Below are 115,343 nucleotides of genomic sequence, written 5' to 3'. Positions count from 1 at the left end.
GGCCGATTAGTACCTGGCTTTATCGACGTACAAGTCAATGGCGGCGGTGGTGTACTGTTTAATCAACAGCCAAACGTGGCAGCGTTAGCCCAGATGAGTCAGGCCCATATGCAATTCGGTAGCACAGGGTTGATGCCCACTCTAATAACCGACGAACTCCCCGTTATGCGCCAAGCGACCCAAGCGATAGCCGATGCTATTAGCCAGCATACGCCTGGGATTCTAGGTGTGCATTTTGAAGGACCGCACCTGAGTCGGCCTAAAAAAGGTGTACATGATGAGTCTTTTATACGACCCATAAGCGACGATGAGCTAGCACTTTACCTGCGTAACGATCTGGGCAAGGTCATTGTCACGCTGGCGCCGGAGAACGTTTCCCCCGATATCATCAGTCAATTATGTCAAAGTGGTGTAAAAGTCTGCCTAGGCCACTCAAATGCTGACGCAAGCACAGTTATTAAAGCCATAGAAGCCGGTGCTGACGGCTTTACCCATTTATTCAACGCTATGTCCGCCATGCAATCCCGAGAGCCGGGAATGGTTGGTGTGGCACTGAATACCCCGCATACCTATGCTGGTTTAATATTGGATCATTATCACATTGACCCTATATGCAGTGAAATAGCAATAAAAATCAAAGGCATAGATAAAATCATGTTGGTTACAGACGCCATGGGCTTAATTGGCACTAACGATGAAACCTTCGTGTTTGGGGACCAGAAAATCACCCGTGTGGGCAACAAGCTCACCACAGAGAATGGCACTTTGGCCGGCTCGCATTTGGATATGCTCAGCGCAGTCAAACATGCTGTCAATGATTTAGCTTTATCCCTTGAAGACGCGGTCACAATGGCCAGTACTACCCCAGCCCATTACCTCGGCTTGCAAGCCAGTCATGGTGATATCGCAGTGGGCAAACAAGCTGATTTTGTGCTGCTGGACCAAGAATTAAATATCACTGCTTTATGGCAGTCAGGACAACCAATAATAAAATAAGGGTCAACCCATGACACACACAGCTACCGCCCCGCGCTCAAGCATCATGCCTATGTGCATTATTGCTTTATTGTTTTTTATATTCGGCTTTGTCACTTGGCTTAATGGGGCGCTTATTCCGTTCTTACAGGTGGTGTGTCAACTGACTGAAACCCAAGCCTTGATGATCGCCTCGTGCTTTTATTTTGCCTATGTAGTGATGGCGCTACCGATGGCAATGATATTAGAAAAAGTCGGCTACCAATCCGCCATGGTATTGGGATTGAGTATTATCGCCCTTGGCCTATTGGGCTTTATTCCCGCTGCGTTATTGCAAGAATTTTGGATATTTTTAGTGGCGCAATTTGTTATTGGTAGCGGCCTAACCATATTGCAAACTGCGGCGAATCCTTATGTGGTTAACGTTGGCCCAACGCACAGTGCAGCAGCCAGAATTGCGATCATGGGCTTACTCAATAAAGGGGCCGGTATCTTGGCCCCAGTGTTATTTACCGCATGGGTTTTGGGTGGCTTTAGCGACATTAATCTTGCCGACGTCAACCACATGGCCCCCCAAGCTCAGCAACTGCAAATTGAAAATATGGCTCATCAATTGATTACCCCTTATGTAGGGATGGCAGTTGCCCTATTGATACTCGCTGGCGGACTTTCTCGGATCGCGTTACCTGATTTAGCGTTAATTCAGTCGCCCAGTGATGATAATTCGTCAGCTCACGACACTGATCAACATGACACCAACAAAACAACTATTTGGCAGTTTCCGCAACTCATATTAGGCGCAGTTGCCTTATTTTTATACGTAGGAGTCGAAGTCATCGCGGGTGACACTATTGGGCTTTATGGCGCAAGTATCGGGGTGGCCAATGCAACGACTTTAACCTCTTACACTATGGGGTTTATGGTGTTGGGTTATTTGCTTGGTTTGGCTTGTATTCCGCGCTTTATTTCGCAAGTAAATGCCTTACGGCTCAGTGCGCTTGCAGGGGTGGCTATTTCAGTCGCACTATTGTTTGCATCCAATGAACAAACACAAATTTCACAGATATTATGGGGCTGGGCAGGTATAACCACCTTGCCAAATAGTGTAGCGCTTATCGCTTTATTAGGGTTAGCGAATGCCATGGTTTGGCCTACTCTGTGGCCACTCGCGTTAGCAGGTTTAGGTCGATTTACCCCTAAGGGATCGGCCATTTTAATTATGGGGATCGCCGGGGGTGCATTGCTGCCGCTTATCTATGGTCAACTTGCTCACTCGAGCAACAGTCAGGCAGCATATTGGATACTGCTACCGGGGTATTTCATTATTGGATTTTATGCTTTTTACGGCCAAGGAATGCGTAACTGGGCTCGAAAAAGCCCCAGTTAAATAACAAAAATAGCTAATGGTATTGGCGCAAGTGCTAAGGTTACAGTACTGCGCTTTCATCTAAGGTGAGTTGTTGATGCGTGGCGTCAAGTGTGGCCATTGCGCCAATGGGCACAGTCGCCATATCGTCAATATGCCCAATCATCACACCGCTGAGTACGGGCACCCCAAGGTTGCCTAAACGGTCTTTCAATACATGTTCAATACTAAAAGAAGGACCGTTGCCAGCTTCGCAGTCGGTGCATTTGCCAAAAACGATACCTGCAACCTTGTCTAAACGCCCTGCTAACATTAAGTGAGTCAGCATACCGTCGATGCGGTACGGCGCCTCTTCTACATCTTCTAAAAACAGAATTTTATCCGTGTAATCTGGCTCGTAGGGACTGCCCACCAGCTTCACCATCAATGACAAGTTGCCGCCTATCAATACGCCTGAGGCTTTGCCGTTTGCCACCGTTGTCAGCCTGTTTGCCAATTCAGCCTGACCTGGGGCCGCTTCAAATGGCGGCACATCAGCCAATGGCATGCTTGATGATGGATTGAAAAGCACGCTCTTAAACTGTTTGAGGGTGTAATCGGTAAAACTCTGCTTCGCAATCGGTCCGTGAAACGTCATGATATGACTGCGGGTATAAATGGCATTAAGCAAGGCCGTGACATCGCTATAGCCAAGAAAAATCTTGGGGTTCTGGGCTATGAGAGCATAATCAAGGTAAGGTAAGATGCGCGGTGAACCATATCCCCCTCGCAAACAGAAAATAGCATCGACTTGATCATCCGCAAACATGGCATTTAAGTCACTGGCTCGGTCTTGATCACTGCCGGCCAAATAGGCTGAACGGTCAAACAGATGGGCAGCCGTTTTTACGTTAAAGCCAAATGAACGAACTATGTCCATGGCGAAATAGATCTCTTGGTCTTCCCAGGTATTACTGCTAGGCGCAATTAAGCCAATTGTTTGCCCCGCCTGTAACCGTTTGGGTTTGCGTAGCCCATGAACAGCAGAGGTCGACGTCCCCTGAGTATTCGCCATTGCACTTGGCAATATCGCTGCCGCCAAAGAGGAGCAAATGAACGCTTTAAGTAACCCACGACGATCTAACATGTTATCTCTCAATCTTTTTTCACTAACTTAACAAAAATTCGCCACGGCCAAAAGAAATTATTATTACTAAACATGACAAAATTACGAATAATATAATCATGAAAATACGCAAAAAAACGTTCGTTCATAATGTAAAGACTACAAAAAAACTTGTCGCTATTGCTCACCTTATGCCATTAAAACCTTCAAAATAGGTCGACAAACACTTAAAAACAAACGAAATATCAATAAGTTATTAACTATCAGATAACTTGGCACTTAAGCTGCTTACATCAATACTTAGACGCTATACAAAACCATAAAAATAGGAAGGCACCATGAGCGTATCTGAATTGCGCCCGAGAGCAGAAATCGAACCCACAGCCATTTCATTGGCCGCTGGTGCATCCGTTGCCAATAGTGAGCTACGTAAGCAAACCTTGATGGTGGTGGACGATTATCGAAGTAACTTACAGGCCATGAATGCATTATTTGAATTTCAGTACCAAGTTGTGCTGTTTGATAATGCCAAAGAGGCCCTAGCCTATGCCCAAACAGACGTGGTGGATTTGATCCTACTAGACTTAGACATGCCTGACATGCACGGCTATGACGCCTGTGAAGAATTAAAGTCAAGCCCACTTACCGCCTACATCCCAGTCATTTTTGTCACCGCCTCAGACAGTTCCGACGATGAAGCCAGGGGATTGCTGCTTGGCGCAGTAGATTACATCACCAAACCGGTCAATCTGACGATTTTACGTGCTCGTGTACGTAACCATATGGAGCTGGTTTATTACCGTAAACAACTTGAGATTTTATCCAGTGTTGATGGATTAACTGGCGTAGCGAATCGTCGCCAATTAGATACTATGCTACTGCAACATTTCGCGTCAACGGTCCGTTTTGGCCATTGCATGACACTCATGATGATCGATATCGACGACTTCAAACCCTACAATGATTTATACGGGCATATGCAAGGAGACGACTGTTTGAAGCGTGTTGCCCGTGCCATTCAGTCTGTACGGCGCAGAGAGACCGACTTTGTTGGGCGCTACGGCGGTGAAGAGTTTGCCATGGTGTTACCAGACACCGACTTAGAAGGCGGTCTCGTTATGGCCAATAAGTTACTGCAGGTCGTTAGGGGATTAAACATTGAACATCAAGGTGCCAGTGCGACAGATAGCATCACCATCAGCATAGGTTTGACTGTATTTGAGGCAAAAAGCGAGCAAGCAAAGCAGCAGACAGTAGAACAATTAATCGAATGTGCTGACAAGCAACTATATGCGGCTAAGCATAAAGGCAAAAACCGTGTCAGTTACGCGCTTCCTAATCAACTTCTCGCATAACGCAAGGCACTTAAGAACATGAATAATGATGAAGCGGCTAAAATTCAAAAGCTCATTCATAACGTGAGAAATCCGTTAAACAGCATTTCGCTGCACGCAGAGCTAGGGAATATGTTGCTTGAAGGTCAAACTAGTAACGATGCGCTGCAAAATGCTTTTACCGTCATTTTGCAGCAGTGTCGGGAATGTGACCGAGTCCTAGGGGATATTCGTAAGTTAACCACCTCAGAAACCCCCTGATATATCCCAGTAAGTATCAACTACCCAGTCGTATGCTCTGGAATAAATGTATTATACGGTCATACCCGCTTCTTTGCGACTCGCGAAGTATTCATCATAGGTACCCTGGAAATTAATCACTTCTTGGTCTTTAATTTCAATCACTCGCGTCGCGAGAGACGAAACAAATTCACGGTCGTGACTCACAAAAATCAGAGTGCCATCGAATTTTTTAAGGGCTGAATTCAAGGCTTCAATGGCTTCCATATCCATGTGGTTGGTCGGTTCATCCATGATCAAGACATTGATATCAGACATCATCAATTTTCCGAATATCAGACGGTTTTTCTCTCCACCTGAACACACGTTTACTTTTTTATTAAAGTCATCGGCACTAAACAATAAGCGCCCCAACATACCACGTACGGCTAAGTCGTCATGTTTAGGTGTGCGCCACTGGGACATCCAGTCAAACAATGTCATGTCCACCGCAAAATCAGCTGAGCTATCTTGCGGACAATATCCTACTACCGCGTTTTCAGACCATTTGATTCGACCTTCATTAACCGTCAACTCATTCATCAAGCATCGCAATAAAGTCGTTTTCCCTACGCCGTTTTCACCGGTAATCGCTAAGCGAGCCCCTGCTTCGAGAATAAGCTCACCGCCACTAAAAAGTGGTTGACCGTCAAAACCATGGCCTAAATTTTCCAAAATTAATGCTTGGCGATGTAGCTTACGATGTTGCTTTAAGGTAATGGTAGGTGTTCGTCGGCTCGAAGATTTAACTTCATCCAGTTGGATTTTTTCTAGTCGCTTGGCACGTGAGCTCGCCTGTTTAGCCTTTGATGCGTTGGCTGAGAAGCGGGCTACAAAGCCTTGTAAATCTTCCATCTCAGCACTTTTCTTCGCATTACTGGTTAATAGCTGCTCTTGAATCAATGACGATGCTTCCATGAAGGCTTCGTAATTACCTGGATAAACACGCAACTCGCCATAGTCAATATCAGCCATGTGAGTACACACCGAATTCAAAAAGTGACGATCGTGAGAAATAATAATCATGGTGCACTTGCGTTGGTTTAACACATCCGCCAACCAAGAAATGGTATAAATATCCAAGTTGTTGGTTGGTTCATCTAACAGCAATATCTCCGGGTTAGAGAATAATGCTTGCGCAAGCAGTACCCGTAGTTTTCGACCTGGTGCCACTTGGCTCATCAAACCATAGTGATAACTTTCGGCGATACCGGCTTCGAGTAAAATATCCCCCGCGCGCGATTCTGCTGTGTAGCCGTCCATTTCTGCGAACTCAGTTTCAAGCTGGGCCACCAGCATGCCGTCTTCTTCCGACATTTCAGGTTTCGCGTAGATAGCATCTCGCTGTTGCTTAACCTTCCACAACGCCATATCCCCCATAATAACCGCATCCACAACGCTATATTGCTCAAACGCGAACTGGTTCTGGCTCAAAATTCCCAATTTGTCACCTGGGGTGATAGATACGTTGCCAGACGATGGCTGTAAATCTCCGCTCAGAATTTTCATAAAGGTTGATTTTCCGCAGCCGTTTGCGCCAATTAGGCCATAACGATTACCGTGACCAAATTTGGCCGAAATGTTTTCAAATAAAGGCTCAGCGCCAAACTGCATGGTGATGTTTGCGGTAGATATCAAAAGAAAATTCCTAGGGATGGTGTCTGTAATTCAAGTAAAGAGGGAGAAGCGCTAACGCGGTAAATGGTTAGCGGGGCGCACTATAAAGAAACACGGGGAATATGTCGAGGTATGTTGCTTATTTTATCAACAAAAACACCGTTAATAGTGCTCAAAACGCTAACCCTATTAGCTGATATAGGTATAATTTTGATCAACGGCGCAATGTAAATTAAGCAGAGAACTTGGACAGCTGAACACTCAGATCTTTTGTTCTACCTGATAGTAAACTCGCCTCGTGATCTATCGCAGCAATCATTGATAATTCTTCTTGCTTGATTAATTTTAGACGTGTTGCAGAGTCTTGGATTGCTTCGCTATTCTGTGTCTGCTGCTCGCAAGAGCGAGCCATGACATTAACTGCTTCGGTGACCTGCAAAATATTAGTTTGCACTTGGGTCATCAACTCCCTTGCCTTTTGCGTTCTTGAGTTCGTTGTTTCACTTAGGGCTAAACAATCAGCCATCGAGTCGCTAGAGAGCGTGGACGAAGTCAAAAGGTTATCAATAATTGTGTTGATTTCCTCAGTACTCGCTTTTGTGCGGGAGGCTAGTGTTCTGACTTCATCAGCGACAACAGCGAAACCTCTCCCATGCTCCCCTGCTCTAGCTGCTTCAATCGCGGCATTTAAAGCAAGTAAATTAGTCTGGTCAGCGATCGATTTAATGGTATCTAGCACTTGTGATATGTTTTGGCAGTTCTGAGCTAATTTTTTAACGTTATCATTGGTTTCGCTGAGCTTGCGTCCTAAATTTGTCACATCCTCTTTGGCTTTTTCGACTGTTTGCTCTGCCTCTCGAGCATTATTTTGCGCTTTATCAGACTCAGTCTTTACCGTTTGGGTGTCTTTATTCATAGTACGTGATGATTGAGCTAACTCGGCAGACGAAGAGTCTATGTATTCAACTTCAGTCATACTTTTTTGTTTAGTATCATGTAGCTCGGCGCTATTACGACTCGTAATTTCAGATGTGCTATCAATTTGTTCTGCGGCATTGCGCATATCAACGATTAGGTTATCAAACATACCCAGCAAACTATTGAAAGCCACTATCGATTTAGCATCTAAGGAGTCATCGGCTCTAATTTTTAAATCTATGACCATTTTATCAAGCATAATCATGTCGATACTATCGGTAATAGCCATCGCCGACATTGAATCCGTTCGATTATCTTTGGCCATTTTTGCTAACATCACAGCCTGCACTAAAGCGTAAATAGCGTGCACAATAATCAAGTAGAACAACAGGCCGCCTTCCGCCAGTACATAAACCGGCAGACCTTGAGACTGCATTACAAAAAATGCTAAATGATGCACAACGACAACGGTTATGGCTGTGATATAAAGCTGCCAGTTTCGGTAATAAGCTAAAAATGAAAGTAGAACGAAAATCCCAAAATGCATTTCGACTAAGCCATGCATCTGATGGATATGTAGGGCACTAAATAACATTAAGCCGATCGCGACCACGTGTTGGGTTAATGTCGATTGAGGGTGCATATGAATGAACGTTAAACATATAGCCGTGGTTGACCCACCAAAAAGCAGCGCTTCAATCCATGTCTGATTAACACTGGCTAACCCTAGGCTAATGACAGCTAATGCAATAAAGGTAAATTGCATATTCTTATTTGCACTACTTACCCAAGAATAACTAGGATTTGACATGATTTTCTCCACAGTATTACACAGTCCCTACGTCGATATTTTGAGCAAGTTTAATACTCGTCAATTGAATTTAATTATTTCTTCACTGATAAAGGGCGATTATTGACACAAAATGATGAATCTATTTGCCAAGCAACTATTACTCCGCGATTTTATTTGGACAATAGCAACCATAACCTTCACTGACCACGGAACTGCCGAGGTGAGTATTAAGCAAAATATTATCTAAAAACCGATCAACAATCGCTGAATTAGTCGAACAAAAATATCCTGATGAATAGGGCCCGAAATAACCTAACCCTCCCTGTTCATCAAAAATCATAATGGCCGGTAATGAAGGCAGAACAATATCGGCGGGTAAACTACTGGCGGACACATGTAGCGAACGATACCTAAACTTATCTAGTTTATCGTCGATTCGGTCTGCGTGAATATTATTCGAAAAGTTACAACTACAGTCTTCTTGCTGTATATGAACCACCGTCTTTGTTAACGCCGGATATTGTTTACTCATGCTAACGACAATGGCTTGAGGATATTCAGATGCCATGGCCGCAAAAGCAAACGTCTGTTGTGGATCAAAATCTCTCTGACTCTGCATACTCGAGTATACAAGACCACCAATGGTTAACCCAACCCAACCAATTAACCCCAAAACAACAAGCACGCTTTTAAACGAACTTGACTGCCTCACCATGTTCCCCCCCTCGGCGCATTTACTTTGCCAGAGCGTAAAGCTTGTAAATTCAATAAATGAAAAAATTGAAATATATATTTCAGCAAACCAGCAAGCTAATTATAGTTGGCTTAAGAAATCGAGTTTGTCCATGAAGCTGACACCTTTGATAAATCCTGACTGTTAGCGGCTAAGAAATAAGTTAACCGCTGAGTACCTATACTAGATATCGGAAGGAAAGGTTCAAAGCTTAATAATTAAACCTTGTTTGGGAGGGATTTTTCCAGCGCAGACTTGCTCATACATTTGAGCTAGGTCTTTGAGTCCTTTGAGTTCTTTAACCTCTAACCAAGCACGGCACTTCATTGCTGTGTCAGCCAAAAAACCAGTGGTGCGTTGCTCAAATCCAGCGGGGCCCCAATCTTGTAGACGTTTTTGAATATGCCTAGGGGCAAAGAAAAATTCGCTGCGCGCAGACTCAGCGGCATGACTTGCGGAAAATTCATCCCAATGTGTCAAACCTACATTTATACAGTATTTAAGGTTGTCCCCTAGGTGTTGACCCAATTTAGCTAAAATGTCTGCGCTGCCTGACATATCCACAATGACAGTGGGCAGCGTTGGGTCGATATCACTCAGTTGATGATAACTAACCACTTGGTCATATACATTCACCTGTTCGACAAATGGCATATTACCCTTTGAGGTTAAGCCCACGCTATGCGGCGCGTTATCGTCATCTGCCAATGCGTAACCTAAACCTAAACTGGTTTTACTCGACGCACTGATGATCACCACTTGTTGCCCAGCAAACCAGTTATTATCTTGCAAACGGTCCCACAAACAGAATGAAGTAATATGTAGTGGGAACAACAACATACGCTCTTTATCAAAATTAGGGTTATAACCCTCTTCGTTATTTACGCGTTTATAATTGTTATATCCTGGGGGTAACATCGCCCGGTGCGCCGAGCCATCAACCAAACGTTGAGAAGATACATTGGTCGGTGTCATAATTAGCTGCTGGGCAGGCGGAAAGTAACCGAATAATTGCTCCCCTACATCAATACCTGCCACTTTCGATTCAGTGACTTGGGCGAACCCCCAAACTGGAATGATCCCCCACTGTTTGTCGCTGTTGTCCGCGGGTGGGAAAAACTGCCAATAACCCAATCGATCCCCCATCATGCCATAAGTGATGTTATTCGCCGTGAACGAAAACGTTTCCACCTTAAGTAATATTTGTCCGTCTGAAACGTCTTTTATTTCATTAGTAGCGACTAATCTGTGGGTGGTTAATGCTTGTTGCTTTACTTGAAATTCACTCATCTTAAGCTCCTTGTGCAGCTTCAGCTGCTAAATATTGCTGTAACTTACCCATGGCAGGCATGGCATTTTCACGCAAGCGACTCAGGATCATCATTTTTTCCATGTCAGATTTATCGACGCTACGCACCAATTGACTGAATCCGTCTAAACGGTTGCTCAACAACCACTTTTTCAGATCTTCGTCTTGAGACCAAATATGCTGGTTACGCATAAAGGCGGCCGTGATGCGCAACCAATCCATAGCACTGTTAGGTAAAGGCACCACAGCACAGATATGATTTTTGGTTTTTTCATCTGGGTAGGCAGCTTCAATATGGGCAATAAAGGCTGCACTAAAGATTGGTTGATAAGAACGCACCGTTTGCGGCGTAATGACGTCATCAGCAAAAATGGGCTTAACCACTAGATTGGTAATCGCACTGGCCGAGCAATCAATATGAATATGCTCAAGGCTGGTTTTTATTTCTCCCTTCTCAAGCTGTATATCCTGCTCTCCCACATGGGTTACCCGCCCCATACGTATCACATTCTTGACTCTTTGCAGCTGAGCTAGTTCTAGGCTGCTCACTGTGGCTCCGTGGAACATTTCGGGCCAAACATTAGGATCTAGACGTAAAAACACCCCTGCTTTTTCTAAGCGCTCAAACATGTCGTCTACCGACGTAGATTGGGCGATGGCTTCCATTTGTGACGCTTGAGCCCCAATCGCATCATTGAAAAATTCAATTGTTGGTTGAGTATTTTTACGGTCAATTAACCAAGCATCTCTGGGCATAATCCACTGAATATCATCTGGGTCTACGTTGTTCTCCAGTAGCCACAAGCAAGCATCAATGCCGGTTTTCCCGCCACCGATGATCACAAAACCAGCAGGTTTTTTATCTATTTTGACCAAATCGTTAATCGGCATAAACTGGGCCTTTTGTGCAATGCTAAAGCTTGGTTTATGGGTACAAGGCACTGAAGTCTTTAGATAGGTCGCGTCCACGGTTTTTTTGTTGACTGTTACCTGATGCTCATCACCGTTAAGCAATGATACAAAGCGCCCGTTGCCCTTGTATTCGCACATTGGAAAATAACTAACTCGCCCCGAAGTTAAAAAACGTTCGCGCATGACATTGTCAAAATAGGCACTGACCTCTGCGCCGGTAGCCAATTCATTCAAGCCTTTATTTAAACCGATTTCATCGATACAGCCTTTGCTTAGCTCAGTCGAGCTCACCCCATAAAATGCAGATGGTTGATGCAAGGTCACAAATGGATATGCCACATTCCAATGACCCCCAGGCTTGTGATATTTATCAACAATCATAATATTGGCATCTGTCTCGCTAAGTAAAACGTCGGCAAAAGCCATACCGACGGCTCCTGAACCGACGATTAAATAATCTGTTTCATGGGTAAATGTTGTCATACTCTTTCCTGTGTCTCACGGGTTAATATCGTTTGCACACGGAAGTCGACTCGAGTGCAGTATTTTTATGCTGCGCCAACGGTAGTTAAAATACCGATTGAACATAACACTGTTATATTAAAGAATAACATCGTTATACATGTCAAGGAAATGTTAATTGAATATTGCAAAACGTAAGATATTAGGCGCGGCATCTGAATTATTTTTAGAAGGTGGCATCGCGGCGTTGAGCGTGCGCTCTATTGCGAAACAAGCTGGCGTGTCAACCATTGGCATATACAGTCACTTTAAGGGTAAAGAAGGGATCTTGGATGAGTTATATATCCAAGGTTTTGAGCTTTTCATGCAAGCCATCAAATTCGATCAAGAGAAGCTTACGGCAAAGGAAATTTTGCTCAAAGCGATACACGGTTATTTTTCCATGGCACAAGCCCATGAAGGGCACTATCGTTTAATATTTGGCGAAAATGACAGTCGTTACACCCCATCAGATGAAGCTAAAGCGACGGCAGAAAGGGCGTTTGGCAAGCTTGTTAAGATCACTGCCTTACTCTTGCCCAAGGATGCCAGCCTAGCCCTGAAGCAGAAAAATGCACTGGAAATATGGGCCTTTGTACACGGTTATGTCAGTTTAAAGCACCATGCTATCGCCAGTATATTTCCAGAAACCGACTGGTACGTATTAGCCGAAGACGCATTCGCCATGCACATTGACGCCATACTGGCTAAATATGCCGGCGCAGCCAATTAACATTGGGTTTAATTGCCACGTTTTAAATACAAAAAAAGCGCCATTGGGCGCTTTTATATAGCCGAAAACACCGACCCTTATTGATCCTGCATATAACCCGGGGGAAGCTCTTTCAACATAGCCACACCTGAATCAATAGCCGCTTGTGCCACAGCCGTCGCCACTCGTTGCAATAAACGCGGATCCATAGGTTTAGGAATAATGTAATCTCGGCCAAATGTCAGGCTGCTGATATTACTCGCCACCAGCACTTCTTGGGGTACCGGCTCTTTTGTAATACTGCGTATGGCTTCAACCGCAGCTATTTTCATTTCATCGTTAATGACTGATGCTCTAACATCAAGGGCACCACGGAAAATAAACGGGAAACACAGTACGTTATTCACTTGATTGGGATAATCAGAACGTCCCGTGGCGACAATAACATCATCGCGAACCGCGTGGGCCAACTCGGGTTTAATTTCTGGGTCAGGGTTTGAGCAAGCAAAAATAATCGGCTTCGCCGCCATTAACTTAAGCGCCTCAGGGGGCAAAACATCTGGGCCTGACACACCAACAAACACGTCAGCACCATCTAGGGCGTCGATAAGCGTGCGTTTATCTGTGTTATTGGCAAACAATTTTTTATGAGGAGTAAGGTTGTCACGGCGCGTGTGAATAACGCCTTTAGTGTCCAACATATAAATGCGCTCACGCTTAGCACCACATTTAATCAACAATTCCATGCAGGCAATCGCTGCTGCCCCTGCGCCCATGCAAACCACGGTCACATCAGACAACTCTTTGCCCTGTACTTCTAGCGCATTGAGCATGCCAGCGGCAGTGACAATCGCGGTGCCATGTTGGTCATCGTGAAACACTGGGACTTTGCAACGCTTGATCAACTCTTGTTCAATTTCAAAGCATTCTGGTGCTTTAATATCTTCTAAATTGATGCCACCAAAGGTATCGGCTATGTTCGCCACCGTGTTGATAAAATCTTCAGTGGTGCTGTGCGTCACTTCGATATCAATAGAATCTAACCCAGCAAAGCGCTTAAACAAGAGTGCCTTACCTTCCATTACTGGCTTTGACGCTAACGGACCTAAATTACCTAGACCGAGAATAGCAGTACCGTTGGTGATCACCGCGACCATGTTGCCTTTGCCGGTGTACTTGTATGCCGCATTGGGATCTGCCGCAATTTCCCGAACGGGTTCAGCCACTCCTGGGCTATACGCTAACGCTAAATCAGTTACCGTTTCTGCGGGCTTGGTTAGCTGGATCGCAATTTTTCCCGGTACGGGTTTAGCATGATAATCCAATGCTTGTTGACGAAAATCAGACATCTTAGTCTAGATCCTTAAATGTAGGGTTGAATCAGGGTATTTTTAACTTTCACATTGTTAGTCTGGCGTTTCGCTTAGACGAAATCATGTGGCAAAACTATTTATTATTATCGTGCTGAAAGCCTGTTAAACAGTAACATATCAGGTATTTAAGCACATATCTGACGAGCTACACTACATCATAGATTACCCTAGATAGCCAAGGCTAATAACCGTGGTGAATTATGAATAATGTTTGTCTCAAGGACCGGAAGAATTTCGCTAAGAGACGGGGATGTATGACTTAAGGTAGGAACAGACACAAAAAAAGGCGCATCAAGCGCCTTTTTTATTACGTTTAACTGCTTACTTCTTGGTGCTAAGTGCAGTAAAACGTTTGTTGAACTTGTCAACACGACCACCAGTATCTACGTTACGTTGCTTACCAGTGTAGAAAGGGTGACACGCTGAACATACGTCCAGGTTAAGATCTTTCTTCAAAGTTGAGCGAACGACGATTTTGTTACCACATGAACATGTTGCAGTCATGTCTTGGTAGTCTGGATGTATACCTTGTTTCATGGATTACCCTTAAAGTAAGGCCGTATCGCTATCCAACCCGAAGTTGAACACCATACGCAAATTAAATTCAAATTATGCGATCAATGCGGCTTGCCGCAAAGAGCCGGGCATATTAATGTAACACCTTGCCCTGATCAAGCTCTTTGCTCGATATATGGTCAATTATGCAAACTTCAACCGACCTTTCATTTTAAAACCACCAACTAAAAAGACGATTAGCCTGTTATGCCCATTATTCGCGTTGCCGTACCTGTTCCAAAGCGCCAGTTTTTTGAGTACCAACACACCAGCGCATTAGAACCCGGCATTCGTGTGCGTGTGCCATTTGGCCCACGCCAGTTAATTGGTGTGGTACTTGACACCACAGAGCAATCCCTGTGGCAAAGCGATAAGCTCAAAAGTATCAGTGAGGTGCTCGACGCCACTGGGGTTTTCAGCCCCATTCAGCTAAAACTGTGCCAGTGGCTCAGTCAATATTATCAACACCCTATTGGTGACGTGTTGCACAGCGCCATGCCAGTGTCTTTGCGCAAAGGTGGCTCTAGTCAGCCCAAACCTGTCAGCTACTTGCATGTAACAGATGCAGGACAACGGGCAACGCCTGAAAGCTTAGGTAAAGCTCGTAAACAACAGCAATTACTGGGTCAGTTACAGCAAAGTGAAGCGAGTTATTCAAGTATTCTCGCCCAATACGCTAGCACGACGGTCAAGGCCCTAATACAAAAAGACTTAATCACTCAAGTAGAACGGATCCCGTCATTAGACACAAACTGGCTGACACATTTAAACATTGGGGATAAACCCATCCCCAATGTCGAACAAGCGATAGCGATTAGCCAGATCACGAGTAAAATAGGTCAGTATGCGAGCTTTTTAATTGAAGGAGTCACGGGCAGCGGGAAAACAGAAGTGTACTTGCAAGCCATTGAAAGCGTGCTCACGCAAGGCAAACAAGTGCTCATTTTAGTACCTGAAATCGGTTTAACCCCGCAAACAGTCCAGCGCTTTGCTGAACGTTTTAACGTACCTGTAGGCATACTGCACTCAAATTTAACCGATAACGAACGGGTATTAGTTTGGCAACAAAGCAATGCCGGTCAGCTTCCGATCATTATTGGCACCCGTTCGGCTATTTTCACTCCCATGAGCAGGCCTGGTATGCTCATCGTTGATGAAGAGCACGATTCGTCGTATAAACAACAAGATGGCCTGCGTTATCACGCCCGAGATTTAGCTGTCATGCGCGCCGTTCAAGAGAATATCCCCTTAGTACTCGGCTCAGCGACCCCAGCCCTTGAATCGCTCAACAATGCTCTGAATGGCAAATACCAGCACCTCATTTTGAATGAGCGCGCAGGCAATGCTTCGCACCCAAAACAGCAAGTGTTGGATATCCGTAATCAACCCCTGGAATATGGACTGTCGAAAGGAATAATTGAACGTATTGGTCAGCACTTGGCCCAAGAAAGTCAGGTTATGCTGTTCATTAACCGCCGAGGTTACGCCCCAGCTTTAATGTGCCATACCTGTGGCCATGTGGAGCAGTGCCCAGGTTGTAACAAGCCCTACACCCTGCACAAGCAGCTATATAAATTACAATGTCATCACTGTGGCAGCGCCAAGGCTATTCCTAAACGCTGTCAAAGCTGCCATGGCACTGAGCTTGGTGCAATGGGCATAGGTACCGAACAACTAGAGCAAGGCTTGCAACAACTTTTTCCCCAATACACAAGTGTGCGTATCGACAGCGACAGCGCCAGAGGAAAAAACCGCCTCAACGACATGCTGGATAAAATTAATCGCAACGAGTACCAAATATTAATCGGCACGCAAATTTTATCTAAGGGTCATCATTTTCCCAATGTCACACTGGTGGTGATATTAGAAGTAGACGGTGCGCTTTTCAGCGCAGATTACCGTGCGGCAGAACATCTCGCTCAGCTCGTTACCCAATTAGCTGGGCGTGCTGGGCGCGCCGAAAAACCAGGCGAGATGTGGTTGCAAACCCATGACCCAAGCCACCCGTTACTGCAAGATTTACTCAACAACGGTTATTCTCATTTTGCGCGCTACGCCTTACTTGAACGTCAACACGCTATGCTGCCGCCCCATACATATCAAGCCTTGTTTAGAGCCCAGTCCAGCGATGCACGCTTAGCGAATCAACTGCTGATGGATATATCCAGTCAATTTAGTTACTCGAAACATGTTCAGTGCATAGGTCCTCTGCCCGCGTTAATGGAAAAACGCCAAGGAAAATTCCGCATGCAGTTAGTATTAATGAGCAATAATCGAGCAGCCTTACAGCATGCCTTAGCCCAAGCCATGCCCAATATAGAACAGCTGCCACTGGCCACTAAGGTACGCTGGGCGTTAGATGTAGACCCACAAGATTTCATGTAGCGTCAACGCTGTTTATTATTGGGTGAACAATACCTAGGTTGCGCACAAGATCTTATTTCGCCTTTAGGACAAATTGTGATTGAGGAATAAGCTGAGCAAGGTAAAATCCGCGACTCTTCTAGCCTTAGTATTCGGATGTTAAAGATGGCTCACAAAGATTATATTGCCCGAGGGCGTAACCCAAAAAAAGCGCCAGAGCCAGAAAAGCGCTCATTACCCTGGGTGCGTATCCTTGTCACCTTCGCCCTCGTTTTCGGTTTTGGTTACTTTTTATGGTCAATCAACAACAAGGCAGAAGCACCAGCCCATAAAAAAGCTAATATCCCAAAAGCTCAAGTTGATCCCCTACCTGACGCGCCAAAAGAAGAGTGGGAATTCATCAAAACCCTACCTGAATATAGTGTTGAGGTAGAAATTGAGGAACGGGAAGCATCGGATAAACGCTACTTGATGCAGTGCGGTTCATTTCGAAAACAAAACCAAGCGGAAGAACTGAAAGCCCGTATTGCATTTCAGGGATTCGAAGCCCAAGTGCGCCCCAGTGAAGGCAGTTCAGGACGTTGGTACCGTGTCATCATCGGCCCTTACGAGAGCAAACGCTTAGCGGAAAAGCAGCGCCACACATTACAACGAGCAAAAATCAACGGCTGCAAAATCTGGTTGTGGAATTTATAACCACAACATTGCACTTTGCGGGATACATTATCGATGAAGGGCAGTCAATAGACTGCCCTTTTTAGTTTATTCCGTTTGTATTTTCACAGCGCACCGTTACTTGAAAATTTATGATTCCTCCCCACATCTAACTCAATTGTTGCAATGGCCTTTCTATTTAAGGGTGTATTGCTGTTAACCCATTGAGGAATTCCTGTGACTACAATTGTATCTGTACGTCGCGGTAACCAAGTTGTTATCGCTGGCGATGGCCAAGTCTCACTTGGCAACACCGTAATGAAAGGCAACGCTAAAAAGGTACGCCGCCTATATAACAACAAAGTACTTGCAGGTTTTGCTGGCGGTACTGCTGACGCCTTCACGTTATTCGAGCGCTTCGAGTCAAAACTAGAAATTCATCAAGGTAACCTTACTCGGGCCGCTGTTGAGCTAGCCAAAGACTGGCGAACCGATCGCATGTTGCGCAAACTTGAAGCTTTACTCGCCGTTGCAGACGAGACGGCATCTTTCATCATCACAGGTAACGGCGATGTTGTGCAGCCAGAAAATGACTTGATCGCTATCGGCTCAGGTGGCCCTTTCGCCCAAGCTGCCGCAAGTGCTTTGCTGGAGAACACTGAGTTATCCGCTGAAGAAATTGCTCAAAAGGCCTTGACCATAGCTGGGGATATCTGTGTATTCACCAACCATAGTCACACGGTAGAAAAAATCGACTACTAACGCAGCGTGCAATCCAAAACGTTGCTACTAGGCCGCTAATACGGCTGTTTAAGACCAAATACTATAAGGGTTAAATTATGTCAGAAATGACCCCAAGAGAAATCGTCCACGAGTTGGATCGCCATATCATCGGCCAAAAAAATGCAAAACGCGCCGTATCAGTTGCCTTGCGTAATCGCTGGCGTCGTATGCAATTAAGCGGTGATTTACGCCAAGAAGTCACGCCAAAGAACATCTTGATGATCGGCCCAACAGGCGTAGGTAAAACTGAAATCGCTCGTCGTCTGGCAAAATTGGCCAATGCGCCTTTTATCAAAGTAGAAGCGACCAAATTCACTGAAGTAGGCTACGTCGGTAAAGAAGTGGAAACCATCATTCGCGACTTAGCTGACATAGCGGTGAAAATGGCGAAAGAGCAAGAAACTAAAAAAGTTAAATATCGCGCTGAAGAAGCCGCTGAAGAACGTATTTTAGATGTGCTGCTTCCTCCTGCTGAAAATCAGTGGGGCGAAAAAGAAAAGAACGAAGATAAAGGTACGCGCCAGACCTTCCGTAAAAAATTGCGTGAAGGCCAGCTCGATGACAAAGAAATTGAAATCGATGTAGCTATGCCCCAAGTAGGTGTTGAAATCATGGCTCCTCCGGGCATGGAAGAAATGACCAATCAACTTCAGGGTATGTTCCAGAATTTATCTGGCTCACAAAAGAAAAAGAAAAAACTTAAAATTAAAGAAGCTTTCAAGTTCTTAATCGAAGAAGAAGCGGCACGTCTGGTTAATCAAGAAGACTTAAAGGCTAATGCGATTGAGTCACTTGAGCAAAACGGCATCGTATTTATCGATGAAATCGATAAAATTTGTAAACGTGAAGGTTCCACCAGCGGCGGCGACGTCTCTCGTGAAGGCGTTCAACGTGATTTATTGCCGTTGGTAGAAGGGTCTACCGTTTCCACGAAACACGGTATGGTCAAGACTGATCACATCCTGTTTATTGCCTCAGGTGCTTTTCAGATGGTCAAGCCTTCTGATTTAATCCCAGAGTTGCAAGGTCGCTTGCCGATCCGAGTTGAACTTGAAGCGCTAACCGCCCATGACTTCGTGCGTATTTTAACCGAGCCAAACGCCTCTCTGACAGAGCAGTATATCGCTTTGCTTAAAACCGAAGGTGTCGATGTAGACTTTACCGAAGACGGCATCGAACGTATTGCCCAAGCGGCTTGGCAGGTTAATGAGCGTACAGAGAATATCGGTGCTCGGCGCTTACACACCGTAATGGAGCGTCTAATGGAAGACATTTCATTTGATGCATCTGAAAAAAGCGGCGAGCAACTCACTGTTGATGCCAAATACGTAAATGATCATCTAGAAATGCTGGTTGAGAACGAAGACCTAAGCCGCTTTATCTTATAGTCGGCTAATCAATCTAACCACAGAAAGGAAAGGGCGACGTCATTCAACTGATTTCGCTCTTTTTTTATACGTGTAATAAAACGACTACCCTCTCGGTTTACTCTCTAGGTTATCCCTCTCTATTGGGCTAAAAATATATTTTTATAATCACCTATAAACATCACATCTTTATATTAATACTTTCAATGTTGTTTTTTTGGTAATTATAGTGTCATCTTTACGTCAACGTTGATGACGTGCTTGGCGTAGCAGTGCTATTCCTGCTTGCAAAAAGCCTACCCACAACAAACACGAATTTATCGATACAACAAAGAGACAGTATCAATATGAGAAACACGACCAGCACCCGAAGACTGCTCAGCCCGTCAGTTAAATATTGCGACCTTGGCCGTTGTGCTGTGTTTTTCCAGTGGCATGACCGGCTGTCAAAGCGCACACGGTAAAACCGCTACTTTGTTTAGTGAAATAGACGTGGTCATTCTATTTGAAGATTTGCCCAGAAGAAAATGGGACAACGTGGTGATTGCCGATCTGGAGCAAAATGGTTTCAAGATCTCGTGATCACTGAGCATGGCAACCACGTCAGAGTATTGTGGAATGACGATGGACAATATTCAGCGCCGCAAAATATTACCACGGGAGATATGCATGGGCTGTCTGTAGCCGACTATGACAACGATGGACGCATGGATCTCATTATGGCTCAAGGAGGCGGTGACGGTAAAAATCCTCGCCGGCCACTGCACTTTCAAATCAACAAAGACCGCACATTTGACCAAGGCCAATCCCTTAACTACTTCCAACCTGGGCGTGGCAGAGCAATCAAGTTTATTGATCCAGACGAAGATGGGAACCTCGACTTACTGTTGACAGGCTTCCCTTTAAAAAGCCAGCCAGAAGGGGCTAACCATTTATATCGCAATGCGGGCAGCGGACGTTTTGATTTTGTTGGTAACTTACCTCAAGCCCAGTGGTTGGGCTATCGAACGTTGCTGACTGATTTTAACAATGATTTCGACAGTGACATACTGTTCTTTGGCGGCAAAGACATTGCAGTCCTAAAAGGCCAAGATGGCTTGGCTTATCAAGAAGTCAGCCAGCAGATATTAGGCGCCTTGGCTAACACCAGTGATGTGAGCAGCATGTCAGAAATCGATTTCGATAATGACGGGGATTTTGATTTATTCTTGACCCGGTCGGAAGCGCAATTCGACATCGAAAGTTACTATGATCCCGCCCACCAGCGTTTTGCCTTTTTAACCTTCCGTAAAGATTTTCTATTCGAGGATCTGAAAATATCAGGCGATCTTCGAATAGAAAACTTGCAGCAAACTTACCCGAATTTTGATGTTTTTGTTGGCGCGGATAAACGCAAACTCACCTTAGAAGGTGACCGTCATGGTGGTAAGAATATGACCATTAATAAAGACCAGGCTAAGGGCTGCCCGACCGGTGAAACCAAAGGAGGCCTTTATATAGGCTACTTGGGCAATGATATGTGGCGTATTGGGGGTCAGTCTCATTCCCGCTTGGCGGGGGTTATTGACAATGTGGTGTCCACACCCAGCATTGAACCTCAACGGGATCTACCCGCACTGTTACTCGAGAACCGTGATGGTGTTTTTGTTGATGTGACCCACGAACTTGGATTGCATATGGATCAACAAACCACCAGCGCTGCAGTGGGGGATTTCAACAACGATGGCTGGGCAGATCTAGCGGTTTTGAAATACGGTGATATGGCCGCAAAAACCAAGCAAATTGTTTACTTGAATCAACAAGGTAAAGGTTTTTTACCAGTGGCTAGACACGGCATTTTGTCAGAAGATCTTGGCACCACAGGGGGCTCTATAGAGGCGTTTGACTACGACTTAGACGGTGTTTTAGACCTTGTTTATTCTGACGAGCGCGGCAAGTGGCACTTAATGAGAAACAACACAGTTAATACCGAGCACAGCCATTTTAACATTGTGAAGGTCGGTCGCTCACCCACTGGCAAAGCGAGCCCACAAGGAGCTGTAATGACGGTACAGGCCTGCACGCACTTGTATAAACGTAGAATAGGTTCAAGCTCAGCTGCCTTTTCTCAAAGTATGAACACCAATTTACACTTAGGATTAGGCACCTGCGAGAAAATAGACACCGCGACTGTGCGCTGGAGTAACGGCGAGGTAGAGAAATTAGCTCCCCCTCAGGTGGATACCATAACAAACGCGGGCCTAAGACCTTAGTCGACTTCAGATAGTTAGTTGCTATTTAGACTGGCGTAAACTTGGGTAAGTAGGCTTTGGCTGCGCGCGTCACCGACCAGATCCGGGCTCATTTGGTTGCACACGTAACCCATAGATAAGCGGTTTACCGGATCATGACAACCAAACGAGCCTCCCCAACCACTGTGACCAAAGGTACTGGGTTCATGACCGTATGTGTTGACCAATCCATTGACGACTAACCCCATCGCCCAATGTACTGGCAAGCCAATCAAGTCATCAACCCGAGTACTTTGCACGCCCGTAGTTTGCTTTAACGTTTCCTCGGAGAGCAATCCCGACTGGGGGCTATAAAGTTCGTAGAGACTGGCGATAGCCTCGGCACTACCGTGACCATTAACAGCAGGTAACTCAGCACTGCGCGTTTGACTATTCAGCATAAAATCTGCACGCAGTGGGGGGTTGGTCATGCCTAGCAATGCGTAGGGTGCCAGATCTTTTGGCATAAACGGGGCCCGGGTAGGTGAAAGTAAATCAGCCACTCTGTCATGCTCGCTTTTGGGCAAACCAATGTGAAAATCGATGCCATTTGCTAGACAAATTTCATGTTTTAAATACTCACCTATGGTCATCCCAGTGACCCGGCGGACGATTTCCCCGACCAAAAAACCAAAGGTAACAGCCTGATAGCAGGTACGTGTACCAGCAGCGAAAAACGCTGGCTGCGCGGCCAACTTCGCGCAACATGCATCCCAATCAAGTAATTCCTCAACCTTCATGGGTGCTTGAAATGCATTTAAACCGGCTTGATGAGAGAGTATGTGTGCCACAGTGATATCTTGCTTGCCATTTGCCGCAAATTCAGGCCAATACTTGGTCACGAGATCTGGGTAATCTAGCCGCCCGTGCTGCACCAAATGTGCAACGCACAGTGCAGCCACTCCTTTAGTGGTGGAGAATACATTGATGAGCGTGTCATGTTGCCAAGGCTCTTGAGCAGCGTTGCGCGTACCTGCATACACGTCAACCACGCGTTGCCCCTGATAGAATAGGGTAAATGCCGCACCTTGTTCTGGAACTGGGCATTGAGGCTCAAAATTGGCCTTGAACGCAGTCACTACTGAATTAAATTCAGGCTCCCAAGTACCATGAATTTCGATAATAGACATAGACAACTCCCACTGTAATAGCAATTACCTGTGGGTAATTAGCATGCACTTTTATCTGTTTTAACACGGATAAAAGCCCATGTAATATCAGCGTTTTTTATGCCTATCCATTAGTATTTCCCCATCCGCTGAGATCCTTAATAGGAATTAGCACTTACCCTTAGCGGATCAAAGGACATTGTGTTGCGGCTGGCAGCTGTGCTGTTGCTGAGCCATCCGCCAGTGCGGAGATTTGCGCTTGGGTATCCAGCAAATTGGCATCATTTGGCTGATGAGCCAGGGCTTTGACCATCAACGTTTGCGCTTGAGTATCACAGCCTAATGTGGCCAATGTATAGGCGTAATTGTTCAAGTAAGGGACCTTTTCTTGAGCATGCTGATAGCCTTTTTGATACCAAAAGGCCGCTTGTTGTGGATCATCCACTAGATAGTCATTGCCGATTAGAAAATAACTTAACCAATAGTCTGGCCAGCTCTTTATGGCGGTTTGCAGCGCAACCCGCCCAGCCTCCTTCTGTCCTGTACTAAGTAAATCTTGAGCAGCTTGGGTGTAATCAAGGGGGGTGAATTGCTTGCTCATTTTCTCTGGTGGTACGGCAGCCAATAACCAATAGTCGCCCCGCGCCCATGTACGTTCGAACGTAGCAAAGTTAAGGGTATGTCGCTCGGTTTCTCCGGTGTGTAAAATAATTTCTTCGTGTTGCAGATCATAACCAATAACTAACGCGTAATGCCACATGGGTAACCAGGCGATAGACACGTTTTGCAAAACCACCACTGGAATATCATCACGAATTAACCCCAACAACTGTGGTAAATTGCCTTTTTGCGCATAACTCAGCAAACCCTGCTGACGGCTCGCCGAGACCATCTCCAGTTGCAAACTGCCTTCTAATTCAGGCACAAAAAGATTCGGCGCGATTGCTTGTGGGCTGGTATCCGCACCGTGGAAATTAAACACTTCAGCCAACGTGGTCGGGCCGCAATAAAATGCTTCCTGAGGATAAAAAGGCACATTCATTATTTCATGCTTAGGTGCAATGCTATTTTTAGCGGCTAATATTTGCTGGGTTTGCGGCGCACTTTGACAGGCACTTAAGATGCACAAAAGGCTGACAATAATGCCAGCCTTGAATTTATAAAACATAATTAGCTCGATACGTATTCTACCCGTACTAATTATTGATAGGGCGAATGAAGGGGTAAACGTCTGTGACACCAAGCAAATCAAGTAGTGCAACAACAACCAAAACAGTCACAATAGCACCGACTATGCCACCCGCGGGCATATTATTCATCTGCTCATTCAGGGCACTCAATTCGCTCTGTGTCATGTTATTAATGCGGGCTTTAGCATCCGCTGGGCTAACCCCTAGAGCTTCAAGCTGAGTGAGTACGTCTTGGCTATCCACCATACTCAATACCTGCTGCTTATTAAACTGATACTGAGCCTGGTTTAACACGTCATTGGAGCTGTATACTCCTGCAGAGGCCGTACCTAGGCTTAACGTTAACAATAATGCGCTAGTCAGTGTGATAAATTTAGTCATAGTGTTCTCTTTATAGGTTAGCCAGCGGTGATAAAACCTCTGGTATATATTTTAAATCATTTTATTTATGCGTAACCGGTAACTACAAATAGCATGCCATACTAAAACCACCCCACAAATAGAAAAAAATAATCATTTATAAACAATAACTTAAATAAAAACATAGACTTTATTCGCCACTGAAATATGTCGCAAATAAATAACAAAAAAGCAAAAAAAACCCAGTCATGTGTAATAACTTCCGACTCATGCTGTCCTACCCGATATTCCTTTTAGGATTACGTGCAAGGAAAGGCTTTTTTCACCGCGACATAAACTTCATTAGCCAAACCCGCCTGACCGCTGCGCTCTTTTGGTAACGCCTTTGCTACCGACACTACGGTCGCATAATCAATATCCGCTGTGGGCAAACAGAAATGTGCCAGGTAAGTATCTGCATCTGTTGCCCGTGAATTCCCCACCCGAGTACGAATAGCCCGCTGAGCAAAAGTCGATAGTGCATCGCCTTCTTCAAGGCCACGCATTATTTGTGAATCGGTTAGTACTGCGCCTTGCAGAAATCCATTAATGAACTGATAACACAAAGCCTGCTCATCGTCGCTAATAGTCGCTTGGTTAAGTGATAGCGTTTTAAGTGATTGGCAGCTTTGCCATATCGGTTGCGGTTGTGCCGCCACATTTGCCGAAAAGGTCAACATGCCAAGTAATGCTAAACAGATGTAACCAATTTTAGCCGCGCCGAAATTCATAATGTTCATCATCTCTCCTCACTTTCAGTTAATGTCCGGTTAGCGCTTCTCTTTCACCTGCGCTTTGCGCCGATTTAGCATTGCTTCTTGCCAACAAAGCAGCACCCAACACAGCGGAGACTAGCGATCCAATTAACACGCCCACCTTTACGCTGGTTTGGTAAGCCAAGCCTTGTTCTTCAAACGCTAAACTGCCGATAAATAAACTCATGGTAAAACCAATACCGCACAGCAAACTTACGCCGTACAATTGTATCCAGTTGGCGCCTTCGGGCAACTTGGCTAAACCAACTTTCACGGTTAACCAACACACACCAAAAATTCCCACTTGCTTACCGATAAACAGCCCAGCGGCGATCCCTAAGGTGATAGGATTCAGCAAGTCAGACAGACTCGCGCCAAATAACGACACACCAGCGTTAGCAAAAGCGAAAATGGGTAACACCACAAACCCGACCCAAGGATGCAACTTGTGCTCTAGATTAGGCAGCATGGGATGACCATCTTCGTTTTTAAGCCTAAGAGGAATAAACCAAGCCAAAGCGAACCCGGCCAACGTGGCATGTACCCCTGATTTGAGTACCGCAGCCCATACCACCACACCGATTAAGATATAGGCAGCTTGGCGACGTACATTGAAACGATTAAGCAAGAACAGCGCGAATAAACCGACACACGCAACAATCAGTGAAGTTGTAGACAGATCTTGCGAGTAGAACAAAGCAATAATCACGATGGCGCCAATGTCATCAAAGATTGCCACACTAAGTAGAAACAGCTTTAAACTTAACGGTAAAAATTTACCAAAAATGGTAAATACCCCTACAGCAAACGCAATATCAGTGGCAGAAGGGATCGCCCAGCCATTTACCGCAACAGGATCATCCATATTAAACCACACATAAATCAGTGCGGGAAAAACGATACCTGCCACGGCGGCAACAGCGGGTAAGGTGATTTGCGAGACAGACGATAGCTGTCCATCGAGAATTTCTCGTTTCACCTCAAGGCCAACCAAGAAAAAGAAAATAGCCATCAAGCCATCATTCACCCATAGCAGTAAAGGCTTAGCGATTTCAAACGCGCCAAAGCGGATACTCACCGGTATCTCGAGTAACCCATTGTAAAAACCAAACGCAGGCGAATTAGCCAAGATCATGGCAATAGCGGCGGCAATGACGAGCAGTACGCCACCAGCAGCTTCATGATGAATTAACTTATTTAAATAGGCTTGCACGATTTTTAACTTCCAATTGGTTCAGCTTGTAGGTTCCAGTCTATAGGTATACGCATAAGCTACAATTAGATATAGTCGTTTATTATTGCCTTTCAATCAGGTTTTTCCTGATATAAAGTAGAATAGGTCTCAGTCGTGAATCAATTAAATTATCAACATTTATATTATTTCTACGTTACCGCCAAAGAAGGCAGCATAGTTAAGGCGGCCCACCTTTTGCATCTCACGCCACAAACCATCAGCGAACAAATTCGCACTTTAGAAGCCTATTTTGGTTTTGACTTATTTGACCGCGTGGGCAAGCGTTTACAGTTAAATAGCCAAGGGCAACTCAGCTATAATTTTGCCAAAGACATTTTTAACCTCGGCAGTGAGTTGTTGCTATCGGTAAAAAACCAGAACCAAAATCAACAACGTGTATTGTCTGTCGGCGTCACAGATGTACTACCCAAAGTACTCGCATTTGACATGTTTCAGCGCTGCCTGATTCAACATCCAGACGTACGTCTAGTCTGTAAAGAAGGTGACTTACCTAACCTTTGTGCTGAATTGGCGATGAATAAAATTGATGGCATATTATCTGACCGACCATTACCACGTAATAGTCATATAAAAGCCTATAACCACCTGTTGCAACGCAGCGGCCTGAGCTTTTTTGTCGCTCAATCCTTAGCCCCTGAATACCTAAAGGACTTTCCGCAATGTTTAGACAACAAACCGTTTTTGCTGCCAGGCGACAATTCCGCGCAAAAATTATCCATACTTGCTTGGTTCGCTAAGCACAACATCAACCCTCAAATTGCCGCTGAATTTGAAGACGGCGCCTTGATGAAAATTTTCGCCCAGCGAGGCTATGGCGTATTCTGTTCCCCGACATCAGTAGAACGGGATATTGAAAAACAATACAAAGTGACGGTAATCGGCCGGACTAAAGCTTTGACCGAACGCCTATATCTCATTTCCCCCGAACGCACAGTCAGCAACCCATTACTCACCCCCCTACTATCTCAAATCGACGAATTGGCTCCTGCGTAACTAAAAGATCAGCACTCTGCATTTCGTTATCTCCGCAGATAAAACGTACGTTTTTCAAGCAAAATACCTAGCACAACTCGATAAACAGGCTATCAATTGAAGAGACATGAACGAATAGCACGAGGCACATTCATGAACGCTTGTTTTACCATAGCTGTACCTGCCCTCTGGCAAAAAATGGATTCCGCCAGGGACGACAGACCAATCATCATTAACGGGCCTAAATCATGTTAGGCCCGGTGAGTGCATACTTACTTAATGTACGTAACATGCCGACCATCACCGACGCGATAATTGGCCAGCTCACGAAAGGCATGATCATAGTCGCCACCCCAATGCATAGCTGCGTTAACACTCTATGAAGTCCATCAGGAGCATGTTCATGAACGTATTTTCATTTATCCGTAACTTGTTTGAAAACGCTATTAAATTAGTCGACGGGCTGTGCACCACCGACGAAGAACGACTACTACAAAGTCAAACTGCCATCATTACTGCTGAGTCAACAGGGCAATCTTGGATACAACGCAATTGGCGGCCTATCACCATGTTGACGTTTTTAGCCTTTTTCGTAATGGACAGCTTTGCTTGGTTGCCCACTCCGCTGGCAAAAGAGGCGTGGATATTACTGCAAATTGGCTTAGGCAGCTATGTGGCAGGTCTCTCCGCCGAAAAAATTACCCGGCAGCATTTACAAGCTAGACCCGCTGACGATAAAGGGACACAAACAGCCAAAGGCTAGCTCGTAGCGTCTAGCATATACTGCCAGGCTAAATAACCCTCGAATGCTGCAGTTGAGTGCTCTGATTACGTACCTTGCCGAGGTTCCTGTTCGCCTCCCTCGTATTCTGACCCAGCAGTAACTGAATGTTAGCCGTAAGCTTCAAGCACCAAAAAGGGGCGTCGCTACCTACCAATAACAACTTAGCACCAAAATAGCGCAGCAAGTTAGCAACTCAACCATAATGTTTCGCTTCGACGTATGCCCATAACATCATTAACCTTATTAACAAGATCCCCTATTTTTAAAGGCCCTAACGTAAATTTATGCACCACAAAAAAACATATTTACCTTATTCTGCGCGCGGCTGGTAAAAGCAGCTTTTTTTGGCGCACTTTTTGAATAGGTAAAAGTCTATCAATAGGACGCACTGCTCTGCCAGTAGTGTTTATTAGCTTACAAACCGTTATTTTACGCTTAAGGAAAACCTATGTCGGGTCACGCTTCACGCCTAAACGCTATTACACAGATCACCAATAGAGCACCAAAAGAGTGCAAAACACCGCAGCCTTTGACCGATATATGGGCAACAGATGTATTTGGCCTAGCAAAAATGGAAGAAGCTCTGTCTAAAAATGCGTTTAAGGCGATTAAAAATACCGTCACCACGGGTGCTCCGCTTGATCCTGCGACTGCGGACGTTGTAGCGTCAGCAATGAAGGTATGGGCGATCAGCAAAGGTGCAAAGTTCTTTTCGCACATATTCTACCCAATGACCAACATTACGGCAGAGAAGCATGACGGTTTTATTATTACCAATCCTGAGGGCGCGGCAATAACAGAATTTACTGGCAGCTTATTAATTAAAGGCGAACCTGACGGCTCATCGTTCCCTAACGGTAGCTTGCGTATGACCAATGCCGCCCGTGGTTACACCGCATGGGACCCCACTAGCCCCGCCTACATCATGCATACAGCAAACGGCGCGACTTTGATGATCCCGAGCGTATTTATCTCTTGGACGGGTGAAGCCCTGGATAAAAAAATCCCTTTGTTGCGCTCGAATGCCGCCATGGATACAGCCGCACGTAAAGTACTTAGCTTAATGGGCGAAGAAAAAATCGCACCGCTAAATGCCAGCTGTGGCGCAGAGCAAGAATACTTTTTAGTGGACGAGCACTTCGCTAATTTGCGTCCTGATTTGTTATTGGCTGGCCGCAGTTTATTCGGCGCACCGCCAGCGAAAGGTCAGCAGTTTGACGATCATTATTTTGGTGCTATACCGGCCCGGGTTCAGGTGTTTATGCAAGCATTTGAAGACAAATTATATCGCTTGGGTATTCCTGCCAAAACTCACCATAACGAAGTGGCACCAGGTCAGTTCGAAATCGCCCCTTATTTTGAATCGTCCAACGTGGCAGCCGATCATCAACAATTGATGATGACTTTGATGAAAAGTACTGCTAAAGAACATGGATTCTTATGTTTGTTACACGAAAAACCGTTCGCTGGCGTGAATGGTTCAGGCAAACACGTTAACTGGTCAGTGGGTAATGCCACTCAAGGAAACTTGCTTGACCCAGGCAGCACTCCCCATGACAACCTCAACTTCTTATTGTTCTGTGGTGCTGTTATCCGCGGCGTACATAAACATGGCGGCTTGCTACGTGCGGTCATTGCTTCTGCATCCAACGATCACCGCTTAGGCGCTAATGAAGCCCCCCCAGCTATTTTGTCTGTCTATTTAGGTGACCAATTAGAAAGCGTATTTAATGACATCAAAGCAGGCAAATTGCTTGAGAAAGCAAAAGGCGGTTTGATGGACTTAGGCTTGTCACAAATTCTTAAGTTTGAACGGGATCCCGGTGACCGTAACCGTACTTCACCTTTCGCATTTACCGGCAACCGTTTTGAATTCCGCGCAGTCGGTTCATCTCAGTCTGTTTCAGGTCCTTTGGTGGCAATGAATACCATGCTTGCTGATTCACTTAACTGGATTGCAGAAAAACTTGAAGCGGCATTAGCCAACGGGTCAGATAAGACTGCTGCGGTCATTGTAGTACTGAAAGAATTAATGGAACTGCACGGCAACGTCATTTTTGGCGGCGACGGTTATAGCGAAGCTTGGCACAAAGAAGCAGTGGAAGTCCGTGGTCTTAAAAACCTACCAACCAGTGCAGATGCCCTTCCTGAGTTTAAAGATCCCGCTGTGGTTGAGCTGTTTGTCAAAACGGGCGTGTTGTCAAAAGATGAATTACTCAGCCGCTTCGAAGTTTACGCAGAGCAATATATCTTGTCTCTTGAAGTGGAAGCCAAGCTGGTTATTGATATGGCAACCACGCAAATTTACCCTGCGGTTACCCAGCACCTAACCCATTTGGCCGATGTTAGCCAAACCTTAGCAGGTCTGAGCTTAACATTAGAGAATACCGACCTACCTGAGGCAGTAACTCACGCAAATGCCATGATGAGCGCCGTTAAAGAGCTTAAAGCCGCCTTAGAAACCCATGACTTCGAAAGCACCGAAACGCATATGAACTTCAGTGCAAAAACCTTGTGTCCACTGCTGCTAAAAGTACGTGATCATGCGGATACACTTGAAGCTTTGGTGGCGGATGATTTATGGCCGCTACCTAAGTATCAAGAAATGTTGTTTATTAAGTAATTCTCGCTACTAAGTTGCACTTTAAGCAAAGTAAAACGGATAAAAAGGCCGATATTATAAAAACAAAAAAGGAGCTTCGGCTCCTTTTTTGTTAATACCGCGAGCAAAAATCAGCAAATATTCGTACCTTGTCACATTCTTTCCCTTGTATTTATGTGATTCCCCCCTATTATAGCGTCACTTTCTTTGATGGATTGAATTGCTTTTTATGTGGGTTTGGCGCGCGTTTATCTTCAGCTTGGGTATTGCTCTTTTTGCAGCAACAACGACCCCTGCCCGCGCGACAGAACATCAACTTCAATTATCCAATCTGGCCTTGTACAGTCAAACTCAACTCCCGGATGACGTCGTTGAGCTTAATAGTGTCAAAGCCAACATCTCTTTTGAGCCATCGCCTGCTGCATTACTCACCGAGCGTGCATTATTTACACATAAAAGCGCGTCGAAAAAACAGTCTAGGGATCGAAACGAGCATTCAGAAAGTGACAGTAAAACATCGGCATATGAAGTCAGATTTAATCATAATGTCAGCTTGCCGCCGTTTGAGCGTCAAGCCGCCATTGCATTTGGCTCGGTGTTTCAAAGTGAACCCTTGTTTGTCTTGGTACATGAGTTTTTACCTGAAATTTTAGGCGTAAAATACTTTTTAGCACCGTTAGCAGTCAGCAATGCGATCCCCTGGTATTTACGACCAGACGCCCCAAACAGTCAAAGCAGACTAGCGGGCTGGAAAGATGGCAACACCCAATATACCGGTGCCCTAACCTACCTCAGTTAATACGTTCTCGCGCTAACAGCAGCGCAGCTTTTTAATCAGTACCTATGTACAGAATTTAATTTCGCAGCCGCGTAATACCGTGCCTGCGTTACCCATTTGGCGGTTGCATTTAGCCACAAGCCTTTTGGGTAGAAAAGAGAACGAAAATGCGTAAAACAACAGCAAAACCCAAGCATACTTGGCAAATTTTAGTGATCATTATTACCGTGGTCATTCTGGGATTAAACGCCATACCTACTTTATACGGTAACAATAACGCCTTGTTGGTCAGTGGCGTGAATTCAACTCAACCCTTGCCCAGCATCCAGCAATTACGTGATGTAATGCTGCAACAAAACATTCAAGTAAAGCAAATCATCAATGGCGACGCAGATAGCAAAATCGTTATCGATGGTGATGATGAAGCACTTGTTCACGCCCAACAACAGCTAAAAAGTGAATTAGGTGACGACTATCAAGTACGTCTTGGTAATCAATCTGCAGCACCTAAGTGGTTACAAGAGCTCGGCATGTCACCTATCAAGTTGGGCTTAGACTTAAGCGGTGGTGTGCTGTTCGTATTGGAAGTGGATACCGACAGAGCCGACCAAGAACGTCTAGCGAATGCGAAAGATGAAACCTTGCAGATCATTCATGACCATGGTCTTCGGGGCATGAGCGTAAAAATGGCTGGCACCGAGAATAACCTTGTCAGCAAAGCCGATGTCACAACCAAGAACCCAGTAGCGCAAACTGAGACTGAAGGGAAACTTGACCTGCATTTTCTCAGTCATCAAGCAGCAAAAGTAAAAGCCGTCGTCACCGACCTACAACAACGCCTGCCTGGCATAACATACTCTAAAACAGGTGAGCGCAGCGCTACGCTGGCATTTTCAGAGCAAAGTATCACCACTTTTCACCACGAAATTATGGCTCAAGCGTTGACTACATTGCGTGGTCGCATCGAAGAGCTCGGCATTACTGAAGCGGTAACCCAGCGTCAAGGACAAAGCCGAATTCGCATTGAATTACCTGGCGTGAAGGATCCCGAGCAAGCAAAACGCATTATTGGTGCCACTGCATCATTGGATTTTTATGAAATGGCGAATAGCGGCACCATGGGTGCCAAGAGCTTTACCGATGAAGATGGTCGTCATTTGCGAGTCGCCCCCAAACCGATATTTACCGGTTCAAACATTGAAAATGCCAACTCTGGACGAGATGAAATGGGCATTGCTCTTGTCAATCTGACTCTTGATGGCATAGGCGGCAAAAAGATGTCTGAATTTTCCAGAGATAACATCGGCAACCCCATGGTAACTATATTCTCTGAATACCATAAAAACAGTGCTGATGAGATGATCAAAAATAGTCGTGTTATCAGCGTGGCGACCATCCAAAGTCAATTGGGCAATCGCTTTAGCATCACTGGTTTAGACAGCCCTCAAGCTGCATCTGATCTGGCCTTGTTATTGCGCGCAGGCTCGCTTGACGCCCCCATTACCATAGTTCAGCAACGCACCATTCAAGCCTCCTTGGGCAAAGAAAATGTAAACAACGGTATTATGGCGTTAGCCATTGGCTTGGGTATCACCTTGGTATTTATGGGTTTGTGGTACCGCAAATTAGGACTGATTGCCAACACCTCTTTGGTACTGAACCTAGTTTGTTTGTTGGGCTTAATGGCCTTGTTACCTAATGTGGTGCTTACCTTACCCGGCATTGCAGGACTCGTGCTCACGGTGGGCATGGCAGTAGATACCAATGTGCTCATTTTTGAGCGCATAAAAGAAGAACGAAAACGAGGGCGAAGTAACTTTCTAGCCATTGAAACTGGCTACAAGGAGGCATTTGCAACCATTCTAGATGCCAACGTGACCACCATGATAACCGCGCTCATTTTACTCAGTATTGGCTACGGTCCGGTCAAAGGTTTCGCCATGACCTTAAGTTTAGGCATTCTAACCAGCATGTTCACAGGCGTATTTGTCGCCCACGTACTGACATATATTGTTAAACCGCAAATCGCTGTTAAACAAAAGGAGCTAAAAGCATGAGCAATACATCGATTATCAGCGACAAGCAAAAATCCACAGCGGATATCACGCCATTAGCATTGTTTAGCAAATACCGTTTGGCAGGTTTTTATCTAGCCATCAGCTTAATAGTACTGTCTATCATCGGACTGGGTTTTAAAGGATTAAATTTAGGACTCGATTTTACCGGTGGCTATATGACTGAATTCACCACCTCACTAAGTATCGACAAGGGTCAAATGCAAACGCAGTTGGCTACGCATTTAAGCGGTGATTTTGAGTTAAATAGCGGTGCAGCCAATACCCAATGGACGATCCGTCAAACGGACGGCACGGCCCATGTTATCGACAAAGACTGGTTAAACAATTTCGCGACCCAAAGCGGTTACGATATTACTCCACAAGACTCTGTCTACATAGGTTCACAAGTTGGTTCTGAGCTCATTGATAACGGGGGTTTAGCGTTATTAGTCGCGGCTATTGCCATGATGGTGTATTTAACTTGGCGCTTCGAATGGCGCTTAGCTTGCGGCTCGTTAGTGGCATTGGTACATGATGTTCTGGTGGTGTTAGGCTTATTTTCTTGGCTAGGCCTACCCTTTGATTTGACCGTATTGGCAGCAGTACTCGCTATCATCGGTTACTCACTGAATGACTCTATTGTTATCGGTGATAAGTTGCGTGAAGTCATGCGTTCCAAAACCAATATGAACATGAGTGACATAGTGGATAGCGCAGTCAAATCGACGCTAACTCGCTCGCTTATAACATCAGGCACCACGCTAGCAACGATAGGCACCATCTGGATATTCGGCGGCCAGCCATTACAAGCTTTCGCCATCGCGCTTTTTGCTGGAGTGGTATTCGGTACGCTATCTTCAATTGCAGTATCAGCAACTATTCCGCAACTGATTGGCCTAAACCCAGAGTTTTACCAGCATCGCGCTCAAGAGCTGCTGGTCAACGACGAGCCATAAACTCTGGTCAACTTACAGGCTGAATAACATATACAAACGCCCACTAAGCTGGGCGTTTTGGTATTCAAAACCTAAAAATTACCGCTGTAATTAGCCGTAATATCAGCCTTCTCGCTAGTTCTTTGGCACACTATTGAGATAGTAAATACGCAAAAGATGAAGCTGCTCATACGTCAGTATTCCGTTAAGGCTATCGTAAATGGGTTTTAAACGTTCTTCACCATGCTCATTAAAGGCTGCCATGACTTGCTCAATGCTTGCTTGGCTCAGCTGCCTCACCTCAAGCACTTGCTCAGGGATCGTTAACGTATTACCTTGCTGCACATAGCGATACAAATGGTTAATTATGGTAGCGGGCTTTACTTTGCCTTGCTCAGCTAACTGCCCAATGGATTGCCCCGCTTCAAAAGCGTGAACTATGGCTAAGCTTTTAGCCCCCATGGACGATTGACTAGATTTAGTTGGACTAACACTTGTGGCTGGCTGCTCGTTAGTCACCTCTTGGAGGTCATGCTGTTGGCAATAGTCAGCGATTAAAGCCAAAAAGCGTTCGCCGTATTTATCTAACTTACCTTGACCAACACCATGAATGCGTAATAGGTTTTGTGCATTTTGAGGTAAAAAATAAGCCATCTCATTCAACGTGCGATCGGCAAAAACCGCATATGGAGGCAGATTAGCAGCATCGGCTAACTGTTTACGCTGTGCCTTAAGTATCTGCATCAGTCCTGCATCCCCAGGCTTAGAAAATGTTTTTCCGCTACTATGACTTTGCCCTACAGGTTGCTGTAATAAAGCGAAAAAAGGCGCATTTCCTTTTAATATTTCGCCTGCTTGTTGGGTTAACTTTAAGCCACCAAATTGTTCATCTTGGCGCAGCAGTCCTTTTTGGATCATTTGCCGGGACAGAGTCATCCACTGTTTTTTTGTGAATTCATTACCAATATTGTAGGTCGACAGCATATTGTGTTGATTTTGTAGAACTTTTTCGGCGTTTGAACCACGTAACACATCAATAATATGGCTTGCCCCAAAACGCTCGCCGGTGCGATACACACAAGACAAGAATTTTTGTGCCGACACAGTTAAGTCTGACTTATCTTTAGGCTGATTAGTGCAGTTATCACACTTGTGGCACTTTTCAGGTAGCTCTTTTTCACCAAAATATTGCAGTAAAGGTAGACGCCGGCACTCCTCGGTTTCAGCCAACGCCAACATCTGATTAAGGTGCATATTAGCGAGACGTTTTTCTTGCTCATTCGACATTTGCTCGATAAAAAAGCGGACTTTGCCTGTATCGCCATATCCAAACAACAACAGACAGTCAGCGTCTAGTCCATCACGGCCCGCTCGGCCAATTTGCTGATAGTAACCTTCAATATTCTTGGGTAAATCGTAATGCAAAACGTAACGCACGTCGGGTTTATTAATGCCCATTCCAAAGGCAATCGTCGCCACAATAATCTGCACATCGTCTCGAATAAAGCGCTCTTGATAATCACTGCGTTTCACGTTATTTAAACCTGCGTGATATGCCAATGCAGAATACCCGTCGTGTTGTAATTTGGCCGTGAGATCATCGACACCTGAACGAGATTGACAGTAAATAATCCCCGATTGCTCAGGATGCTGCTCAATAAACGTCTTGGCCTGCTGATAAGGATTATCTTTGGGCAGTACTTCAATGTATAAGTTTGGTCGGTCAAAACTGGCAATATACTCGCTACTCTGAGCGATGTGCAGTTGACGCTTAATATCTTCTCTGACTCTGGGTGTTGCCGTGGCGGTTAACGCTATACATACTGCGCTTGGGAATCGCTCAAGCAATTGATTAAGCTGGCGATATTCAGGGCGAAAATCATGTCCCCATTCAGAGATACAGTGCGCTTCATCAATCGCAATACACGCCACATTAACCCTGCCCAATAATCCCAATATGCTGTTCTGCAATACCGTTTCTGGGGCTAAAAACAGCAGTTTAACTTTTTGTTGCTCAATGGCATTCACATTGTCTTGATAATCGTCTTTAGACAAAGAGCTATTCAACATACAAGTCGGCACGGCAAGCTCATTGAGCTGTCTCACTTGATCTTGCATCAAAGAAATAAGCGGTGAAATAACAACCGTTAATCCCTCAAACACTATTCCTGGAATTTGATAACACAGTGACTTACCGCCGCCTGTGGGCATAATTGCCAAGGTATTCTGCTGATTTAACACATTAGCAATAATGGCTTGTTGTGATTCGCGAAATTGGTCAAAGCCAAACACACTTTTGAGGACATGACTCGCTTGATTGAGCATAGGATAACTTCCTTAATGAAGCGCAAAGTGTAAATGAAGTATTAATGCAGCCTAGACATTAACGATAAAAAATTGAACCACACGGTAACACCTACAAAAGCAGATGCATAACGTCCTAATTAACCAGCCATATTAAACAAAACATGGTTACACTTGGCGTTCAATAATCCAGTGCATTAACATAGCGGGTACTTAACAAAATCAACAAACACGTTATAGATTTTTCTTTTCCCCCTCGCCATTGAACGTTACCGATATAGGTATTGTTAGTATGTCAAACATCTAATTTTAACCAGACACTAATCGTTTTTGCTAACATACCCATCCTATTCGACCCAGGTAACCTTTACATGACGCAACTTTGTGCCGACTCTCTTATTGTCCTCGATTTTGAAACCACTGGCCTGTCACCCGATATGGGCGATAGAGCTATCGAAATAGGGGCGGTTCGGCTTGAAAAGGGTGAAGTCGTCGAACGCTTTCAAGCGCTGATGAACCCCGGCAGACGGATCAGTGCTTTTATCGAAAATTACACCGGTATCACTAACCAGATGTTAAGCAAGGCAGCGCCGTGTGACGAGGTCATGGATGAATTTGCTCACTTCATGGCTGGCAGTAACCTTGTGGCCCATAATGCGTCTTTTGATAAACGCTTTTTAGATGCCGAATTGCGCCGTATATCGCGACCTTACACAGGCTCCTTTGCTTGTTCATTGCTGCTTGCAAGGCGTTTATATCAACACGCCCCAAATCATAAATTAGGCTCGTTAATTAGCTACAAAAACATTCCGGCCCAGGGTGACTTCCACAGAGCGTTATTCGATTCAGAAATGACCGCGAAATTATGGATGACAATGTTAGACGATATAGCCGTGCAAACTGCGCAAAAAGACGTGCCATTTACCTTAATTCAAAAGCTTAGTAAAACACCCAAGAATGCAGTAAATAAGCTACTGTCTGCAATGTCATAAAAGTTGGCGTCTAGACAATAAAAAAGCCCGCTTTTTAGCGGGCTAAAATTAATTATTTACGCGGTTAGAACCCCAATAATAACTGCAGCTCTTTCGCGCCGAACATCACTATTTCTACCGCAATCAAAATGATAATGATCCATTCTAAAAATGAAGAATGTTGATGTTTTTGCTCATCGGCTAACATGTCGAACAATTCATGAATTGTGGCTAATTTCTTGGATAACAACTCAACTCGTTGATGAATTTCCAAGTAACGCGCCGCTAAGTTATAGGTGCTCTCGTATTCAGGGTATTCCCAGAAAAACTCAGGGGTATCAAGCAAACCATAATGCAAAATAATATCGCTTTTTGTGCTATACAGCTTACCGCGAATTTTCGCTATGTTACGTCGCGATAACTCAATTTTGCCCGTCTCAGCTAAGGCTTGAGGAATATGAGCGTGATCTTGGATCGTCTGCTGCGCTTGGCCTTCATATTCATTTAGCTTCAATGATTGCGCCAACGCATGACTCACTGCCAAACGCGACAATGGATCGTCCTGAGTCAAACTAATGTTGTCTCGGCTAATGCGTGCTTCTGGGGCATTTAGGGTAAAGCGAAAATGCTCCTGGCTGGCTGACGTTAACAAACCTTCGGCTAAATTAAGACGATGTAACAAGGCTAAACGCTCGTCTTCATCGACTCCCCAGAAAATGGCAATACCATAATCAAACAGCCACACCTCACCACCCGGTAAAGCGATGTGTACCGCATCACGATAACGCGCACCGCGCTCCGCATTCAGCCAATCCTGCTCAGAGCTTAAAATAGACTCTTCATTGCCCAAATAAATCGCTGAAATACGATTATTACTAAAGTTCACAAATGTCCGGTAGGCCAGTGGCCAGTAAGATAAAATCGGCGCTAATGTAAGGCCGAATTCAATCCTTGTACAGTAGAATTTTTACACGATTTGAAAATATTTTTGAGCCGTCAAACCCCTTCAAACGTTAGGCCTATTTAGCCATTACATTATCGCTCTAGGGTTAACCTTTTCAGTATAAATTGCTGTGTTACTGGCCCATTATTCAGGCAATAAAAAACGCCCATGTTATACAAGATAACAGGGCGCTTTTGGTCATACTTATATGTGGTAGTCCTATGCGTTTTTCAAACCTCGCATCGGCCCAATAACAGAATGATTAGTTCAAGGTGACAAATTCTTCTGCACTGGTGGGGTGAATAGCCACACAGGCGTCGAAGTCAGCTTTGGTCGCGCCCATTTTCATGGCAACACCAAAGCCTTGTAGTATCTCGTCCATGCCGTAGCCAATACCATGCAGACCCACAACTTTTTGATTGTCACCGACACAGACCAGTTTCATACGTGTCATTTGTCTGTGGCTGGTCAACGCAGTGTACATAGCCGCAAAACTCGAGTTATATACTTTGACGTTGTCTTTACCAAACTCCGCCTCAGCTTCTAGCTCGGTCAAGCCCATCGTCCCAATCGCCGGATGGCTAAATACGACCGTGGGGATAAGAGTGTAATCCATATGCGCGTCGGTTTGCCCGTTAAATAAGCGCTCTGACAACAAACGACCGGCTTTCACTGCTACTGGGGTCAGTTCAACTTTACCTATGTTATCGCCCACGGCATAAATACCGTCAATATTGGTATTCTGAAATTTATCTACCGCGACATAACCACGTTCATTAACGGTTACACCCGCTTTATCAAGCCCCATATTGTCGTTAGCCGGCGCTCGGCCAATGGCCCAAATAACACAATCCGCTTCAAGCTTTTCACCACATTCGAAGGTCAGTGTTAAGCTGCCATCTTGATTTTTTTCCAGTTTTTCTGGATTACGATGTGTATGCAAAGTCGGGCCATCTTGGGCCATTATTTCAACTAGGGTTTCGCTCAGCATAGTATCGAACGAACGCAAAGGGGCATGTTTGCGCACAACTAAATGCGTTTCACTGCCCAGCGAATGCAATACGCCAGCTAATTCAACTGCGATATAACCCGCCCCCACTACCACAACACGCTTAGGCTGCTCGGTTAGCTCAAAGAAACCGTCTGAATCAATGCCCAGCTCCGCGCCAGGAATGCTTGGGGTAACAGGACGACCACCAGTGGCAATCAGAATATGATCTGCGGTGTACTGTTTACCATCAACTTCAACGGTATTCTTATCCACGAAGCGAGCAAAGCCATTGATAACCGTAATGTCATTATTACCTAACACACGGTCATAGGATGCATGAATACGCTTGATATAAGCTTCACGGCTCTCCACTAACTTTTTCCAGTCAAATTTATTCACCGTTACGTCAAAGCCGTAATCGGCTGCATAATGATTAATAGCCTCAGCCACTTGAGCACCAAACCACATGGCTTTTTTCGGTACACAACCGACGTTAACGCACGTGCCGCCGATATGGCGTGCTTCAATCAAGGCCACTTTTTTACCATGCTTACTTGCTCGGTTCGCTGAAGCGATACCGCCACTGCCGCCGCCGATACAAATATAATCAAAATCTGCCATTTCTACTTATCCTAAATTAATGAGCTCTGACTACACGATATAAGGTTAGCCACCACAAAGACAAATGAATTTTCTAATCGGCTTAATCGATATTAGAAAATCCTTGCTCAATAGACCCAGCATTGATGAATTAACTTACACAGCCATGAAACAGAATTTATTTGCGGACCAAGCAAATCATTTAAGGCTAGTTTCATCAATACACTTGAATTTAAACCTCTCCCCCCTTACTTATTACTCATCATTTTGTTGACCAAAGAGTTCACTATGTCACTAAGCCCGCTGCAAGATTTATCTGGATTACCGCGTTTTTCTGAGATTACCCCAGATCAAATACAACCCGCCGTTGAACAAGCCATTAACGACGCCAAGCAAACAATCGAGACTTTGCTCGCGCAACCGTCTTACAGCTGGGACAATTTTGCCGCCAAGTTAGAAGATAAAGACGATGAGTTTGGCCGTATGTGGTCACCGGTTTCCCATATGAATTCAGTGGTCAGCAACGACGAATTACGCGAAGCTCATGATGCCTGCCTACCACTCTTGTCAGAGTACGCCACCTGGGTAGGTCAACATAAGGGCTTATACCAAGCCTACTTACAGATCCAACAAAGTGCCGAATTCGCTGAACTTGATGAGGCAAAACGCAAAGTCATTGACATCACAGTGCGTGACTTTGAATTATCCGGCGTGGGACTAAATGACGAGAAAAAACAACGTTACGGGGAAATAAAAAGCCGTTTGTCTGATTTATCGTCCACTTTTAGTAACAACGTAATGGATGCCACGCTAGGTTGGCAAAAACACATTACCGATGAATCACTACTTGCGGGCTTACCTGAGTCGGCTCTGGCAGCAGCCAAGCAACTTGCAGAAAGCAAAGAACTAGACGGCTGGTTGTTTACCCTCGATATTCCAAGCTACTTACCCGTCATGATGCATGCCGATAACCACTTGTTGAGAGAAGAAATGTATCGCGCATTTACCACTCGCGCATCGGATCAGGGCCCGAATTCAGGCAAGTGGAATAACGGCCCACTTATCGACGAAACCATGGCTCTGCGTCAAGAATTAGCCCAGTTAATGGACTTTGCTAATTATGCAGAGCACTCTCTAGCAACCAAAATGGCCGAATCGACTAGCCAAGTGAAGGGCTTTTTACACGATCTGGCCGCGCGCTCTAAACCTCAGGCAGAGCAAGACGTTGCTGAACTGGCAGAGTTTGCGAAAAGCCAATATAACCAACCTGAGCTTCAAGCTTGGGACTTCGCTTATTACAGTGAAAAACTTAAAGAACAGAAGTATGCTATTTCTGATGAAGCGTTACGTCCCTATTTTCCCGCACACAAAGCTGTAGATGGCTTGTTCGAAGTCGTCTCTCGTTTATACGGCTTACAGATTGCAGAACGAGAGGGGATCGATAACTGGCACAAAGACGTACGCTTTTTCGATATAAAAGATGCCAGTGGCCAGCTACGGGGCAGTTTTTACCTCGATTTGTACGCCCGGGAACATAAACGTGGCGGCGCTTGGATGGATGAATGTCAAACTCGCCGAGCAAAACCAGATGGCTCAGTGCAATTGCCTGTGGCTTACTTGACCTGTAATTTCAGCGGGCCGGTTGGCAACAAACCGGCATTGTTTACCCACGACGAAGTCATTACCTTGTTTCACGAGTTTGGCCACGGTATTCACCACATGTTGACCCAAATCGACGTAGCGGGCGTATCAGGTATTAATGGTGTGGCATGGGACGCAGTTGAGCTACCCAGTCAGTTCCTTGAGAACTGGTGTTGGCAGCCCGAAGCCTTGGCATTTATCTCAAGTCATTATGAAACGGGCGAACCCTTACCGCAAGATTTACTGGATAAAATGCTGGCCGCGCGTAACTTCCAATCGGCCATGCAAATGGTCCGTCAATTGGAGTTCAGCTTGTTTGATTTTACCTTGCATGAGCAGTACAGCAGCGCGCAAAACACTTCTGTTCAGGCTTTGCTTGATGAAGTACGCAGTGAGGTTTCTGTGGTCATGCCACCAGAATTTAATCGCTTTCAAAATAGCTTTGGGCACATTTTCGCTGGGGGGTATGCCGCAGGCTATTACAGCTACAAATGGGCTGAAGTACTTTCCTCAGATGCGTTTAGTCGCTTTGAAGAAGAAGGTATTTTCAACCCACAAGTCGGCCAAGACTTTTTGCACAACATTCTAGAAAAAGGTGGCAGCAAAGAGCCAATGGAGCTGTTTGTTGCATTTAGAGGACGAGAGCCAAAAGTGGACGCTCTATTGCGCCACAGTGGCATTGAATAACAAGCAATTGAAAATATAACGAAGCAGGAGTCAGGGTGAGCGATAACGTTTTAGCCAATCTGGAAGATTACCAAGCTATTTATCAACGGGCTTGTGAGCGCAAAGGTGGCCCTGGCGCTGTGGAAAGTTTACTCAGTGACCCTTTAACCGACGGTGAAGTCGCCCTACTGGGCGACGATCGCTTTTTAGCTGAATTCAGCAAGAAAGTATTTCAATCTGGATTCGTTTGGCGCGTAGTACGCAACAAGTGGCCCGAATTCGAGCGCCTGTTTTTTGAGTTCAATCTCGACAAAGTATTGCTTATGCCTGATGAGATGCTAGAACAGCGCGCCCAAGACCCTGCCATCATTCGCAATTACAAGAAAGTTCGGACCATACGTGACAACGCCACCCTGATTGATTCAGTGCGCAGAGAGCATGGCAGCTTCGCACAGTTTATCGCTAACTGGCCTGCCACTGACATTATCGGGTTGTGGGCTTATCTAAAAAAGTACGGCGCTCGCTTAGGCGGTAATACAGGGCCTTATGCGTTGCGGGCTATGGGTAAAGACACCTTTTTACTTAGCCGCGATGTCACTGGCTATTTTAGCCAGCGAAACATCATATCAGGCGGGGTGAATTCTAAGCGTAGCCTAAACGCAATTCAGCAAGCGTTTAATCAGCTCCAGCAGCAAAGTGGCCGCTCAATGCAAGCCCTGAGCTTACTTATTGCTATCAGCGTGGGCGACAACCTCTTTTCCTGATAATTAGCCGTTCGTTTGAGCACAGTCCCTGCCTTGCATAGGCAAATAATCTATTGCGTCAAATTGCAGGTATAACAATGTAATTTTTTTAGATTGGCACTGTGAATTTCGTTACACTAGCGCCAAGTGTTTATTAAGGAATTGTCATGAGCGTCAGTGAGAAGCATGCCAGTACAGCGGCCAACCCAAGTGCTAGCAACAAACAAGCCCCAGAATCGACAGAAAAAACTCATTTTGGTTTTCAACAAGTAGATAAAAGCGCCAAAGCATCTATGGTTGCCGAGGTTTTTCAATCTGTTGCTGCCAAGTACGACATCATGAACGATGTCATGTCCTTGGGAATACACCGCTTGTGGAAACGTTTTACCATTGATTGCAGTGGCGCCAGAGCGGGCCATAAAGTGCTTGATTTAGCCGGCGGCACCGGGGATCTAACCGCGAAGTTTTCACGCATTGTAGGTGAAAGCGGTGAAGTGGTTCTAGCGGACATCAATGATGCCATGCTGCGCGTTGGGAGAGATAAACTGCGCGACAAAGGGATTGTCAGTAACGTGAAGTACGTTCAGGCCAACGCCGAAGCGTTACCTTTTCCCGATAACAGTTTTGATATCATCACCATCGCTTTTGGCTTGCGCAATGTCACCGATAAAGACAAGGCTTTAGCGTCCATGTACCGCGTGCTTAAACCGGGCGGACGCTTGTTAGTATTGGAGTTTTCAAAACCGACCAGTGAAGTCTTAAATAAAGTTTACGATGCCTATTCTTTTCATTTGTTGCCAAAAATAGGTGAGTTGGTGGCAAAAGATGGCGACAGTTATAAATATCTAGCTGAATCGATTCGCATGCACCCTGAGCAAGATGTGCTCAAAGACATGATGCAAGGCGCTGGTTTTGAGCAGGTCACTTACCATAATTTGACCGGCGGTATCGTAGCGCTACACCGCGGATTTAAGTTTTAAATGTTAGTCGGGCAATTACTAAGCGCAGGTATTGAGTTAGCCCTTAACCAACTCCTGCAACTCGACCCAGACTGCCAAGGCCGTCTGAAAAAGTTGTCAGGCAAACAGCTGCAGGTCAGCGTAAATGAATTGCCTTGGTCTTTATTATTTACGTTTTCCGGGCAAATTGACGTGAGTGCGCTTGAGCGTAATGAAGAGCAAGCCGCAATGGAGTCAAGCGCTGATTGCCATATCACCCTCGGATTAGGCACCCTTAGTGATCTCAAAGACAGCAGTAAAATCAGTCAGCTCATTCAACAAGGCAAGCTAGATTTAGCCGGCGACATAAATGTTGCACAAGGCTTTAGTAACCTGATGAAAGAGCTAGATATAGACTGGGAAGAGCAGTTATCAAAATATACCGGCGACGTCGTTGCTCATCAAACCTTCAGCAGTGTGAAATCATTTTTCACCAGCGCACAGCAAGAAATAGATAAACTTGCAGCCCAGTTCAGCACACATCTTACTCAGCCTGAAGCCGTGGCTGTCAAGCCCGTAGAAGTGGACGATTTTTGCGAACAAGTCAACGTGCTACGCAGTGCCAGTGACAGACTCGAAGCCCGAATCGATCAATTAATAGCATCACAACAGGACGACCAGTAACCCGTGCGGATCCTTCGTTTATACCAGATCAATAAAGTATTTTTACAACACGGCTTAGATGAGCTTATCCCTGAAAAGTGGTTACCTTGGTACGCCAAACTTGGCCGTTTTGGTTTTTTTTGGCTGCGTAATAAACATCCTGACAAATCCCAAGGGACACGCATTCGGCTCGCCCTTCAATCATTAGGCCCTGTATTCATTAAATTCGGTCAGATGTTGTCTACTCGCAAGGATCTGCTCAGCCAAGATATTGCTAATGAGTTAGCTATATTGCAAGACCAAGTTGCCCCATTTGACAGTGAGGTGGCACAGCAAATTATCCGCCATGCGCTGGGTGTCAGTGATTTACACCAGGTTTTCAGTGAATTTGACCCCAAGCCATTAGCATCCGCATCCATTGCTCAAGTTCATGCCGCCAAATTAATTGGCCGTAGCGAAGAAGTTGTGGTGAAAGTCATTCGGCCAAATATCGGCTCAGCGATACATGCTGATATTCAACTAATGCGTACCTTCGCCAACGCGCTGCAAAAATTATTACCCGATGGAAAGCGCCTACGTCCCGTTGAAGTCGTCGCAGAATACGAAAAAACCATTGTTGGTGAACTAGATTTACTCAATGAGGCGGCTAACGGCATTCAATTTAAGCGCAATTTCGAAAACTCAACTGCGTTATATGTACCACACATATACAGCGACTTTTGCCATGCGAATGTCATGGTGATGGAGCGGATATATGGTACGCCAATATCAGACATTGCCACCTTAGAAGCCCGTGGCACTAACATGAAGAAGTTGGCCGAGCGTGGCGTAGAGGTGTTTTTCACCCAAGTGTTCAGAGACAGTTTTTTTCACGCAGATATGCACCCAGGTAATATTTTCGTTGCGCTGGAAAACCCCGAAGATCCCCAGTACATCACCATTGATTACGGCATAGTGGGGACGCTAAACAGTGAAGATAAACGCTATTTAGCGGAAAACTTTATCGCCTTCTTTAACCGTAATTATCGAAAGGTGGCTGAACTACACGTGGATTCCGGCTGGGTGCCTAGCAATACCAGCATTGACGAATTTGAAGCGTCGATACGCCGAGTCTGCGAGCCCATATTTCAAAAGCCGTTGGCAGAAATTGAATTTAGCAATGTGTTATTGCAGCTATTTAATACCGCTAGACGCTTCAATATGATCATTCAGCCCCAGTTGGTATTATTGCAAAAAACCCTATTGTATATCGAAGGTTTAGGTCGCCAGTTATATCCACAATTAGACTTATGGCAAACCGCTAAACCCTTCCTTGAAAATTGGATGCGTGAACAGATTGGCGTAAAAGCCATGTACAACAAAGTATCAGCGAACTTGCCCTTTTGGTCGGAAAAGCTGCCTGAGATCCCTGACTTAGTGTATGACTCGTTACGCCAAATAAAGCACTATCCGGAACAACAAAAACTGCAATTTGAAAAACAGCAGTGGCAGGTTAAACAACAGCAACGACGTTTAGTATTTACTATTATCGGTGCCACATTGCTGATGATATCCAGTGTCATGCCTCTTTATATTCAGCATTGGTGGATACCTGCAGGCGTCGCTTGTTTGGGCATTATCAGTTGGTTAATTGCCTGGCGTTGCCGGGTCGCTGAATAGCCGCCGAGGACCATAACCACTTTTGATTAATAACCTTAACTGTGACCAAAAAAGCCTTCAACGCGTAATGCTAGGCCATAAGATGGGGCGAAGTGTTCGTCCCTGCGCCATAAAATAAACGGCTCGATTTCGTAAAATAACCATTCACGCAACGCATTTTGACGCCAGCGCACGCTAACATAGTGTTCATTCAAGCGATAATTCGGACGGCTCAACCCTTCAATATAGTACCCACTGATGATCGCGGTCTTTTGGTCAAATTGATGTAAGCTCTGCCAACTATGCCGCCACAGCCAATCTTCCGTTTTATCCCGATAATAAAAATTATTATCGAATCGGTATAAAGTCTCAGTACTTGCGCTGTAATCAAACTTGGTAGAAAAATGGCTGCCAAAACCATCATCGCTGTAGTAATAAATTGAACCTTCGATACGCATTAAGGTATCGTCAGCCAGCGAATAATGATTGCGATAACGGCTTTTAACAAAGGTTTGCAATCCTCTACCCACCCCGATCCGGTGGGAAAACCCACTATCGGGTCGTGATCGCCAGCGCAGGGCGAGGTTTAATCGGTCTTTATCCCCAAAGTTGTCGTCGCGTCCTAAACGCTCATTTCCCAGTTCAGTTTCATCATCGTAATCTGATAACACCACATCTAAACGGTTTTTAAGATTAGGTAACCGAACCCGAACCCGAAACCGATTCTGGAATTGATTGAGTTCCCGGCTGCGTGGCTCCCAGCCAAGTCGGATCCTAGCTTCAGCCTGAGCGGTTTCTTGATGCATTACGCCATCCAGAAAAAAGAAATCATCAAACCAAATTGCTGAGTCTTGTACCGACTGCGCAATGTTCTCGTGCATATCATCGAGCCAATGGTTATCGTCTTTTTGCGCATCTTGTTGTTGCTCACGCTCTTGTGATTGGCATTGAAGTGCAATAGACAGCATGAGCAAAACAATGTAATTGATTTTCAACGTCGCTTTCCCTGTGTTTACATAGTTATTACTGTGCATTGAAACGTTTGCTTAATCAAATCCAGTGACCTTTTTAATTTGCTACGTATAATGGGTCCAAACATTTAAGAGGAGTATGTTATGTTCGGTATCAGCCCAATGCAGTTAATCATCATTTTAGTGATCGTGGTTTTACTTTTTGGCACTAAAAAACTTCGTAATATGGGCGGGGATTTGGGTTCTGCAGTAAAGGGATTTAAGAAAGCCATTTCAGACGAAGATAAAGACAAAGACGCTGATTTTAAAGCAGACGAAAAAGTCGAAGATAACAGCCAAGACAACGACAAAACCGTTCATCAGAATGTCAAAAGTGAATCTGACACTAAGGCAAAAAGTGAATCTGACACTAAGGCAAAAAGTGAGTAACGCGAGCATTACCCATGTTTGATATTGGCTTTTTAGAATTACTGGTCATTGGCGTTGTTGCCTTACTGGTGCTTGGTCCTGAGCGCTTGCCTGGTGCAATTCGTTCAACCATGCGCACAGTGCGCAGCGTAAAAAGCATGGCCACAGGGTTTCGTCAGGAAGTGGAGCAACAATTTAAAATCCACGAGCTGCACGAAAACCTAAAGAAGGCTGAGCAGCAAGGTCTCGAAAACCTATCACCCGAGCTGCAAAAATCCGTGGATGAGCTGCGTGATGCAGCTAAGTCTGTTCAAAAACCATACGAAAAAAAGTAGTCACGGATGTCAGACCCAAATAGCTTAATCGCCCACCTAATTGAATTACGGGGCAGAGTGTTAAAAGCGGTATTGAGTGTGTTTGTAGTGTTTTTATGCTTGGTCTATTTCGCCCAAGACCTATATCACTGGCTCGCCACCCCTTTACTAGAAACCCTGCCAGAACATGCCGAAATGATCGCCACAGACGTGGCATCGCCTTTTTTCGCCCCTTTTAAATTAACCTTGGTACTGTCATTTTTCATTGCCATACCTGTGGTGCTATACCAAATATGGGCTTTTATTGCCCCAGGCCTGTACCGCAATGAAAAACGCTTAGTGGCTCCCTTGTTGTTTTCCAGTACCTTACTGTTCTACTCAGGCATGGCGTTCGCGTATTACGTTGTATTTCCTCTCGCTTTTGCGTTCTTTACTGGCGTTGCACCTGAGGGAGTCACGATCAATACCGATATCAGTAGTTATCTCGATTTTGTACTGAAAATATTTTTTGCCTTTGGTTTATCCTTCGAAATACCCGTGGCGATCGTTCTGATGTGCTGGACAGGGGTAAGCACACCAGATGCCCTTCGGGCAAAACGCCCTTATGTCATAGTCGGGGTGTTTACCTTAGGTATGTTACTAACCCCACCGGATATTATTTCGCAAACCCTATTAGCGATCCCTATGTGGATACTGTTTGAAATTGGTATTTTGGTCGGTGGTTTTTATGCAAAACGCAAAGATGAATCTCAACCTAATCAAGAAGAAGAAGAAGAAAAAAAACAGGAGCAATCATGAAAACAACATTAATCACCTTAGGCCTGACCTTAAGTGTTATATCAAGCGCCCATGCCCACGACCTAGCGAGCGAGTTACGAGCCTGCCAAGCGAAAACTGACAGTGCACTGCGCATGGCCTGTTATGACCAACTTTCGACAACGAACTCATCGAGTCAAACGCAAGCGCCTATTGCCAGTCCGCCATCCGTTCAAACGCCACCACCTTCGGCGAAAGTACCAGCCACTAAGCCAGTAGCCGCTGAAAATCAGGTCAGCCGTGACACGCAAATCAAAAACTTTGGTTTAGCCAAAGTCATTGAACCAGAAGATAAAGTTCAAAAAGTCTCAACTAGTGTGACTGATGCAAGTAAAGATCCTTACGGTAAGCTTATCGTCACCCTAGAGAATGGTCAGGTATGGCGCCAAACTAGCAATTCTACGTTACGCATAAAAACTGGCGATCAGATCTACGTAGAAGAGGGTATGCTCGGGGCGTACTTTTTGAGTAAAGAATCAAGTAATAAACGTATCCGAGTGAAACGGTCAAAATAAGCATGCATTGGTTTGATGTGGGCGTAAACGTCCCAAGCGACGACAGCACATTAGCCCCTATGTTGATGCGTGCCACTGATGCTAACGTCCAGCAAATCATGCTCACCGGAACAGATTTAGCGATAAGCCAACAAGCTGCACAACTGGCTAGTCTGTTCCCCAAACAAGTATACAGTACGGCCGGGATCCACCCTCATTACGCTCAGCACGCCCCGACAGACTTTGCACAACAAATCAAAATGTTAGCCGAGCAACCTCAAGTGGTCGCCATAGGTGAATGTGGGCTGGATTTTAACCGCGACTTTTCGCCTCGGGACATGCAATTGGCCGTTTTTGAACAGCAACTTATTATTGCCTGCGAGTTGAAGATGCCGGTCTTTTTGCACGAACGAGATGCCTTCGATGCCCAGTACGCCCTGCTGCAGAAGTATCATCAAAAACTCGCTGGCGCGCTGGTACATTGCTTTACTGGGAATACCGAGCAGATGCAGGCCTATTTAGCATTGGGCTGCTATATCGGCGTCACGGGTTGGGTAACTGACGAAAAGCGCGGTACAGAGCTCAGAGAAGCCATGGCGCAACTGCCGCTTGAGCATTTAATATTAGAAACTGACGCTCCCTATCTAAAACCTAAAAATTTAGGTCCCGACAAAGTGAAGGGGGTCAAGCAAAACGAGCCCTGTTATATCCCGGTGATTGCTAAGACATTGGCAAGCTTAATGGATACCTCGGTGGAAACCATCGCTGAGCATAGCTTGCGTAATACCCATCAATTATTGGCACTTGGCTGAATATTGGTGACTACCTCCCCGTTATTTCGCAGTGTGCTGACCCAACGTAGTGCCATACCGTTATTATCCATCACCTGTATTTTGCTGTTTTTGGTCACAGTACTATCGATAAAGCTGCAGACGCCAGTGCAATTGTCCCACAACAACTTGCTGTATTTACCAGACGCCCAGCAGCAATATCAAATTAATACCCTACCCGACGCCAACACCACACTCTGGTCACAGGCTGACAATTTTCAATTTGGCTTGCCCATGTCCGATGTTCCTTATTGGTTAAGCTTTACCCTTCCGACACTTAAGCCATTCGAACATTGGTTGCTGGAGTTAAATAACCCTTTTATCGACCATGTTTCCGTGTGGTTTTTGGAGAAGGAGGGGTTACTCGATCACTATCAAACCGGTGACACTCAGCCGTTTTATACCCGCCCCTTACCCTATGAAACTTTCTTGTTCCCGCTGCCGGAATATGAACATCAGTTACGTATAGTGATGCGTATTAGCAGTGAAGGAACCTTACAACTGCCGATTAATCTCTGGCCTGAGTCACGATTTTTAGTATTCAACGGCGAACACAGTATTCTTATGGGGTTGTTCTTCGGCGTTTTGTTTGCCATGGGACTGAGTAATCTGTTTTTTTTCATTATTAGTCGCCAGCCAGTATTCCTACTTTATGCTGGTTATGTATTCAGCTTTGCCCTCTTGCTAGGAACAATGCAAGGACTGGGATACAAGTATATTTGGTCAGACAGTCCTTGGATGCAAAGTCACAGCGTGGCAATTTGGGCCAATGCCACGGTATTTTATGCCATCATATTTACCAGCATATTGCTGGATGTGAAAAACGTCAGCCAACGCCTGCACAAAGTACTCAATGTGTTGGCCATCCTATTTGCCATAAGCTTGCTGGTCAGTTTGTTCATCCCTAAAGTCTGGTTTTTAACGCCCTTTTTATACTCCCTTTGTGCCATTAGCATATTTATTTATGGAGTAGGCATTTGGTGCTGGTATAAAAAAGTACACTTAGCGCGCTTTTACACCCTCGCTTGGACCCCATTATTGGTCAGTTGCCTGATAGCGTGTCTGGATCATCTAAACATTATCGCATTGAATATTTCATCACATTATTTGTTGATGCTAGGTGTCATCTTAGAAACTTTTTTACTCGCCTTGATGCTGGCGCTTAGTGTGAATCATCAACGCCAGCAGTTGTTCAGAGCGCAAAAAAAGGCCCTGCGTAAAGAACGCGACATGCGCGCGGTACAGGATGAAGTGCTTGCCCAGCAAAATAACGCCCAAGAAGAATTAGAATACAGCGTGCAAGAACGCACACTAGAACTGGAAATTGCCCTTAGAGAACTGTCCGAAATTAATCGTGAACTAGAAGAAAAGAACACATTAGATGCCTTAACCGGTATTCGTAATCGACGTTATTTCGATAAAAAATATCTTGCAGAAGTACGTCGCAGCCGCCGGGAACGCACCGAATTAGTGGTTGCCATGATCGATATTGATCATTTTAAGCGCGTGAATGACGAGCATGGACATTTAGTCGGCGACGACTGCATTAAGTTTGTCGCCGAACGCTTGAAAAAATCCCTAAAACGCCCCAGTGATGATGTATGCCGTTACGGTGGAGAAGAGTTCGCTGTCATCATGCCCAGTACTGACTTAACAGGGGCAAGAGATTTATTAGAGCAACTACGCGCAGAGATCCAAAATAACCCAGTATACAGTGCTGGAGTGGCCATAGACTTGACTGTCAGCATAGGTGTAGCCAGTGCGACAATGGATCCCCAGCAAAGCGAAGACACCTTGATTGGCTTTGCCGATCAGTTGCTCTATCAAGCTAAAAATAATGGCCGAAACTGCATTATCGCCAAACACCTAGACAATACAGCCCCAACTTAATAGGACATCAACCATGGCCGAAGCTTTTCCAAATATCCGCATGCGTCGCATGCGTCGTCATACTTTCACCAGGGACTTGATGGCTGAGCATCGCTTAAGCGCCAAAGACCTTATTTATCCTGTTTTTGTGTTAGAGGGTAAAAACCTGCGTGAAAGCATTGAATCTATGCCTGGTGTAGAGCGGCTAACCATAGATTTACTCGTAGAAGAAGCCAAAGAATTGCATGCTTTGGGGATACCGGCACTGGCTTTATTTCCCGTTACACCACTAGAGCGAAAGTCAGAATGCGCCAGCGAAGCATTTAATCCAGACGGCCTAGCCCAACAAGCGGTGCGAGCTCTGAAAAGTGCCGTGCCGGATATGGGTATTATTACCGACGTAGCCCTCGATCCATTCACATCACACGGCCAAGACGGCCTACTGAATGAAGACGGCTATGTACTCAATGATGAAACCATAGAAGTCTTGATTAAACAGGCCTTGTCCCATGCTCAGGCGGGTGCTGACATAGTCGCACCCTCTGACATGATGGATGGACGCATCGGCGCTATCCGTCAGGCACTTGAGAGCCACGGTTATATCAATACGTGCATCATGGCTTATTCGGCTAAGTATGCTTCGAATTACTATGGGCCATTTCGTGATGCAGTCGGTTCAGCAAGTAATATCAAGGGCGGAAACAAAAAAAGTTACCAGATGGATCCCGCCAACTCTAACGAGGCTATTCGTGAAATTGCCTTGGATATCGCAGAAGGTGCTGACATGGTCATGGTTAAACCCGGCATGCCTTATTTGGACATTGTCAGGCGCTGTAAAGATGAGTTTAATGTGCCTACCTTTGCTTATCAGGTCAGCGGTGAGTACGCTATGCACAAGGCCGCTTTTATGCAGGGCTGGCTAGATGAAGAGTCGGTGATAATGGAATCATTATTAGCATTTAAGCGCGCAGGCGCCGATGGCATATTGACCTACTTCGCTAAACAAGCGGCACAGATTTTAGCCCGGGGGAAATAACCACTTGTTGCTTTAATGGAGCGAACTTGTATTTGACATAGGGCGTTGGCATACCTGCCAGCGCTAACACCTATGTAGATTGTTTGAAACGTTTTTATTCGCAGCTTAGCTGCCAGCCCATTTTATGCTGTTGCCATTTTTCATTTGCTAATTCAGCATCAATTAAAGGATGAGCTTTGAGCCAGCCTTGGGGGAATATAAGGTGCCAATTTTCCTCGTCATCAATCTCTAAGCGAAATACCGGTAGTAGATTGTCTTTACGACGGATAGATAAAATACAAGCGAGGCGCAATACCCGCACTAAGCTGCGCATCGTTGCACGCACTTCACTATGATTTTGCTCGAATATTTCAGGCGAAATATGCTGACGATGATTGAGCACTAGAGTTTTAATGCCATCACGCTGTAAATTCGTGTAACCCACCATAGGTACGTAGCCTAAAATGTACCCGCCATGTTTGTGATGCAGTTTATATTCAATATGCAATCCGGTTTCGTGAAGCATGGCGGCGGCAACTAACATTGCTTCGCCATCGACCCCACCCACATCGTCTTGGGCGCTAAGTTGGTTATACAACAACAAGGCCACGTCTTTCACTCTGTGTGCTTGCTCAATATCGATATGGAAGTGCTGCATATGCTGTTGAATGGTTTGCATACGCCGATCGTTTTGCTGCATATTTTCAAGCATGCCGTAAATCAAGCCTTCGCGCAGAGCGCCGCCCGAAATTTGCATATTTTTGATTTCAAGAGATTCAAACAACGCAATAAGGATAGCCAATCCACTGGGGAAAATAAGCCGTCTGGATTCTTCTAGGCCATCAATAATTAGATGATCTAAGGTGGCGCAGTCGATACATTGCTGTCGCAAGTTATACAAATAATCTAAACGAATTGCATCACTTATGCCTTGGGCAACCAATATCTCGGTAATCGCTTGCGGTGTGCCAGATGCGCCTAAACATTGCTGCCAATCAAAGTTAACAAATTTATCAGCTACGCCATCAACCAGTTCTTTGGCTGCGCTCACGGCTGCTTCGAAATTAGCAGCGCTGAGCACGTCATTGACAAAATATCGCTCGGTAAACGTCACGCAGCCCATGTTCAGACTAACTAGGTGGATAGGCTCCATGTCATTACCGATAATGATTTCGGTGCTTGCACCGCCAATATCGATAACTAACGAATTGCCCTGATTAGCTGACGTGTATGCCACACCTAAATAAATTTGCCTAGCTTCTTCTTCACCGCTAATAACGACCAGCTTATGATTGAGAATTTGCTCTGCTTTATGGGTAAATACCTGGGCATTTTTGGCTAACCGCAAAGTAGCTGTTGCCACCACACGTATATTATCCCGAGGAATATCTTGCAGACGTTCAGAAAACGTTTCAAGACAGCGCCAGCCGCGCTCTAAACTTTCGTCGTCAAGCATCATGTTATCGCCGAGCCCAGAGGCCAGGCGAACTTTCTGCTTCACTTTGCCAATAATTTGTACACTACCCGCAACAACTCTCACTATGACTAAGTGAAAGCTGTTTGAGCCTAAATCAACCGCAGCGTAAAGCTCTTCAGGATGACTTTGTGGCAAACGAGTAGAGGTAATCATGGTTTTCTACGATTACGTGAACCCGATGGACGTTTCTGTGGATTTCGGCCATTCTGCATACGCTTTTTATGGCGCGGCTTTGGCGGCTCAACATCACGCAGTAGCGCGTCAGGTTTGTACTCCGTCACTGGAATAGCATGTTCAATGTAGGTTTCGATTGCCGGTAAATTAAGTGCGTACTTTTCACAAGCAAAGCTAATTGAACTGCCGCTATGACCTGCACGACCTGTACGGCCGATGCGATGCACATAATCTTCTGCGTCGTCAGGTAAATCGTAGTTAAATACATGACTAACCATAGGAATATGTAACCCACGGGCAGCGACGTCGGTAGCCACTAACACGTCTAATGTTCCTGAAGTGAAATCTTCAAGAATTTTCAGACGTTTGTTTTGCGGTACATCACCACTTAGCAAGCCCACACGATGACCGTCAGATTGTAGCCAATCAGACACTTTCTCACAGCTGTGTTTGGTGTTAGCAAAAACGATCGCCTTGTCGGGCCATTCTTCTTCCATCAAGCTCAACAAGAGTGCCATTTTATCTTCATCAGAAGGGTAAAATAGCTCTTCTTTAATACGCGTGCCGGTTTTACGCTCAGGCTCAACCTGAACATGGGTCGGATTATTCATATGTTCATAAGCAAGCTCTTGTACTCGATAGGACAAGGTAGCAGAGAACAACATGCTCAAACGCTCGGTGGGCTGAGGCATACGGTTAAATAGAAAACGAATGTCTTTAATAAAGCCTAAGTCGAACATACGGTCGGCTTCATCAAGTACTGCTACCTGAATACCGGCCAACGAAAATATATTCTGTTTGTAATAATCAATGATCCTGCCGGTGGTGCCGATAATAATATCTACACCTTCTTGCAGTTTTTCCCGTTGACTTTGATAACCCTCGCCCCCATAAATCAAACCGAGAGACAAACCAGTGTGTTGACTTAGCAGTTCAGCATCATTAAAGATCTGAACGGCCAATTCCCTGGTTGGCGCCATAATAATGGCTCTTGGTTGTTTTTTAGTGGGCTGCGGATTACTTAGCAAGTAATGAAAAGTTGCCACCAAGAACGCGATAGTTTTACCGGTTCCGGTTTGCGCTTGACCTGCTATGTCATTCCCTTCTAAAAGAGGGGGCAAGCTTAACGCTTGAATGGGCGTGCAGTGACTAAAGTTTGCGGCGGATAACGCCTTAACGACTTGCTCATTGATTGGCAAGTCCGCGAAATGTGTTTCGGTTAAATGAGTTGTTTGCATAGCTTATAGCTTATCAGTGCTTGCATTAAAAAACAGTTTCTATATAACAATCACGATCACGCTGAATTATATCGGCGCTAGAATTAATGACGGAGAAAAGAATGAGCGACAAAATTATCCAGTTATCGGACGATAGTTTCGAGGCAGATGTTATCAATGCGACTGGTCCTGTACTAGTTGACTTCTGGGCGGAATGGTGCGGTCCGTGTAAGATGATTGCGCCAATTTTGCATGAAATTGCTGACGAATTCGACGGCAAGTTAACAGTTGGCAAGCTAAATGTCGATGAAAATAACGAAACACCTCCTAAGTATGGCATTCGTGGCATCCCTACACTGCTTTTATTCAAAGGCGGTAATGTGGCAGCAACTAAAGTGGGTGCGCTATCTAAAGGCCAATTAGAAGAGTTTCTTAACGAAAACATCTAATTATAGATAGTAAAATTAAGCCCGATTAAATCGGGCTTTTTTATAATTTGATTACTCTGTGTTCAATGTAATACTTTTTTTAGCTCTATTTTCACTAGACGTACCGCAGTTTTGGTGCTAAATTTTCATTGTTCTCACCTGAACAGACCTGTATTTTCGTACCAATCAGAGATTTATAAAAGTAAATAACTTTGAACCATTCAATCAATTTTTGCTGTTACAGCGAATTTTTCAAGCTTAAAAAGACCCACCAATATGAACCTAACGGAACTCAAGAATAAACCAATCAGCGAGCTGGTTGGACTGGCCGAAAAAATGGGCCTAGAAAACATGGCCCGCGCGCGTAAGCAAGACATTATATTTTCGATATTGAAAACCCACGCCAAAGGCGGGGAAGATATTTTCGGCGACGGCGTATTAGAAATTCTACAAGATGGCTTTGGATTCTTGCGTTCTAATGACGCATCGTATTTAGCGGGTCCTGATGATATTTATGTATCACCAAGCCAGATTCGTCGCTTTAACTTGCGCACTGGTGATACCATTTCAGGCAAAATTCGCCCGCCTAAAGACAGTGAGCGTTATTTCGCCCTGTTAAAAATTAGCGAAGTGAATTTTGACCGCCCTGAAAATGCGCGAAACAAAATCTTGTTCGAAAACTTAACGCCATTGCATGCCAATGAGCGTTTGATCATGGAGCGTGGCAACGGCAGTACTGAAGATATCACGGCCCGTGTTCTTGATTTAGCGTCACCTATCGGACGTGGTCAGCGTGGCCTTATCGTAGCGCCGCCTAAAGCAGGTAAAACGCTGCTACTGCAAAACATCGCGCAATCTATCGCCGCAAACCATCCAGAATGTTTGTTGATGGTGTTATTGATTGACGAACGCCCAGAAGAAGTCACCGAGATGCAACGCCTTGTACAAGGCGAAGTCATTGCTTCTACTTTTGATGAGCCGGCGAGTCGTCACGTACAAGTAGCCGAAATGGTAATCGAAAAAGCCAAGCGCTTGGTTGAGCATAAGAAAGATGTGGTTATCTTACTTGATTCGATCACCCGTTTAGCCCGTGCGTACAACACGGTTATCCCATCATCAGGTAAAGTATTGACCGGTGGTGTAGATGCCAATGCATTACACAAGCCGAAGCGTTTCTTTGGTGCGGCACGTAACATCGAAGAAGGCGGCAGTTTAACCATTATCGCTACAGCGCTTATCGATACCGGCTCTAAAATGGATGAAGTTATCTACGAAGAGTTTAAAGGTACTGGTAACATGGAATTACACCTAAACCGTAAGATTGCGGAAAAACGTGTCTTCCCAGCTATCGATTACAACCGCTCAGGTACTCGTCGCGAAGAATTACTGACCACCCAAGACGAATTACAAAAGATGTGGATCTTGCGTAAAATTGTCCATGAAATGTCAGAAATTGACGCCATGGAATTCTTAATTGGTAAGCTGTCTATGACCAAAACCAATGACGAGTTCTTTACTGCGATGCGTAAGCAAAAAAGCTAACAACGCAGAACAAGCTAAATTGTAAAATCCGCTGCTGGCTCGCCCACAGCGGATTTTTTGCTTTGTATCTTTGCCGTCTCAAAAGCCAGATATAAGGTCACTAGCTCAAATGCTTAGGCGTTAAGGGCATTTAAATTGAATAATTAATGACGAATTGTTGCTCGATTAACGCTCAAGCAGGACTCACATCTTGATTTGGGCTACAATCCGTTTCCAAAATTTTCCAGTCTACTCTCGTTGTCTATTGCCATTGATATTAATGGTTTACACAACCGGGAGTTGACGTAATAAAACCGATGTTAAGTGGGAGTGAAAATGCCTCAAGTTGCTATTGTTATGGGTTCAAAATCTGATTGGCCTACCATGGCCCAAGCGGCAAAAATGTTAGATACATTAGGAGTCAGTTACCACGCTCAAGTTGTATCTGCTCACCGCACCCCTGCGTTATTAACCGAGTTCTCAGAAACCGCCGCCGATAAAGGTTATCAAGTGATCATTGGTGGCGCAGGTGGCGCAGCCCACTTACCGGGTATGATTGCTGCTCATACGCACCTGCCCGTGTTTGGTGTACCTGTGCGCTCCAGTCAGTTAAGCGGTGTTGACTCGCTTTACTCAATCGTACAAATGCCTAAAGGCGTGGCTGTTGGAACGCTCGCTATCGGTGAAGCTGGTGCTGCCAATGCTGGTTTACTGGCGGCACAAGTGGTTGCTCTTCAGGACAAAACCGTACGAGATGCTATTATTCAGTTCAGACAACAACAAACTGCCGATGTATTGGCTCAACCCCCATTGGAATTGCCTGAATGAATGTACTGATCTTAGGCTCAGGTCAATTAGCCAGAATGATGGCGTTAGCTGGCGTGCCGCTTGGTATTGAAGTGTCCGCAGTCGACGTAAGTAACCATAAAGTGGTCAATCCGCTGGATAAAAAGCGCCTAGACATACATCTTGAAACTGCCATTGAAGCGGCAGATGCCATCTCAGTCGAGTTCGAACACATTCCCGAGGCATTGCTTGAGCAAGTCAATCGCAGCGGTAAGCTGATGCCGAGCAGCGAATCCATCGCAGCAGGTGCCGATCGCGTTAAAGAAAAAGCCTTATTAGACAAGCTGAATATCGCTAATTGCCCCTACGTGATTGTTGATGATATTGCCCAACTTGATCAAGCTGTTGCAACACTCGGCGAAACGCTAATAATTAAAGCCAGCCGAGATGGATACGACGGTTACGGCCAGTGGCGCTTATCAAGCAAAGAGCAGTTGCCTGAAATAAAACAGGCATTGGCTGAACTGGATCTTAAAAAAGTCCCCTTAGTGGTTGAAAAGATGCTCACCTTTGAACGTGAAGTGTCGTTAGTTGGCGCCCGTGGCAAAAATGGTCAACTTGCCTTGTATCCTTTAGTTGAAAATCTGCACCACCAAGGACAATTACACACCTGTGTGGCCCCGGCACCTGCTATCACGCCCGCGTTAACAGCCCAAGCCCAGAATATATTCACCGCGCTAGTCAATGAGCTAAATTACATTGGTGTATTAGCTGTTGAGTTCTTTCAAATGGGCGACACCTTGCTGGTCAATGAAATCGCCCCACGAGTACACAATTCAGGGCACTGGAGCATGCAGGGTGCAGATACTTGTCAGTTTGAAAATCACTTACGAGCGATTTGTGAATTACCCTTGGGGTCAACGGAAGTTATCGCACCAAGCGTAATGCTAAACGTAATTGGCTGCGATTTACCCTCAAAAGACATGCTAAGTGTCGCGAGAACACATTTGCATGGATACATGAAAACCCCTCGAGCCAAGCGCAAAATGGGGCATATAAATATTACGGCACATAATTACGCCGAACTGGGGGAAAGTATGCAGAAATTGCAAAAATGGTTGCCTAATAGCTATTTTCCGACCCTAAACAGCGAAGCATTGCGTCTTTTACAAATAAAATAAGATCTTTTGGTTGACAACAAAAGTGAAATCAATAAAATGTCGCCTCGCTCTAGCACATAGCTGCCTAGAGCGGGATTCTAGTGTGCCGACTTAGCTCAGTTGGTAGAGCAACTGACTTGTAATCAGTAGGTCACCAGTTCGACTCCGGTAGTCGGCACCATTTCCCTTCTTTGTATTAACTTCCCTGTTTATCCCTTCCGGGTGCTTTGTTTTTCTATTCTCTTCGCGTGCCAAGCTATCCCTGCTGCTTATGACATATCGGCAACTGGAACGCAGTCAGATGCTCCCAGCGATACGCGGAGAGACTTCAGAAGGTGCAGTCGAGAAAGAAAGCTACCTTTCTTCAAATTCAGTCCGCATGATGATTTAAGCATGAGTAATACTTTTTTCAGCCTCACTACCCCTGATTATTTGGATGATTAGGGCGAATTCTCATTGTATACCCCAATTCCTCCCTATGATTTTTTATTTCTATATCGACCAATCCTTATTCTTTTTTCGTTTAATACTTAGTCGCTTGCATCCGAATGACAAGGTTGCCCGTTTATTAAGTGGGCATTCAGAATTTTCTGATAAGGCATCGATATTAATCCTTACGCCTTGCATCTGGCACATTGAAAATGGAATAAATATGGATATATTTTACAAATCGGCATTAGCAATCGCTTTAAGTGCTAGTTTTTTAACGAGAATGGAATCTGCCTATGCTAACGATGAGTTAGAGCAGATCACTGTTAAAGGCCGCACCTCTAATCTTATTGGTGCGGCAATTTCTGCCTCCGAAGGCTTTGTTGGGCAACAAGAAATTAAACTGCGACCATTGCTGCGTACCGGTGAGTTAATGGAGTTAGTGCCGGGTATGGTTGCTACGCAGCACAGCGGTAGTGGCAAGGCCAATCAGTATTTTCTACGGGGCTTTAACCTTGATCACGGTACCGATTTCGCTACATTTGTTGATGGGATGCCAGTAAATATGCGTACTCATGGTCACGGGCAAGGTTACACCGATTTAAACTTTGTTATTCCGGAATTAGTGGAAACATTGGCGTATAAAAAAGGTCCTTATTTTACAGAAATCGGGGATTTTTCAGGCGCAGGTAGTGCATTTTTTAGTACGCCAAACCGTTTAGAAAAGGGTATTGCTAGCCTAACTTTAGGAGAAGACGAATACGCACGTATTTTAGTCGCAGATAGTATTGATAACCTGGCTAGCGGTACCTTGTTATACGGCCTAGAGAAGCAGGTCTACCAAGGTCCGTGGCAAGATATTGAGGAAGACGTAAACAAAATCAATGCATTACTTAAACATACTCAACCGTTAAATGACGGGCAGTTGTCTTTTACGATTATGGCATATGAAAACGGTTGGAACAGTGCAGATCAGATACCAAGTCGGGCTGTAACCGCCGGAATGATTGATGCACTCGGCTCAATTGATAAAACGCTGGGTGGCGATTCTAGTCGTTACAGTTTTAGTGCCGGTTGGGATTTTGCGCAGGGGTCATTATCGGCCTATTTTATCAATTACGACCTAGATTTATTTTCTAACTTTACCTATTTTCTTGACGATCCAGTCAATGGAGATCAGTTCGAACAGGTGGATAAACGCAATGTTTATGGTGCGCAGGGGCATTACCATGTAGATCATAAGCAATCGCGGACGACATTTGGTTTTGAAACTCGCGTGGACGATATTCAAGAAGTCGCTCTGTTTAAAACCACCGAGCGAGTCAGGCGAGGCGCAGTTCGAAGTGATGCGGTGAAAGAAAGCAGCGCAGCGGTGTACGTGCGCAACATCTTTGATGTGACGCCTAACCTACGTACGAACATTGGTATTCGCTACGATTATTTTGATTTTGATGTGACAAGTTTAATTAACCGCAACATTCATGATATTGATCTCAGCCAGAACGATGGCATTCAAAGTGATACTCTGGTGTCACTCAAAGGTAGTGTTACCTATCAGTTAAATGATCTATTCGAGGTATACATTGCGGCTGGGCAAGGATTTCATTCTAATGATGCCAGAGGCACCACGACAAAAATTGACCCAAATAACGGTAAGCGCATCACTCCAGTCAATGCGTTAGTTCGTTCTAACGGCGCTGAGTTGGGCTTTCGCGTAGATGTCAATGACAGGCTAAATGCGTCGTTGTCATTGTGGCAGTTATCTTTGAACAGTGAATTGGTGTTTGTGGGTGATGCTGGGAATACTGAAGCGAGTCGTCCGAGTAAACGCAGGGGATTGGAGCTCACCGCGTATTATCAGTTGGTCGAAAAAATAGTTTTAGACATGGAGTATTCCATGACAGATTCCGAATTTTCGGATAATCGACCTGATGGCAATAAAATCCCAGGTGCAATCGACCAAGTATTACAAGTGGGGATAAGCGCAGAATTTGATGCGACGAGTCATGGCAGTATAAGAGTTCGACATTTCGCTGAGCGGCCTTTAATAGAAGATAATAGTGTCCGCTCAAGCTCCTCTACCGTAGTGAATGCCTTGCTTGGTAAAAGCTGGGGCGCGTACAATGTGAAGCTAGAAGTGCTCAACGTATTTGATAATGATGTCCACGATATTGACTATTTCTATGCCTCTCGATTAGCTGGAGAAGCTGCTCAGGGGGTAGATGATCTGCATTACCACATTATAGAGCCGCGCACGGTAAGAGTGACAGCAGGTGTGAGTTTTTAGAAATCAACGGATCAAAATAAACTAAATCGCACATCCCAAACGCTCAAAGTCCAGCTTATTTAGTCTGGCTTTCAATACCTTACGCTGGTGGCAACTAGGTAGAATTATACGCTGAGCTCTGTTGATTCATGCATGGCTAGGAACTCCTCTCGCGGTAGTGGCTTTGGAAGGGCAAGGATATACACGACCCGCTCTTTCACTGCCCCTTCGGCGAGCACCACCTTGGCAGGGATCAGGATCTTATCTCCTGCTTTAACTTGCGTTCTATTACCACTTTTGGCATCGAAAAAATCAGTTTCACCTTCCATAATATAAGCATGTACTTCATCTGCATGCCAATGCTCATCATATTTTCCTAATGGTTGAAACGTGTATGGCGGCAGCAAAGCCATTTCATTTATTTGAGCTTAACCATTGTTGATCGTTAGATAAACCCACCTATATCCATCACTTTAGTGTATGGAACGCACGAATGGATTTTGAATCTGTGCGGGTATTTGTAGATGTTATGAAACGTAGTAGCTTTGCTGCTGTTGCCCGTCAACGCAACGTTGACCCTTCGTCGATTTCTCGTACTGTTGCAAGTTTAGCGTCGCAATTAGGCTTCCGACTGTTCCAAAGAACGACACGAAAACTCTCACCTACCGAAGCGGGAAATAAGTATTTTTCTCGCGTTCAAGATCTCATGGGTGAATTTGACCGAGCCACTGAAGCTGCTTTAGATCTGGTTAGCTTACCTACAGGTACATTACGAATAACCGCGTGTACCTCTTTTGGGCAAAGAGTCTTGGCGCCGATTTTGCCAGAATTTCGCGCTTTGTACCCCGACCTGACACTCGAACTACTATTGATGGACAACCATGTGGATCTCGTTAAGGAGCAAATCGATGTTGCTGTCCGTTTCGGGCAACAACCTGTGGGGGATTTCATATCACATAAATTGGTTTCAAGGCGATTTCACCTCTGTGCAAGCCCTATGTAGATTAAAATGAATTGTCAGCCGAAAGATCCTGCGGCTTTAAGTGGCCTTGACTGTCTGTTGTTTTCGATGCCTGGGTATCGCAGCACATGGAAGTTTCGCGATCCGCACAATAATATGCTGGAAGTGCCAGTGACTGGGCATTTACTGATTTCCCATGGGCTCACCATGACAGCTTGCGCTGTGGCAGGCCTTGGTCCTGCTCTTTTACCCGACTGGCTGTGTCAAGATGAGATACATAACGGACTACTTGTGGACTTGTTCCCTGATTACGCATGCACCGCAACTGAATTCGATACTGCCGCTTAGCTGGTCTATCAGAGTCGCTCATATTTACCGCCAAAAGTACGTGTATTTGTTGATTTTTTGCAAGCCAAGATCATGACTACCGCCTAAGGATACAAACTAATAAGTGACGTCCTGGCAAACTTAACGACACCGCCCCAACACCAATAACTTATTCAAGGGCATGGCGCCTCAAGACTTCTTTGTCGGCCATTCTGGTGATGCGAAAATGAAATTCATAATGTGAAAAATCATCATCACCACACACAGCCGGCCCTTCGCACGGATCCAATTGGACAGTAAAATCTTGCACAGCCCCTACAACAGGTAAAATTTCTATTAACTGTTCGGTATTCCAATTACCCGTATATTTACCCACAAATTGGTCCTCACAATCTTTAACAATACTACCTGAGAAACAAAACGGAAAATGGGTCCATGGGCTATCATCCTCATAGAAATTAACGAAAAATTGTATAGGACTCGCTGCGCCCTCGTCCTTACAAATCCAACCTGAATCAGCCCCTCCGTATCGACCATCAATTAATAGCGCATCTCCAGCTACCGGATATATACAAGTTTGCAGCGGGTGAAAGTCAAAAGACTCTCCGCTGTCAACGTCACCTTGGATAAGAGTTGAAACAATCACATTGGCTCGCCATACAGCGTATATTTCATCCGATCCAGCCCAGTCCCAACCTGTTTCATCCACGGCAGTGAATCCACGTGCCTCCACCTTAAACATTGGTTGTAAATTGTGTATCGATACCTTAGGGGATAATTCTTCAAGGTGTTCAAATGTTGCAACTACTGGGGCGGATATTTTAATGTCTTCTGGCGAAGAATCACATCCTGTAAAAGCAAGACAGCAAACAACAGTACTTATTACAATTAACCCCCGACGTAAAAAATAGTTACTTGAGGCCTCTGGCAGTTCGTAAGTTCGTTTATTCATCTTTCAGCTTCCTTTTGATGATGACGTGAGCGCTAAACATATAAAGAGGTTAGAAGTCATTTCAAGCGAACGCCAGTAGCGACAAAAAGGAACATATGGTGTTAGAGCAAACTGAGTAGTCATCCCCTAATAGCAAAAAGCCAGCAAAAAATGCTGGCTTAAAACCGTCAACTTATTCTAGGACGGGACATCGGCTGATGTGTTAACGGTTAATCCGTATACGCCAAGCGATTAAACTTCTGTTGCTGGTAATCAGCATCACCGAAGGTGGTGTTGATCATCATTAGGCGTTTAACGTAATGGCCTACATCTAGCTCGTCTGTTAGACCCATACCACCGTGTAATTGAATAGCTTCGTCGCCAATCAATTTACCGTTTCGGCCGATCATCACTTTTAGTGCGGCAATATTTTTGGCCAAATCATCGGCGCCGCTTTCTGCTGCACATACGGCGCGATATAAAATGGACTTGGCTTGTTCACCTGCCATAAACATATCCACCATACGATGCTGCAGCGCTTGAAAGCTACTAATAGCCACCCCGAACTGTTGACGAGTTTTGGTGTATTCAATGGTGGTGGTATTCAATTTTTGCATGATACCCATAGCTTCAGCGCTCAAAGCAATAATAACTTCACCGACCACTGCATCCATAATGGGGTAACCGTTATCAACGTCACCTAGCACATGGTCTGCTGCAACACGTACATCGTTTAGTTTGATGTTCGCTACCAATTGACCGTCCATCAGGCGATAAGGCGTGCGCTCTACGCCTGCGGCGTCAGTATCAATTAAAAATAGCGTAATGCCCGCTTCGTCGCACTGCTCGCCAGATGTTCTCGCTGAAACCACCACTTTGTTGGCAGCTGCACCGTTGAACACAACGGTTTTTTCACCCTTGAGTACAAAATCGTTTCCGTCACGTTTTGCTTGTGTTTTTACGTCTGCCAATTCGAAGCGGCTTTGGCGTTCTAAGTAAGCAAATGCACCTTGCAGTGAACCATCGATAATTTTTTCGATGTAGGTATCTTGTAAAGCGGCGTTAGCACTTTTATTCAATAAACCACCGAACATTAATACTGTGGCCACAAACGGCTCCACGACTAGGCCTTTGCCCATTTCTTCCATCACGGCCATAACGTCTGTTGCACCACCGCCAAAACCACCATGGGCTTCGTCGAAGGGAATAGAGAGCCAGCCGAGTTCAGCAAAGGTTTGCCAATTTTTAGGATTAAAGCCTAACTCGCTCGCGGCATTCGCTCGGCGACTCTCAAAGTCATATTCGTCTTGCACAAAGCGCGCAACACTGTCTTTGAGCATGTTTTGTTCTTCTGATAAGTTAAAATTCATGATTAAAGTCCCAGCACGTATTTGGCAGTAATGTTTTTCTGTACTTCGTTTGAACCACCGTAAATTGTGGCTGCTCGTCCGTACATATACGCTTTTCTTGCATCGTGACCAAAGGCATGGCCTATGGTTTCAGCATTTTCTTCACCGTGGATAATGCCGCTGTAGTAACCTGCCAAATCCATATACATTTGCTGAATAGCTTGTTGAATTTCGGTGCCTTTAATTTTTAGTAAAGAGGATTCCACACCTGGCCCTTTACCGTCTGCCGTTGACGCCAGTACACGCAATTCGGTGTACTCTAAAGCCATCAGCTCAATTTCAGTATTCGATAGGCGATTTTGGAACTGAGTATCTTCCAGCAGCGGACGACCACCGCTGATTTCATCACTGAGTAACTTGCGCAAGTCACGCAAGCGGCGCTTAGAATCAGCAACAGCTGCAATAGAGGTACGTTCATGAGCCAATAAAGCCTTAGCGTAAGTCCAGCCTTTGTCCTGTTCGCCGATACGGTTAGCAACCGGTACTCGAACGTTATCAAAAACCACTTCGTTCAAGCTGTGATGATCATCAATTGATGAAATTTTATTAACCGTAATACCCGGGCTGTTCATATCAATCAGCAAGAAAGTAATGCCATCCTGACGCTTACCAGAAGCATCCGTACGTACCAAACAGAAAATCCAATCTGCGTACTGGGCGTAAGTGGTCCACACTTTGGCACCATTAACTATGTAGTCATCACCGTCCAATTCCGCTTTGGTTTTCAGCGCAGCAAGATCTGAACCCGCGCCAGGTTCAGAATACCCCTGACACCACCAATCTTGACTTTTAAGAATGCGTGGCAAGAAGCGTTTTTTCTGCTCTTCGCTGCCAAAACCGTAAATAACCGGCGCTACCATTTTCAGGCCAAACGGCACGACATCAGGGGCGCCCGCTAAAGAACGCTCGGTTTCAAAGATAAAATTTTCTGTCACTGACCAGTTGACGCCACCGTGCTCAACAGGCCAACCTGGTGCTAACCAACCTTTATCGTTCAGTTTATTCTGCCACTCAATTTGAGCAGCCTTAAATTCTTGATCTTCACCACGAATTCGAGAGGCTAAATCTTCAGTCCAATTCTCAGACAAAAATGTGCGTACTTGGTCACGAAAGGCCAATTCCTCAGCCGAAAAGGTAATATCCACTTAGTGTTTCCTCTTTCAATTGTTCATCTCGGGACTCACCCCAAGTAAGTCACTACTGTACGCCCCTTCCCTTCCCTTGTACTTAGGGTAAAATGCCACTTAATACGGCATATGTGCCAAAATAATCAAAGAGAAGGAAATAGTGTGCCGGATGCAAAATGGCGAGTGGCCCTACTAATTTTTAATGGTGCTTGGGCGTCTACCGTTTATGGCTCACTGGAGTTATTTCACAGCGCAAATTTACGCCAAGCAAAAAACCGTCAATTTCATTGCGACTTGATCAGCGCAGACAGAACTGCGGTGCAGCTTTATGGTGGTCAATCTATCCACGGCGATGTGGTAATAGGCGAAGCCCCGTATGATCTGATTATGCTGGCGCATTATTGGGGTGATTTCGAACAGCTGACCAAGCAATACCCAGGAATTCCACCTTGGCTGGCCAAGCAACACGCAAATGGTGCACGTATCGCTGGGATAAACAGCGGCATCTTTTGGGCCGCAGAGGCCGGTTTACTTAATGGAGGACGTGCAACAACTTATTGGCGTCACTTGCGGGAATTTGAACAGCGATACCCAAATGTGCAATGGCAGGCCAACCAAGCCAGTGTAGAGCACGCAGGTATCTATAGCTCAAATGGTCAAAATGCCTCGCTAGACTTAAGCATGCATCTACTGGAGAAGTTCTGTGGCCCTTCAATCGCCGCAAGTTTAGCCAGAGATATCAGCTTTGATAGTCGCCGAACGTACGATGTAAACCTGATCAACATTGCTGGTTTTCGCCAGCACAGAGATGTGGGTATTCACCGAGCACAGGACTGGCTAGACGAACATTTTAAGCAAAGCGTTGAGCTACAGCTCCTCGCAAAACAGATAGGTATGAGCAGACGTACCTTCATCCGTCGGTTCCAAGAAGCAACAGGGGAGCTGCCTTCTCGCTACCTTCAGCGACTTAGAGTGGAAGCAGCGAAACACCGTTTAGGAAATACCGATGACAGTATTAAAACCATTGGCATGGGTGTGGGCTATCGAGATATCAGCTCATTCTCAAAGGTTTTTAAATCGATTACCGATGTGACACCACGAGAATTTCGCTCACGGCTTCGCCCTGCGGGTATTAGGAATATTTCAAAAGCCGACTAAAGATACCTTCAATGTCTTTTAGGTTTCGACAGGGCTCAACACTGGAGCACCAAGGTGAATATTGCGACATAATTGAATCGCCAGAATCCCAACTATTGCGTTGTTCGGGGTTAAGCCATAATACCCGCTTACTTTGACGAAAGACCTTTTGCCAAATGTCGGTTCGACCATCGCCTTGGTTATTGCGTGCATCACCTAACAAAATAACCGTTGTTTTTTTATCGATACTTGCCAATGCCTGCTCTTGAAAACCGGCGAGCGCCTCACCGTAGTCCGTAGACAAGCCACCCCAGCGCTGCATTATTTCTTCCAACGCTAACTCAATGTTTTCTTGCTCTAATAGTTGTGTCACTTCGACCATCTCAGAAGCAAAAACAAAAGAACGGACTTTCGGTATAACGTCTTGCAACGAATACAAGAATAATAAAAGAAAACGTGCAACACGGCTAACTGAACCACTGACATCACAGATTGCGACAATTTTAGGCCGATCTACGCGTGTTGCCTTCCAGCGCGTATGAAAAAGTGCACCGTCAAAAGCGGCATTGGCAGCGATCGTTTTACGCACATCTAACAAGCCACGCTTACGTGTTAATCGCCGCCGACTATGCTGAGTCGCTAATTTACGCGCTGCTCGTTGCACTAAGCGTTGCATTAACGTGTAATCAATATGCTCAAGTTGACTTAACTTTGCTTGCTGTAGGTGCTCCTCTCGAAATTTCAGACCTTTGTGACGCGCAAAAATCATATATTGCTGTTCCACATAATCTTTAACTTGCTCAAGCAAACGTGCTCGGGATTTTATTAATTCACGCTGTAAATCCTTCTGTGCAGGGCTGCTAGCATCTGCGCGGATTTCGGCGCTTAGTGCCTCATCCCCCAAACGTTGCATGATTTTGTAAGCGAAATGATTTTTTTGGGTAAATAAAACGATGGAAGACAGTTTCTCCGCCAAAGCAGCTTGGGCAATCGCCAGACTCATATCTTGCTTTTGATTAAGTGACTGGCCCAACGCTGAGCTAGCCGCGTACTCGTCAGCGCCACTTTCTTGCTCATTTTCGCCTAAGCCCGCCTCGCTCGTGTTTTTTTGCTCTTCAGGCAAAAGCTTGTCGCTATCCGTTTGCTTAACTTTTTCAACACCGGTGAAATACAGATCAAACAATTGCTCGTAAATGACTTGATCTGTCTGGCGTTTAACCAATGTTAAAGCCAAAACTGTTTTGGTCGTTTTACGGTTTTCGAGTCCTAACAACTTGATAGCGTTGAGCGCGTCCAAAGACTCTGCTGGCGACACGGGCAATCCCGCTTCACGCAATGCCCCAATAAAGTCGGCAACAAAACGCACCTAAGATACCCGCTTCAACAAAGCTGCAATTTCGGGTTCAACTAATTCGATATCATCCTGAAACTTCAACAATAAGTTCAAGGTCTCTTTTACCCACGTAGGGTCTAGCGTTTCTACATTGAGCAACAGCAGTGCCCTTGCCCAATCGATGGTTTCACTGACCGCTGGCGATTTTTTCAAAGGCAAGTTCCTTAGCTCCGCTATCAGTGCCACTATTTGCTCTCTTAACTGTGCATCCAAACCTTCAACCTGGGTCGCCAAAATACGGCTTTCTAAAGCGGCATCGGGAAAAGGAATATAGAGATGTAAACAACGGCGCTTTAAAGCATCGCCGAGCTCCCGCGTGTTGTTACTGGTTAGCATCACTATGGGTGTCGATTTCGCTTTCACCGTACCTATTTCTGGAATAGACACCTGATAATCCGACAACAGTTCTAACAGAAACGCTTCAAACTCTTGATCCGCTTTGTCAATTTCATCGATCAATAACACCGCGCCACCTTCACTCTGTAAGGCTTGCAGTAAGGGTCTGGGCTCTAAAAATTCCTGTGAATAAAAAATGTCACCAAAATCATGCAACCGAGCGATAGACTCATCCAATCCCCGCGCACCTCTTAGCACATCCCCCAACTGCTCTTTCAGTACTTGGGTGTAAAGCAGTTGTTTACCATACTTCCATTCATACAATGCTTTTGACTCGTCAAGCCCTTCGTAGCACTGCATGCGGATCAGTGGCGCATTCAGATAGGCCGCGGTAATTTTTGCTAATTCGGTTTTACCCACGCCAGGAGGCCCTTCAATGAGAATGGGCTTTTGTAAATGACAGGCTAAATAAATGGCAGTAGCTACTGACGAGCTGCAAATGTAACCGAGTGCCTCAAACTGGCGTTGAATAATCTCCACTGAGGCGATTTTTTCTTGATGCTTTATAATCACAAATTTCCGGCGCTTTGGGGAATGTATCAGCCATTATTTGCCTAACACTTAATCAAAGGCAAATCGTTATAGCTGTTATTAAGCAATCAACTAGCCTGATAGATAAGCAAAAAACGAACGCGAAGCAGTCGTTGTAAGTTGCTTAAATATCATTAACCTCAACAATGTATTTCAACTCATTAGGGGCAAGATTTCATGCAAAAACTGTGGTGTTTAATGCCAGTAGCTGTGTTTATTTTTGGCCATATTTGCTTGGTAACTAAAATTTTAAAACGCCGATAAAGTGAGCGTAAATGAACACGAGTCCCACCCGAGGTATAACTAGAGCCAGCGAGTACAAGCTGGCTTTTTTTATGACGGCTGCGCAAAGAGCTAAATAACCGAGATATCGACTTCTATATTACAGCAGGTAGCGTTTGAATAGGGGCATACTTGGTGGGCTTTTTCGACCAAAGCTTAAGCTTAATTTTGTGCAAAAAATTAGCAAAGTAGCTCGTTAACTCTCGTTATTGCTTATATTTTACCCAGGTAAAAAAATTACCTTGAATCCCACAAAAAATCAAGAATATTTTATTCTAACAGTTCTTAATTATTTCGTTTGATTGATTTATATCATGTGGTATTTAGTACCGTGGATTACATATGCTACCTCATATATTGATGTGGGCTAATGTTTAATATTCTATTTCCCGCAGCTGATACCTGAGAATCATAGTCGTAAACACCTATTTAAAAATTAGTACGTCAATAGGGTATTACACATACTCCTCCGATGACCTGCCACTAACCTGTCATATTTTAGATGATTGGCGCGTTGATGGGCTGCGTAACGATCCTTCAAAAGGGTTTTATCTCCTCAATTGGAACAGGCGGCGATATAAAACCACACACACTTCATGTCAGGCTAACTCCTGTAAAGTTTCGTAATTAAATTATTGATTAAGAGAGAAAGGACGAATAATGATTCGCAAAATACGTATAGGAGCAAGGTCACTATTGGCTTTCGGCTTGCTCGGATTGATATCCTTAGGGTTGGGATGTTTTGGGATTTATCAGATGAATTGGCTTAATGAAGACATTAGTGTAATTACTTCGCATAGAATACCCGCCCTATTGACAATTAGTCATATGCAACGTGACTTTCTCTTGACTCGTTTAGAAACCGCGAACCTAGGTTATGCTCACGATCCTTCTCTAAAAAAGCCGATTCTCCAGCGTTTGAGTAATGTGCAAGCGTCATTTATGGCATCAAAAAAGAAAATGCACGCCCTAGCCACAGCTGAAGAAGCCAAAAAGCTGTTAATACGTATGGACAATAGTGTAGACAGGTATGTTGTTCTGCATAAAAAATTAATCGCCATGTATGAACAAGGTGATTTTAAACAGGCGAATGCATATAGAGAGCAAGGTTTTTTGGAATTAAGTGGTGATATAACACAGGTGTTATATGAACTAAATGCTTTCCAAAAAAGTCGTGCTGATGATTCAAGTATTAAAGCAAAGGAGACATTTGGATCTAATCGTATGTGGATGGTAGTTGTTATCATAATCGCCTTAATTATGACTGTTATTCTAACAATTCTGTTCAGTCGCTCCGTTATATTACCATTGAACCAAGCAGTAGAAGTTGCACAAAATATTGCCAAAGGGGATTTGAGCCAGATCTTCAATGATAATTGCAATGACGAAGCGGCAGATATGATTAGAGCCTTGTCCGACATGCAGGAAAATTTAAAACAAACAATACAGGCTATTGCGGATTCATCTAGCCAGTTGGCTTCCACTTCAGAAGAGTTAAGCGTAGTAACGCGGCAGTCGTCTATGAATATTACCCAACAAGGAAGCGAACTTGAGCAGGCTGTAACCGCAGTGAACGAAATGACCGTCGCAATAGAGGAAGTCGCTCGAAATTCAAATTTCACCTACAACGAATCGGAGAGCGCCAATACATCCGCAATTGCCGGTCGTAAAAATGTACAACAAACCATTGATACTATTCATGAGCTAGTGAATGAACTTCAGTCAACTAAGAGTGGGGTTGATACCTTGGCCTTTCGAGTGAAGGGGATTGGCTCAGTGCTCGATGTCATTCGCGCTATTGCTGACCAAACTAATCTTCTTTCTCTTAATGCAGCAATAGAAGCGGCTCGCGCGGGAGAATCCGGTCGTGGTTTTGCTGTGGTTGCTGATGAGGTCCGCGCATTGGCTCATCGCACACAGGAATCAACCAAAGAAATAGAAAACATGATTGCTTTGACACAAGGCGATACCGAAAAGGCTGTTAGCGCAACTGCGCTTAGTAATGAACGTGCAAACCAGACATTAACCGTCGCAAATGAAGCCGGTGCTTCATTGCAACATATAAGCAATATTATCAGCCAGATTAATGAGCAAAATTTGGCCATAGCCAGTGCCGTTGAGCAACAAGCGACGGTCGCAAAAGAGGTAGATCAGAATTTAGTCAATATCCGTGATTTAGCTGACCAAACAGCGGTTGGGGCTAGTCAAAGTAACATTGCTACTGTTGAACTTGCCACTCTTGCAGATAGCCTTAATAACCTTATCTTGAAATTCAAATTAAGCTAGAGCATTGAAGTCGTGGCAACCCTGTTGATTACATTCAGGGCTGCCGTTTACAATTAACGCTTGATATTAGAGTACGGATATCTCGACTTCTATATTGCCGCGAGTAGCGTTTGAATAGGGGCATACTTGGTGGGCTTTTTCGACCAAAGCTTTAGCTTGGGTTTTGTCCATGTCCCCTATCGAGACTGCTAACTTTACTGCAATACCAAAACCATTTTCAATGCCGCCAATAGAGACTTCTGAATTGATATATACATCACTGGGCAGTGCTATTTTTGCTTGGCCTGCCACGACCTTGAGTGCCCCGATAAAGCAAGCAGCATAACCTGCGGCAAACAATTGTTCTGGGTTAGTGCCCTGCCCGTCATCGCCACCCAAGCCTTTAGGCGTTGATAGTTTCAGATCCAAACGACCATCGTCCGATTTTGCAGAACCTTCACGACCACCTGTGGCAGTTGCTTTGGCTGTGTATGCTACATTTTTTAATACATTCATAGTGAACTCCAGATTTAATGTTGAAATTATTTTGCATGCAAAATATTAAACCCAACATTTATCAATTGCAAATACTTTGCGTGCAAATTAAAATGAATTCGGAGGTGTCTTATGTCTTTTGAAAACTTACAGTTAAAAAACCAGTTGTGCCATCGCCTGTATATGGCGTCAAACAACATTGCTCGGGCTTATCGTGAGCCACTATTAGCGTTGAACTTAACCTACCCCCAGTACGTTGTAATGATGGCGTTATGGGAAAAAGATGAAATCACAATCGCCCAGCTAATAGAGCACACCGCCATTGACGGCGGTGCAATGACACAAATATTGAAAAAGCTGTCGGACAAAAGCCTGCTTAGCGTCATCAAAGACGAAAAAGATAAACGAAAGCGCTTGCTGAAATTGAGTGACGCTGGACAAACACTGAAGCTTAAAGCCACTGATATTCCAGACAAAGTCCTGTGCAAGTTCCCTGGGATCACACCCCCACAAACTCAGCAGTTGATGGATTTGCTTGATTTGGTGGTGGGGCAGTCATCTAAACGACCCTAATTAGCTGTAATCCTGACGACTTTCCATTTTGTGAGAATTTAAATTAAGCTATAAAAATCAGTAGGTAATAAGGTTACACTGATATTCTATTTTGGTTTTAGGCGAGTAATTTCACTGTGCAGCAAGCGCTAACTTATTTAGGCACCTTAGACGATGTGGTGCAACGCTATCCATGGAACATTGAGATGGGCCAACAGCAGTTCAATCAGATGTTGATCCGTAAGGCTTTACTGGGCGAAAAAATCATTATCAATGACGGATATCTGTTAAATCATCCATTTGCACGCCACGCGTTACTTTACCCGACCTCGTCCCCGCTAAAAGCACTAGTCGAAGCAAACTTTGTACAAATCATGTCCCGCAGCGGTTCTCTTTTAGACGTAGCGCAGAAAATGTCCGCTCAGGGTGTTGAAAGCTTTCAAAGATTACAAAAAAGTGCCGAGTGGCCTGCGCTTCGAACCATGCTAAAACAGTGGGAACCAGGGTTGCAACGCATCGATAATTTCATCCCTTGGCCGAAAAAACATATTAGTCATGGGTTTGATAATATGTTGTGTCGCAGTCGCCAATTATATGTTGAAAACTTAGGTATGACGGCGGTTACTGATGATGACTTTCAACGCGTATTTGATTTATATACATTGAAAAATAAATCTGACAAAGAGGCAACGCGGACTCGCTGGGAGCAAGCATGCATAAAAGTGTTAGGCGATGACTCTAATGCTAAGGAAAAAATAAACGAGCTAATGGGATTGGCCAGTGAAGCGTATCACTATAACTTTGCAGTATGCCTAAGCGCGCAATTTAGCCAGCGTAAAATCTTAGTTGAAACCCGCTATAGCCATGCGTTTGCCGATTTAATTCAACTAGGACAGCCCACACAGTCCGAACTAATTAATATCCCTTCAATTCAAATACCGCAAAAATTAAGCTTTGATCGCCCTCAACTATGGAAAACGTTAGTCGACCCTTTTAGTGATGTGGCAGGCGTACAAAAAGAATATCAGGATGCAATGGAGCAGTTCTTCGCTGGCCAAGCAAACGCAAAGCTAGTCGAAGAGGTTTCATTAAAATACTCTAAAGCCCTGTCGGTACATTTTGAAAATGACGAGCAAGACGGTGGTATCAAAAAGGTTGCATTGAGCATTGGCTTTTTGGGTTTAGGTTTAGTGGCCGGCGGGCCTGTGACCGCAGGCTTACTATGGCTTGCTGAAAACAGCTTGCTACCCACGGTTACTCGGGTATTTAAACTGCGAGATAAAGGCTTTTTTAAAAAACAAACACCAAATCAGTCATTAGATCTCTCTCATCAAAACACCTTAAGTTCAGTGTCTATCTCCTTGCCACTAGCAGAAAAGTTAGCCAAAGATATTCCTGACTTTACTTAGGTTTATTGGGGGCATGGTTTTGGTTACTCAGCATGCCCCAAACAATTTAGATTGGCTGAATATCTGATTGGCGTTCAACATTGAGTATTTCAATTAACGCATCGAATGCACGTTGGGGCTCAGTGTGGCGACATATTTTAACCGCTGGATTATTTCCGCCAATGAGCGTTATCCCGAAAGTAGCAGGATCGTAATGTGAGCGCGTCTTGCCTGCTTCCGTGATTTTTGGCATGCTGGTGTCTGTCCATTTACCCCCTGATTTTACTTCACTAAATTCCACCCAGACTGATTGCAACTCTCCTTGGCATAGCTCTGGCTCAACTACCACAAGCGCTGCGAGTACGTCCCAGAAGTAGTATTCTTCTGACTCGATAAACCAGTCATTGTCATCTAGCACTTTGTCCCAGAACTTAGCAGCTGGCGTTCTGACTTCACTTTTAAAACGTTTGGCGTATTCGGGGGTCACTTTTACTTGGTTGGTTAAATCTAATCCGACAACTTCAACGGCCAAATTAGAGGCAAAAACCTGCTCTGCGGCCACTGCATCCACGTAAATATTCCATTCTGCCTTTTTGTTAGGGTGATCCCCCGTAAAACCCGGCACGATAATATTGCCGGGCGCATCAAAGCCGCCGCCCATCATCACAAGTCGCGACACTTTAGGCATATCGTCTGGGTATTTATGCAACCACTGAGCAATATTGGTTAAGCTGCCCGCACTGAGTAATACCACTTGCTCATCTTGTTGACTAAGCAAGTGATGAATAAGCTCTACTGAGTCCATGTTAGTAGGTTGGCGATTTGTTTTTGGTACCGGCACCCCTGAAAGCGTATCAGCCTGCTGACGCCAAGGCCCTGGAAAGGCAAAATAACCATCAATCGGGTAATGATCGCCACAAGCAAAGGGCACGTCTGGTGAGTTTGACAGCGCAAGCAGCCCTGGAATATTCACCATATTTTCAGCGCAGTGCCCTTCCCCAACGCCATTAGACGTCACGCCAAGCAATTCAATGTCAGGGTGATTCGCCACCACCAACATAGCAGACCAATCATCAATACCCATGTCGGTATCGTAGATGACCTTTTCGGCTGATACAGAAGAACAAAAAATCGCAAAAATAACTGCCAGTGACGCGTTTGATAAACGGGAAAAACGTTGGAGCATCTCAATACCAATAACAATTTATAGAAGGGACGGAAATGTAGCAAAAAAGGCGCCACTATTCTCTTAAAAAACAAGCCGTTAAATTAAAGGCTTTACACCATGCATAAAATACAAGCAATGCGACTTATGCACCAAGGAATCAAAACTTGCACCAAAAAAAACCTAAACCATTGTCATGGTTTAGGTTTTTAATTCACTTTGCGTTTTGCAATGTGTCACCCGATTTATCAGCTAAGCACATTTAGCCAATAAACGGGATACTTGGGCTACTTACTCAGATGCATATCTGTGATGTAAATACGGTTTCCTTGCCCGCCTCCCACACCAAAAATGGCAATTTGGGTAAGCTTCGATAGGTTTAGCGGTATATCCGCTAAATTGATGGTCACCTCATTCCAATTACTGTTTACTGAAAGTGGTACTTTGTGCTCTGAGCCATCAACAACAAAATCTAACGTGTATTCTGAGAACCCACCAGCAGCGGCGATTTTAAAGTTGAGGGTTTGATAAGCGGCAACATCGATGCTGTATTGCTGCACATCACCATATATATCACCCGCTAAGGCCAGTACCGCCCCCCAACTACCTGAGCCGCGCACTAACTCAAATGCACTTAGTCCGTTGTACATCACATCAGAGTTAAAGCTTGTGCCGGTTGACCATTCACCAATAGTCATATTGCCATTGTGCGCATAGTCATCACCGTCAAACAGCATATCGCTGTCTTCACCGCTTGATGAAAAGAATACAAACTTGTCATCTGAGCTGTCTTTATCAGCCAAGGCTACTTTGCCTGAGTCATACATAACCAAATCTGTAATGTATAAGCTTTGGCTAGCCGAGCCGCCGTCATACACGCCAAAGAGTGCAATTTGGCTAACATTGGATAAATCGACTCCGTACATACCAAGGTCAATGTCAATGTCATTCCAATCAGCTTGGTTCGTTAGCGCGAACCCGACTTCCTGAGCAGACTCTTTGCCGTCAATAGCAGAGACTATAGACACGGCGTACCGCTCAAAAGCACCCTGCGACGCCGCCTTAAAACGAAGGTTTGTGTAGGTCGAGAAATCCGTATCATAGTTATCAATACTATTACCATCTGAGATATCACCTTGTAAGGCCAACACTGCACCCCATGAGCCACCAGCAGAAAGTCGTAAGCCATTTAAACCGTTATACTGGGTATTTGGGATCCCCGTACCCGTGCTCCACTCACCGAATATTACGTTACCCACATCGCTGTAATTATCGTTATCAACAATTAGATCAACACTTATGGATGCATCCGATGAGATAAACACGAAATCGTTAGTGGTGTCAGATTCAAACTCGATGGCACTGTCTTTCACTAATGAGAAGTCCGTCACATAAATGCGTGACACTCCGGCTTGCCCACCAATGCCATACACGGCAATCCAATCGACTTTGGATAAATTAAGTGGAATAGCTTTCGTATCCAATGAAATACTCTGCCACGTGGAAACAGATTCATTTACCGGTATCGCAATTTCCTTGCTAACACCGTTGGCCGAAATCGCCACTTTGTATCCGCCTGCGTAATGACCTGTCGTGGCGACTTTGAGGTTAATGCGGTTAAATAAACTGAAATCACCGTCTATTCCATTTTGAAAGGCCAATACCGAGCCCCAATTCCCTTGTTCCGGAGAGTTTGAGCTAGAAATCAACTCCCAACCACGCAAACCGTCGAACATAACGTCACTTTGCAAGGTTGTACCCGTGCTCCATTCACCTACCGTATTGGGAGCGAAGTTGATATCTGTTTCTTCGGTCGCTGAAATCAAGACGAATTCGTCTTCAGTGACTGGCTCACCATCCCCGCCGCCATTTGTGGCTTGGAGCACCACACTCACATCATCGATTTGCACGATACCTATGTCAGCACCAAGGTCAAAGAATACGCGGCTGTTGTCATCTCCAAACCCATTCACAGTGAACGTGTATGAAAAAGTCTGCCAATCCGTTGTCAGTGCAGCATTCTCGGTTACGTTGCTCCAAGGATCGTGGTTTAGCCCAAGTCCAACGACGATATTACGCAAAATAGACGCCTTCGCTTTGAATGTCACCACATAGGTTTCATCCGCGGTTAAGGTCATGACTTGGCTTAGGTTGACATCCCATGAGTTACCCGCAGCGGCAATATCCGCCTGGAACACATAGTTGCTTGCCTCTTGAATGACGTTCACGTCTCCCGTCCACCCTTGGACGCCGTTGTCAAACGAACCATTGGCGACCAATTCATCACCGATTTCAGGATCGGTTACACCACCACCGTTATCCCCATCATCGCCGCCTGTGCCGTCATCTTCACCTTGCAAAAATTGCACGTTATCAACACGGAACACCGCGCCCTCTCCTTGTCCCCAATCGGGGAAAAGCATCACCACGTCTATACCATTTAACATCAAACCGCCTTGTTTAAGGGTCGATAACGCAATGGAATAGTGCTGCCAATTCGCAGTCGGAGTAACAAGCGTAACAACCGCTTCACTGGCCGCACCGCCCTGCTCCACCTTCAAGTTCCAGGCTGCTGAAGTATTGGTGCTCGGCGTGACAAGTTTCAGATCAAATTCCAACGTACCACTATTGGCAATTGGGGATGCATCAAAAGGCGCTGGCACTGTGGCCAATGTGGTGTTGAATCCCAATACGGTTGGAATGTCACCTACCGCGAATTCAATCACCTGAGACTGAAGCTCATCATCGAACACCACCACTGGTGTTGACTCGCCACAACAATCCCATGCAGGCCAAGCATCGTTTAACATGTCGTCAAATATCACTAAATCACGAGCGATACCATCTGATTCCGGCACAGGGATAGGCGCCGCGCCATTTATTAAGGTTCCGCCATTTGCAACAGACTCTGCATAGCCATCCGTTACAGTCGCGCAGCCATGACCATTGCTAGGTGATGTTGAGCACTCATAAACCCGCACATAATCCACTTCGAAACGATTGGCTGCGCTAAATGCGGAAGCATCGACACCGCCTTGATTTACCGCTTCAGGCCAAGCGCCACCTACTGCGAAATTAAGCAATAAGTGAAAGCGCTCATCGAAAGGCGCGTTATTCCACAAGGTTTCGCCGCTTTGCTCGGTGTACCATCCACGATGACTCAAACCATTCGCGGTACCGTTAGCGTCGTAACTGACGGTTGATTTACGCTGTGTTTCATACAACACCCCATCCACATACCAGCGTAACTCACCTTCTTCCCACTCAAGTGCGTAAATATGAAAGTCATCTGCTGGATTAGCGTCTTCTGGTAAGGCATAGCTACGGCCGGAATTATCGTTATTGGGCCAACTTTGACCATAATGGATTGTGCCGTGCACATTCGATTCCACGGCACCTGTGCCATCATTCAATGGCACACCAAGATTCACTGCTTCAAATATATCGATTTCACCCGAGTGTGGCCAACCGCCGTAGATGTAATCTGTAGGCAGCATCCATATTGCAGGCCACGAGCCTTGTCCACTTGGAGCCTTGGCGCGTATTTCGAAACGACCGTATGCCCAATCACCTTTGTTTTTAGATATTAAACGGGCAGAACTGTAAGGCAAAGGTTGTCCCGTTTCTGGTTTGGCGACAATGGTTAACACACCGTTTAGGACAAATGAGTTATCACTGCTGGCGGTATAACATTGCTTTTCATTGTTGCCGCCACCGTCGCAATTGACCTCGTGAGACCATTTTGCTTGATCGATTGACGTGCCATTAAATTCGTCATTCCAGACTAAGTTCCAGTCTGACGTAACATTGACCACACAACCCGTTGCATCAACGATGCTATTGGCTGGTGTATTAAGACATTGGTCAATATCATCAGCTACACCGTCATTGTCAGCATCATTGCCGTTATCACCACCGTTCCCCTCATCTGAAGAAGCAGGCAAGGTCAGGTCATCAAAGTAGAACGTCCAGTTAGCTGGGTCTGCTTCGGCATTCCCCATTTCGCCCAAATCAAAGATTAAAGTGATAGCCGTCGTGCCGCTGCCGGTAATACCACTAAAATCAAAGCTGAGTTCTTCCCAGCCTAAGCCAGAATGTTGGGCGCTAATCTCACCCACAACGCCACCTTCCAATTTAAGTAATACATTAACCGCTCTTGGCGACCAAACTTTTAGAGTGATCACTGTGTTCTCAGCAATATCTATTGGATTGTTTAATGCTAATGTTGCGCCTCCCCAAGGTTGCCCTGCAAACTTCTGCATTTGTCCAACTTGCGCACTGGTATTAATGCCGGACATATCTGGATTTGCCGCGATAGTCGCAACCCCTCCATCGAAGTCAGTAAAAGCGTAGGTTGCCCCCTCAAAATCATGAACATCAGAGCCGGTAGCACCACCATTGCCGTCGTCACTTCCTGCGTCATTGCTATCAACTAAGCGTATGTTATCGAAATACACTAGGTTGTTTTGCGCCCGAGTATTAAAATCAAAATCAGGGAAAACAATGATCTGGTCAATATCGATGGCTTCAACAAGACCAATGTAGCCGCTAAAATCAAAGGTGAGTTCTTCCCACTCGTTGATTTTAGTATTGGCCACTTTTATCTCGCCTTGTGCCCCACCGTTTGCGATCGCAAACTTGATACCCACATCGCTTAGCACACTTTTGTATACCATGATTTTAACGAAGCTATTGGATGCGTCTAAGGTGAAAGGTGTTATTTGGCCGTGCTGGATCTCCGTACCGACCCATGGCGCACCTTCAACTTGCGCGGTGAGTTTTGCCACTGTGGATGAGTTATTAATGCCAGAAGGATCGGGATTAGACACAAATTCGAGCGGGCTATTATCGCCATTTTCAAATACGTTCCAATTCAATTGGGCACCAAAACCTTGTGCTTCAAAATCGAACGCGGTTAAGTCACTGCTCCCACCTTGGTCCCCACCACCATTATCTGTCGTATCTTTGACTGTGACACTCACATCATCAATATACACAGCACCGGTTTCTGCGCCTAAATCGAAGAACACTCGGCTGTTATCATCCCCAAAATCAGTCGGAGTAAGGGTATAGGTAAATGTTTGCCACTGGGTGCTCAGCGCCGTAGTCTGAGTTACATTACTCCAAGGATCGTGATTAAGCCCCAGCCCTGCTATCACGCTGCGCACGACCGACGCTTTTGCTTTGAACGTAAGCTCGTAGGTCTCGCCAGGCACCAAAGTCAGTACTTGACTGAGGTTGACATCCCATGGGTTACCCGCAGCAGCTACATCGGCCATAAATACATTATTGCCGTTGTCTGTTATAACATTGACTGCGCCAATCCAGCCATCAGTACCATTGGTGAAATCACCATTATTAACTAACTCGCTTACCGGTATAGGATTTTCATTGCCATCATCGCCACCGCCGCTTTCATCATTATCGCTGCCAAAGAATCGAATGTTATCGAAGTACACTATGTTGTCTTGTGCTCGGGTGCTGAAGTCAAAGTCGGGAAAAACAATAATTTGATCGATATCTATCGCTTCAATTAATCCAATATAAGCACTGAAGTCGAATGTGAGTTCTTCCCATTCATTGATTTTCGTATTGGCAACTTTAAGCTCGCCTTGTGCTCCGCCGCTGGCGATTGCGAATTTTAGGCCTACATCACTGATGACGCTTTTGTACACCATGATTTTAACCAGACTGTTACTGGCGTCTAACGTGAATGGTGTAAGTTGACCATGCTGTATCTCAGCGCCAACCCAAGGTGCACCAGCCACTCGCGCGGTAATTTTTGCTACCGTTGATGAGCCATTAATGCCTGAGCTATCAGGATTAGCAACAAGTTCTATCGGCGGGTTATCACTGTTCTCAAACACATTCCAGCTTAACGATGCGCCAAAACCATCTTGCTCGAAGTCAATGGCCGTTAAATCGCTTTCAACTTCTCCACCTGAATTCCCCTCGTCAGCTGACTGCAAAAAAGCGACATTATCGACTCTAAATACCGCGCCTTCTCCTTGTCCCCAATCTGGAAACAGCATAACGATATCAATACCATTTAGATTCAGACCCGCATTGCTAAGGGATTTTAAAGGGACTGAATAATGTTGCCAAGCAGCCGTTGGGGTAGCAATGCTAATTTCCCCAGCCGTTGCGGCGCCGCCTTGCTCAACCTTAAGATTCCAACCAGCTGCATTATTATTAGGGGGCGTAACGAGCTTCAAATCAAATTCAAGCACACCCGCTTCATACATAGGAGATGCATCAAAAGGGCTAGGATCCGTTGCTTGATTGGTATTAAAGCCCAGCACCGCCGGGGCACCATTTACTTCAAACTCAACCACTTGAGACTGACTTTCATCATCAAAAACCACACGCGGGCTTGTGTCTCCGCAACAATCCCAGGCAGGCCATGTGGGCAGCATTTCATCATCAAAGATGATCAAATCTCGCGCAATACCATCTGACGGTGCGGTAGGAACCGGCGCTGCGCCATTGACTAAGGTGCCGCCGTCGGCAATAGGATCTAAATAGTTGTCTGTTACCGTCGCGCAGCCTTCACCTGTACTAGGTGAAATTGAACACTCATAGACCCGCACATAATCCACATCAAAGCTATTTTGCCCGTCAAACGCAGATGAATCGACCCCACCCTGATTGACCGCTTCAGGCCAACTGCCACCTACGGCAAAGTTGAGCAATAAATGAAAACGCTCATCAAAGGGGGCGTTATTCAATAAATTTTCGCCGTCTTGCTCGGTAAACCAACCTCGATGATCAAGGCCATCTGCTTGACCATCGGTGTCGTAGCTAACTTCTGATTTCAATTGCGTTTGGTACAACACACCGTCAACATACCAGCGTATTTCACCTTCTTCCCACTCTACCGCATACACATGGAAATCATTGGCGGGATTAGCAGCATTGGGCAATGCATAGCTTTGCCCTGTGTAGGAATTGTTCGGCCAACTGGCCCCATAATGCAGCGTGCCATGTACATTGGACTCAACAGCACCGCTGCCATCGTTCAAAGGCACCCCAAGGTTTACCGCTTCGAAGATATCAATTTCCCCCGAATGCGGCCAACCACCGTACTTGTAGTCGGTAGGCAGCATCCAAATTGCTGGCCATGCACCTTGGCCACTAGGCGCTTTTGCGCGTATCTCAAAGCGGCCGTAAGTCCAGTCACCTTTTTCTTTACTGATTAGGCGAGCTGAGCTGTAGGGTAAAGTTTGATTGGATTCAGCTTTGGCCACTATTTTCAGAATGCCGTTTTCAAGATAGGCATTGTCTGCATTGTCGGTGTAACACTGTTTCTCGTTGTTACCCCCACCGTCACAATTTACTTCATGAGTCCATTTAGTGTCATCAATAACGCTGCCATTAAACTCATCACTCCACACGAGTGTCCAATCAGAGTCATTGGTTACTAGCGAGCAACCTGTCTCATCAACCTCTATGCCCGCGGGCGTTTCAAGACACTGATCGATGTCATCATTAACACCATCATTGTCTTCATCCAGCACTGCATTGCTTTGTATTATTAAATCGAAAGTTAGTCGTGTACGTCGCTCGTACTCAAAACGCACGTTTACCGATATGGTTTCACCCGGGGCGATGTCTCCCAGCAAAAAATCAAAATATGGAACACCTTCGTCTGTCTGTCCGTCGGCATCCTTTACGGTTAAGCTCGCGTTATCCACCAGCACTCTAAAAGGCCCACGAATAGATTGTGCACTGCTGCTGGTCGCTTTCACCTGCACTATATATGCGCCTTCACCGCGCACATATCGGGCGCTGGATTGAGATACGCTTATGGTATTGTCTAACGGACCCCACTGAGCGGATGCCGAACAAGACGCAAAGAGTAAAAGGGCACCGAGTACCCCGCTCATATCGTTTCTAATTTTCATTGGCTTATCTCAACAGTGGCTTTGCTATTTATTGTCTTACTGGAGAATGCTTGCGATATTTTTTTGCGACTCAGCACGCCGGCACAACCCAGTAATAAAAGCGCCAAACTTGATGGTTCAGGCACATCTGTCGCCACTTCTTCAAGGGAAGCAAAACTAATAGATAGAGAGGATTGGTTATCATCAATAGCAAAACCGTCAAACATATAAAACGATAGTGACCAATCTTGGTTGACGTAACTACTAAGCGAAGACGCCTGTATAAATAGGGATTCAGTAAAACTCTGCATAGATAGAATTGGCATAGAGAATAACTCTACAAAGTCAAAATCTTGATTGAAAAGGCTGATAGAGAACTCATCGTCTAGCGTCGGGTCGATCAGTGTGGTGTCGACAATAAAGTTGACATTTAAGGAGTAATCGACGCCGCTACTTAACGATAATCCTTGGGATAGCTCAGCTTCAAAATCAACGGTATCGTTGACGCTCAAAGTCGCAGCACAATTATTTGGCATGCCCGTTACAGCAACATTTCCGAATTGATCCCAATCATTGGCACTGCAGGTACTGGCAAAGTCGCCCCCTGTCAGTAGATTAGCCATGACATGGTTAGAGGACAGTAAAAGACTGGTGGCGAGTGCGATGTGTTTAACAGTTGTGTTCATGTGTTTCTCCTAGACTCATTTTTGCGGTCAGCCCTGAAAAAGGGCATTTATAATCTCGACTACTTTTCAAGTTAGGCTGGTTGAATCCGGCGTCCTGCAGATTTCAGAATTTTGGTAACACACAACTAAGCCCAAATATCGTTTCGCTAATCTTTCTGTCCCCTTAACCCATCGAGCATTAAATACTCGTGTTACGCGTCATTGGGAACGTCCCAACTTAAATGAAAGCGCTTACATTTGTATTTAATAGGGTAGCTCCGTGCGCATAAGGTGATAAACGACAGAAATATAATTAACAATAAGGAAACAATGTTTTTACAATAGCAAAATGAAACGCTATATGAAAGCGCTTTCATTAATCTTTGTTTAAGCTAATATTTATATAGTTGGTTAACGCACAAACGATATATACAGCTTAATTGCGCTGAGGGTGGAAAGCTACTGTATCAAAGTGGATAAAATAACATCAACCACACTGTGCCCATCTTTATCGTGACGGGCACTTTGCAAGCCAAAACCAAACGCGGTTATTTACGTTTTCCTGAGACTCTAGCCCACTCACCATCGATTTCAATAGGCTCCATGTGGAAATCTTGACTGTATAAATCATTTATACCTTGCGCTTGTTCAGCCAAAATACCCGATAACACTAACTTGCCACCGGATACACAATAGGCGGTAATCACTTCACGCAGATCTCTAAGTGGCCCTGCAAGAATATTGGCCAATACCACATCTGCTTTTAGCTCAGGTTGGTGTTGAGGTAAATACAGCTCAATTTTTTCGCCAATATGATTGCGGTCGGCATTTGTTTGACTGGATAATAAAGCTTGCGGATCTATATCAATACCCACGACTCGCTCAGCACCTAATTTAATTGCTGCAATACCTAATATGCCTGAGCCACAGCCAAAATCGACGACTAACTTATTGGTTAACTCTAGCGCATCTAACCAGCGTAAACATAAAGCAGTGGTTGGGTGTGTTCCCGTTCCAAATGCTAAGCCAGGGTCGAGCATAACGTTAACCGCAGAAGGGTCAGGTACATCGCGCCAGCTAGGGCAAATCCATAATCGCTCGCCAAATCGCATAGGATGAAAATTATCCATCCATTCCCGCTCCCAGTCTTTGTCTTCTAGTTGATCGAGTTTATGGGGAAAATCTGCACCTAAAACCTTAGATTTACTTAACCTAGCGACAACACCATCCATGTCGTGGTCTGCTTCATATAAACCGACAACTTGGGTTTCAGGCCATAACATCACCTCTCCCGGTTTCGGTTCGTACATGGGTGTGTCTTTCGCGTCGACAAAGGTGACAGCTTGGGCGCCATTGGCACTTAGCATGTCGCCCACTTGTTCAGCGTCTTTGGCTTGTGTATCTATGATGAGTTGGATCCAAGGCATAGCAGGTCTTATCAAATGGCAAAGAAACCAGTATAACATTAGTTATTTAACGGATTCTGCGTAAACTAATCCCCGCCCTTGGTTAGATGAACTTTTATCCCAATAAATACGTTCTTATGCGTATCCCTTTTGTCTTATTCGGAGTTACTTTGCCCTCATCCCGCGACCTTATTCGCCCGCCGGTTCATAAGGTACTGACTAAACTTACCTTACCGATGATCCTTGGCATCATTGCAGTATTATCGGTTTCATTAATCGATACCTATTTTGTTAGCCAGCTTGGTACAGAGCATCTTGCCGCCTTGTCGTTTAGCTTCCCTGTGACTATGAGCATATCGAGTTTGGCTATTGGTTTAGGAGTCGGTGCCGCTTCTGCAGTTTCCCGTGCAGTGGGAGCAAACAACAAAGAACAAGCAAAACGCTTATCCACTGACAGTCTGTTACTCGGTATAGCAGTGGTGATGGTGGTTGCTGTGGTGGGTTATCTGTATGTCGAACCGCTATTAAGTCTACTTGGCGCATCAAACGAAGTATTAGCACTCGGCGCGCGCTATATGCGTATTTGGTTTATTTCGGTGCCATTTTTAGTGGTTCCCATGATTGCCAATGCTTTAATACGCTCTGTAGGGGACGCATTTTGGCCAAGCTTAGTCATGATTGGCTCGGCACTGATCAATATTATTTCAACACCTATATTGATATTCGGCTGGGGAGTGATACCTGCTTTTAATATAGAGGGCGCAGCGCTAGGCACCTTATTCGCACAAGTACTCACGCTGTTTGCCTCTTTGGCTATACTGATCATCCGTGAGAGACTGCTGAGCTTTCACCTTCCCAGTCAAGGTGACCTCATTGCATCGTGGCGCACATTATTATCCATCGCGGTACCCGCAGCTGCCGGCAATATGGTCAATCCCTTGTGTATCGCCATTGTCACGGCAATCATTGCCTGGTTTGGTGAAAAATCCGTCGCCGCTTTTGGGTTAGCCACCCGTATCGAATTTTTTGCTGTTATTCCTATGCTCGCTCTGTCTTCGGCTATTGGCCCATTGGCAGGTCAAAACTGGGGAGCGAATCAAGTACAGCGTGTCATTGAGGGACTGAAAATAAGCTATTGGGTGTGTATAGTGTGGGCCGCGGTATTAAGTGTATTGCTATGGTTTGCCGCCCCTTCCATTATTACGGCTTTCTCATCTGACTCTGAAGTGACCAATGAAGCGCTGTTGTATTTACGCATCATTCCAATCAGCGTGTGGGGTTACGGAATTGTCATAGTCGCAGCGGCTGCATTTAATTCCATAGGTAAGGCGAAAGTGGGCTTAGGCTATTACATTGTCCGTTCGGCAATATTTTACGTTCCGTTGTCATGGTTAGGTGCGATATACACTCAGATAGATTACGTATTCATAGGCATCGCGCTGGCTAACGTATTATCAGGGCTCGCCATAGGGTTTTATTCAATATGGTGGTTGAAGCGTTTACACAGATTGAATTTACTGGCGTGAAATAAAAAAGAGCGCCGAAGCGCTCTTTTGACATCATCAATATTAAAAAAACTTAGTGACCGCCAAGGCCGAGCTTCTTTTCAAGATAATGGATATTTGCACCACCAGCGGCAAAGGCTTCATCTGCCATAATACGCTGCTGAAGTGGGATGTTCGTTTTAATGCCTTCAATTACCAGCTCACCCAATGCATGGCGCATTCTGGCAATCGCGACTTCACGAGTTTCGCCGTAGGTGATCAATTTACCGATCATAGAATCATAGTTAGGCGGAACGGAATAACCCGCATAGATATGTGAATCCCAACGTACGCCTAAGCCACCGGGCGAGTGGAACATAGTAATTTTGCCTGGACTAGGAATGAAGGTATCAGGGTCTTCCGCGTTAATACGACACTCAATCGCATGGCCGCGTACTTCAACTTGATCTTGCGTAATCGATAACTTTTGACCGTCAGCAATACGCAATTGTTCTTTAATCAAATCGATACCGGTAATCATTTCTGATACTGGATGCTCAACCTGAATACGGGTATTCATTTCAATGAAGTAGAATTCACCATTTTCAAACAAGAATTCAAATGTACCCGCGCCACGATAACCTATATCAACACACGCTTGGCAACAACGCGCACCAATTTTGGCCCGCATTTCTGGCGTAATACCTGGCGCAGGCGCTTCTTCAACCACTTTCTGGTGACGACGCTGCATAGAACAGTCGCGCTCACCTAAGTGGATCGCGTTGCCCTGACCGTCAGCCAAAATTTGAATTTCAACGTGTCGAGGGTTTTCAAGGAATTTCTCCATGTAAACCACATCATTATTAAACGCAGCACCCGCTTCACCTTTGGTTGCCGCAATAGAAGAAATCAATTCTTCTTCACTGCGTACAACACGCATACCACGACCACCACCACCGCCTGCTGCTTTAACGATAATCGGATAACCGATGCGTAAAGCGATTTCTTTGTTACGCGTTTCATTGTCGCCTAAAGGCCCATCAGAACCTGGAACACATGGCACACCAGCGGCTTTCATTGATTTAATCGCCGACACTTTGTCGCCCATTAAATTAATGGTTTCAGCTTTTGGTCCAATAAAGATAAAACCGCTACGCTCTACCGCTTCAGCAAAATCTGCATTTTCTGCCAGAAAGCCGTATCCAGGGTGAATAGCAACAGAATTGGTAATTTCTGCGGCAGCGATAATACGCGGTATGTTCAAGTAACTTTCGGTTGCAGATGGCTTACCAATACAAATGGTTTCATCTGCCAAAAGCACGTGTTTTAAACTTTCATCTGCAGTGGAGTGCACAGCAACTGTCTTGATGCCTAGCTCTTTACAGGCACGCAAGATGCGAAGCGCAATTTCACCGCGATTGGCAATCAGTACTTTATCAAGCATTATCAGTAACCTACTTATTCAATGATGAATAGGGGTTGATCAAATTCAACCGGATCTTGGTTGTCGACTAAAATTTCTTTAATCACACCCGTTTTATCTGACTCAATCTGGTTCATCATTTTCATTGCTTCAATAATACAAAGGGTGTCGCCGACTTTGACACTTTGTCCTACTTCAGCAAATGCTTTTGAGCCCGGAGAAGATGAACGGTAGAAAGTACCCACCATAGGCGATTTCACACGATGGCCACTGGTTTCCGCAACAGCAGCCGGAGCCGCATCAACCACAGGAGCAGCCAATGGAGCAGCGTGCTGAATAGGCGCAGAATATTGTACTTGAGCTGCCGGTTGGCCGCTGCGATGAATGCGTACAGATTCTTCACCTTCAGTAATTTCAAGTTCTGAAATGCCTGATTCTTCTACTAACTCGATGAGTTTCTTAATTTTACGTATATCCATGATGTTATCTCTTTTTGATTTGTATACATAAGTGACCGGCAGCAAACCGACCACGGCAACTAATTAGTTTTTTTACTTAAGTGTTGTTGTGCAGCGCTCAAAGCAAATCCATAGCCTTGCTCGCCCATGCCGCAAATAACACCTAGCGCCACATCAGACAAATAAGAATGGTGCCGAAAAGGCTCACGGGCATGAACGTTGGATAAGTGCACTTCAATAAAGGGAATTGACACGCTTAACAATGCATCGCGCAGCGCAATACTTGTATGCGTAAAGGCCCCTGGATTAATAATAATGAAGTCAACTTTTTGATAGGCATTGTGAATGGCATCAATCAACGCGTGCTCTGCATTAGACTGAACATGGCTCATGGCAATGTTCAGCTCATCCGCGCGCACCTGTAACGTCTCAACAATGTCTTGTAGGCTGCGAGAGCCGTAAACCTCAGGTTCACGTTTTCCCAACATATTAAGGTTAGGTCCATTAATTAATAAAACTTTCAAGAATAAGCCGCTATCTTCGTTAATATGATAATTATCTTTCATTATTAGCAAATAAGTATCTGATTAGCGACTAATTTCGCTTAAATTCTCTACTCATTCCACTCAATTGAAGCCATTATAGAGCTAACTTACAAATTAGCAGCAAAATACTGGTCTTATCAGCGAAGATTGCCCCCAAGTTTGCGTATTTAATCTTACTGCTAGGTATATTTTTAGCCATATTGACGTCAAGGGAAGATCAGGGTCAAATGTCACCATGAACTACATTGCACATCTTCATTTGGCAAAACATACCCACACCAGCTTAGTGGGCAATTTTCTAGGTGATTTTATTAAAGGCAGTGCCCTGAGTGATTTATCCGTTGATCTTCAACATGGCGTGCGTCTGCATCGTCAGATTGATGTATATACTGACTCACACCCTGTGGTACTGGCATTAAAAAGTCATTTCCCTAAATCAATTCGCCGCTACGCAGGCATAGTGCTGGATGTGTACTTTGATCATCTGTTAATGCTGCATTGGCAAACATTTTCAAAACCTGCGCTGAGTACACAAGAAGTCTTCACTGAGTTTTATCTAGATTTAGCGCAACTCGATATGACAATCAATCCACACTTTACCCGCGTGAAAGAAGGGCTTTTGGCCCATCAGTGGTTAGCTGACTATCAACAGCCCAGTACGTGTTTACGGGCGCTGCATAGCATTGAGCGGCGCTTCTCAAGAAAGATAGAATTTGCTGAGCAAGCCATGATTCATGTCGCAGAAAACAGGCCTCAATTAAGACAGTCTTTTTTACACTTTTACCCGGATTTACTTAGGCACAGCGAACAGTTTGTCAGTAAACTTAGTCGATAGACTCATTTCACGTTCGAGGTACATTGTGTCAGTTAAAGAAATCAATCACCCCCTAGTTCAACACAAATTAGGTTTAATGCGCGAAGCCGGTATCAGTAGCAAAAATTTCAGAGAGCTCGCCAGCGAAGTTGGCAACTTACTGACCTACGAAGCGACCCGAGAGCTAGAAACCGAAACGGTTGAAATCAATGGTTGGAATGATGAGCCCATCAAAGTAAAAAAAATCAAAGGCAAAAAAATCACCATAGTTCCCATTTTACGTGCTGGGCTAGGTATGCTTGACGGTGTAATGCAGCTCATTCCGAATGCCAAGGTCAGTGTGGTAGGTTTATATCGCGATGAAGAAACCCTGCAACCCGTGGCTTACTTTGACAAGGTCGTAAAAGATGTAGAAGATCGTACAGCCTTGATTGTTGATCCTATGCTTGCCACTGGTGGCACGCTCATCGCAACCATAGATCTGCTCAAGCAAAAAGGTTGTCAGCATATCATGGGGTTATTTTTGGTGGCTGCGCCAGAGGGGATTGAAGCCGTGCTGAGTAAACATCCAGATGTAGATATATACACAGCCGCTGTGGATGACAAGCTGAATGAACATGGCTATATACTGCCTGGCTTAGGTGATGCTGGTGATAAAATATTCGGGACTCGCTAGGCTGCTGAGCTTAGTTAGGTTATCAGTATTGGCAGGTAATCGTTCTCCAGACGCTACCTGCCCCATAACGGCTGTGTATAAACCCTTCAGCGTATCGGCCATCCATTCGTATGTTTAATCACTCGCCCGTCATAGTGCATCGCCGGATTCAAAGTAATGGTTGTAGAGCCACCTAAACACAAACCCACCACACCGAGCGGCACCTCAGGGTATTTTGGCGCAAAAATACTAGACCAACCTTTGCATCAGCAATGCGAGGCGAAAAGGTAATCGTCGATCGATAGCCACTACTTTTATCACTTTCGTACGCGCTATTTTTTACAAAATTTCTTTCGCATGGTCAGCAAATGCTGACGCTTGCATAAAGCCCGTGACGCGAGAACCGGTGATTTCTTCGCCTTGTGTGTTAAAAAATAAAATGGTCGGTAAGCCCAAAATGGCAAAGTGATCTTGAAAGGCAATATTTGTCGCTGTGTTATCGGTCAAGTCGATTTGCATCCACACTGTATTACCCAGCGCGTTGACCACATCTGAGTCAGGGAAAGTATACTTCTCAAATTCTTTACACGCCACACACCAATCGGCATACAAATCAACCATGACGGTTTTACCTTGCGCATTTGCCGCAGCTAGTTTTTGTTCGAAGTCGGTTAAGTCTTTTACAATCACGAAAGTGGGATGGTTATCTTGAACTTGATTATGGACGCTGGAAGTTTGCGAGAATAATACCTGATAGCCATACATGGCGGAGGCGAATAGTCCGATAAAGATCACAAAACTACGTGCGCCCTTGGCAAAGTTCAATTGGCTGTTTTGGTTCATCACAAAGAAATAACTAAACGTGACCAAACCTAATAATGACCAAGCGATATCAGTGAACACATGACTGACCAAACGCTCTACAAACATCAGCGCCACGGCGAGCATCATGAAACCAAAAGTGACTTTCACTATGTTCATCCAAGCGCCTGCCTTTGGCAGTAGCTTTCCGCCGGTAATACCAAACAAAATCAGCGGTATGCCCATACCTAAACTCAAGGCATATAAGGCACTGAAACCTAGTAATAAGTCACCGCTTTGGGCGATGTACAGTAAAATACCGGTTAATGGTGCGGTCGTGCAAGGTGATGCCACTAAACCAGATATAGCGCCCATAAGCAGCACACCGAAATAGCTACCGCTTTTCTGTTTGTTACTCATACGGTTAAGCTTTTCTTGCCAACGCGACGGCAATTGCAACTCATAGGCACCAAACATCACCAATGCTAATAATACAAAGACAACAATCAGCACACCTAAAATAACAGGATGCTGTAACGCCGCCTGAAACTTCACCCCTGCGGATGCTACTACTAAGCCAAGTAATGAGTAAGTCAGTGCCATACCTTGCACATAGACAAAGGACAGCACAAACGCCCGTGACGTACTTATACCCTTGCCTTGGCCAATGACAATACCGGATAATATGGGATACATGGGGAATACACAGGGCGTAAATGCCAACCCCACGCCCAGCGCTAAGAAAATCAATAGCACCCAGCCAAGACTTTGCTCACCAGTGAGTAAATCAACTAATTCAAATTGTTGTGAAACCGATGCGTTTTTTTCATCTTGGGTAGCGCCCGTTTCACCTATTGTATTATCCCCCCCTTGCACCGCATTGAGGTACACCACTTGGGTTGTTGGCGGGTAACATAAGCCTGCGTCTGCACAACCTTGATAGCGGATCTTAACCACTGAATCATCTTGGGACTGTAGGATGGGATAAGTAATTGAGACTTGACGATGGTAAACCTCTTGGGGCTCATCGAAGAATTCATCTTCTTTCATTACCCCTTCAGGGAACGTCGGCTCACCTAAGGTGGCATTTTTTGACACTGCTTTGAATTGCTGTTGATAAAGATAGTAGCCATCTGCTACGTCCCAGGTCACGACGAGTTCATCGTTGTTTTGCACGTAATCAAACACGAATGCCTGATCGACTTTTAAAAATTCAGGCTCATCACTAAACAATGAATCAAAAGCAGTGTTTTGGGCCACACTTAGCAAAGACCATAGGGACATAAGTGTAAGAATAAAAAACGATTGTATTAACTTCATTTGAGACTACTTATTTATCAGTACCACATTTGGAATATAGAATAAGACGATACGCTTAAGAACACATTAATTCTAAGGAGCGCCAATATAGACCTTATCACTAATACTTGTCTTTCAAAAAGACCACAAACAAGCATACCATTAAGCACTCGAGCAAAGATCAGTTGCCATACTTTGTAACACTGTTACCCTTGGTTATCTGCTTAAAGACGCCATTATATTTATTCACCTAGTTATTAAAGAGATCGTTTTGGGTAAATTATTTTTATTATTTGTACTACTGCCTATTGTTGAAATATCGCTACTTATCAGTGTGGGCGAACAGATAGGTGGATGGAATACGGTGGCCATTGTGATTGCAACTGCATTAGTAGGCTCATACATAGTCCGCCAACAAGGTTTAGCCACCCTTATCCACGCCCAGCAGAAAATGCAGCAAGGCACCATTCCAGGTCAAGAAGTGGCTGAAGGATTATTGTTAGTTATTGCTGGTGTCATGTTAGTTACACCGGGATTTGTCACCGATGCATTGGGATTTTTGTTCTGCTTACCAATGACCCGTCCACTGATTGCCAAAGGCTTATTAGCTAAATTGTCAGTGCAGGTTGTTAATCAGGCACAAGGGGGATTTAATGGTCAGTCAGCTCAAGGGTTTGGCAGAAGTCATTCTAGTAATGATGACATTATCGAAGGTGAGTATGAACGTAAAGACCAGCCTAAAGCAGATTCAGAGCGTTTAAACAAACCGGATTAGCAGTTGAGTCAACAGACACAAAAAAAGCGGCTCAAGCCGCTTTTTTAATATCTATTGTTTGATACTGATCTTATACGTCAACAGAACCACAGAAACGATAACCTTCACCGTGGATGGTCACAATCAATTCGTCAGCATTCACTTCTGACTCGAAATGCTTGCGTATACGACGAATAGTTACATCGACAGTACGGTCATTGGGGCGCAATTCACGGCCCGTCATTTCCATAATCAATTGCTCACGCGTTAGAATTTTACCTGGATTGCTCAAGAATAAATGCAACGCTCTAAATTCGCTGCGTGGCAATCTGAATTCTTTCTTACTGGGCGAAATCAAGCTGCGGCTATCGCTGTCTAACGTCCAGCCGTTAAAACTAACACGACTTGGTAAATCATCATCCTCAGCATTATTTAGGGTTCGCGTAAGCAAGTTTCTTGCTCTGATCGTCAACTCGCGAGGATTAAATGGTTTAGTAAGGTAATCATCAGCACCGATTTCAAGACCTAATATGCGGTCTACATCATTATCACGACCCGTCAAAAAGATCAGACCAATGTTTTTACGGTCACGCACTTCACGGGCTAAAATCAAACCATTTTTACCTGGTAAGTTAATGTCCATAATGACAAGGTTTATTGCGTGATTTTCAAAAAACTCATGCATTTCACTGCCATTTTCGGCTTCAAATACATTATATCCTTCTGCTTCAAACAGGCTTTTGAGGGTTGTTCTAGTAACAACTTCATCTTCTACAATCAAAATATTGGGCGTCAGCATCGTATTCACACCATGTTAAAAAATATGGATAAAAGTTTATCAGAAAATATCTAAAAATCAGGGTTTTATCTAGATTAAATTTTAACTAGCGCAAACAACCCAGCTAACTTGGTATTCGTATCTGAAGATAGGTTACCTATTTACTACATATTGAAGATATTTTCCACTACGCAAAGTATGTGGGGGTTGAAATGAAAAATGCAAATACAAAACGCATGTTTAATTCAAATGGGGAGTTGCTTGGGTCGCTTTTTTAACGGGGAATAAAATGGTGAACTCGACCCCCTGGCCCTCTTCACTGGTAAGCGAAATAGAACCATTCAAGGCTTGGGTAACCAAATTATAAACCAAGTGCATACCCAAACCACTGCCACCTTGGCCTCGCTTGGTGGTAACAAACGGATCGAAAATGCGTTTACGCAAGTATTCCGGTATACCAGAACCGTCGTCAGAAAATACCACACTGATTTTTTTATCTGCGATTAGGCTTATCTTGATATTGATCTCACCTTGTTCTTTGCGTTCAAAGCCATGAATGATGGAGTTCATGATCAAGTTAATGACAATTTGGTTGATTGGCCCGGCTTTAGATTCTATGTACAAATTTTCGGGACACTGCACATTGATCACGTGCTTCATGCTTTTCAATTTAGGTCGCATGGATAACAAAATTTCATCCATTAATTTTGAAAAAGAGAAAACTCGATCCAGCTCAGATGATTGATCTACCGCCACCTGCTTGAAGCTTGATATCAGCTCAGCAGCACGATTTAAGTTACGATAGATGATATTGAGGTTTTCTTGCCCTTCAGAAATAAATTTAGACAACGAACTGGCTTTCAACGTTTTGTTTTCAAAATCCTTTTCCATATTAGCTAAACGGTCGAGCATCATGGTCGACGCTGTCACACCCAAACCGATGGGCGTATTGACCTCATGTGCAACCCCTGCCACCATATCACCAAGGGAAGCCATTTTTTCGTTTTGTACCATTTGACGTTGAAATTGATGAAGTTTTTCTAAAGTCTGGATCAGTTCACTATTGGCTTCTTTTAAGGCAAGTGTGCGTTGAGTGACTTTTTCTTCAAGGCTACTGTTGAGCCGTCTATGTTCTTCTTCCGCTTCATTCTGGCGCTGCATGTGCTCTTGTGTGCGCTGCATCATGGCGTTAAATGCTTCACTTAGAATATCCAACTCTTTGATGCCGCTGGGTTTAGCGCGTCCAGAATAATCTTTATGCCGAGAAATTCGTTGTACTAAATGGGCCAAATTACGGATCGGCCCAGTAATAGCATTTTGCAATTTAAGCGTTAACAAGAAACACAGCAGTAAAGATAGCAGTAACACGCCAACCGCAATACCAATAGAGCGAGATATCAAGCGCTCAAGGCCATCGGCAGACGCCCGAACGTAGGCATACCCTAACAGCTGTCCGTTATCTTGCTTAATCTCGCGAATAACTTCGACGGTACTGCCGTCGATAACGGGCTCTGATAACGATTCGACGCGGTCAAATTTTGCGTTAACCGGGGCAACGCCCTCTTTGTTATAACTGGAAAAAAACTCTAATTCACCATTTTCCACAAAGCGGTAAACATGCACGTTTTCAAGAATATCGGAGGCGCTGAGGGAGCTTAAATTACGCTCTTCATTGAAATTTAGCTCATCTTCTATGGTTGACACCGCATTGCGGCTTATGAGCTCAGAGAATATATTGACATTATTGATCAGTTGATTGCGATAGCTGCTGATTTGCCCATATAAATTAATGCATGTCGCCATAAGCAGTGCTAATGACGTAATCGCCATTACAACCCAAATAATCAGGCTTTTAATCGACAAAAAATTACTTTTAGCATGCATGTTTAGAAAATCACTAACCTTGTGGAAGTCTAATCTCCATATTGGGCTAAACTGCATAAAAATGAAACTGTTAATCTCAATCAAGGCGGACATTATTGCCCTTTACACTGTGCCTAACACGGGTTATTTACGTATTAATAGCAGCAAATCCTGCTCAGACATGTCCCATTGTTGTGCAAATCGCGTCAGTGACACTTGCAGCTCTGGTGTTTGTAATTGAGCCGCCCGTGCTTCACGTATGCCAAGTACATCAGCCAAACAAAGACAGGCCATACCGCCAGCCTTAATCTGTAGCTTTGGGATGTCTACAGATGATTTTTTATAAATGATCTGCGGGCACGGCTCACTTCGCGCCATTGATTGTAAACACTGCTCAGGGAGTGCCTGAGCAGATGCAGCACACAATAAACCCACGGCGTACGTTAAGGTCACTTTCATTAAAGCCCCCCCATTAAGTCCACTGAGCTTAGCCACCAAGCGCCCCATGGTAGAGAGCCAAATATTGCTCTGCGGCATGCTGCCAAGTAAATCGGCTTTGCATTGCCCGGTTTTGCGTGATTATAAATTGCTCGGGATATTCATGAAAAAACAGCAATGCACGTTGAATACATGCGAGCAACGCTTCACTGTCTGGGTGTTCAAAAACGAAGCCGGTGGCTTGCTGAGGATCATCGGCTAAATCTATGACCGTGTCTTTCAATCCGCCAACACCACGTACGATAGGCAGGGTCCCAAACGCTAGACTATACATTTGATTTAAACCACATGGCTCAAATAAAGACGGCATTAAAAAGAAATCACTTCCCGCCTCAAGCATATGCGCTTTTTGCACGCTAAAAGCTTCAATAAAGGCAAATTTATCTGGGTGTCGTTCGGCTACACCACGCAGTGTGTGACTTATTTGTGGATCGCCTGTGCCAATAATCACTAACTGCACATTGTGCTGCATTAGCTGTTCCAGCATAGGCAAAATATAACCGAAGCCTTTTTGCTCCGTTAAACGGCAAACCATACCCACGAGCGGAATGCTCAAATCTTCAGGTAACTGTGCTTCTTTTTGCAAATCGACTTTGCACTTTGCCTTACCGCTCATATCGTCAGCGGTATACGTCTGAATAATATGTGGGTCGTTGATCGGATCCCACTGGGTATAATCGCAACCGTTAAGAATGCCACTCAGATCACTGCGGCGCTGTTGAAACTCATGATATAAGTGATGTGAGCCTAACGGTGACAGCAGCTCTTGTGCGTAGTTAGGACTAACGGCATTAATTTTATGGGCGTAACGAATACCCATACGCACAAAATTCAGTGCATCACCGTCCAGCTGGGAATGTAGCAAATAATGCGGCTGTAAAAATGGAATATCAGAGAAGCGGTGTGTCCCTTGATACGCGCCATTATGGATAGTAAAAACACTGCGACTACGATCAAAGAAGCCTGTGTCATCAATGCTCATAAAATAGGGCGTTAATGCAGTGTGCCAGTCGTTGCAATGTACTATGTCTGGCTGGAAATCTAGCGCTTTAGCGATTTGCAGTGCACCTTGGGCAAAAAAAGCAAAACGCTCTGCATTGTCTGGGTAGGCATGATAGCTATCTGAATATAAACCGTCTCGGTCAAAATACGCAGGGTAGTCCAACGCGTAAACTGGCACATTGCCAACTTGTAAGCGCTTAATGGTGAAATCGTAGGGTTTACGGCTAGCGAATAAGGTTTGCGGCTCTGCGCAATCTTCCCCTGGGTGTTGCTCGGCAAGCAACTTGTAATAAGGCATAACGATACACACTTCATGCCCCATATCAGTTAAGGCGATAGGCAGTGCTTTCGCTACATCCGCTAACCCACCCGTTTTAACTAAATCTTCAACCTCAGATACAACGAATAATACTTTCATCAACACTATACCCCATTGGTTTTTCGATTCACTGCCCTATCGGAAAATCATAGCGATACTGATTAACGTGGACTTCAAGACAAATTTTTCACTTTACTTGGCCGTTAATATAACTGCATTCAACGACGACAACAATAAACACTAAATTTGCTTGTTTCTGCTAATGCATGTACCGACTTGAACTGCTTTCCTAGCTCATCGGCGTAGCGCAAAAACTTATTGGCGACCAAAATCAGGCTGCCAGTGTCTTGTAAGTTGCCTTTTAACTGCTGCATGAAGCTCTCGGTCACGGAGTAATCCGTCTTAATCCCCGTGTGAAACGGCGGATTCGTGAATACTTGCGCAAACTTACCAGATAAAGAACGTAAACCGTTTGATGGTATAACCTGCACACTCAATTCGTTTAGCTTGGCACTTTGCTGTGAACAATAGATTGCCAGCGCACTCACATCACTCATGACCACCTGACACTTAGGATTTTTAAGCCCGACAAAGCAACCAATAATGCCCGCGCCACAAGCGAAATCTAGCACTCTCCCTGACACGACCCGTTCAATGCTCGCAAGTAATAACTCGGTGCCTGGATCCAATTCGCCATGACTAAATACACCGGGTAATGAACACACTTTAAATCCGATATCTGCGACCTGATGCTCGGAAACACTCGTCCACTTGGTTATATCGAATGCCCCTATAGGCTTAGCAATTATTGCAGCGAACATGGCGCAGTGACGAGCAGTATCAATTTTATTGACGCTATCTGAGTAGGCCGTTAAAAGCTTAGCCACACTCTTGATACCGCCCTTATTTTCGCCAACGACCAATAAAGTTGCACCTGGTTTCAAGCAAGCAGCGATGTTGGCCAGTAACATTTGTCCATGTGCCTTAGCTTTGGGCAAATACAATACTGCGCCGTCAAATTTCATTTCACTTTCATACGCGGCGGCAAACTGGTGTTGCCCCTCACGCCCGTGCCCTTTGGCCAGTGCGGTACTCTGCTCATATATATCAAAAAACTGATGAAAACCATGTACATCAGGATTATCTAACTCTGAGAATACGTATCCATCAGTCGGGTTGACGATCAACCACTTACCTTGAGCAAGTAGCTCAGCGCTGCGCAATAATACTTGACTTGCTGGTGTTAACATTAGGCGTCTCTCTCAAACATAAGATCCCAAACACCATGGCCTAATCGATGGCCACGCTGTTCAAATTTAGTCAGTGGCCGTTGCTCTGGGCGCGGTACATATCCATTACTGGATGACAGGTTTTTGTAACCCGGCGCAACAGACATTATTTCTAGCATATGTTCTGCGTAGTTCTCCCAGTCGGTCGCCATGTGAAAAACACCGCCAATGGCTAATTTCCCACGTAATTTCTCAACAAACTCAGGTTGCACTATGCGTCGTTTATGGTGGCGCTTTTTATGCCATGGATCAGGGAAAAACAATTGCATACGACTCAGGCTGCCATCAGCAATGCAATCAGCTAAGACTTCAACGGCATCATGTTCATAAACACGCAGATTAGTAACGCCTTGTTCTTGTGCATCAGCCAAACACGCACCAATGCCTGGGCGGTGAACTTCTATGCCAATAAAGTCTTTGTCCGGTTCATTTTTAGCCATAGTAACTAAGGATTTTCCCATGCCAAAGCCAATCTCTAACACCACAGGGGCGCTGCGCTCAAACACCTCGTTCATATTAAGTAAACCAGACTTATGCTCTAAGCCCATGGTTTCCCAGTTGCTTTCGATGGCTTTTTCTTGGCCTTTTGTTAAACGACCTTCACGCTTAACAAAACTCTGGATCTTACGGATATAAACGCCAGATTCGGCGGCTTCTTCTTGGGTTTTAAATTGGCTCATGACTTTTCTCGTATCTAGCTGTGCTTAGCAGCCGCGCATTATGCAGTCCAGTGCAGGTATTGCAAGGCTATAAAGGTAAATTAGCTGAAATTTTCAGCAAAATATTGGGCAAGTGCATCTGGCTGCTCAAGGGGTAACATATGCGCAGCATTGGCAAAAATATGCAGTTGACTATTGGTTATTTGCTCACTCAAACCTGATATTTTCTCCGCCGAGGCTATTTGGTCATGTTCACCCACCAGCAAATGCACTTTAAACGGTGCGTCAGCGAGTCGTATCGTTAAATCATCACGCTCACTCAATGCTTTCATCTGCGCTGCTAACACATTAGGCCCTAAGTCGCTTTCCATGGCTTTAATGGTCTGCAGCACTTGAGTGTTATTGAGTGAGAAAACAAATTGCCGTAAACGACTATCACTCATCCCTTGATATTTTTTGCTTTGGATTGCTTGAATGATCGACAGACGTGCTTGCCGCTCATGCGCGGCGAATTGCCCTGGGTAACTACCAATAAGAGTTAACGAGGCAATTTTGTTGGGCTGTTCAAGTGCGTTGAGTGCTGCAACATACCCCCCCATTGAAAACCCAACTAAATGCACTGATTCGTCAAAATAATCTAACCTATCACGGCTCAACGCTAACATTTGTTCTTGGGTTTCCGCCCACTGCAAGGGAACAAATGCCCGTTTAGGAATATTCATGGCTTGCCAACAAGGCATAAAAACGCGCTCGTCGCACAAAGTGCCAGGGTAAAAAATAACAGGTTGATCTAGAGGAACGGGTGATGTTGGCGCTGGATTAGTCGTTGTCATTTCAGGTGAACCATTTATCGATAATTAAGGTATGATCACGCTATTATTTTCTAAGCGCATAAGCAGTATACCAACCCGTGCATTCTCAGTCTCAGTTAACATCATCTTTTGCTAACCGGATCCTCGCTTGGTTTGATGCCCATGGTCGCAAAGACTTACCATGGCAGCAAGATAAAACCCCCTACTCTGTATGGGTATCCGAAATCATGTTGCAGCAAACCCAAGTCAAAACCGTGATCCCGTACTATCAAAAGTTTATGCAGCGCTTTGTGGATATATTGAGTTTAGCTAACGCCCCCCAAGATGAGGTGCTTCATCACTGGACCGGATTAGGGTATTACGCACGGGCCAGGAATTTACAGAAAGCCGCACAAATGATCCGTGATGATTTCAACGGCACGTTTCCAGCAGCCATTGATGACGTTATTTCCCTGCCTGGAATTGGGCGCTCTACCGCTGGTGCGGTTTTATCTTTGGCCTGTGGTCAACACCACAGTATTTTAGACGGTAACGTAAAACGTGTTTTGGCCCGTTACTTCGCAGTGGACGGTTGGCCAGGTAAGAAAAATATTGAGCAGGTTTTATGGCAATATGCTGATTCTCTGACCCCAGAACTGCGCACAGGTGATTACACCCAAGCCATGATGGATATGGGAGCGACGATTTGTACCCGCAGTAAGCCAAAGTGCGACAGCTGCCCTTTACAAACAGACTGTTTAGCCTTTGCCCAAGGAAGACAAAGTGAATTACCCTCGAAAAAGCCCAAAAACACCATTCCCGTAAGAACCACTGTCATGCTGATCCCAATGTGGCAATCCCAGGTGTTAGTATATCAACGCCCACCTAGTGGCTTATGGGGCGGTTTATGGGGCTTTTTTGAAACCCAAGCATTAGACTTAGTTGGCGAACGCGCACAGCAGCTAATGTTAGGGAATTACTCCACTATCACGTTGGCACCATTTCGCCACACTTTTAGTCATTTTCATTTGGACATTCAGCCCGTGATTTTACAGCTTGAAAAGCCTATCGCTCATCAAGTGAATGAAAATCAACAGATTTGGTATGATCTCATGCAGCCGCCAAATATTGGACTTGCCGCACCCACCAAAAAATTACTTTCGGTGTGTAAAACCCAGCTTTAATACTGAGTACATTCATCAGCTTCAGCTACGCGCAAAAATGGGCTATGGGTCAACGTATATAAAAAGTTGTCCACTAACACCGTTGCGCGTTGGCTAAGATCAAAACTAGTGGGGTTCAGTAACCAATTGCTGATGATACCGGTAAAATAAGCATTTTCCGTTACCGCCGCCAGCTTGATATCAACGTCGGCTGATAACTGACCACACTTAATGGCTTGCTGGTATGTACGCTCCATTCGCGTTAAAAACTCTTGATTGGCGGCACTTTGGCGTTCTTCGATAATTGCCACATCGCCGTTGTACTCAAACTTATGTAACATTACCGAAAATACCCGCTGTAACTGTGTGTCCGATGCTAGCCGGACGAGTAAATCGATTGAAAATATACGCAACTTGCCTAAAGGATCAGGTTCGTTTTCATCGCCGCAAGCGTCGATTAACGACTCTATCGGTAACTTTACCCTGTCGATCATGGCAATAAATAAATCCACTTTGTTTTTAAAGTGCCAGTAAATCGCGCCCCGCGTCATATTTGCGTGGCCAGCCACATCCATTAAGGTTGTGCGGGCGAAACCTTTGTTATAGAAAACCTGTTCCGCACTATCGAGTAAGATGTCTCGCGTAGCTTGCGCGTCTTCTTTGGTTTTACGTACCATGTAAATCCTCATATTTCATACAACAGAAACCGACCTAATACCTAATTGGTAACAAAGTACGTTTGTTTTAAAATAACAGTTGAATTGCACGTAATACTACTCGTAAAATAATAAACATGCACGAATGTATGTTAAACTTCGTGAATATTATTAATCAACTACCGTATGGGTCATCAGATCTATTTCTGGCTATCTGTATCGCAAAAAGGAGTGTTACATGTCGTGTTTGGGGCAATCGTTTAGTTTATTTATCACCTTAGGCGTGACGTTGCTCATGACAGGCTGTGGCGAAGGACAGGCACAAGACCAAGCTGAACGACCTGCACAACAGGTCGATGTGGTTGAAGTCAGTGCACAGGATGTATTGTTCACCAAAACCCTACCAGCCAGAGCCGTGGCTTCTCGCGAAGCTCAGGTGCGTCCTCAGGTATCAGGCGTAATAGTGAAGCGCCATTTCGAAGAGGGCTCCGTGGTTGACGCTGGTGATACCTTGTATCAAATTGATGATGCTATATACCAAGCTAACTACCAATCAGCACTAGCAGATTTAAACCGCACACAAGCCAGCGTTAAAAACGCAGAAGCGCAATTAAAACGCTATAAATCGCTGATTAAAACCAACGCTGTTAGTGAGCAGTCATTAGAACAAATTGAAGCGGACAGTTCAGCCTTTGAAGCTGAAATGGGTATTCGAAAGGCAGCGGTACATAAAGCCAAAGTGGATTTAGAATACACCAAAGTATTGGCCCCCATTTCCGGTCGAATCGGTAAATCGAACGTGACGGAAGGCGCGCTGGTAGCGGCCCAGCAAAGCAATGCCATGGCTACCATTACTCAACTTGACCCTATCTATTTTGATATGCCAATTTCCAATACCCAATTACGCGATATTCAATCACGTATCGCCAGCGGTGAACTAGTAAAGGTTGAGCAATCAGCTACTTTGTTCTTTGAAAATGGCCAACAGTACGCACATCAAGGCCAGCTGAAATTTAGCGAAGTGCAGGCCAACGCCAGCACTGACTCAGTCACCTTGCGGACGGAGTTCCCCAATCCAGAATTCGCCTTATTGCCTGGCATGTTCGCTCGGGTAGAGCTGACTCAAGCCAAACGCGAGAACGCGGTGCTTGTGCCGCAAAAAGCCGTACAATTTAACCATGATGGTAGCGCTTTTGTCTTTGTAGTAGGGCCAGACGATAAGGTCGCACAACGCCTGATAAAACTTGATCGCGCAATCGGTCAAAATTGGCTGATTCTTTCCGGATTAAACGAAAAAGAGCATGTTGTGGTATCCGGTTTACAAAAAATTGCGCCACAAATGAGTGTTGTCCCCCAGTTAATTAATCAAAAAAAAGCGGGGTAAGACATGGCTAAAATATTCATTGAACGCCCCATTCTAGCGTGGGTTATTGCCATTTTGATTATGTTGGCTGGGCTACTGTCAATATTTCAATTGCCCATTGCTCAATATCCTAATGTGGCCTTACCTTCTGTTACTGTAAATGCCTCTTATACAGGCGCATCCGCACAGGTGGTACAAGATACGGTGGTGCAAGTTATCGAGCAGAGCCTGACAGGGATTGATAACGTTAAGTATATTAATTCAAACAGTGACTCCAGCGGTAATGCCTCGATCACTGTGACTTTTAATGCGGGCACCGATCCCGATATTGCTCAAGTTCAAGTGCAAAATAAGATGCAGTCCGCCATGACGTTGCTGCCCCAGCAGGTACAACAGAGCGGGGTTAAAGTCACCAAGTCATCCTCCGGGTTTTTAATGGTGGTCGGCTTTTATTCAGACAATGATCGTCTAGACAGAAACGACGTTTCAGACTTTGTTGCAGCCAATATTCAAGATCAATTGAGCCGAGTAAACGGTGTGGGCCAAATTCAATTTTTTGGGTCACAATACGCCATGCGTGTTTGGTTAGACCCAAACAAACTGACACAATTTGGTTTTACCGTCAGTGATGTTGTGGCGGCTATTCGCACGCAAAACTCGCAAATCGCCGCAGGTGAACTCGGCGGCGCACCAGCCGTACTGGGTCAGCAAATAAGCGCCAGTATCATAGTGCAAACAGGCTTGGAAACCCCCCAGGAGTTCAGCGATATTCTGCTTAGAGTAGAAGAAGACGGTTCAACAGTACGTTTAGCTGATGTGGCGCGTGTTGAGTTAGGAGGTGATAACTATCAAGTCTCTGCTGAATACAACAATAAACCCGCAGCCGGGATGGCGATCAGCCTCGCTTCTGGCGCTAATGCGCTAAGTACTGCTGATGCGATACGTGCGCGTATGCAAGAGTTAGAAGTGCAATTTCCCGCGGGACTAAAAGCCGTTTATCCATTTGACACCACACCGTTTGTAAAACTTTCGATTATGTCGGTGGTACAGACTTTAGCCGAAGCAATTGTTTTAGTGTTTCTAGTTATGTGGTTGTTTTTGCAGAATTTTCGGGCCACGCTCATTCCAACGATTGCGGTTCCAGTTGTTCCGCTCGGTACTTTCGCCATCTTGTCGGCTTTTGGTTATTCAATCAATACCTTAACCATGTTCGCTATGGTACTGGCCATAGGGCTATTAGTGGATGATGCAATTGTCGTGGTGGAAAACGTCGAGCGGGTGATGCATGAAGAACATCTATCGCCAAAAGAAGCGACCAAGAAGTCGATGAAGCAAATCACAGGGGCCCTCATTGGGATCGCCATGGTGTTATCTGCTGTGTTTATTCCCATGGCTTTCTTTGGCGGTTCGACAGGGGTAATTTACCGTCAGTTTTCCGTAACTATCGTATCAGCCATGGTGTTATCCGTTGTGGTCGCCTTGGTGTTAACCCCTGCCCTGTGCGCCACTATGCTAAAACCCGTAGACAGACAACAAAAACCACAAAACGGTTTTTTTGCTTGGTTTAACCGTAAGTTTGATGCCACCACTGCACGTTATACGTCAGGCGTAGAACGCGTGATTCGGCGCTCAGGGCGCTTTTTGCTTATTTATCTTGTGCTGGTACTCGGCTTAGTCTTTTTGTTTACCCGTTTGCCTACCTCGTTTTTACCTGATGAAGACCAAGGGATCATGTTTACCCAACTACAGTTGCCTCAAGGCGCTTCTCAAGAGCGCTCAGCATTGGTCATGGATGAAGTTGAAAAGTACTTTTTGGAACAAGAGAGCGACAACGTTGAGTCAGTTTTTTCTGTTATCGGCTTTAGCTTTAGCGGCAATGGACAAAATAATGGTATGGCATTCGTCAAGTTAACCGACTGGGACCAACGCACAGCACCAGAGCAACATGTTCAGCAAATAGCGGGACGCGCAATGGGTGCATTTTCACAATTAAAAGAAGCCATGGTGTTTGCCTTTATTCCGCCATCTATTCCCGAATTAGGCAATGCCACCGGATTTGACTTCCAATTACAAGACCTCACAGGGCAAGGTCACGAAGCACTAATGGCGGCACGTAATCAACTGCTCGGCATGGCAGCTCAAGACTCACGCCTAGTGGGTGTGCGCCCTAACGGACAAGATGATACGGCTCAATTCAAGGTCGATATTGATCAGCAAAAAGCCATGACGATGGGCTTGTCATTAGATGATATAAATCAAACATTCACCACAGCTTGGGCATCAAATTATGTTAACGACTTTGTCGACAATGGCAGAGTAAAACGTGTTTATGTGCAAGCCGACGCGCCTTATCGCATGATGCCCGACGATATCAACGATTGGTACGTGCGTAATAACCAAGGTGAAATGGTACCTATGGATGCGTTTAGCAGCTTCAAATGGACCTCAGGCGCACCTAAACTCGAACGATACAATGGCGTACCGTCCGTGCAAATACTGGGACAAGCAGCCCCAGGATTAAGCTCAGGTGACGCCATGCAAGCCATGGTTGAACTGGTCGGTAAATTGCCTAATGGGTTTGGTTATCAATGGTCTGGGTTGTCATTACAAGAACAAGAATCAGGCGCGCAAACACCCTTGCTTTATAGTTTGTCGATCCTGATTGTATTTCTATGTTTGGCAGCCCTATATGAGAGTTGGAGTATTCCAGCTGCAGTCATATTGGTCGTGCCTCTTGGTGTTTTAGGTGCAGTGATTTTCACCATGAGTCGAGGTTTGTCCAATGACGTATACTTCCAAGTGGGGTTATTGACCACTATTGGCTTAGCGGCGAAGAACGCTATCCTCATCGTGGAGTTCGCTAAAACCCTACGCGAACAAGGCAAAAGTTTAATTGAAGCGACGGTAGAAGCGGCTCGTTTACGTTTGCGCCCAATTATCATGACTTCAATGGCGTTCATTCTTGGGGTAACGCCCTTAGTTATTGCCTCGGGAGCTGGCTCAGGTAGTCAAAACGCTATCGGCACAGGTGTCTTTGGCGGCATGTTGTCTTCCACCGTATTAGCAGTCTTCTTCGTGCCGTTATTTTTTGTTGTCGTGTACAAGCTAGCGGGAGATCGCTCCCATAAGGAAGATCAATGATCGACCCCCTATTTTTGCCATTGATGTGCGTAACAATGGCGCCAGTTTTGTTTTATTTTCTAGGAGCGATAATCCTAGGTCAGTTTTTTCGCGCCAAAGAAAGTTGCTCTGGGTCCTAGTCAGCAAAATACTATCCCTACCACAAGGCGATGAATTTGTTAGAATGCAAAAAACGAGGCCAGCACACGCTGGCCTTCAACAGACAATTCGAGGATTAGCATGAGCAGAACAGTATTTTGCCAGCACTTAAATAAAGAAGCTGACGGTTTAGACTTTCAACTTTATCCAGGTGAACTAGGTAAAAAAATATTCGATAATATTTCTAAAGAAGCATGGACCGAATGGCAAAAGAAACAAACCATGCTAATAAACGAAAAAAAATTGAATATGATGGAGCCAAGCGCTCGATCTTTTCTCGAAACGCAAATGCAAGCCTATTTGTTCGAAGGAAAAGAGCCTGACATAGAAGGTTACGTGCCGCCAAAAGCGTAAGAGATTGAGCCGTGTTTCTTGGTAATTGTGCAGAACATGAGCAGCAGTGCACAATTTTTATGCAAACAAACCATAAAGCGAAAATAAATCGTATAAAGTGGTTGACTTGAATGCCGAGAATCCGTTTAATACGCACCCACAACGAAGCAGGCACAAGCCAGCCAAGTTAACAGATTTGCCCGGATAGCTCAGTCGGTAGAGCAGAGGATTGAAAATCCTCGTGTCGGTGGTTCGATTCCGCCTCCGGGCACCATTATGTAGTTCGATAAAGGCCAACCTCATACGTTGGCCTTTATTGTATCTGGCTTTCACGTTCTATAACGTTCGGCAACGTTTGCTTCTTTTCTCATTTTTAGTGACACTCTTGGTAACACTACTGCTTTTGTTACTAAATGGATGTTACAAATGGCTCGCCAAACGCTACCAATCAACCCTACGCAGCTCGCTAACCTAAAGCCCAAAGAGAAAGAATTTAATCTTGCTGACGGCAATGGATTAATGCTCAGGGTGAAGCCGACAGGCACGAAGTCATGGCTATTCAATTACTCACACCCCATTACGAAAAAGCGCAGCAATATCGGTATTGGTACCTATCCCAATACGTCACTTGCTCAGGCAAGAGAAATCAGAAAAAACTATTTAGCGTTACTTGCTCAAGGTATCGACCCTAAAAGCCACAGGGAAGAGTCAGAGCAGCAGAAGCAAGATGCGCACAACAACACCTTTCATGCAGTCGCTACCCGCTGGATGGAGATTAAGCGCACCAAGGTTAAAGAAACGTCGGCAGATAAAATATGGCGCTCATTAGAGAATGATGTATTTCCACGGATAGGCAAACTACCCGTTGACCAAATAACCGCTCCTAAAGCCATACAGGTTTTATCTGACATCGTTGGCCGTAATAGCTATGAGATAGCGCGTAAAGTGGCTAGGCGTATGTACAACGTTATGACCCATGCCGTTAATACTGGTCTAGTACATCACAATCCACTAGCTGGTATTAAAGAAACCATCCCGGCAAACAAGGCCGTTAACTACCCTACTCTAGCGCCTGACGAATTACCTGAACTGATGAAAGCCATAAACTTTGCCAGTATCAAATTTTCTACTCGCTGTTTGATTGAATGGCAATTACATACCATGGTTCGCCCCGGTGAAGCAGCACAAGCTATGTGGTCAGATATAGATTACGAGCGCAAGTTATGGGTCATTCCTGCAGAGCGTATGAAGATGAACAAAGAGCATCACATACCTTTGTCTGATCAAGCCTTAGCAATTCTCGAGCTTATGAAGCCATTCAGCGCTCATAGAGCGAATATTTTCCCGTCCTATAAACACCCAAACCGAGCAGCTAATAAAGAAACTGCGAATATGGCCCTAAAACGTATGGGCTTTACGGGTCGGCTGGTGGCTCATGGTCTAAGAGCATTAGCCAGTACTACGTTGAACGAACAAGGTTTTGACAGAGATGTTATCGAAGCAGCGCTCGCTCACAGTGATAGAGATCAGGTAAGGGCTGCGTATAACCGGGCAACTTATCTAGAGCAGCGCAGAGTCATGATGGTTTGGTGGTCGACACACATTGAACAAGCCGCCATGGGCAACATGAGCTTAGCGAACGCCAAGCAAACATTGAGATTAGTTAACCAGTAATCAACCACCAGCGAAAAGGAAAACAATATGACTACTATAACGTTAGACACTCGTATCGAAGATTTCTATTTTGACATGCAAAGTGCTCATGCAATTCTAGTGTGCTTGAATGAGTCGGTGAAAAAGAACAAAGACAAGCAGTTAGCCCCAATTTTTACGAAACTAAGAACTTTCGAACTGGCGATGGCTGAGAGTTTATCGAAATTTGAAAAGCTTTATCAGGTAGAGCAATTCCCACATTCAGCAACCGTCGATATACAAGAGGTATTACTTTGCAAGTGGCAAACAGAGCAGCTTAATAACTCTCTGTCAGAGCTTTATGAAGAACTTCCGAACCTATCAACGTTTGCATCATCAAGGAAGATTGAGAAAGCAGCTTTAGATGGTTTTTATGGGGTGCGCTCCCTAATTGCTCGTGCGCTAGATCTGCTAAACGACCAGTTAAGCAACCCTGCTAAAAAAGCCGCTTAAACCAGTTTTACCAAGTCTAGGGTAGCTCCCGAAAGGCCAGAACCCTACTGGCCTGACTTGGTGATTTATTAGGGTGTCATGAGGGATGATATGGAATCAACTAGCCGCTATTTTATTTTTGATTTACGTTTAGGATCTCTACTAGTTCCTGATTTACTCACAACTGATACTCATTATCTTAATACGATGCTTAAATATGAGGGGGATATAAAGTTTTTTCCAAGTTGGCAAACATGTAAAATTCAAGCGCTTTCGAATAAGTTAAATGCTATTGGTGACATAGATACTGATGAACCTAGTAAATTTTATAAAAGCTATCGTAACGATACTAAGATATTTCATGTCACCGGCTATCTTAATATTACAAACTCGGTCTCCGATTACTTAAACTCACAAGATTTATCTAATATTTTATACACCGTCGGCGATCATACTGGCGGTTCTGTTATGAATTACACTCTTACAGAAAGAGGTAATTGCCGAACCTTTAGCGGGACAGCTGCCGTCTTACTCAATCCAATATCTAACGAGAATTTTTCCAACAACATTTATATAGAATTGAAGAACTTTTTAAACTGGCTGGTCAAACACAGCAAGATAGAGAACTTAGAAAATAAAGAAAACGTTACTATTTTTTTGGCAGAACTCGTCAGATCAACATCTATATCAAGCCCTGCGAATAGAGATAACCTAAAGTATTTCATGGAATTGATATTAAAGTACTTTGATAAATTCGGTGTCGATACGGTGCATGAATTGTTGGGCCGTGATAAGAAACCAGCAAAAACTGTCAATGAGCAAGCTGAGGCAAACCTTGAAAGCGAAATAAATGGGCGGCTTTGGTTCGGGCTAGAAAGTTTATTGGCGCATTGGCACAAATTCGGAATAACAAAAGCTGACATTTTACATTATGCAGAGTTAGGTAAACTACAAATTTGCACTGATTGGGTTGCACAACTTCAACTCGATGAGCCTTATTGGTTCAAGTTTTGCGGTGGCCAAACTAAAACAATTTCGAGGTTTATCGAGTTTACTAAGCGACCAGTGAATGTTCGAAACGACCTAAATATAGATGTTGAAGCCAATGACCTAGATATTCACAAATACGATATAGATATTCCCTCAAAATCTGAATATGCCCGGTTAGCGTCAATCTCTGCTAATAACGTTAGAGAGCTTATAGCTAAAAATCAGATTCTCTCTCCTAACCTCAAAGTGAACGAATTTGAGCTAAAGTTTCCTCATTGTAATTTTCTAATATTGCATGAAAATCAGTTGATTGTTACTACCAGAGAAGTGAGATTATTCGAAAAAAAATATCTAAACCCAGCCCGCTCTTCTGCTCCGACAAAAACACTCAAAGAAGAAATGGCTAGTGATGAAAATCAACTAACGATTCCAATTGAAAATAGTACTGGTTGGCTTGAAATTTTAGTTGAAACCTTGAGAGTTCACTTCCCGGAAAATAGAACTAGAGATCCTAAAAAAGCGTCGGTTGTTGAATGGATAAAAGCAGAGGCTAAAAAGAAAGGGATAAATCCATCTGACAATATCGCAAATGCTATTTTCACAATCATCAAGCCCGATAATCACAACCCCAAGAAACCTAGGGGTTAACCCCTTCCCTCTTCTGCTTTAAAGGGTTACAAGGGATTTCTATAACTATTTCAACCTTGGGTTCTACCCTTTGAACCTACTGCTATATCTATATTAACCATAAAGTTTACCTCGAACACTAACAATCGACCGAGGTAAATCTCATGCAATACCAATCACTAAAAATAATCCGCAAACCAGAAATCAAACTGCTTACTGGTTTATCAACTACTTCACAGTTTGAGCAAATTAAAGCAGGGTTGCTCCCCAGATATATAAATCTTGGCGCACGCTCTGTAGGACTGTTTGAACATGAATGCCAAACCATACTCGCAGCAAGAGCCGCAGGAAAATCAGATGATGATATTAAGCTAATCGTTAAAGCGCTGATTAGACAACGTGAGCAATCCGCTAACGACTTACTTAAACATTTGGCGGCATAGGAGTAGCAAACATGAAAAACGCCACTCCCGACCAAAAGAGCAGCGCCTTACTTAATCAAAAAGATACTAGCGCCAATACACAGCGCCTACAGATTGTAGCACTGATTAATGAGCGTCAATCCGTCAACACCCCTGAATTTAGAAAGCTTGGCATTATGGCCCCCGCACCGCGCATCTTTGAACTAAGGCAACAGGGTTACAATATCCAAAAGGTTTTAGAAACCTATGTTGATGATACTGGCAAAGCCCATAGTGGTGTTGCACGTTACTATTTTGCGAATAATCCACCAGCAAACGACAATAACCAGGAGCAAGCAGCATGAAAAAATGTGACTTATTCCCAGTAATGGATAACCAACGTAAACGCCTTAAACAGCTTGCTGGTTTATCAAACTTATTGGTCAGTGCTGGTGGACAGACCAATCATTCACTAAACGACTTGAGCGCCTGCATAAGCATCGTTAGTGACTTAGCCAGTGACTCGTTAGTCAATCATGAAAGAATATCTGACAGCGTTACTCAGCTTTCAATAGTGAGTGATTGTGTCGCGGGCTTAGGGTGATTACTTATGGCTGGCAGCTTAACGAATGGCCTGTTAAAACGGGGAGATAGCCTAGCTGTCTCTCAAGGCCAACTCACCATTACACCTAAAAGCGGTGAGCCAGTCCCTTTGGATTGGCTTGCTGCAAATCGCCGTAAAATTATGTCAGAGATTGCCATGCAGTCGGGGCACTCAATTTATTCATACGCATATTATCAAACCGGTATTTATAACAACGGACGTTCACCGGGTGTCATGATCAGGTTCGTTGACTTACTCACGGGTGAAGATGCCTATGCCGTATTTAACGCAGATCTAAAACGACAAAGAACCACAAAAAATAAACGAGCGGGTGAGCCATTACCAGAGGGACAATTTAGAATTGGTGAGCGCTCAGCGCTTTACTTGCTTTGGATTAAAACACCGCTTGATATACCAAGACGTTTTGCTGAGTGGCATAAATCCATGAGTAAGCTTCAACAAGTTTATTTTGTTGCTCAAAGCAGTTCAGGAGGTAAGTTAGCCAATAAATCAATTCAACCCTTAGCACTTTCTACAACCAAGTTAATGCAGTTATTTGGTGACAACGTAGCGACAAGCCAGCGACAAGGGAGCGACAATTTAGGGACAAGCAATGGTGACAAGCTTCGGGGACAACGGTTGGTGACAAGCAGTGGAGACAAGCATATCGCTAGAACCCAAGCCAGTAATGCCTTAGAGCCTGATCCAAAGTGCGTGTCAAAACAAGTGCGTGTGTCTGAAAGTGCGGGGAATTTAAGTGCGTGCGCTACAAACCGCGTTTTAAGTAATCAAGTAATGACGTGTGAAGTAGTACCTATTAGTCATACTAAGAAGCTTCCTCAAGAACAATCAAATGAAGAGTGGCTTCAAGATTATGACTCAGCAAGTTAACGCTGATAAAAAGCAAATCAGCTTAAAGAAACGAGGCTTTATAAATTTGGCCTCACAGAAAAAGACTGAGAAACACTGAAATGATAACTAACCCAGTTTTGAGGGCTGAACAGGTAAAAGCGCTTAAAGCGTTCTATC

Annotated in this window: 95 protein-coding genes, 2 tRNA genes and 2 pseudogenes (1 of these 99 running past the window's edge); 56 read left to right on the top strand and 43 right to left on the bottom strand. The window is 44.8% G+C overall.

Going from position 1 to position 115,343, the window contains the following annotated elements; all coding sequences use genetic code 11:
- Together nagA and GPLA_RS10065 are read left to right on the top strand one after the other, a co-directional pair.
- On the top strand, nucleotides 1-996 hold the 3' portion of the coding sequence (gene nagA, locus GPLA_RS10070) for an N-acetylglucosamine-6-phosphate deacetylase (RefSeq protein ID WP_007104789.1). It extends 132 nt beyond the left edge of the window; 996 of the gene's 1,128 nt are visible here — the last part of the coding sequence; its start codon lies beyond the left edge, outside the window; its stop codon occupies nucleotides 994-996.
- 10 nt (nucleotides 997-1,006) lie between these two features.
- Nucleotides 1,007-2,362, top strand: a complete 1,356-nt coding sequence (locus tag GPLA_RS10065; RefSeq protein WP_007104788.1) for a sugar MFS transporter — start codon at nucleotides 1,007-1,009, stop codon at nucleotides 2,360-2,362.
- A gap of 40 nt (nucleotides 2,363-2,402) precedes the next feature.
- Here GPLA_RS10065 and GPLA_RS10060 read toward each other — a convergent pair whose 3' ends face one another.
- Nucleotides 2,403-3,467, bottom strand: a complete 1,065-nt coding sequence (locus GPLA_RS10060; RefSeq protein ID WP_007104787.1) for a S66 peptidase family protein — start codon at nucleotides 3,465-3,467, stop codon at nucleotides 2,403-2,405.
- Between the two features lie 317 nt (nucleotides 3,468-3,784).
- On the opposite strand from GPLA_RS10060, the gene GPLA_RS10055 reads away from it, so the two are divergent.
- Together GPLA_RS10055 and GPLA_RS10050 are read left to right on the top strand one after the other, a co-directional pair.
- A complete protein-coding gene (locus GPLA_RS10055) occupies nucleotides 3,785-4,801 on the top strand; it encodes a GGDEF domain-containing protein (RefSeq protein ID WP_007104785.1) in 1,017 nt (338 codons plus the stop codon).
- 18 nt (nucleotides 4,802-4,819) lie between these two features.
- Nucleotides 4,820-5,041 (top strand): histidine kinase dimerization/phospho-acceptor domain-containing protein, encoded by a 222-nt coding sequence (locus GPLA_RS10050; RefSeq protein WP_007104784.1) that lies wholly within the window; start codon nucleotides 4,820-4,822, stop codon nucleotides 5,039-5,041.
- A gap of 51 nt (nucleotides 5,042-5,092) precedes the next feature.
- Here GPLA_RS10050 and GPLA_RS10045 read toward each other — a convergent pair whose 3' ends face one another.
- From GPLA_RS10045 to GPLA_RS10025, 5 genes are all read right to left on the bottom strand, one after another.
- Nucleotides 5,093-6,697, bottom strand: a complete 1,605-nt coding sequence (locus GPLA_RS10045; RefSeq protein ID WP_007104783.1) for an ABC-F family ATPase — start codon at nucleotides 6,695-6,697, stop codon at nucleotides 5,093-5,095.
- Nucleotides 6,698-6,908: 211 nt separating this feature from the next.
- Nucleotides 6,909-8,405 carry a methyl-accepting chemotaxis protein gene (locus GPLA_RS10040; RefSeq protein WP_040514346.1) on the bottom strand — a complete coding sequence of 499 codons (1,497 nt, stop codon included), beginning with the start codon at nucleotides 8,403-8,405 and terminating at the stop codon, nucleotides 6,909-6,911.
- A gap of 139 nt (nucleotides 8,406-8,544) precedes the next feature.
- Nucleotides 8,545-9,102, bottom strand: coding sequence for a DUF6436 domain-containing protein (locus GPLA_RS10035; RefSeq protein ID WP_040514345.1), 558 nt, complete (start codon nucleotides 9,100-9,102; stop codon nucleotides 8,545-8,547).
- Nucleotides 9,103-9,324: 222 nt separating this feature from the next.
- On the bottom strand, nucleotides 9,325-10,410 hold the full coding sequence (locus GPLA_RS10030; protein ID WP_007104779.1) for a DUF2855 family protein: 1,086 nt from the start codon (nucleotides 10,408-10,410) through the stop codon (nucleotides 9,325-9,327).
- Between the two features lies 1 nt (nucleotide 10,411).
- Nucleotides 10,412-11,824 (bottom strand): hypothetical protein, encoded by a 1,413-nt coding sequence (locus GPLA_RS10025; protein WP_007104778.1) that lies wholly within the window; start codon nucleotides 11,822-11,824, stop codon nucleotides 10,412-10,414.
- A 157-nt stretch (nucleotides 11,825-11,981) separates the two neighbouring features.
- Between GPLA_RS10025 and GPLA_RS10020 the strand changes: the two genes are divergently transcribed.
- Nucleotides 11,982-12,575: a TetR/AcrR family transcriptional regulator gene (locus tag GPLA_RS10020; RefSeq protein ID WP_007104777.1), complete on the top strand. Its 594-nt coding sequence runs from the start codon at nucleotides 11,982-11,984 to the stop codon at nucleotides 12,573-12,575.
- A gap of 77 nt (nucleotides 12,576-12,652) precedes the next feature.
- Here GPLA_RS10020 and GPLA_RS10015 read toward each other — a convergent pair whose 3' ends face one another.
- Nucleotides 12,653-13,903 (bottom strand): malic enzyme-like NAD(P)-binding protein, encoded by a 1,251-nt coding sequence (locus tag GPLA_RS10015; RefSeq protein ID WP_007104776.1) that lies wholly within the window; start codon nucleotides 13,901-13,903, stop codon nucleotides 12,653-12,655.
- A gap of 345 nt (nucleotides 13,904-14,248) precedes the next feature.
- Nucleotides 14,249-14,464: a 50S ribosomal protein L31 gene (gene rpmE / locus GPLA_RS23175; RefSeq protein ID WP_083882031.1), complete on the bottom strand. Its 216-nt coding sequence runs from the start codon at nucleotides 14,462-14,464 to the stop codon at nucleotides 14,249-14,251.
- 225 nt (nucleotides 14,465-14,689) lie between these two features.
- Between rpmE and priA the strand changes: the two genes are divergently transcribed.
- The 5 genes from priA (at nucleotide 14,690) to GPLA_RS09990 (ending at nucleotide 21,902) form a co-directional block, all read left to right on the top strand.
- Nucleotides 14,690-16,867, top strand: a complete 2,178-nt coding sequence (priA, locus tag GPLA_RS10010; RefSeq protein ID WP_007104775.1) for a primosomal protein N' — start codon at nucleotides 14,690-14,692, stop codon at nucleotides 16,865-16,867.
- A gap of 144 nt (nucleotides 16,868-17,011) precedes the next feature.
- The gene (locus GPLA_RS10005) at nucleotides 17,012-17,542 is read left to right on the top strand and encodes an SPOR domain-containing protein (protein WP_007104774.1); all 531 of its coding nucleotides are present in this window, start codon (nucleotides 17,012-17,014) and stop codon (nucleotides 17,540-17,542) included.
- A gap of 195 nt (nucleotides 17,543-17,737) precedes the next feature.
- Nucleotides 17,738-18,262, top strand: a complete 525-nt coding sequence (gene hslV / locus GPLA_RS10000; RefSeq protein ID WP_007104773.1) for an ATP-dependent protease subunit HslV — start codon at nucleotides 17,738-17,740, stop codon at nucleotides 18,260-18,262.
- Between the two features lie 77 nt (nucleotides 18,263-18,339).
- A complete protein-coding gene (hslU, locus tag GPLA_RS09995) occupies nucleotides 18,340-19,671 on the top strand; it encodes an HslU--HslV peptidase ATPase subunit (protein ID WP_007104772.1) in 1,332 nt (443 codons plus the stop codon).
- 506 nt (nucleotides 19,672-20,177) lie between these two features.
- Nucleotides 20,178-21,902: a CRTAC1 family protein gene (locus GPLA_RS09990; RefSeq protein WP_040514343.1), complete on the top strand. Its 1,725-nt coding sequence runs from the start codon at nucleotides 20,178-20,180 to the stop codon at nucleotides 21,900-21,902.
- A gap of 14 nt (nucleotides 21,903-21,916) precedes the next feature.
- Here GPLA_RS09990 and GPLA_RS09985 read toward each other — a convergent pair whose 3' ends face one another.
- From GPLA_RS09985 to nhaA, 5 genes are all read right to left on the bottom strand, one after another.
- Entirely contained in the window at nucleotides 21,917-23,050 is a 1,134-nt protein-coding gene (locus tag GPLA_RS09985) for an EstA family serine hydrolase (protein ID WP_007104769.1), read from the bottom strand.
- A 160-nt stretch (nucleotides 23,051-23,210) separates the two neighbouring features.
- Nucleotides 23,211-24,197, bottom strand: a complete 987-nt coding sequence (locus tag GPLA_RS09980; RefSeq protein WP_007104768.1) for a PA2778 family cysteine peptidase — start codon at nucleotides 24,195-24,197, stop codon at nucleotides 23,211-23,213.
- 28 nt (nucleotides 24,198-24,225) lie between these two features.
- Nucleotides 24,226-24,600, bottom strand: a complete 375-nt coding sequence (locus GPLA_RS09975) for a PA2779 family protein (RefSeq protein WP_007104767.1) — start codon at nucleotides 24,598-24,600, stop codon at nucleotides 24,226-24,228.
- A 278-nt stretch (nucleotides 24,601-24,878) separates the two neighbouring features.
- A complete protein-coding gene (locus GPLA_RS09970; protein ID WP_007104766.1) occupies nucleotides 24,879-25,358 on the bottom strand; it encodes a hypothetical protein in 480 nt (159 codons plus the stop codon).
- A gap of 19 nt (nucleotides 25,359-25,377) precedes the next feature.
- Nucleotides 25,378-26,586 (bottom strand): Na+/H+ antiporter NhaA, encoded by a 1,209-nt coding sequence (gene nhaA, locus GPLA_RS09965; protein ID WP_007104765.1) that lies wholly within the window; start codon nucleotides 26,584-26,586, stop codon nucleotides 25,378-25,380.
- A 135-nt stretch (nucleotides 26,587-26,721) separates the two neighbouring features.
- Between nhaA and GPLA_RS09960 the strand changes: the two genes are divergently transcribed.
- The 6 genes from GPLA_RS09960 to secF all read left to right on the top strand — a co-directional run bounded on the left by GPLA_RS09960 (nucleotide 26,722) and on the right by secF (nucleotide 34,777).
- The gene (locus GPLA_RS09960; protein WP_007104764.1) at nucleotides 26,722-27,621 is read left to right on the top strand and encodes a LysR family transcriptional regulator; all 900 of its coding nucleotides are present in this window, start codon (nucleotides 26,722-26,724) and stop codon (nucleotides 27,619-27,621) included.
- Between the two features lie 382 nt (nucleotides 27,622-28,003).
- The gene (locus tag GPLA_RS09955; RefSeq protein ID WP_007104762.1) at nucleotides 28,004-28,363 is read left to right on the top strand and encodes a 3TM-type holin; all 360 of its coding nucleotides are present in this window, start codon (nucleotides 28,004-28,006) and stop codon (nucleotides 28,361-28,363) included.
- Nucleotides 28,364-28,832: 469 nt separating this feature from the next.
- Entirely contained in the window at nucleotides 28,833-31,007 is a 2,175-nt protein-coding gene (locus tag GPLA_RS09950; RefSeq protein WP_007104760.1) for a glutamine synthetase III family protein, read from the top strand.
- Between the two features lie 208 nt (nucleotides 31,008-31,215).
- Nucleotides 31,216-31,785 carry a hypothetical protein gene (locus tag GPLA_RS09945; RefSeq protein ID WP_007104759.1) on the top strand — a complete coding sequence of 190 codons (570 nt, stop codon included), beginning with the start codon at nucleotides 31,216-31,218 and terminating at the stop codon, nucleotides 31,783-31,785.
- Nucleotides 31,786-31,931: 146 nt separating this feature from the next.
- The gene (gene secD, locus GPLA_RS09940) at nucleotides 31,932-33,821 is read left to right on the top strand and encodes a protein translocase subunit SecD (protein ID WP_007104758.1); all 1,890 of its coding nucleotides are present in this window, start codon (nucleotides 31,932-31,934) and stop codon (nucleotides 33,819-33,821) included.
- Nucleotides 33,818-34,777 (top strand): protein translocase subunit SecF, encoded by a 960-nt coding sequence (gene secF, locus GPLA_RS09935; RefSeq protein WP_007104757.1) that lies wholly within the window; start codon nucleotides 33,818-33,820, stop codon nucleotides 34,775-34,777. The genes secD and secF overlap by 4 nt, the downstream gene beginning before the upstream one ends.
- Before the next feature lie 114 nt (nucleotides 34,778-34,891).
- On the opposite strand, the gene recQ is transcribed toward secF, so the two are convergent.
- A complete protein-coding gene (gene recQ / locus GPLA_RS09930) occupies nucleotides 34,892-37,081 on the bottom strand; it encodes a DNA helicase RecQ (RefSeq protein WP_007104756.1) in 2,190 nt (729 codons plus the stop codon).
- Between the two features lie 350 nt (nucleotides 37,082-37,431).
- Between recQ and GPLA_RS09925 the strand changes: the two genes are divergently transcribed.
- On the top strand, nucleotides 37,432-38,052 hold the full coding sequence (locus tag GPLA_RS09925) for a 3'-5' exonuclease (RefSeq protein ID WP_007104755.1): 621 nt from the start codon (nucleotides 37,432-37,434) through the stop codon (nucleotides 38,050-38,052).
- 64 nt (nucleotides 38,053-38,116) lie between these two features.
- Here GPLA_RS09925 and GPLA_RS09920 read toward each other — a convergent pair whose 3' ends face one another.
- Both GPLA_RS09920 and gorA read right to left on the bottom strand, forming a co-directional pair.
- Nucleotides 38,117-38,917 (bottom strand): RMD1 family protein, encoded by an 801-nt coding sequence (locus GPLA_RS09920; RefSeq protein ID WP_007104754.1) that lies wholly within the window; start codon nucleotides 38,915-38,917, stop codon nucleotides 38,117-38,119.
- Nucleotides 38,918-39,236: 319 nt separating this feature from the next.
- Nucleotides 39,237-40,586 (bottom strand): glutathione-disulfide reductase, encoded by a 1,350-nt coding sequence (gorA, locus tag GPLA_RS09915; RefSeq protein ID WP_007104753.1) that lies wholly within the window; start codon nucleotides 40,584-40,586, stop codon nucleotides 39,237-39,239.
- Nucleotides 40,587-40,853: 267 nt separating this feature from the next.
- Here gorA and prlC point away from each other — a divergent pair, with 267 nt between their 5' ends.
- The 5 genes from prlC to ubiB all read left to right on the top strand — a co-directional run bounded on the left by prlC (nucleotide 40,854) and on the right by ubiB (nucleotide 46,875).
- Complete coding sequence (gene prlC, locus GPLA_RS09910) at nucleotides 40,854-42,893, top strand: oligopeptidase A (protein WP_007104752.1); 2,040 nt, start codon at nucleotides 40,854-40,856, stop codon at nucleotides 42,891-42,893.
- A gap of 35 nt (nucleotides 42,894-42,928) precedes the next feature.
- Nucleotides 42,929-43,636, top strand: coding sequence for a DNA-3-methyladenine glycosylase I (locus GPLA_RS09905; protein ID WP_007104751.1), 708 nt, complete (start codon nucleotides 42,929-42,931; stop codon nucleotides 43,634-43,636).
- Nucleotides 43,637-43,782: 146 nt separating this feature from the next.
- A complete protein-coding gene (gene ubiE, locus GPLA_RS09900) occupies nucleotides 43,783-44,595 on the top strand; it encodes a bifunctional demethylmenaquinone methyltransferase/2-methoxy-6-polyprenyl-1,4-benzoquinol methylase UbiE (protein ID WP_007104750.1) in 813 nt (270 codons plus the stop codon).
- Nucleotides 44,596-45,237 (top strand): ubiquinone biosynthesis accessory factor UbiJ, encoded by a 642-nt coding sequence (locus GPLA_RS09895; RefSeq protein ID WP_007104749.1) that lies wholly within the window; start codon nucleotides 44,596-44,598, stop codon nucleotides 45,235-45,237.
- Between the two features lie 3 nt (nucleotides 45,238-45,240).
- On the top strand, nucleotides 45,241-46,875 hold the full coding sequence (gene ubiB, locus GPLA_RS09890; protein ID WP_007104748.1) for a ubiquinone biosynthesis regulatory protein kinase UbiB: 1,635 nt from the start codon (nucleotides 45,241-45,243) through the stop codon (nucleotides 46,873-46,875).
- A 35-nt stretch (nucleotides 46,876-46,910) separates the two neighbouring features.
- Here the strand turns inward: ubiB and GPLA_RS09885 are convergent, their stop codons facing one another.
- Nucleotides 46,911-47,888 (bottom strand): hypothetical protein, encoded by a 978-nt coding sequence (locus GPLA_RS09885; protein ID WP_007104747.1) that lies wholly within the window; start codon nucleotides 47,886-47,888, stop codon nucleotides 46,911-46,913.
- A gap of 81 nt (nucleotides 47,889-47,969) precedes the next feature.
- On the opposite strand from GPLA_RS09885, the gene tatA reads away from it, so the two are divergent.
- Genes tatA through hemB form a run of 7 tightly spaced genes read left to right on the top strand, consistent with a single transcriptional unit; the run spans nucleotide 47,970 to nucleotide 53,592 of the window.
- Nucleotides 47,970-48,254, top strand: a complete 285-nt coding sequence (gene tatA / locus GPLA_RS09880) for a twin-arginine translocase TatA/TatE family subunit (RefSeq protein ID WP_007104746.1) — start codon at nucleotides 47,970-47,972, stop codon at nucleotides 48,252-48,254.
- A gap of 14 nt (nucleotides 48,255-48,268) precedes the next feature.
- Nucleotides 48,269-48,568: a Sec-independent protein translocase protein TatB gene (tatB, locus tag GPLA_RS09875; RefSeq protein WP_006995013.1), complete on the top strand. Its 300-nt coding sequence runs from the start codon at nucleotides 48,269-48,271 to the stop codon at nucleotides 48,566-48,568.
- A 6-nt stretch (nucleotides 48,569-48,574) separates the two neighbouring features.
- Nucleotides 48,575-49,345: a twin-arginine translocase subunit TatC gene (tatC, locus tag GPLA_RS09870; protein WP_007104745.1), complete on the top strand. Its 771-nt coding sequence runs from the start codon at nucleotides 48,575-48,577 to the stop codon at nucleotides 49,343-49,345.
- The gene (locus GPLA_RS09865; protein WP_007104744.1) at nucleotides 49,342-49,878 is read left to right on the top strand and encodes a hypothetical protein; all 537 of its coding nucleotides are present in this window, start codon (nucleotides 49,342-49,344) and stop codon (nucleotides 49,876-49,878) included. Before tatC ends, GPLA_RS09865 begins: the two co-directional genes overlap by 4 nt.
- Before the next feature lie 2 nt (nucleotides 49,879-49,880).
- The gene (locus GPLA_RS09860) at nucleotides 49,881-50,669 is read left to right on the top strand and encodes a TatD family hydrolase (RefSeq protein WP_007104743.1); all 789 of its coding nucleotides are present in this window, start codon (nucleotides 49,881-49,883) and stop codon (nucleotides 50,667-50,669) included.
- A gap of 6 nt (nucleotides 50,670-50,675) precedes the next feature.
- Entirely contained in the window at nucleotides 50,676-52,577 is a 1,902-nt protein-coding gene (locus tag GPLA_RS09855) for a sensor domain-containing diguanylate cyclase (RefSeq protein WP_040514356.1), read from the top strand.
- A 13-nt stretch (nucleotides 52,578-52,590) separates the two neighbouring features.
- Complete coding sequence (gene hemB / locus GPLA_RS09850) at nucleotides 52,591-53,592, top strand: porphobilinogen synthase (protein WP_007104740.1); 1,002 nt, start codon at nucleotides 52,591-52,593, stop codon at nucleotides 53,590-53,592.
- A gap of 94 nt (nucleotides 53,593-53,686) precedes the next feature.
- Here hemB and GPLA_RS09845 read toward each other — a convergent pair whose 3' ends face one another.
- Nucleotides 53,687-55,201: a Ppx/GppA phosphatase family protein gene (locus tag GPLA_RS09845; RefSeq protein ID WP_007104739.1), complete on the bottom strand. Its 1,515-nt coding sequence runs from the start codon at nucleotides 55,199-55,201 to the stop codon at nucleotides 53,687-53,689.
- Nucleotides 55,198-56,460: an ATP-dependent RNA helicase RhlB gene (gene rhlB, locus GPLA_RS09840; protein WP_007104738.1), complete on the bottom strand. Its 1,263-nt coding sequence runs from the start codon at nucleotides 56,458-56,460 to the stop codon at nucleotides 55,198-55,200. The genes GPLA_RS09845 and rhlB overlap by 4 nt, the downstream gene beginning before the upstream one ends.
- A 101-nt stretch (nucleotides 56,461-56,561) precedes the next feature.
- Between rhlB and trxA the strand changes: the two genes are divergently transcribed.
- The 6 genes from trxA to GPLA_RS09810 all read left to right on the top strand — a co-directional run bounded on the left by trxA (nucleotide 56,562) and on the right by GPLA_RS09810 (nucleotide 63,050).
- On the top strand, nucleotides 56,562-56,888 hold the full coding sequence (gene trxA / locus GPLA_RS09835) for a thioredoxin TrxA (RefSeq protein WP_040514341.1): 327 nt from the start codon (nucleotides 56,562-56,564) through the stop codon (nucleotides 56,886-56,888).
- Between the two features lie 255 nt (nucleotides 56,889-57,143).
- Complete coding sequence (gene rho / locus GPLA_RS09830) at nucleotides 57,144-58,409, top strand: transcription termination factor Rho (protein ID WP_007104736.1); 1,266 nt, start codon at nucleotides 57,144-57,146, stop codon at nucleotides 58,407-58,409.
- A 315-nt stretch (nucleotides 58,410-58,724) separates the two neighbouring features.
- Nucleotides 58,725-59,216 carry a 5-(carboxyamino)imidazole ribonucleotide mutase gene (gene purE / locus GPLA_RS09825; protein WP_007104735.1) on the top strand — a complete coding sequence of 164 codons (492 nt, stop codon included), beginning with the start codon at nucleotides 58,725-58,727 and terminating at the stop codon, nucleotides 59,214-59,216.
- Entirely contained in the window at nucleotides 59,213-60,355 is a 1,143-nt protein-coding gene (locus tag GPLA_RS09820) for a 5-(carboxyamino)imidazole ribonucleotide synthase (RefSeq protein ID WP_007104734.1), read from the top strand. Before purE ends, GPLA_RS09820 begins: the two co-directional genes overlap by 4 nt.
- A gap of 84 nt (nucleotides 60,356-60,439) precedes the next feature.
- Nucleotides 60,440-60,515: transfer RNA gene (locus GPLA_RS09815), tRNA-Thr, on the top strand.
- A gap of 471 nt (nucleotides 60,516-60,986) precedes the next feature.
- Nucleotides 60,987-63,050, top strand: coding sequence for a TonB-dependent receptor (locus tag GPLA_RS09810; RefSeq protein WP_040514340.1), 2,064 nt, complete (start codon nucleotides 60,987-60,989; stop codon nucleotides 63,048-63,050).
- A 104-nt stretch (nucleotides 63,051-63,154) separates the two neighbouring features.
- Here GPLA_RS09810 and GPLA_RS09805 read toward each other — a convergent pair whose 3' ends face one another.
- Nucleotides 63,155-63,436, bottom strand: coding sequence for a cupin domain-containing protein (locus GPLA_RS09805; protein ID WP_153810553.1), 282 nt, complete (start codon nucleotides 63,434-63,436; stop codon nucleotides 63,155-63,157).
- A gap of 86 nt (nucleotides 63,437-63,522) precedes the next feature.
- On the opposite strand from GPLA_RS09805, the pseudogene GPLA_RS09800 reads away from it, so the two are divergent.
- Nucleotides 63,523-64,338, top strand: a pseudogene (locus GPLA_RS09800) (LysR substrate-binding domain-containing protein).
- Between the two features lie 148 nt (nucleotides 64,339-64,486).
- Here the strand turns inward: GPLA_RS09800 and GPLA_RS09795 are convergent.
- From GPLA_RS09795 to GPLA_RS09785, 3 genes are all read right to left on the bottom strand, one after another.
- The gene (locus GPLA_RS09795) at nucleotides 64,487-65,269 is read right to left on the bottom strand and encodes a hypothetical protein (protein ID WP_007104731.1); all 783 of its coding nucleotides are present in this window, start codon (nucleotides 65,267-65,269) and stop codon (nucleotides 64,487-64,489) included.
- 209 nt (nucleotides 65,270-65,478) lie between these two features.
- Nucleotides 65,479-66,618 carry an acyl-CoA dehydrogenase family protein gene (locus GPLA_RS09790; RefSeq protein ID WP_007104730.1) on the bottom strand — a complete coding sequence of 380 codons (1,140 nt, stop codon included), beginning with the start codon at nucleotides 66,616-66,618 and terminating at the stop codon, nucleotides 65,479-65,481.
- A 2-nt stretch (nucleotides 66,619-66,620) separates the two neighbouring features.
- Nucleotides 66,621-67,802 carry an acyl-CoA dehydrogenase family protein gene (locus GPLA_RS09785; RefSeq protein ID WP_007104729.1) on the bottom strand — a complete coding sequence of 394 codons (1,182 nt, stop codon included), beginning with the start codon at nucleotides 67,800-67,802 and terminating at the stop codon, nucleotides 66,621-66,623.
- 144 nt (nucleotides 67,803-67,946) lie between these two features.
- Between GPLA_RS09785 and GPLA_RS09780 the strand changes: the two genes are divergently transcribed.
- Nucleotides 67,947-68,942, top strand: coding sequence for a GlxA family transcriptional regulator (locus GPLA_RS09780; protein ID WP_007104728.1), 996 nt, complete (start codon nucleotides 67,947-67,949; stop codon nucleotides 68,940-68,942).
- On the opposite strand, the gene GPLA_RS09775 is transcribed toward GPLA_RS09780, so the two are convergent.
- The 3 genes and pseudogenes from GPLA_RS09775 to GPLA_RS23455 all read right to left on the bottom strand — a co-directional run.
- On the bottom strand, nucleotides 68,917-70,287 hold the full coding sequence (locus tag GPLA_RS09775; RefSeq protein WP_007104727.1) for a vWA domain-containing protein: 1,371 nt from the start codon (nucleotides 70,285-70,287) through the stop codon (nucleotides 68,917-68,919). The two genes, GPLA_RS09780 and GPLA_RS09775, sit on opposite strands and share 26 nt — an antisense overlap.
- Nucleotides 70,288-71,223, bottom strand: a complete 936-nt coding sequence (locus tag GPLA_RS09770; protein ID WP_007104726.1) for an AAA family ATPase — start codon at nucleotides 71,221-71,223, stop codon at nucleotides 70,288-70,290.
- Between the two features lie 372 nt (nucleotides 71,224-71,595).
- A pseudogene (locus tag GPLA_RS23455) lies at nucleotides 71,596-71,676 on the bottom strand (Ohr subfamily peroxiredoxin); the annotation flags it as partial.
- A 507-nt stretch (nucleotides 71,677-72,183) separates the two neighbouring features.
- Here GPLA_RS23455 and GPLA_RS09765 point away from each other — a divergent pair.
- Nucleotides 72,184-73,809: a methyl-accepting chemotaxis protein gene (locus GPLA_RS09765; RefSeq protein ID WP_040514339.1), complete on the top strand. Its 1,626-nt coding sequence runs from the start codon at nucleotides 72,184-72,186 to the stop codon at nucleotides 73,807-73,809.
- 66 nt (nucleotides 73,810-73,875) lie between these two features.
- On the opposite strand, the gene GPLA_RS09760 is transcribed toward GPLA_RS09765, so the two are convergent.
- Nucleotides 73,876-74,304, bottom strand: a complete 429-nt coding sequence (locus tag GPLA_RS09760) for an organic hydroperoxide resistance protein (protein ID WP_007104723.1) — start codon at nucleotides 74,302-74,304, stop codon at nucleotides 73,876-73,878.
- Nucleotides 74,305-74,415: 111 nt separating this feature from the next.
- Here GPLA_RS09760 and GPLA_RS09755 point away from each other — a divergent pair, with 111 nt between their 5' ends.
- Nucleotides 74,416-74,856: a MarR family winged helix-turn-helix transcriptional regulator gene (locus tag GPLA_RS09755; protein WP_007104722.1), complete on the top strand. Its 441-nt coding sequence runs from the start codon at nucleotides 74,416-74,418 to the stop codon at nucleotides 74,854-74,856.
- Between the two features lie 116 nt (nucleotides 74,857-74,972).
- On the top strand, nucleotides 74,973-76,244 hold the full coding sequence (locus GPLA_RS09750) for a hypothetical protein (RefSeq protein ID WP_007104721.1): 1,272 nt from the start codon (nucleotides 74,973-74,975) through the stop codon (nucleotides 76,242-76,244).
- A 46-nt stretch (nucleotides 76,245-76,290) separates the two neighbouring features.
- Here the strand turns inward: GPLA_RS09750 and GPLA_RS09745 are convergent, their stop codons facing one another.
- The 4 genes from GPLA_RS09745 to prmA all read right to left on the bottom strand — a co-directional run bounded on the left by GPLA_RS09745 (nucleotide 76,291) and on the right by prmA (nucleotide 87,363).
- Nucleotides 76,291-77,409 (bottom strand): nucleoside hydrolase, encoded by a 1,119-nt coding sequence (locus GPLA_RS09745; RefSeq protein ID WP_007104720.1) that lies wholly within the window; start codon nucleotides 77,407-77,409, stop codon nucleotides 76,291-76,293.
- A 266-nt stretch (nucleotides 77,410-77,675) separates the two neighbouring features.
- Complete coding sequence (locus GPLA_RS23970; protein ID WP_226993086.1) at nucleotides 77,676-85,292, bottom strand: family 16 glycosylhydrolase; 7,617 nt, start codon at nucleotides 85,290-85,292, stop codon at nucleotides 77,676-77,678.
- Nucleotides 85,289-85,957, bottom strand: coding sequence for a PEP-CTERM sorting domain-containing protein (locus GPLA_RS09735; protein WP_007104718.1), 669 nt, complete (start codon nucleotides 85,955-85,957; stop codon nucleotides 85,289-85,291). The genes GPLA_RS23970 and GPLA_RS09735 overlap by 4 nt, the downstream gene beginning before the upstream one ends.
- A gap of 527 nt (nucleotides 85,958-86,484) precedes the next feature.
- On the bottom strand, nucleotides 86,485-87,363 hold the full coding sequence (prmA, locus tag GPLA_RS09730; protein ID WP_007104717.1) for a 50S ribosomal protein L11 methyltransferase: 879 nt from the start codon (nucleotides 87,361-87,363) through the stop codon (nucleotides 86,485-86,487).
- A 149-nt stretch (nucleotides 87,364-87,512) separates the two neighbouring features.
- Here prmA and GPLA_RS09725 point away from each other — a divergent pair, with 149 nt between their 5' ends.
- Nucleotides 87,513-88,868, top strand: a complete 1,356-nt coding sequence (locus GPLA_RS09725) for an MATE family efflux transporter (protein WP_007104716.1) — start codon at nucleotides 87,513-87,515, stop codon at nucleotides 88,866-88,868.
- Nucleotides 88,869-88,920: 52 nt separating this feature from the next.
- Here GPLA_RS09725 and accC read toward each other — a convergent pair whose 3' ends face one another.
- From accC to aroQ, 3 genes are read right to left on the bottom strand one after another with little or no spacing between them, the layout of a single operon-like run.
- The gene (gene accC, locus GPLA_RS09720) at nucleotides 88,921-90,270 is read right to left on the bottom strand and encodes an acetyl-CoA carboxylase biotin carboxylase subunit (protein WP_007104715.1); all 1,350 of its coding nucleotides are present in this window, start codon (nucleotides 90,268-90,270) and stop codon (nucleotides 88,921-88,923) included.
- Nucleotides 90,271-90,284: 14 nt separating this feature from the next.
- Nucleotides 90,285-90,728: an acetyl-CoA carboxylase biotin carboxyl carrier protein gene (gene accB / locus GPLA_RS09715; RefSeq protein WP_007104714.1), complete on the bottom strand. Its 444-nt coding sequence runs from the start codon at nucleotides 90,726-90,728 to the stop codon at nucleotides 90,285-90,287.
- Nucleotides 90,729-90,787: 59 nt separating this feature from the next.
- Nucleotides 90,788-91,273, bottom strand: a complete 486-nt coding sequence (gene aroQ, locus GPLA_RS09710) for a type II 3-dehydroquinate dehydratase (RefSeq protein WP_007104713.1) — start codon at nucleotides 91,271-91,273, stop codon at nucleotides 90,788-90,790.
- 214 nt (nucleotides 91,274-91,487) lie between these two features.
- Between aroQ and GPLA_RS09705 the strand changes: the two genes are divergently transcribed.
- Both GPLA_RS09705 and upp read left to right on the top strand, forming a co-directional pair.
- Nucleotides 91,488-92,087, top strand: coding sequence for an acyl carrier protein phosphodiesterase (locus tag GPLA_RS09705; RefSeq protein ID WP_007104712.1), 600 nt, complete (start codon nucleotides 91,488-91,490; stop codon nucleotides 92,085-92,087).
- A gap of 25 nt (nucleotides 92,088-92,112) precedes the next feature.
- Complete coding sequence (upp, locus tag GPLA_RS09700; protein ID WP_007104711.1) at nucleotides 92,113-92,742, top strand: uracil phosphoribosyltransferase; 630 nt, start codon at nucleotides 92,113-92,115, stop codon at nucleotides 92,740-92,742.
- A gap of 318 nt (nucleotides 92,743-93,060) precedes the next feature.
- On the opposite strand, the gene GPLA_RS09695 is transcribed toward upp, so the two are convergent.
- A complete protein-coding gene (locus GPLA_RS09695) occupies nucleotides 93,061-94,842 on the bottom strand; it encodes a protein-disulfide reductase DsbD (protein ID WP_040514334.1) in 1,782 nt (593 codons plus the stop codon).
- 250 nt (nucleotides 94,843-95,092) lie between these two features.
- Here GPLA_RS09695 and GPLA_RS09690 point away from each other — a divergent pair, with 250 nt between their 5' ends.
- Nucleotides 95,093-95,596: an FxsA family protein gene (locus GPLA_RS09690; RefSeq protein ID WP_007104707.1), complete on the top strand. Its 504-nt coding sequence runs from the start codon at nucleotides 95,093-95,095 to the stop codon at nucleotides 95,594-95,596.
- 70 nt (nucleotides 95,597-95,666) lie between these two features.
- Here the strand turns inward: GPLA_RS09690 and arcA are convergent, their stop codons facing one another.
- The 7 genes from arcA to GPLA_RS09655 form a co-directional block, all read right to left on the bottom strand.
- Nucleotides 95,667-96,374 (bottom strand): two-component system response regulator ArcA, encoded by a 708-nt coding sequence (gene arcA / locus GPLA_RS09685; protein WP_007104706.1) that lies wholly within the window; start codon nucleotides 96,372-96,374, stop codon nucleotides 95,667-95,669.
- A 219-nt stretch (nucleotides 96,375-96,593) separates the two neighbouring features.
- Nucleotides 96,594-98,237 (bottom strand): sensor histidine kinase, encoded by a 1,644-nt coding sequence (locus GPLA_RS09680; RefSeq protein WP_007104705.1) that lies wholly within the window; start codon nucleotides 98,235-98,237, stop codon nucleotides 96,594-96,596.
- A gap of 123 nt (nucleotides 98,238-98,360) precedes the next feature.
- Nucleotides 98,361-98,675 (bottom strand): hypothetical protein, encoded by a 315-nt coding sequence (locus GPLA_RS09675; protein WP_007104704.1) that lies wholly within the window; start codon nucleotides 98,673-98,675, stop codon nucleotides 98,361-98,363.
- 28 nt (nucleotides 98,676-98,703) lie between these two features.
- A complete protein-coding gene (gene glgA, locus GPLA_RS09670) occupies nucleotides 98,704-100,134 on the bottom strand; it encodes a glycogen synthase GlgA (protein WP_007104703.1) in 1,431 nt (476 codons plus the stop codon).
- A 119-nt stretch (nucleotides 100,135-100,253) separates the two neighbouring features.
- Nucleotides 100,254-101,285 carry a methyltransferase gene (locus tag GPLA_RS09665; RefSeq protein WP_007104702.1) on the bottom strand — a complete coding sequence of 344 codons (1,032 nt, stop codon included), beginning with the start codon at nucleotides 101,283-101,285 and terminating at the stop codon, nucleotides 100,254-100,256.
- Entirely contained in the window at nucleotides 101,285-102,004 is a 720-nt protein-coding gene (gene trmB / locus GPLA_RS09660; protein ID WP_007104701.1) for a tRNA (guanosine(46)-N7)-methyltransferase TrmB, read from the bottom strand. The genes GPLA_RS09665 and trmB overlap by 1 nt, the downstream gene beginning before the upstream one ends.
- 80 nt (nucleotides 102,005-102,084) lie before the next feature.
- Nucleotides 102,085-102,816: an alpha/beta fold hydrolase gene (locus tag GPLA_RS09655; protein WP_007104700.1), complete on the bottom strand. Its 732-nt coding sequence runs from the start codon at nucleotides 102,814-102,816 to the stop codon at nucleotides 102,085-102,087.
- A gap of 77 nt (nucleotides 102,817-102,893) precedes the next feature.
- On the opposite strand from GPLA_RS09655, the gene mutY reads away from it, so the two are divergent.
- Entirely contained in the window at nucleotides 102,894-103,958 is a 1,065-nt protein-coding gene (gene mutY, locus GPLA_RS09650; protein ID WP_007104699.1) for an A/G-specific adenine glycosylase, read from the top strand.
- Here mutY and GPLA_RS09645 read toward each other — a convergent pair.
- The gene (locus GPLA_RS09645) at nucleotides 103,955-104,614 is read right to left on the bottom strand and encodes a TetR family transcriptional regulator (RefSeq protein ID WP_007104698.1); all 660 of its coding nucleotides are present in this window, start codon (nucleotides 104,612-104,614) and stop codon (nucleotides 103,955-103,957) included. The two genes, mutY and GPLA_RS09645, sit on opposite strands and share 4 nt — an antisense overlap.
- Before the next feature lie 217 nt (nucleotides 104,615-104,831).
- Between GPLA_RS09645 and GPLA_RS09640 the strand changes: the two genes are divergently transcribed.
- The 11 genes from GPLA_RS09640 (at nucleotide 104,832) to GPLA_RS22930 (ending at nucleotide 115,205) form a co-directional block, all read left to right on the top strand.
- A complete protein-coding gene (locus GPLA_RS09640; protein ID WP_007104697.1) occupies nucleotides 104,832-105,977 on the top strand; it encodes an efflux RND transporter periplasmic adaptor subunit in 1,146 nt (381 codons plus the stop codon).
- A gap of 3 nt (nucleotides 105,978-105,980) precedes the next feature.
- Nucleotides 105,981-109,097: an efflux RND transporter permease subunit gene (locus tag GPLA_RS09635; protein ID WP_007104696.1), complete on the top strand. Its 3,117-nt coding sequence runs from the start codon at nucleotides 105,981-105,983 to the stop codon at nucleotides 109,095-109,097.
- 219 nt (nucleotides 109,098-109,316) lie between these two features.
- Nucleotides 109,317-109,589: an oxidative damage protection protein gene (locus tag GPLA_RS09630; RefSeq protein ID WP_007104695.1), complete on the top strand. Its 273-nt coding sequence runs from the start codon at nucleotides 109,317-109,319 to the stop codon at nucleotides 109,587-109,589.
- Between the two features lie 177 nt (nucleotides 109,590-109,766).
- Nucleotides 109,767-109,842, top strand: a tRNA-Phe gene (locus tag GPLA_RS09625).
- 152 nt (nucleotides 109,843-109,994) lie between these two features.
- The gene (locus tag GPLA_RS09620) at nucleotides 109,995-111,242 is read left to right on the top strand and encodes an integrase domain-containing protein (RefSeq protein ID WP_007104694.1); all 1,248 of its coding nucleotides are present in this window, start codon (nucleotides 109,995-109,997) and stop codon (nucleotides 111,240-111,242) included.
- 27 nt (nucleotides 111,243-111,269) lie between these two features.
- Complete coding sequence (locus GPLA_RS09615; protein ID WP_007104693.1) at nucleotides 111,270-111,713, top strand: hypothetical protein; 444 nt, start codon at nucleotides 111,270-111,272, stop codon at nucleotides 111,711-111,713.
- A 90-nt stretch (nucleotides 111,714-111,803) separates the two neighbouring features.
- The gene (locus GPLA_RS09610; protein ID WP_007104692.1) at nucleotides 111,804-113,330 is read left to right on the top strand and encodes a hypothetical protein; all 1,527 of its coding nucleotides are present in this window, start codon (nucleotides 111,804-111,806) and stop codon (nucleotides 113,328-113,330) included.
- 143 nt (nucleotides 113,331-113,473) lie between these two features.
- The gene (locus GPLA_RS09605) at nucleotides 113,474-113,752 is read left to right on the top strand and encodes a helix-turn-helix transcriptional regulator (protein WP_007104691.1); all 279 of its coding nucleotides are present in this window, start codon (nucleotides 113,474-113,476) and stop codon (nucleotides 113,750-113,752) included.
- Nucleotides 113,753-113,763: 11 nt separating this feature from the next.
- Nucleotides 113,764-114,075 carry a helix-turn-helix domain-containing protein gene (locus GPLA_RS09600; protein WP_007104690.1) on the top strand — a complete coding sequence of 104 codons (312 nt, stop codon included), beginning with the start codon at nucleotides 113,764-113,766 and terminating at the stop codon, nucleotides 114,073-114,075.
- Nucleotides 114,072-114,314: a hypothetical protein gene (locus GPLA_RS09595; protein WP_007104689.1), complete on the top strand. Its 243-nt coding sequence runs from the start codon at nucleotides 114,072-114,074 to the stop codon at nucleotides 114,312-114,314. The genes GPLA_RS09600 and GPLA_RS09595 overlap by 4 nt, the downstream gene beginning before the upstream one ends.
- A gap of 6 nt (nucleotides 114,315-114,320) precedes the next feature.
- Entirely contained in the window at nucleotides 114,321-115,205 is an 885-nt protein-coding gene (locus GPLA_RS22930; protein WP_007104688.1) for a hypothetical protein, read from the top strand.
- Nucleotides 115,206-115,343 lie beyond the last annotated feature (138 nt).

It is taken from the genome of Paraglaciecola polaris LMG 21857, from assembly GCF_000315055.1.
GTDB classification, from domain to species: domain Bacteria; phylum Pseudomonadota; class Gammaproteobacteria; order Enterobacterales; family Alteromonadaceae; genus Paraglaciecola; species Paraglaciecola polaris.
The sequence above is the reverse complement of the archived record's forward strand: the minus strand, read 5'-3'. Positions and strand labels throughout refer to the sequence as shown.

Bases quoted from the DNA above. Each gene is read 5' to 3' on its own strand.
- GPLA_RS10065 (WP_007104788.1), top strand. From the start codon at position 1,007: ATGACACACACAGCTACCGCCCCGCGCTCAAGCATCATGCCTATGTGC.
- GPLA_RS10060 (WP_007104787.1), bottom strand. From the start codon at position 3,467: ATGTTAGATCGTCGTGGGTTACTTAAAGCGTTCATTTGCTCCTCTTTG.
- GPLA_RS10055 (WP_007104785.1), top strand. From the start codon at position 3,785: ATGAGCGTATCTGAATTGCGCCCGAGAGCAGAAATCGAACCCACAGCC.
- GPLA_RS10050 (WP_007104784.1), top strand. From the start codon at position 4,820: ATGAATAATGATGAAGCGGCTAAAATTCAAAAGCTCATTCATAACGTG.
- GPLA_RS10040 (WP_040514346.1), bottom strand. From the start codon at position 8,405: ATGTCAAATCCTAGTTATTCTTGGGTAAGTAGTGCAAATAAGAATATG.
- GPLA_RS10035 (WP_040514345.1), bottom strand. From the start codon at position 9,102: ATGGTGAGGCAGTCAAGTTCGTTTAAAAGCGTGCTTGTTGTTTTGGGG.
- GPLA_RS10030 (WP_007104779.1), bottom strand. From the start codon at position 10,410: ATGAGTGAATTTCAAGTAAAGCAACAAGCATTAACCACCCACAGATTA.
- GPLA_RS10025 (WP_007104778.1), bottom strand. From the start codon at position 11,824: ATGACAACATTTACCCATGAAACAGATTATTTAATCGTCGGTTCAGGA.
- GPLA_RS10015 (WP_007104776.1), bottom strand. From the start codon at position 13,903: ATGTCTGATTTTCGTCAACAAGCATTGGATTATCATGCTAAACCCGTA.
- rpmE (WP_083882031.1), bottom strand. From the start codon at position 14,464: ATGAAACAAGGTATACATCCAGACTACCAAGACATGACTGCAACATGT.
- priA (WP_007104775.1), top strand. From the start codon at position 14,690: ATGCCCATTATTCGCGTTGCCGTACCTGTTCCAAAGCGCCAGTTTTTT.
- GPLA_RS10005 (WP_007104774.1), top strand. From the start codon at position 17,012: ATGGCTCACAAAGATTATATTGCCCGAGGGCGTAACCCAAAAAAAGCG.
- hslU (WP_007104772.1), top strand. From the start codon at position 18,340: ATGTCAGAAATGACCCCAAGAGAAATCGTCCACGAGTTGGATCGCCAT.
- GPLA_RS09990 (WP_040514343.1), top strand. From the start codon at position 20,178: ATGGGACAACGTGGTGATTGCCGATCTGGAGCAAAATGGTTTCAAGAT.
- GPLA_RS09985 (WP_007104769.1), bottom strand. From the start codon at position 23,050: ATGTCTATTATCGAAATTCATGGTACTTGGGAGCCTGAATTTAATTCA.
- GPLA_RS09980 (WP_007104768.1), bottom strand. From the start codon at position 24,197: ATGTTTTATAAATTCAAGGCTGGCATTATTGTCAGCCTTTTGTGCATC.
- GPLA_RS09975 (WP_007104767.1), bottom strand. From the start codon at position 24,600: ATGACTAAATTTATCACACTGACTAGCGCATTATTGTTAACGTTAAGC.
- GPLA_RS09970 (WP_007104766.1), bottom strand. From the start codon at position 25,358: ATGAACATTATGAATTTCGGCGCGGCTAAAATTGGTTACATCTGTTTA.
- GPLA_RS09955 (WP_007104762.1), top strand. From the start codon at position 28,004: ATGAACGTATTTTCATTTATCCGTAACTTGTTTGAAAACGCTATTAAA.
- GPLA_RS09950 (WP_007104760.1), top strand. From the start codon at position 28,833: ATGTCGGGTCACGCTTCACGCCTAAACGCTATTACACAGATCACCAAT.
- GPLA_RS09945 (WP_007104759.1), top strand. From the start codon at position 31,216: ATGTGGGTTTGGCGCGCGTTTATCTTCAGCTTGGGTATTGCTCTTTTT.
- secD (WP_007104758.1), top strand. From the start codon at position 31,932: ATGCGTAAAACAACAGCAAAACCCAAGCATACTTGGCAAATTTTAGTG.
- secF (WP_007104757.1), top strand. From the start codon at position 33,818: ATGAGCAATACATCGATTATCAGCGACAAGCAAAAATCCACAGCGGAT.
- recQ (WP_007104756.1), bottom strand. From the start codon at position 37,081: ATGCTCAATCAAGCGAGTCATGTCCTCAAAAGTGTGTTTGGCTTTGAC.
- GPLA_RS09925 (WP_007104755.1), top strand. From the start codon at position 37,432: ATGACGCAACTTTGTGCCGACTCTCTTATTGTCCTCGATTTTGAAACC.
- gorA (WP_007104753.1), bottom strand. From the start codon at position 40,586: ATGGCAGATTTTGATTATATTTGTATCGGCGGCGGCAGTGGCGGTATC.
- prlC (WP_007104752.1), top strand. From the start codon at position 40,854: ATGTCACTAAGCCCGCTGCAAGATTTATCTGGATTACCGCGTTTTTCT.
- ubiE (WP_007104750.1), top strand. From the start codon at position 43,783: ATGAGCGTCAGTGAGAAGCATGCCAGTACAGCGGCCAACCCAAGTGCT.
- GPLA_RS09895 (WP_007104749.1), top strand. From the start codon at position 44,596: ATGTTAGTCGGGCAATTACTAAGCGCAGGTATTGAGTTAGCCCTTAAC.
- GPLA_RS09885 (WP_007104747.1), bottom strand. From the start codon at position 47,888: ATGCACAGTAATAACTATGTAAACACAGGGAAAGCGACGTTGAAAATC.
- tatA (WP_007104746.1), top strand. From the start codon at position 47,970: ATGTTCGGTATCAGCCCAATGCAGTTAATCATCATTTTAGTGATCGTG.
- tatB (WP_006995013.1), top strand. From the start codon at position 48,269: ATGTTTGATATTGGCTTTTTAGAATTACTGGTCATTGGCGTTGTTGCC.
- tatC (WP_007104745.1), top strand. From the start codon at position 48,575: ATGTCAGACCCAAATAGCTTAATCGCCCACCTAATTGAATTACGGGGC.
- GPLA_RS09865 (WP_007104744.1), top strand. From the start codon at position 49,342: ATGAAAACAACATTAATCACCTTAGGCCTGACCTTAAGTGTTATATCA.
- GPLA_RS09860 (WP_007104743.1), top strand. From the start codon at position 49,881: ATGCATTGGTTTGATGTGGGCGTAAACGTCCCAAGCGACGACAGCACA.
- hemB (WP_007104740.1), top strand. From the start codon at position 52,591: ATGGCCGAAGCTTTTCCAAATATCCGCATGCGTCGCATGCGTCGTCAT.
- GPLA_RS09845 (WP_007104739.1), bottom strand. From the start codon at position 55,201: ATGATTACCTCTACTCGTTTGCCACAAAGTCATCCTGAAGAGCTTTAC.
- rhlB (WP_007104738.1), bottom strand. From the start codon at position 56,460: ATGCAAACAACTCATTTAACCGAAACACATTTCGCGGACTTGCCAATC.
- trxA (WP_040514341.1), top strand. From the start codon at position 56,562: ATGAGCGACAAAATTATCCAGTTATCGGACGATAGTTTCGAGGCAGAT.
- rho (WP_007104736.1), top strand. From the start codon at position 57,144: ATGAACCTAACGGAACTCAAGAATAAACCAATCAGCGAGCTGGTTGGA.
- purE (WP_007104735.1), top strand. From the start codon at position 58,725: ATGCCTCAAGTTGCTATTGTTATGGGTTCAAAATCTGATTGGCCTACC.
- GPLA_RS09820 (WP_007104734.1), top strand. From the start codon at position 59,213: ATGAATGTACTGATCTTAGGCTCAGGTCAATTAGCCAGAATGATGGCG.
- GPLA_RS09810 (WP_040514340.1), top strand. From the start codon at position 60,987: ATGGATATATTTTACAAATCGGCATTAGCAATCGCTTTAAGTGCTAGT.
- GPLA_RS09795 (WP_007104731.1), bottom strand. From the start codon at position 65,269: ATGAATAAACGAACTTACGAACTGCCAGAGGCCTCAAGTAACTATTTT.
- GPLA_RS09790 (WP_007104730.1), bottom strand. From the start codon at position 66,618: ATGAATTTTAACTTATCAGAAGAACAAAACATGCTCAAAGACAGTGTT.
- GPLA_RS09765 (WP_040514339.1), top strand. From the start codon at position 72,184: ATGATTCGCAAAATACGTATAGGAGCAAGGTCACTATTGGCTTTCGGC.
- GPLA_RS09760 (WP_007104723.1), bottom strand. From the start codon at position 74,304: ATGAATGTATTAAAAAATGTAGCATACACAGCCAAAGCAACTGCCACA.
- GPLA_RS09755 (WP_007104722.1), top strand. From the start codon at position 74,416: ATGTCTTTTGAAAACTTACAGTTAAAAAACCAGTTGTGCCATCGCCTG.
- GPLA_RS09745 (WP_007104720.1), bottom strand. From the start codon at position 77,409: ATGCTCCAACGTTTTTCCCGTTTATCAAACGCGTCACTGGCAGTTATT.
- GPLA_RS23970 (WP_226993086.1), bottom strand. From the start codon at position 85,292: ATGAAAATTAGAAACGATATGAGCGGGGTACTCGGTGCCCTTTTACTC.
- GPLA_RS09735 (WP_007104718.1), bottom strand. From the start codon at position 85,957: ATGAACACAACTGTTAAACACATCGCACTCGCCACCAGTCTTTTACTG.
- prmA (WP_007104717.1), bottom strand. From the start codon at position 87,363: ATGCCTTGGATCCAACTCATCATAGATACACAAGCCAAAGACGCTGAA.
- accC (WP_007104715.1), bottom strand. From the start codon at position 90,270: ATGCTTGATAAAGTACTGATTGCCAATCGCGGTGAAATTGCGCTTCGC.
- accB (WP_007104714.1), bottom strand. From the start codon at position 90,728: ATGGATATACGTAAAATTAAGAAACTCATCGAGTTAGTAGAAGAATCA.
- aroQ (WP_007104713.1), bottom strand. From the start codon at position 91,273: ATGAAAGATAATTATCATATTAACGAAGATAGCGGCTTATTCTTGAAA.
- GPLA_RS09705 (WP_007104712.1), top strand. From the start codon at position 91,488: ATGAACTACATTGCACATCTTCATTTGGCAAAACATACCCACACCAGC.
- GPLA_RS09695 (WP_040514334.1), bottom strand. From the start codon at position 94,842: ATGAAGTTAATACAATCGTTTTTTATTCTTACACTTATGTCCCTATGG.
- arcA (WP_007104706.1), bottom strand. From the start codon at position 96,374: ATGCTGACGCCCAATATTTTGATTGTAGAAGATGAAGTTGTTACTAGA.
- GPLA_RS09680 (WP_007104705.1), bottom strand. From the start codon at position 98,237: ATGCATGCTAAAAGTAATTTTTTGTCGATTAAAAGCCTGATTATTTGG.
- GPLA_RS09675 (WP_007104704.1), bottom strand. From the start codon at position 98,675: ATGAAAGTGACCTTAACGTACGCCGTGGGTTTATTGTGTGCTGCATCT.
- glgA (WP_007104703.1), bottom strand. From the start codon at position 100,134: ATGAAAGTATTATTCGTTGTATCTGAGGTTGAAGATTTAGTTAAAACG.
- GPLA_RS09665 (WP_007104702.1), bottom strand. From the start codon at position 101,285: ATGTTAACACCAGCAAGTCAAGTATTATTGCGCAGCGCTGAGCTACTT.
- trmB (WP_007104701.1), bottom strand. From the start codon at position 102,004: ATGAGCCAATTTAAAACCCAAGAAGAAGCCGCCGAATCTGGCGTTTAT.
- GPLA_RS09655 (WP_007104700.1), bottom strand. From the start codon at position 102,816: ATGACAACGACTAATCCAGCGCCAACATCACCCGTTCCTCTAGATCAA.
- GPLA_RS09645 (WP_007104698.1), bottom strand. From the start codon at position 104,614: ATGGTACGTAAAACCAAAGAAGACGCGCAAGCTACGCGAGACATCTTA.
- GPLA_RS09640 (WP_007104697.1), top strand. From the start codon at position 104,832: ATGTCGTGTTTGGGGCAATCGTTTAGTTTATTTATCACCTTAGGCGTG.
- GPLA_RS09635 (WP_007104696.1), top strand. From the start codon at position 105,981: ATGGCTAAAATATTCATTGAACGCCCCATTCTAGCGTGGGTTATTGCC.
- GPLA_RS09630 (WP_007104695.1), top strand. From the start codon at position 109,317: ATGAGCAGAACAGTATTTTGCCAGCACTTAAATAAAGAAGCTGACGGT.
- GPLA_RS09620 (WP_007104694.1), top strand. From the start codon at position 109,995: ATGGCTCGCCAAACGCTACCAATCAACCCTACGCAGCTCGCTAACCTA.
- GPLA_RS09615 (WP_007104693.1), top strand. From the start codon at position 111,270: ATGACTACTATAACGTTAGACACTCGTATCGAAGATTTCTATTTTGAC.
- GPLA_RS09610 (WP_007104692.1), top strand. From the start codon at position 111,804: ATGGAATCAACTAGCCGCTATTTTATTTTTGATTTACGTTTAGGATCT.
- GPLA_RS09605 (WP_007104691.1), top strand. From the start codon at position 113,474: ATGCAATACCAATCACTAAAAATAATCCGCAAACCAGAAATCAAACTG.
- GPLA_RS09600 (WP_007104690.1), top strand. From the start codon at position 113,764: ATGAAAAACGCCACTCCCGACCAAAAGAGCAGCGCCTTACTTAATCAA.
- GPLA_RS09595 (WP_007104689.1), top strand. From the start codon at position 114,072: ATGAAAAAATGTGACTTATTCCCAGTAATGGATAACCAACGTAAACGC.
- GPLA_RS22930 (WP_007104688.1), top strand. From the start codon at position 114,321: ATGGCTGGCAGCTTAACGAATGGCCTGTTAAAACGGGGAGATAGCCTA.